Source organism: Kordia zhangzhouensis, from assembly GCF_001005305.1.
GTDB lineage: Bacteria > Bacteroidota > Bacteroidia > Flavobacteriales > Flavobacteriaceae > Kordia > Kordia zhangzhouensis.
The window spans coordinates 57,672-153,515 of the sequence record NZ_LBMH01000008.1 but is presented as its reverse complement, the minus strand read 5'-3'; the positions used below and the strand labels follow the sequence as shown (position 1 = coordinate 153,515).

Annotated in this window: 95 protein-coding genes and 1 other RNA gene (1 of these 96 cut by a window edge); 50 read left to right on the top strand and 46 right to left on the bottom strand. The window is 33.5% G+C overall.

The features are described from left to right. The first annotated feature begins 111 nt into the window (after positions 1 to 111). The 10 genes from AA088_RS13395 to AA088_RS13350 all read left to right on the top strand — a co-directional run bounded on the left by AA088_RS13395 (position 112) and on the right by AA088_RS13350 (position 7,271). Positions 112 to 681 carry a hypothetical protein gene (locus AA088_RS13395; protein WP_046745527.1) on the top strand — a complete coding sequence of 190 codons (570 nt, stop codon included), beginning with the start codon at positions 112 to 114 and terminating at the stop codon, positions 679 to 681. Between the two features lie 162 nt (positions 682 to 843). Beyond that, positions 844 to 1,203 (top strand): hypothetical protein, encoded by a 360-nt coding sequence (locus tag AA088_RS13390; protein ID WP_046745526.1) that lies wholly within the window; start codon positions 844 to 846, stop codon positions 1,201 to 1,203. A gap of 352 nt (positions 1,204 to 1,555) precedes the next feature. Then, positions 1,556 to 2,182: a Crp/Fnr family transcriptional regulator gene (locus AA088_RS13385; protein WP_046745525.1), complete on the top strand. Its 627-nt coding sequence runs from the start codon at positions 1,556 to 1,558 to the stop codon at positions 2,180 to 2,182. Between the two features lie 75 nt (positions 2,183 to 2,257). After that, complete coding sequence (locus AA088_RS13380) at positions 2,258 to 2,467, top strand: YgaP family membrane protein (RefSeq protein WP_046745524.1); 210 nt, start codon at positions 2,258 to 2,260, stop codon at positions 2,465 to 2,467. 84 nt (positions 2,468 to 2,551) lie between these two features. Then, on the top strand, positions 2,552 to 3,130 hold the full coding sequence (locus tag AA088_RS13375; RefSeq protein ID WP_082106754.1) for a YdeI/OmpD-associated family protein: 579 nt from the start codon (positions 2,552 to 2,554) through the stop codon (positions 3,128 to 3,130). Between the two features lie 115 nt (positions 3,131 to 3,245). Continuing rightward, positions 3,246 to 3,698, top strand: a complete 453-nt coding sequence (locus tag AA088_RS18385) for a hypothetical protein (protein ID WP_157547218.1) — start codon at positions 3,246 to 3,248, stop codon at positions 3,696 to 3,698. Between the two features lie 235 nt (positions 3,699 to 3,933). After that, on the top strand, positions 3,934 to 4,968 hold the full coding sequence (locus AA088_RS13365; protein ID WP_046745521.1) for a serine hydrolase domain-containing protein: 1,035 nt from the start codon (positions 3,934 to 3,936) through the stop codon (positions 4,966 to 4,968). A gap of 94 nt (positions 4,969 to 5,062) precedes the next feature. Then, complete coding sequence (locus AA088_RS13360) at positions 5,063 to 5,272, top strand: hypothetical protein (RefSeq protein ID WP_046745520.1); 210 nt, start codon at positions 5,063 to 5,065, stop codon at positions 5,270 to 5,272. A gap of 18 nt (positions 5,273 to 5,290) precedes the next feature. Next, positions 5,291 to 5,743 carry a protease complex subunit PrcB family protein gene (locus AA088_RS13355; RefSeq protein WP_046745519.1) on the top strand — a complete coding sequence of 151 codons (453 nt, stop codon included), beginning with the start codon at positions 5,291 to 5,293 and terminating at the stop codon, positions 5,741 to 5,743. Between the two features lie 76 nt (positions 5,744 to 5,819). Continuing rightward, the gene (locus tag AA088_RS13350; protein ID WP_046745518.1) at positions 5,820 to 7,271 is read left to right on the top strand and encodes a S41 family peptidase; all 1,452 of its coding nucleotides are present in this window, start codon (positions 5,820 to 5,822) and stop codon (positions 7,269 to 7,271) included. 4 nt (positions 7,272 to 7,275) lie between these two features. Here AA088_RS13350 and AA088_RS13345 read toward each other — a convergent pair whose 3' ends face one another. Beyond that, positions 7,276 to 7,632: a winged helix-turn-helix transcriptional regulator gene (locus AA088_RS13345; protein WP_046745517.1), complete on the bottom strand. Its 357-nt coding sequence runs from the start codon at positions 7,630 to 7,632 to the stop codon at positions 7,276 to 7,278. A gap of 119 nt (positions 7,633 to 7,751) precedes the next feature. Between AA088_RS13345 and AA088_RS13340 the strand changes: the two genes are divergently transcribed. The 3 genes from AA088_RS13340 to AA088_RS13325 all read left to right on the top strand — a co-directional run bounded on the left by AA088_RS13340 (position 7,752) and on the right by AA088_RS13325 (position 10,748). Further along, on the top strand, positions 7,752 to 8,405 hold the full coding sequence (locus AA088_RS13340) for an oxygen-insensitive NAD(P)H-dependent nitroreductase NfsB (protein ID WP_046745539.1): 654 nt from the start codon (positions 7,752 to 7,754) through the stop codon (positions 8,403 to 8,405). Positions 8,406 to 8,792: 387 nt separating this feature from the next. Further along, positions 8,793 to 9,515: a helix-turn-helix domain-containing protein gene (locus AA088_RS17725; protein WP_052752898.1), complete on the top strand. Its 723-nt coding sequence runs from the start codon at positions 8,793 to 8,795 to the stop codon at positions 9,513 to 9,515. Positions 9,516 to 9,710: 195 nt separating this feature from the next. Then, on the top strand, positions 9,711 to 10,748 hold the full coding sequence (locus AA088_RS13325) for a serine hydrolase domain-containing protein (RefSeq protein WP_046745515.1): 1,038 nt from the start codon (positions 9,711 to 9,713) through the stop codon (positions 10,746 to 10,748). A 35-nt stretch (positions 10,749 to 10,783) separates the two neighbouring features. Here the strand turns inward: AA088_RS13325 and AA088_RS13320 are convergent, their stop codons facing one another. Further along, entirely contained in the window at positions 10,784 to 11,704 is a 921-nt protein-coding gene (locus AA088_RS13320; protein ID WP_046745514.1) for an AraC family transcriptional regulator, read from the bottom strand. A 160-nt stretch (positions 11,705 to 11,864) separates the two neighbouring features. On the opposite strand from AA088_RS13320, the gene AA088_RS13315 reads away from it, so the two are divergent. The 5 genes from AA088_RS13315 (at position 11,865) to AA088_RS13295 (ending at position 17,714) form a co-directional block, all read left to right on the top strand. Further along, positions 11,865 to 13,361, top strand: a complete 1,497-nt coding sequence (locus tag AA088_RS13315; protein ID WP_046745513.1) for an aldehyde dehydrogenase family protein — start codon at positions 11,865 to 11,867, stop codon at positions 13,359 to 13,361. A gap of 123 nt (positions 13,362 to 13,484) precedes the next feature. Next, positions 13,485 to 13,844: a DUF779 domain-containing protein gene (locus AA088_RS13310; protein ID WP_046745512.1), complete on the top strand. Its 360-nt coding sequence runs from the start codon at positions 13,485 to 13,487 to the stop codon at positions 13,842 to 13,844. A gap of 80 nt (positions 13,845 to 13,924) precedes the next feature. Beyond that, a complete protein-coding gene (locus tag AA088_RS13305; RefSeq protein ID WP_046745511.1) occupies positions 13,925 to 15,013 on the top strand; it encodes an L-dopachrome tautomerase-related protein in 1,089 nt (362 codons plus the stop codon). Between the two features lie 42 nt (positions 15,014 to 15,055). Then, positions 15,056 to 17,161: an ATP-dependent DNA helicase RecG gene (gene recG, locus AA088_RS13300; RefSeq protein WP_046745510.1), complete on the top strand. Its 2,106-nt coding sequence runs from the start codon at positions 15,056 to 15,058 to the stop codon at positions 17,159 to 17,161. Between the two features lie 181 nt (positions 17,162 to 17,342). Further along, positions 17,343 to 17,714, top strand: coding sequence for a VOC family protein (locus AA088_RS13295; RefSeq protein ID WP_046745509.1), 372 nt, complete (start codon positions 17,343 to 17,345; stop codon positions 17,712 to 17,714). Between the two features lie 156 nt (positions 17,715 to 17,870). Here the strand turns inward: AA088_RS13295 and AA088_RS13290 are convergent, their stop codons facing one another. The 3 genes from AA088_RS13290 to AA088_RS13280 form a co-directional block, all read right to left on the bottom strand. Beyond that, positions 17,871 to 18,980 (bottom strand): DUF2911 domain-containing protein, encoded by a 1,110-nt coding sequence (locus AA088_RS13290; RefSeq protein ID WP_046745508.1) that lies wholly within the window; start codon positions 18,978 to 18,980, stop codon positions 17,871 to 17,873. A gap of 209 nt (positions 18,981 to 19,189) precedes the next feature. Beyond that, on the bottom strand, positions 19,190 to 21,292 hold the full coding sequence (locus tag AA088_RS13285; RefSeq protein WP_046745507.1) for an endonuclease: 2,103 nt from the start codon (positions 21,290 to 21,292) through the stop codon (positions 19,190 to 19,192). Between the two features lie 338 nt (positions 21,293 to 21,630). Then, entirely contained in the window at positions 21,631 to 22,851 is a 1,221-nt protein-coding gene (locus AA088_RS13280; RefSeq protein WP_046745506.1) for a TlpA family protein disulfide reductase, read from the bottom strand. A 95-nt stretch (positions 22,852 to 22,946) separates the two neighbouring features. Between AA088_RS13280 and AA088_RS13275 the strand changes: the two genes are divergently transcribed. The 3 genes from AA088_RS13275 to AA088_RS18380 all read left to right on the top strand — a co-directional run bounded on the left by AA088_RS13275 (position 22,947) and on the right by AA088_RS18380 (position 26,364). After that, positions 22,947 to 23,318 (top strand): DUF2200 domain-containing protein, encoded by a 372-nt coding sequence (locus AA088_RS13275; protein ID WP_046745505.1) that lies wholly within the window; start codon positions 22,947 to 22,949, stop codon positions 23,316 to 23,318. A gap of 232 nt (positions 23,319 to 23,550) precedes the next feature. Further along, positions 23,551 to 25,983: a phenylalanine--tRNA ligase subunit beta gene (gene pheT, locus AA088_RS13270; RefSeq protein ID WP_046745504.1), complete on the top strand. Its 2,433-nt coding sequence runs from the start codon at positions 23,551 to 23,553 to the stop codon at positions 25,981 to 25,983. Positions 25,984 to 26,211: 228 nt separating this feature from the next. Beyond that, positions 26,212 to 26,364: a hypothetical protein gene (locus AA088_RS18380; RefSeq protein ID WP_157547216.1), complete on the top strand. Its 153-nt coding sequence runs from the start codon at positions 26,212 to 26,214 to the stop codon at positions 26,362 to 26,364. Between the two features lie 90 nt (positions 26,365 to 26,454). On the opposite strand, the gene AA088_RS13265 is transcribed toward AA088_RS18380, so the two are convergent. Continuing rightward, positions 26,455 to 28,086: an ABC-F family ATP-binding cassette domain-containing protein gene (locus AA088_RS13265; RefSeq protein WP_046745503.1), complete on the bottom strand. Its 1,632-nt coding sequence runs from the start codon at positions 28,084 to 28,086 to the stop codon at positions 26,455 to 26,457. A 191-nt stretch (positions 28,087 to 28,277) separates the two neighbouring features. Between AA088_RS13265 and AA088_RS13260 the strand changes: the two genes are divergently transcribed. Beyond that, positions 28,278 to 29,696, top strand: coding sequence for a thioredoxin-like domain-containing protein (locus AA088_RS13260; protein WP_046745502.1), 1,419 nt, complete (start codon positions 28,278 to 28,280; stop codon positions 29,694 to 29,696). An 84-nt stretch (positions 29,697 to 29,780) separates the two neighbouring features. Here the strand turns inward: AA088_RS13260 and fsa are convergent, their stop codons facing one another. From fsa to ffs, 6 genes are all read right to left on the bottom strand, one after another. Next, positions 29,781 to 30,434 (bottom strand): fructose-6-phosphate aldolase, encoded by a 654-nt coding sequence (fsa, locus tag AA088_RS13255; RefSeq protein WP_046745501.1) that lies wholly within the window; start codon positions 30,432 to 30,434, stop codon positions 29,781 to 29,783. Between the two features lie 448 nt (positions 30,435 to 30,882). Beyond that, entirely contained in the window at positions 30,883 to 31,269 is a 387-nt protein-coding gene (locus tag AA088_RS13250; RefSeq protein WP_046745500.1) for a hypothetical protein, read from the bottom strand. 13 nt (positions 31,270 to 31,282) lie between these two features. Beyond that, positions 31,283 to 31,852: a mycothiol transferase gene (locus AA088_RS13245; RefSeq protein ID WP_064972169.1), complete on the bottom strand. Its 570-nt coding sequence runs from the start codon at positions 31,850 to 31,852 to the stop codon at positions 31,283 to 31,285. An 11-nt stretch (positions 31,853 to 31,863) separates the two neighbouring features. Next, positions 31,864 to 32,910: a carboxylesterase family protein gene (locus AA088_RS17720; protein WP_157547214.1), complete on the bottom strand. Its 1,047-nt coding sequence runs from the start codon at positions 32,908 to 32,910 to the stop codon at positions 31,864 to 31,866. Between the two features lie 3 nt (positions 32,911 to 32,913). Further along, positions 32,914 to 33,720 carry an SDR family oxidoreductase gene (locus AA088_RS13235; protein ID WP_046745498.1) on the bottom strand — a complete coding sequence of 269 codons (807 nt, stop codon included), beginning with the start codon at positions 33,718 to 33,720 and terminating at the stop codon, positions 32,914 to 32,916. An 80-nt stretch (positions 33,721 to 33,800) separates the two neighbouring features. Further along, positions 33,801 to 33,899: signal recognition particle sRNA small type (gene ffs / locus AA088_RS17880), an RNA gene on the bottom strand. Positions 33,900 to 34,024: 125 nt separating this feature from the next. On the opposite strand from ffs, the gene AA088_RS13230 reads away from it, so the two are divergent. The 4 genes from AA088_RS13230 (at position 34,025) to AA088_RS13215 (ending at position 38,202) form a co-directional block, all read left to right on the top strand. Then, positions 34,025 to 35,050 (top strand): glutaminyl-peptide cyclotransferase, encoded by a 1,026-nt coding sequence (locus tag AA088_RS13230; RefSeq protein ID WP_316931686.1) that lies wholly within the window; start codon positions 34,025 to 34,027, stop codon positions 35,048 to 35,050. 146 nt (positions 35,051 to 35,196) lie between these two features. Beyond that, the gene (locus tag AA088_RS13225) at positions 35,197 to 36,048 is read left to right on the top strand and encodes a carboxypeptidase-like regulatory domain-containing protein (protein WP_082106748.1); all 852 of its coding nucleotides are present in this window, start codon (positions 35,197 to 35,199) and stop codon (positions 36,046 to 36,048) included. 85 nt (positions 36,049 to 36,133) lie between these two features. After that, positions 36,134 to 37,699 carry a hypothetical protein gene (locus AA088_RS13220; RefSeq protein WP_046745495.1) on the top strand — a complete coding sequence of 522 codons (1,566 nt, stop codon included), beginning with the start codon at positions 36,134 to 36,136 and terminating at the stop codon, positions 37,697 to 37,699. Between the two features lie 146 nt (positions 37,700 to 37,845). Then, positions 37,846 to 38,202 carry a hypothetical protein gene (locus AA088_RS13215; RefSeq protein WP_046745494.1) on the top strand — a complete coding sequence of 119 codons (357 nt, stop codon included), beginning with the start codon at positions 37,846 to 37,848 and terminating at the stop codon, positions 38,200 to 38,202. 302 nt (positions 38,203 to 38,504) lie between these two features. Here AA088_RS13215 and AA088_RS18030 read toward each other — a convergent pair whose 3' ends face one another. Both AA088_RS18030 and glyA read right to left on the bottom strand, forming a co-directional pair. Beyond that, on the bottom strand, positions 38,505 to 38,645 hold the full coding sequence (locus tag AA088_RS18030; RefSeq protein ID WP_082106746.1) for an ASPIC/UnbV domain-containing protein: 141 nt from the start codon (positions 38,643 to 38,645) through the stop codon (positions 38,505 to 38,507). A gap of 221 nt (positions 38,646 to 38,866) precedes the next feature. Further along, positions 38,867 to 40,141 (bottom strand): serine hydroxymethyltransferase, encoded by a 1,275-nt coding sequence (gene glyA, locus AA088_RS13210; protein WP_046745493.1) that lies wholly within the window; start codon positions 40,139 to 40,141, stop codon positions 38,867 to 38,869. A gap of 122 nt (positions 40,142 to 40,263) precedes the next feature. On the opposite strand from glyA, the gene fahA reads away from it, so the two are divergent. Next, complete coding sequence (fahA, locus tag AA088_RS13205; RefSeq protein WP_046745492.1) at positions 40,264 to 41,553, top strand: fumarylacetoacetase; 1,290 nt, start codon at positions 40,264 to 40,266, stop codon at positions 41,551 to 41,553. Positions 41,554 to 41,651: 98 nt separating this feature from the next. On the opposite strand, the gene AA088_RS13200 is transcribed toward fahA, so the two are convergent. From AA088_RS13200 to ytxJ, 7 genes are all read right to left on the bottom strand, one after another. After that, positions 41,652 to 42,401, bottom strand: coding sequence for a sulfite exporter TauE/SafE family protein (locus AA088_RS13200; protein ID WP_046745491.1), 750 nt, complete (start codon positions 42,399 to 42,401; stop codon positions 41,652 to 41,654). Between the two features lie 129 nt (positions 42,402 to 42,530). Then, complete coding sequence (locus AA088_RS13195) at positions 42,531 to 42,710, bottom strand: class I lanthipeptide (protein WP_046745490.1); 180 nt, start codon at positions 42,708 to 42,710, stop codon at positions 42,531 to 42,533. A 44-nt stretch (positions 42,711 to 42,754) separates the two neighbouring features. Continuing rightward, the gene (locus AA088_RS13190) at positions 42,755 to 42,949 is read right to left on the bottom strand and encodes a class I lanthipeptide (RefSeq protein ID WP_157547212.1); all 195 of its coding nucleotides are present in this window, start codon (positions 42,947 to 42,949) and stop codon (positions 42,755 to 42,757) included. A gap of 23 nt (positions 42,950 to 42,972) precedes the next feature. Further along, complete coding sequence (locus AA088_RS13185; RefSeq protein WP_157547210.1) at positions 42,973 to 43,131, bottom strand: class I lanthipeptide; 159 nt, start codon at positions 43,129 to 43,131, stop codon at positions 42,973 to 42,975. A 60-nt stretch (positions 43,132 to 43,191) separates the two neighbouring features. Continuing rightward, positions 43,192 to 43,383: a class I lanthipeptide gene (locus tag AA088_RS13180; RefSeq protein ID WP_046745487.1), complete on the bottom strand. Its 192-nt coding sequence runs from the start codon at positions 43,381 to 43,383 to the stop codon at positions 43,192 to 43,194. A 166-nt stretch (positions 43,384 to 43,549) separates the two neighbouring features. Beyond that, positions 43,550 to 44,662: a helix-turn-helix domain-containing protein gene (locus AA088_RS13175; RefSeq protein ID WP_046745486.1), complete on the bottom strand. Its 1,113-nt coding sequence runs from the start codon at positions 44,660 to 44,662 to the stop codon at positions 43,550 to 43,552. Positions 44,663 to 44,777: 115 nt separating this feature from the next. Next, entirely contained in the window at positions 44,778 to 45,173 is a 396-nt protein-coding gene (gene ytxJ / locus AA088_RS13170; RefSeq protein WP_046745485.1) for a bacillithiol system redox-active protein YtxJ, read from the bottom strand. A gap of 160 nt (positions 45,174 to 45,333) precedes the next feature. On the opposite strand from ytxJ, the gene clpB reads away from it, so the two are divergent. Together clpB and AA088_RS13160 are read left to right on the top strand one after the other, a co-directional pair. Further along, positions 45,334 to 47,934: an ATP-dependent chaperone ClpB gene (gene clpB, locus AA088_RS13165; protein WP_046745484.1), complete on the top strand. Its 2,601-nt coding sequence runs from the start codon at positions 45,334 to 45,336 to the stop codon at positions 47,932 to 47,934. A 244-nt stretch (positions 47,935 to 48,178) separates the two neighbouring features. After that, positions 48,179 to 49,270 (top strand): adenylate/guanylate cyclase domain-containing protein, encoded by a 1,092-nt coding sequence (locus tag AA088_RS13160; protein ID WP_046745483.1) that lies wholly within the window; start codon positions 48,179 to 48,181, stop codon positions 49,268 to 49,270. Positions 49,271 to 49,472: 202 nt separating this feature from the next. Here AA088_RS13160 and AA088_RS13155 read toward each other — a convergent pair whose 3' ends face one another. Continuing rightward, a complete protein-coding gene (locus tag AA088_RS13155) occupies positions 49,473 to 49,679 on the bottom strand; it encodes a hypothetical protein (RefSeq protein ID WP_046745482.1) in 207 nt (68 codons plus the stop codon). 139 nt (positions 49,680 to 49,818) lie between these two features. On the opposite strand from AA088_RS13155, the gene AA088_RS13150 reads away from it, so the two are divergent. Genes AA088_RS13150 through AA088_RS13130 form a run of 5 tightly spaced genes read left to right on the top strand, consistent with a single transcriptional unit; the run spans position 49,819 to position 52,919 of the window. Beyond that, positions 49,819 to 50,415 (top strand): TetR/AcrR family transcriptional regulator, encoded by a 597-nt coding sequence (locus AA088_RS13150; protein WP_046745481.1) that lies wholly within the window; start codon positions 49,819 to 49,821, stop codon positions 50,413 to 50,415. A gap of 48 nt (positions 50,416 to 50,463) precedes the next feature. Further along, positions 50,464 to 50,952 carry an acyl-CoA thioesterase gene (locus tag AA088_RS13145; protein ID WP_046745480.1) on the top strand — a complete coding sequence of 163 codons (489 nt, stop codon included), beginning with the start codon at positions 50,464 to 50,466 and terminating at the stop codon, positions 50,950 to 50,952. Between the two features lie 58 nt (positions 50,953 to 51,010). Next, complete coding sequence (gene deoC / locus AA088_RS13140; RefSeq protein WP_046745479.1) at positions 51,011 to 51,676, top strand: deoxyribose-phosphate aldolase; 666 nt, start codon at positions 51,011 to 51,013, stop codon at positions 51,674 to 51,676. Between the two features lie 3 nt (positions 51,677 to 51,679). Next, on the top strand, positions 51,680 to 52,378 hold the full coding sequence (deoD, locus tag AA088_RS13135; protein ID WP_046745478.1) for a purine-nucleoside phosphorylase: 699 nt from the start codon (positions 51,680 to 51,682) through the stop codon (positions 52,376 to 52,378). Positions 52,379 to 52,397: 19 nt separating this feature from the next. After that, the gene (locus tag AA088_RS13130) at positions 52,398 to 52,919 is read left to right on the top strand and encodes a phosphoglycerate mutase family protein (RefSeq protein ID WP_046745477.1); all 522 of its coding nucleotides are present in this window, start codon (positions 52,398 to 52,400) and stop codon (positions 52,917 to 52,919) included. 68 nt (positions 52,920 to 52,987) lie between these two features. Here AA088_RS13130 and AA088_RS13125 read toward each other — a convergent pair whose 3' ends face one another. Continuing rightward, positions 52,988 to 53,638 (bottom strand): OmpW/AlkL family protein, encoded by a 651-nt coding sequence (locus AA088_RS13125; RefSeq protein ID WP_046745476.1) that lies wholly within the window; start codon positions 53,636 to 53,638, stop codon positions 52,988 to 52,990. 158 nt (positions 53,639 to 53,796) lie between these two features. Between AA088_RS13125 and smpB the strand changes: the two genes are divergently transcribed. Next, positions 53,797 to 54,255 carry an SsrA-binding protein SmpB gene (gene smpB, locus AA088_RS13120; RefSeq protein ID WP_046745475.1) on the top strand — a complete coding sequence of 153 codons (459 nt, stop codon included), beginning with the start codon at positions 53,797 to 53,799 and terminating at the stop codon, positions 54,253 to 54,255. 50 nt (positions 54,256 to 54,305) lie between these two features. Here the strand turns inward: smpB and AA088_RS13115 are convergent, their stop codons facing one another. Beyond that, a complete protein-coding gene (locus AA088_RS13115) occupies positions 54,306 to 58,028 on the bottom strand; it encodes an amino acid adenylation domain-containing protein (RefSeq protein WP_052752896.1) in 3,723 nt (1,240 codons plus the stop codon). Positions 58,029 to 58,314: 286 nt separating this feature from the next. Then, positions 58,315 to 58,956, bottom strand: coding sequence for a protein-L-isoaspartate(D-aspartate) O-methyltransferase (locus AA088_RS13110; RefSeq protein WP_046745474.1), 642 nt, complete (start codon positions 58,954 to 58,956; stop codon positions 58,315 to 58,317). A gap of 204 nt (positions 58,957 to 59,160) precedes the next feature. Here AA088_RS13110 and AA088_RS13105 point away from each other — a divergent pair, with 204 nt between their 5' ends. The 12 genes from AA088_RS13105 to AA088_RS13050 are packed head-to-tail and all read left to right on the top strand — an operon-like array spanning position 59,161 to position 70,366. Then, positions 59,161 to 60,126 (top strand): Gfo/Idh/MocA family protein, encoded by a 966-nt coding sequence (locus AA088_RS13105; protein WP_046745473.1) that lies wholly within the window; start codon positions 59,161 to 59,163, stop codon positions 60,124 to 60,126. 7 nt (positions 60,127 to 60,133) lie between these two features. After that, complete coding sequence (locus AA088_RS13100) at positions 60,134 to 60,823, top strand: hypothetical protein (RefSeq protein WP_046745472.1); 690 nt, start codon at positions 60,134 to 60,136, stop codon at positions 60,821 to 60,823. Between the two features lie 19 nt (positions 60,824 to 60,842). Further along, complete coding sequence (locus tag AA088_RS13095) at positions 60,843 to 61,730, top strand: 3-hydroxybutyryl-CoA dehydrogenase (protein ID WP_046745471.1); 888 nt, start codon at positions 60,843 to 60,845, stop codon at positions 61,728 to 61,730. A gap of 2 nt (positions 61,731 to 61,732) precedes the next feature. Beyond that, on the top strand, positions 61,733 to 62,173 hold the full coding sequence (locus AA088_RS13090; protein ID WP_157547208.1) for a YcxB family protein: 441 nt from the start codon (positions 61,733 to 61,735) through the stop codon (positions 62,171 to 62,173). Beyond that, a complete protein-coding gene (locus AA088_RS13085) occupies positions 62,170 to 62,799 on the top strand; it encodes a M23 family metallopeptidase (protein ID WP_052752895.1) in 630 nt (209 codons plus the stop codon). The genes AA088_RS13090 and AA088_RS13085 overlap by 4 nt, the downstream gene beginning before the upstream one ends. After that, positions 62,787 to 64,028, top strand: a complete 1,242-nt coding sequence (locus AA088_RS13080) for a DUF1015 domain-containing protein (protein ID WP_046745469.1) — start codon at positions 62,787 to 62,789, stop codon at positions 64,026 to 64,028. Before AA088_RS13085 ends, AA088_RS13080 begins: the two co-directional genes overlap by 13 nt. Positions 64,029 to 64,045: 17 nt before the next feature. Next, on the top strand, positions 64,046 to 64,714 hold the full coding sequence (locus tag AA088_RS13075; protein WP_046745468.1) for a YggS family pyridoxal phosphate-dependent enzyme: 669 nt from the start codon (positions 64,046 to 64,048) through the stop codon (positions 64,712 to 64,714). Between the two features lie 56 nt (positions 64,715 to 64,770). Next, positions 64,771 to 66,135, top strand: coding sequence for an exonuclease domain-containing protein (locus AA088_RS13070; protein ID WP_046745467.1), 1,365 nt, complete (start codon positions 64,771 to 64,773; stop codon positions 66,133 to 66,135). A 3-nt stretch (positions 66,136 to 66,138) separates the two neighbouring features. Next, positions 66,139 to 68,100, top strand: coding sequence for a DUF3857 domain-containing protein (locus AA088_RS13065; RefSeq protein WP_046745466.1), 1,962 nt, complete (start codon positions 66,139 to 66,141; stop codon positions 68,098 to 68,100). A gap of 15 nt (positions 68,101 to 68,115) precedes the next feature. Continuing rightward, positions 68,116 to 68,940, top strand: a complete 825-nt coding sequence (locus AA088_RS13060) for an ion transporter (RefSeq protein WP_046745465.1) — start codon at positions 68,116 to 68,118, stop codon at positions 68,938 to 68,940. 12 nt (positions 68,941 to 68,952) lie between these two features. Continuing rightward, positions 68,953 to 69,879, top strand: coding sequence for a tRNA (adenosine(37)-N6)-dimethylallyltransferase MiaA (gene miaA, locus AA088_RS13055; RefSeq protein WP_046745464.1), 927 nt, complete (start codon positions 68,953 to 68,955; stop codon positions 69,877 to 69,879). After that, on the top strand, positions 69,863 to 70,366 hold the full coding sequence (locus AA088_RS13050) for a cupin domain-containing protein (protein WP_046745463.1): 504 nt from the start codon (positions 69,863 to 69,865) through the stop codon (positions 70,364 to 70,366). The genes miaA and AA088_RS13050 overlap by 17 nt, the downstream gene beginning before the upstream one ends. 7 nt (positions 70,367 to 70,373) lie before the next feature. On the opposite strand, the gene AA088_RS13045 is transcribed toward AA088_RS13050, so the two are convergent. The 17 genes from AA088_RS13045 to AA088_RS17715 form a co-directional block, all read right to left on the bottom strand. After that, positions 70,374 to 71,933, bottom strand: coding sequence for a T9SS type A sorting domain-containing protein (locus AA088_RS13045; RefSeq protein ID WP_157547206.1), 1,560 nt, complete (start codon positions 71,931 to 71,933; stop codon positions 70,374 to 70,376). A 158-nt stretch (positions 71,934 to 72,091) separates the two neighbouring features. Continuing rightward, positions 72,092 to 72,805, bottom strand: a complete 714-nt coding sequence (locus AA088_RS13040; RefSeq protein WP_046745461.1) for a response regulator transcription factor — start codon at positions 72,803 to 72,805, stop codon at positions 72,092 to 72,094. A gap of 5 nt (positions 72,806 to 72,810) precedes the next feature. Then, positions 72,811 to 74,391, bottom strand: a complete 1,581-nt coding sequence (locus AA088_RS13035; RefSeq protein ID WP_046745460.1) for a sensor histidine kinase — start codon at positions 74,389 to 74,391, stop codon at positions 72,811 to 72,813. Between the two features lie 72 nt (positions 74,392 to 74,463). After that, positions 74,464 to 75,057 (bottom strand): dephospho-CoA kinase, encoded by a 594-nt coding sequence (coaE, locus tag AA088_RS13030; RefSeq protein WP_046745459.1) that lies wholly within the window; start codon positions 75,055 to 75,057, stop codon positions 74,464 to 74,466. Further along, the gene (locus AA088_RS13025) at positions 75,054 to 76,016 is read right to left on the bottom strand and encodes a YbbR-like domain-containing protein (protein WP_046745458.1); all 963 of its coding nucleotides are present in this window, start codon (positions 76,014 to 76,016) and stop codon (positions 75,054 to 75,056) included. The genes coaE and AA088_RS13025 overlap by 4 nt, the downstream gene beginning before the upstream one ends. Before the next feature lie 3 nt (positions 76,017 to 76,019). Then, a complete protein-coding gene (locus tag AA088_RS13020; RefSeq protein WP_046745457.1) occupies positions 76,020 to 77,027 on the bottom strand; it encodes a glycosyltransferase in 1,008 nt (335 codons plus the stop codon). Between the two features lie 74 nt (positions 77,028 to 77,101). Further along, on the bottom strand, positions 77,102 to 79,702 hold the full coding sequence (locus AA088_RS13015; protein WP_046745456.1) for a T9SS type A sorting domain-containing protein: 2,601 nt from the start codon (positions 79,700 to 79,702) through the stop codon (positions 77,102 to 77,104). A 145-nt stretch (positions 79,703 to 79,847) separates the two neighbouring features. Next, a complete protein-coding gene (locus AA088_RS13010) occupies positions 79,848 to 81,572 on the bottom strand; it encodes an FG-GAP-like repeat-containing protein (protein ID WP_046745455.1) in 1,725 nt (574 codons plus the stop codon). 205 nt (positions 81,573 to 81,777) lie between these two features. After that, the gene (locus AA088_RS13005) at positions 81,778 to 82,593 is read right to left on the bottom strand and encodes an enoyl-ACP reductase FabI (protein WP_046745454.1); all 816 of its coding nucleotides are present in this window, start codon (positions 82,591 to 82,593) and stop codon (positions 81,778 to 81,780) included. Between the two features lie 79 nt (positions 82,594 to 82,672). Beyond that, entirely contained in the window at positions 82,673 to 84,328 is a 1,656-nt protein-coding gene (gene recN / locus AA088_RS13000) for a DNA repair protein RecN (RefSeq protein WP_046745453.1), read from the bottom strand. Positions 84,329 to 84,395: 67 nt separating this feature from the next. Then, positions 84,396 to 85,286 (bottom strand): type IX secretion system protein PorD, encoded by an 891-nt coding sequence (gene porD, locus AA088_RS12995; protein WP_046745452.1) that lies wholly within the window; start codon positions 85,284 to 85,286, stop codon positions 84,396 to 84,398. Then, the gene (gene coaBC / locus AA088_RS12990) at positions 85,279 to 86,490 is read right to left on the bottom strand and encodes a bifunctional phosphopantothenoylcysteine decarboxylase/phosphopantothenate--cysteine ligase CoaBC (protein WP_046745451.1); all 1,212 of its coding nucleotides are present in this window, start codon (positions 86,488 to 86,490) and stop codon (positions 85,279 to 85,281) included. Before coaBC ends, porD begins: the two co-directional genes overlap by 8 nt. 3 nt (positions 86,491 to 86,493) lie before the next feature. Next, positions 86,494 to 86,820: a DNA-directed RNA polymerase subunit omega gene (locus AA088_RS12985; protein WP_046745450.1), complete on the bottom strand. Its 327-nt coding sequence runs from the start codon at positions 86,818 to 86,820 to the stop codon at positions 86,494 to 86,496. A 9-nt stretch (positions 86,821 to 86,829) separates the two neighbouring features. Then, entirely contained in the window at positions 86,830 to 87,624 is a 795-nt protein-coding gene (locus tag AA088_RS12980; RefSeq protein WP_046745449.1) for an outer membrane protein assembly factor BamD, read from the bottom strand. Positions 87,625 to 87,755: 131 nt separating this feature from the next. After that, the gene (locus tag AA088_RS12975) at positions 87,756 to 88,754 is read right to left on the bottom strand and encodes an ion channel (protein ID WP_082106743.1); all 999 of its coding nucleotides are present in this window, start codon (positions 88,752 to 88,754) and stop codon (positions 87,756 to 87,758) included. A gap of 6 nt (positions 88,755 to 88,760) precedes the next feature. After that, on the bottom strand, positions 88,761 to 89,642 hold the full coding sequence (dapA, locus tag AA088_RS12970; protein WP_046745448.1) for a 4-hydroxy-tetrahydrodipicolinate synthase: 882 nt from the start codon (positions 89,640 to 89,642) through the stop codon (positions 88,761 to 88,763). Next, on the bottom strand, positions 89,642 to 90,154 hold the full coding sequence (locus tag AA088_RS17715) for a DUF6913 domain-containing protein (RefSeq protein WP_157547204.1): 513 nt from the start codon (positions 90,152 to 90,154) through the stop codon (positions 89,642 to 89,644). The genes dapA and AA088_RS17715 overlap by 1 nt, the downstream gene beginning before the upstream one ends. A 303-nt stretch (positions 90,155 to 90,457) precedes the next feature. On the opposite strand from AA088_RS17715, the gene AA088_RS12960 reads away from it, so the two are divergent. Together AA088_RS12960 and AA088_RS12955 are read left to right on the top strand one after the other, a co-directional pair. Next, positions 90,458 to 91,207, top strand: a complete 750-nt coding sequence (locus tag AA088_RS12960) for a 5'-nucleotidase C-terminal domain-containing protein (protein WP_046745447.1) — start codon at positions 90,458 to 90,460, stop codon at positions 91,205 to 91,207. 10 nt (positions 91,208 to 91,217) lie between these two features. Beyond that, a complete protein-coding gene (locus AA088_RS12955) occupies positions 91,218 to 92,135 on the top strand; it encodes a bifunctional metallophosphatase/5'-nucleotidase (RefSeq protein ID WP_046745532.1) in 918 nt (305 codons plus the stop codon). Between the two features lie 47 nt (positions 92,136 to 92,182). On the opposite strand, the gene AA088_RS12950 is transcribed toward AA088_RS12955, so the two are convergent. Both AA088_RS12950 and AA088_RS12945 read right to left on the bottom strand, forming a co-directional pair. Next, positions 92,183 to 92,881 (bottom strand): hypothetical protein, encoded by a 699-nt coding sequence (locus tag AA088_RS12950; RefSeq protein WP_157547202.1) that lies wholly within the window; start codon positions 92,879 to 92,881, stop codon positions 92,183 to 92,185. A 93-nt stretch (positions 92,882 to 92,974) separates the two neighbouring features. Continuing rightward, the gene (locus AA088_RS12945; RefSeq protein ID WP_046745445.1) at positions 92,975 to 93,622 is read right to left on the bottom strand and encodes a lysoplasmalogenase family protein; all 648 of its coding nucleotides are present in this window, start codon (positions 93,620 to 93,622) and stop codon (positions 92,975 to 92,977) included. Positions 93,623 to 93,742: 120 nt separating this feature from the next. Between AA088_RS12945 and AA088_RS12940 the strand changes: the two genes are divergently transcribed. Further along, complete coding sequence (locus AA088_RS12940) at positions 93,743 to 94,138, top strand: DoxX family membrane protein (RefSeq protein ID WP_046745444.1); 396 nt, start codon at positions 93,743 to 93,745, stop codon at positions 94,136 to 94,138. 42 nt (positions 94,139 to 94,180) lie between these two features. On the opposite strand, the gene AA088_RS12935 is transcribed toward AA088_RS12940, so the two are convergent. Both AA088_RS12935 and ligA read right to left on the bottom strand, forming a co-directional pair. Further along, a complete protein-coding gene (locus AA088_RS12935) occupies positions 94,181 to 94,891 on the bottom strand; it encodes a hypothetical protein (protein WP_046745443.1) in 711 nt (236 codons plus the stop codon). Beyond that, positions 94,888 to 95,844, bottom strand: partial view of an NAD-dependent DNA ligase LigA gene (ligA, locus tag AA088_RS12930; RefSeq protein WP_046745442.1) — the 3' end only. 1,044 nt of this gene lie beyond the right edge of the window; the window shows 957 of its 2,001 coding nt (coding positions 1,045-2,001); its start codon lies beyond the right edge, outside the window; it ends in the stop codon at positions 94,888 to 94,890. Before ligA ends, AA088_RS12935 begins: the two co-directional genes overlap by 4 nt.

Below are 95,844 nucleotides of genomic sequence, written 5' to 3'. Positions count from 1 at the left end.
ATACAAAATAACAAGAAGTTACTATAGACAGAGTTCCTGTTATATACCAAATTTGGTATACAAAGAGGAATTCCTGTTATACGTATGTTAGCAGCAAGTTAAGAAACGACCGTGAATAGTATAAGCACATTAAGAACAATAAATAGAGAATTAGCATATAATTCATTAACTGATTACGTCGGAATTGAAATCCCAATTAATATATCCAAAAGTGGAGAAGAAATTGCAGAAGAAATAAAGCTTCTTGTGGAAGAAAGCCTTAATGTACAAGTGAAATCAAATGAAAGTAATAGCATAAAAGGAACTATAGCAAAATATGGATTGATTGATATAAATTTTGAAATAGAATTAAAAGATAAACCTAACCTTAATAACGGAATTCAAGTTTTAAAAGATAATGGTTGGATTGATAAAGAATCTGATTCTGAATTTCAAGATGATTCAATTCTTGACGACATTGTGACTGAATTGACCGAAAATAAAAATTACTTAAAAGTATACGCAGTTTCAACAAATCAAAAAGAAAAGTGGTTTAAAGAAAAATCATATCTATTCAAACAATTAATGAATGGAGAAAATATTAAACCAAAACCTAATGACAAAATAATTACCTTTAAAATAAAAGATATGTGCATAACCAATTACTCTGGAATTTGGTTGTGGAAATATTTCTATATATAAATAAAAAAAACCAGCTGCTAACAATGGCTATAAGTAATTGCTTGTTCTCGCCTACTTACGAAAGTCCTCGCGGACTTTCTATCTGTGATTTATTTGCTAACTTTAGTGCTTAAACACGCAACGAAATCATACACTAGACCGTTACCTGCAAGCTAAAAACCGATGAAGATAGAAACAGCAAGATATATTTCAAATCACTACCATAAATATTTCAACGTAAAGGAAAATATCGCTTATCGTCATATAAATTCGTTATTTAAACTTAATGGAGAACCTGAAAGCTCATCTCGATATAAAATTTATAAACGTAAAGGTTGGATAACGACTGATAAAGAAGCTCTTGAATTAATCAAAAATGGAGAAACAGAATTTTTTATAAACACAGCGAGCCGAATATTAAAGGAACATAGAGAAGAAATCTTTCTAAACAATTGTCCGAATTGTCAAAAGTTAGCGAGAACACCTAAAGCAAGACAATGCAGACACTGCGGAAATAAATGGTTTGAAGATCACATTGACTAAAAAAATCAAGGACAATAATAAGACAAGCTAAAAATTTAGGCTGGAATCCTGAACAAAGTGGAAAATCCCACAAGTTCGAATATGACGAACATAAATTAAAAAAAGCCAGCAGGTAACAATGATAACCGTTGCGCAAACCTATGATTTTATAAAAACGAGAATTGCCTTTTTAAAGAACATTTTACTGTAAATTAATAGATTAAAACTGCCAACAAACGACGATAAAAGTTCTCTTTAGGAATACAATCACTTAACTGGAAATTGTTGAAAACTTTTTCTTGATACATTTTCTTACTTTGTATAGAATAAGATATACAAATACGTTATGTGCAACCTATTAAAATGATGCAAAATGAATTTTGACAAAAAAATATTGTCTTTCTTAAAAACTGATTTAGTAGAAAAAATATGTAGTGCATCAACCGTTAAGGAGTTTTCAAAAGGAACAGAAATTTTAAGAGAACAACAGTACGTCAAAGTTTTACCGATTGTTATTAATGGACTCATAAAAGTATATTCTAGATTTAATGACAAAGAATTACTACTCTACTATATTGAACCAGATCAAAGCTGCGTGATGACTTTTTATGCTGCGTTAAAAAATACACCTAGTAAAGTATTTGCCAAAACAGAAGAAAATTCAACAGTCCTTTTATTACCCGTTCATTTGTTACCTGCTTGGTTAAAAGAATACCCAGACTTTAACGAACTATTTTACAATCAGTTTAATTTGAGATATTCGGAGCTTTTAGATACAATAGGTAGCTTGTTATTGGACAAAATGGATAAAAGATTATACGACCATTTAAAAAAGAAAACTGAATTAAGTCATAACAATTCTGTTAAAATGAGCCATTCTCAAATAGCAAATGAATTAGGAACTGCTCGTGAAGTGATTACTAGAGTTTTAAAAAAGCTTGAAACAGATGGAAAAGTTGAACAAAAATCAGGTAACCTAAAAATTATTAACGAGTGGTGACTGTAGTCACTGCATAGCTATAAACAACTATGTACCTTTGTAAGGTAATCTTTTAATTATTTAAAATTTTCAATTATGACAAAAAATATGGGTTCAGCAGACAGAATTATAAGAGTTATAATCGCTGCAATAGTTGGTATTCTTTATTTTACAGGAACAATCCCAGGTACATTAGGTATTGTTTTATTGGTTTTAGCGGGAGTTTTCGTTTTAACAAGTGTGATTAGTTTTTGTCCACTTTATGCTCCATTTGGAATTAAAACTTGCAAAATCAACAAAAAATAAAGACTGCATACGGCAAAGTGTATAATAGATTGAATGAATGGTGTGAACCGTATAAATAAAAGCACTACAAAAACAAGGCTACACATGGAAAAAGTTGACAACTATATAGATAACAGTAAGAGTTGGAAAGAGGAAACTGTCCTATTGAGAGAAATTTGCTTGGAATGTGGGCTTACCGAAGATTTTAAATGGATGCACCCTTGCTATACTTTTCAAGGTAAAAATATAGTTCTGATTCACGGATTTAAGGAATATTGTGCTTTACTTTTTCACAAAGGTGCCTTAGTAAAAGATACCGAAAATATTTTGGTACAACAGACCGAAAACGTACAATCGGCTCGGCAATTACGGTTTACAGACAAGAAACAAATCAATGATTTAAAAGCAGTTATCAAAGCTTATATTTTTGAAGCAATAGAAGTAGAAAAGGCAGGGTTGGAAGTTAACATGAAAAAAACTTCGGAATATGAAATGCCCGAAGAACTCGAACACATATTTAAAAATGACTTAGAATTTAAAACTGCATTTTACAATTTGACACCTGGACGACAAAGAGGGTATTTGCTATACTTTTCACAAGCCAAACAGTCCAAAACAAGAACTTCAAGAATTGAAAAGGCAAAACCAAAAATCTTTAACGGAAAAGGAATGAATGAACGATAAAAAATGGTATTGCCAATGTGTTGTATAAGGAATAGATATCCCTAGACATAATTTGAAAAATCAGTACCTTTACTCCTATTACAGACCTATACTTATTCCTCTCAAACTTTAATAGATGAAAAATTTAATATTTCGAATGACTTTACCTCTGACTTTAATTTCATTCGGAATCATTACAAAATGGAGTTATGGAATTATTAATAACGAAACTTACGAATTCCTTTATGGATTCCCTCTAATTTATAAATGCAGAGGTTTTCACACTTCACTTTCGACACAATATTTTTTGACTGAAATGACAATCAATTTTCTGATCTATTTTGTCTTTTGGCTAATGATAACTTTAATCGTTAACCGATTTTGGAAGATTAACATTCCTAAACTCATTTCTACTATGTTTTGGATTGGATTTGGAATTCTATTTTTAGGATTTGTGTACTTGTCGAATGATTTGGATAATAGATATGAAATTAAACGCAATTTTGAAGTTAAAATCGTTGATAGTGGAATTATATTTTTTGAAATTCACTCAACTGATAAAGAAAAAATATTAGAACGAAATAAATAATTTAGAATGTAAAAATGTTGCAAAACAGCATCTACAAATCAACCAACATAGTTTGCTAACAGTCAGAATCACTCAATTTTAAAAAATAGTAAAAGTTAGAATAACTCTCTGGGACAACCTATTTTATCACATCTGTGAAAATTTATTAGTTTCTGAAGCTACCAAATTATTTATCAGTGTTGGCACGTTTTTAATTTGTCTATATTTACAAGAGCAATTCAAGCACTACTAAATAATGAGAAAGAAACAAACGAAAAAATTTCTGAAGATAACGTTTATAGTTGCCTCGATAGCTTCCTTATTTTTTGTTCCTTGGTTATTAGTAAAAGCGTGGATACTTCCCCTACCCAATACAGTTCAAGAACAGTTAAATGAGGCCATAAATCATGGTTTTGAAGGAATGATTGTATATATCAATCAAACGGGAAAGCCTCCTCAATATGTAGCTTCTGGTTGGCATCATCGAGAATCTAAAACGCCTGCCAATCCGCATGCGTTATTTAAGATTGCTAGCATTAGTAAGCTATATGATGCAGTGGCGGTAACAAAATTGGTACATAATGAACAACTTTCTTTAGATAAAACCATTGCTGATTATTTACCCGAACTTGTGGGAAGAATTGAAAATGCTGATAAAATTACTTTGCGATTCATGATTCAGCATAAAAGTGGCTTACCTAATTTTACAGATGCTCCCGATTTTTGGGCGGCTCCAACAACAACCTACGAAGAAAGTCTTGCTTTGATTTTAGATATGCCTGCCCATTTTGAACCCGGTAAAGATTATGAATATTGCAATACAAACTATCTTTTAATCAACAAGATTATGGATAATGTTTTAGGATATGACAATTTTCAATTTATTCAAGAAAAAATTTTAAACCCGCTACATCTTAAGAATACTTTTAGTTCACTAAGTGAAGTGAATATTGATGATGTAATGAGTGGCTATCATGTAGGATATTCTTCTGACTTAAAAACAAATGATTATGGCATGCATGCTACGGCGGAAGATGTAGGTACTTTTTTGAGAGCATTGAATGATGGATCTTTGTTTGAACCAGAAGAACAAGAAATATATACGTCTATTTATGAATATGAACATGCTGGTTGGGTTCCTGGATACCAAAGTTTTGCCAATTATGATAAAGATCTTGACGCCGTTGTTGTTGCCTTTTATAGCACTACTGACCCTAAGTTGTATTATTGGAACTTATCTGAGATTATAAACAGTAGAATTGTTAAAATACTGAAAAGACAAAAAATATAAATTTCTCAGCTAAAATACATTCCCTAGAAAAACCCGCTGCGTTACTAATAAAACTAAAAATAATAATCAATCGCTACTACCTAAAATAAACATATTGGGAACATTCCATTTTACAAATACGTCTGACTACTCTGCAATCGTTATTGACGATTTAGATTCTGAGAAAAGACAATCTAAATTGGAGAATTTGGCAAAATTCAAACCAATAAAAATCTTAGTAGAAAGAGAAACCTCATTTACTGATACACTCGTAAAAAGACTCGCCGATTATAAAAAAGGAAATGACAAACTTTCAAAACACTAACTAAACCGTAAAACATCTATGAAAAATTTCTACATACTATTGGCTTTACTATTTTTAATAAGCTGTAGTTCTCAAAAAAACAACACAAAAGTGACTACTATTGAGTCTACGCTGATTGCCAAAGGAAATTTACATGGAAACGGTGAAGAAGGCATTCGTAAAAAGCACATGATTATTTCAGATGTTACCACTTGGACAAATTTAATTGCTCAAATGAATGCTGTCAATACCACTTCAAATACTTTCACAGAAACCGATATTGATTTTTCTACGCATAGAGTAATTGCTGTTTTTGATGAAGTAAGAACTAGCGGTGGTTACCATTTAGATATTCAACTTACAGCTACTACTAATCGTATTGTAGTAACTGTTACGAATATAGCTCCTAGTGGCAATGTCTCTATGATTATGACACAGCCTTTTTACATTGTTAAAATTGATAATACGCAACTCCCTATTGTGTTTGAGTAATTTTTTTAACAATCCTCTTTCAATTAAAACTGTAACAATTCAATAAAAGCGTTCTCATTGGTATAAACACATCATTATGCCAAAGCACTTCTTTACATTTATTGTGTGCAGTTTTATTCTATTTTCTTGTCAAACCACTACAACCAAAGAAAAAGAATCTATTAATGGAATTTGGGAATCAATTGGTTCAGGATGGATTATGGAAATTAGCGATAGCACAACATATCAATTATATGACATTACTTCCATTTCATGCATCCCTAGAAGGAAAGGACTGCTTAAAGAAATGCTTCCTGCTTTGTCTATTAAAAATGATACTCTTTCACTTCTTAAAGGAGTTATCACGTATAAGTTCTCTAAAAAAAAAACATTACCAACTCATTGCAAACCAACAGTTTCCGAATTAAAAAATACAGATCCATTATACAATTTTGAGGTTTTTGCCGAAAATATAAAAGAACACTATGCTTTTTTTGAATTAAATCAAATCGATTGGGACAGTTTATATATAAGTCAAAAAAGCAAATTAACGAGTCAATCCACCGAACTCGAGTTCTATCAAGTTATAGAGGAAACTTTGGAATTATTAGGTGATAATCACGCTTTTCTTGAAGCTTCAGACTCTCTATATGAAGCGTTAGAAGCCTCCTCAACAGAAAAAGAAAAAATAGAGGATTCTACAGAAAAATTGTCAGAATATGGAGATATTCAAGTAGCCGGAATGGTTGCTAATCATCATTTACAAGAAGACCTAACGAGAGACTACCGATTACGATTTCCTTTGATACAATGGGGAAAAATGAATGACAGCATCGGGTATATTCAAGTAAAAACCATGTGGCTTTTTGCCAATCTTGAAGTCCCTCAACAACGAATAGATGCTGTAGGATATGTAGATGCTTTTGTTGAAACTTTTCATAAGATGTATGACGGACAGTACATTAATGAAGAAGTCTCGGAAGTTGCTAAAATTATGGATATGGTAATGACCGATCTCTCCCAAATGCAATCTATGGTAATAGATATTCGTTTTAATGGTGGCGGACAAGATGCAGTTTCTTTTGAAATTTTGAGCAGATTTATTCCTGAAAAAGAACTGCTCGTAGCAACACAACAATTAAAATACGGAAGAAAGCATACAGCTACATTACCTATCTACATAAAAGGAACCAAGAATGCATATACAAAACCTTTGTATGTACTCACTTCCCCACAAACTGGAAGTGCCGCCGAAGCATTCTCTATTGCTACCATGGCAATGCCAACTGTAAAACGAATCGGTTCGGCAACATCTGGCGCTACATCTACTTCATTAGAAAAGAAACTTCCTAATGGTTGGATAGTGGCTTTATCAAACGAAGTGTATATGGATACTCATGGAAATTCTTATGAAAATAAAGGCATTCCTGTTACTTACGAATTGAATTATTTAAAAGACCGACAAGCTTTTTTTCGAAGTATTGTCAATAATTTGGATGCAGACAAACATAACATTCTACAAGCTATTGAGCAATTAGAAAATGAATAGTATTCTATTGTGCAGCTTGTTTTACTACAAAATCGCCCCAATCTGCAATAGACTGAATTAGCGGAGTTAAAGTTTTGCCAAAATCTGTTAAAGAATATTCTACTTTTAATGGTGGCTTAGAGGTATATACTTTTCGTATAACTAAACCATCATCTTCCAAGGCTTTCAATTGTAAACTTAAAGTGCGTTCAGTTACATTGGGCATGAGTTTTCGCAACTCATTGTATCGAAGAGTTTCATGCAACAAATGATACAAAATTACTGTCTTCCATTTTCCTCCAATAATACCCATAGTTAAACTTGTGCAACAAGGATATTCTTTGCCTTTATATCTTAACATTTTAAGTGCTGTTTGTTCCATAATTCTATACTATCATTTTATACCGTTATTGCAAAGGTAAATTACTATACTTAGTTTTGCAACTATAAAATATATAGTTTAAATAAAAAAGAAATATGAACACTAAAACAAATACTCAGATGAACATCCAAGAAATCCTAAACTGGCGATATACCACAAAAGAATTTGATTCAAGCAAAAAAATAGCTCCTGAAAAAGAAGCTGCTATCAAAGCATTGTTACGAATGAGCCCATCTTCTATTAATTCGCAACCTTGGCACTTTATCATAGCTAACACTGAAGAAGGTAAAAAACGTTTGGCTAAAGGAACAGAAGGCTTTTTTAGCTTTAACGAAGCTAAAGTGTTAAAAGCTTCACATGTTGTTCTATTTTGTGCAAAAACAGAAATCAGTGATGATTTTTTAGAACATGTAACGAATATAGAAGATAAAGATGGACGATTTGCCAAAGAAGAATTTAAACAGCAAAACTTAGGAGCTAAAAAAATATTTACCAATATTCACAGATACGATTTAAAAGACACCAAACATTGGTTGGAGAAGCAAGTGTACTTAAATATTGGTAATTTTTTACTTGGTGTTGCTACATTAGGCATTGATGCTGTACCTATGGAAGGAATTGATATGAAAGCGTTGGACGAAGAGTTTGGACTTCGTGAAAAAGGATATACCGCAGTTGTAATGGTTGGTTTAGGATACCGTTCAGAAAGTGATTTTAATGCCAACTTGCCTAAGTCAAGGTTACCCAAAGAAGAAATTTTTACTGAAATCTAAGATTTGTATAAAAAGTATATATCAATATTTTCAGTACTACCATAAAGCTAGTATTAGCTATCAGCAACTAGCGACTTTCTCATCTATTAGGAAGTCGCTATTTGTTTACATGTCTTTTCATTAAAAAATTGTCTTTTACAGATGAAGTACTCTCTTATATACAAAAGAATCTTTGAGTTTTTGAAAAACATATATTCCATTAAAACCTTTCAAACTGAAATTTTTAATGCATTTTTGCCTATATTTCATGCTTGAAAGCATTTTCTTAATCACAGTAATAGCAATACTTGCCGTGTAAAATACGGGGAAATGTCGGGTAAAAAGTATCGTAAATTCGTGGCCAGTTTTAAAGTGAACCCATAACATTGCACAAAGTTTTCAAAAACGATGATTCAACAACCAACACTCGGAAAAAAGATTGCAGAATTCAGAAAAGCAAAAGGTCTTACACAAGAAGAATTGGTAGAAAAATGCAACCTAAATGTACGAACACTTCAGCGAATTGAAGCAGGCGAAGTCACACCGCGTACATCTACGATTAAACTTATCTTTGAGGCGTTGGAAATAGATTTTGATGCAGTAGTACAAGAAGAAAAAGTAGCTTCAAAATCATCTGAATTTAGTTTTCGGGAGCTGTTGAACTTTAAAACAAATCCTATGAAAAAATTGTTGATTTTCTTTTTCCCGCTACTTTCTATCGCACTTATGTTTATTGTGATAGCAACGCGACAACGAACGTTTGACGATTCCAATGTACAACGTTCCGACATTACCAAAGCAAGTTCTCTGTTTATCAAGTACTTTAACTCTGGACAAATGGATTCGCTCGGTATTCTATTTACAAAAGAGGCTACATTTTTACCTGCTGGAGAAGCTCCTATACATGGAAGATCTGACATTGTAGATTATTATCAAAGTGTGTATGACATAGGTTTCCGAATGGTCACTGATCGTCCTAACTTTGTTGTGGTTTCCGATTCTATTGCCATAGAAAGAGGTACGTGGGAAGGCACTAACAATGAAACATTTACAGGAAATTATCTTACCCAATGGCGCTTACAAAACGGAAGCTGGTTTATGGAAAACCATATGACGCATACGGAAGAATAAACTTATGACTGAGGGTATCCTATTCGTTTTTACGTAAGCAACTATAGCAATGAACTCTTATAGAGAGCTATTTTTATTAAGACTCATGGTTTTCGGTACTTTTAAATTGACTCAAAAAGAGAAAAAACATGTATATAGATACGTGGCTAAAATTATATAAAGCTGTAAGCTAAACTACCCTATTTTTACATTTTAATGAAAACAACCATAAATAAAAACATCATCAGAATATTCCTTTTAATAGGAACGCTCGTTTCTTTATACTTTGTGCCATTGCCCATTGTAAAAGCATGGATTACGCCATTGCCTAATACTGTACAAGAACAAGTAAATATTACACTTGATTATGGTTTTGAAGGAACCATTGTATATATAGAGGAAAAAGGAAAAACACCACAACTATACGCTGCTGGTTGGAAAAACAGGGAGCTAAAAATTCCAGCAGATCCAAATGCTTTATTCAAAATTGCTAGCATTGGTAAACTCTATACTGCAGTTGCCATTACTAAATTGATAGCGCATGGCACATTATCGAAAGAGGGTACAATAGCAACATACTTTCCTGAATTGATTGGAAAAATAGAAAATGCTCATCAAATCACTTTGCGTATGTTAGTTCAGCATCGCAGTGGAATTCCTAGCTTTACGAATACTCCTAACTTTTGGACAAATCCGCCAAAAAATAAGACAGAAACTTTGGAAAGAATCGCTGGATTGCCTGCCAACTTTGCGCCAGATACTTCTTTTGAATACTCAAACACAAACTATTTGCTACTTTCAATGTTAGTTGAAAAAACCGTTGGTTATAGTGAGTTTCAGTACATTCAAGAGCAAATACTACAACCTTTAGGCTTGGAAAATACGTTTAAATCAATTCATGAAGTAGTGCTTAATGATGTGATGAGTGGTTACTATGTAGGTGTTAAGGAAGATATTAAAACGACAGATTACGGCTCAATGATTGCTACTGCGGCTGATGTAGGGGCATTTATTAGAGCGCTGAATGATGGCACACTTTTTCAACACAATGAACGAGCATTATACGCTTCTCTCTATAAATTTGAACACACAGGATTAATTCCTGGTTATCAAAGTATTGCAAAATATCACAAAGATATTGATACCGTTGTTGTGCAATTTACCAATACAACTAATTTTGACGGATACGAATGGAGTTTATTTGAAATAGCCTACAGCCGCATAGTAAAAATCATTAGAAAAAACAGAAAATAGTAATATCTCAAAAGGTATACTTTCAAAAACAACGATTACTTTTCCATTACAGACTTTACAAACTGAGTTGGAGTAATCATTTCGTGTTTTTTAAACTGTCGGTTAAAATAACTGGTGTTATTAAAGCCAGATTTATACGCAATTTCTGAAATGCGCACATCATTCGAAGCTTTGATGAGTTTTTTAGAAAACTTAATGCGTTCTGAATTGATATAATCAATAGGAGAAACACCTAATGTATTTTTGAATTGTTTGTGAAAATGAGACGTACTCATATAGGCTTTCTTTGCTAATGATTCTACATTAATGTCTCTATCTGTAAGATGTTCCTTAATATATTTTATTACAGAACCAATGCGCGTATCATTAAATATTTGATCAGGATTACTAATAATAAGTGATTTTGCCTTCGTTTGTAACAAACGAATAATTAACTCTTGTATCATCAAATCAAGCAGTACATCTTTTGACTTAGTATCGTTGGTAAATGTATAGGTTAAACGCTCTACGAGCTGATTCACTGCCGTATTATTGATAAGATGTGATGCATTTGTGTCTAAGTCCCAGTTATTGTTCTCATTCTCAATAGCTACTTGTTGATTAAACTTCCCTACTACCTCATCAATTTTAGTAGCATCAATCCCCAAAGCTAAACACTGTGTAGGTTGTGCTTCGCTAGCCAATGGAAAATCAATGACCATTTCTTTATTGGTTGGCATTACTACCGATTCGCCTGGATAAAAGTCAAACGCTTCAAATCCTTCCAAATGCATTACTTTTTTTCCTGTAAGCATACTCGCTATAATAGGAAAATCAAACGTTAGTGAAACTTTTTCTGCAAATGCATAGGTTTCATAAATATTAAGCTCAGCATACTCAGCACTATAAGTAGTTCTATTTTCTACCAACGTGGTGAGTTTTCGATTGTTTTTGTGCTTGCTTAATAACGATTCCATATTCAATAATACAAAAAATTAACACATGATTTTCAATATGATAGATATGTTCAAAAGTATAATATATATGTTCAATTTAATGAGAATATGTCAAACTACCTTTATAAAAATTAAGAATTATTCAAAAAATTAACCCAATTAAAACTAAAAGCACAAAAAGATGAGTTATTCAAAACCCATATTCAAAGAGAAGTATGACAACTTTATTAATGGAAAGTTTGTGGCACCAATAGGTGGCGAATATTTCGATAATACCTCTCCCATTGACAATAGTTTGATCGCAAAATATCCAAGATCACAAAAAGAAGATATCGAACTAGCTTTAGATGCTGCCAATGCAGCCAAAGAAGCTTGGGGAAATACTTCTGCAACCGAACGTGCAACCTTACTAAATAAAGTAGCCGACATTATAGAAGCAAATCTAGAAGAGTTTGCCTTAGTAGAAACTTGTGATAATGGAAAACCAATTCGTGAAACAATGAATGCGGATATTCCTCTTTCTATTGATCATTGGCGTTATTTTGCTTCTTGTATTCGTTCGGAAGAAGGTACTGCTACCGAATTAGACGCAAATACATTATCCATGAATATTAAAGAGCCGCTAGGTGTTGTTGGTCAAATCATTCCATGGAACTTTCCTCTATTAATGCTTTCATGGAAATTGCCTCCTGCATTAGCAACAGGAAACTGTGTTGTACTAAAACCTGCCGAACAAACACCTTCATCAGCTACATTACTAATGGAAAAAATTGCTGATGTGTTTCCTCCAGGAGTTATTAATATTGTACATGGTTTTGGTCCCGAAGCGGGAAAACCTCTTGCTTCAAGTTCAAAGGTAGATAAAGTAGCTTTTACAGGAGAAACAACTACAGGACAATTAATTATGCAGTATGCCTCTAAAAATTTGAATCCTGTAACAATGGAGCTCGGTGGTAAATCACCAAACATTTTCTTTAATAGTGTTATGGATGCAGATGATGCCTTTTTAGACAAAGCCATTGAAGGAGCAGTACTCTTCGCTTTCAATCAAGGAGAAGTATGTACATGCCCATCTCGTATCTTGGTACAAGAAGATATTTATGACCAATTTATAGAACGTGTTGTAGCACGTACCAAAGCAATTGTACAAACAAGTCCTTATGATATGAGTTGTATGGTAGGTGCGCAAGCGTCAAATGATCAATATGAAAAAATTCAATCATACATTAAAATTGGAAAAGAAGAAGGAGCTAAAGTATTGTGTGGTGGAGATGCGAACAAAGAAGGAGATTTTGCCAAAGGATTTTACATTCAACCAACTATTTTAGAAGGTCATAACAAAATGCGTGTATTCCAAGAAGAAATTTTCGGACCTGTGGTATGTGTAACCAAATTTAAAGATGAAGCTGAAGCTTTAGAAATTGCTAATGATACACTATACGGTCTTGGTGCCGGAGTTTGGACACGTGATGCGCATCAATTATACCAAATACCAAGAGCTATTAAAGCAGGTAGAGTTTGGGTAAATTGCTATCATGCTTATCCTGCACACGCACCTTTTGGAGGGTATAAAAAATCTGGATTTGGACGAGAAACCCATAAAATGATGATGAGTCACTACCGACAAACTAAAAATATGCTTATTTCTTATGATAAAAATAAGCTAGGATTTTTTTAAGATTCCTCTCAAACCATTTTAAAAGACTGAAGTACGCAAATGCTTCAGTCTTTTGTAACTGAATTATATATCTTATAAGTAATCTACTTTAATAGAAGTCGTACTATTACAAATAAAAAACGTATGGAAAGAATTGCTATTACTGAGAAAGCCACAGAAATTGTAAAACAATTACAAGCAAAACATGGCGATTTAATCTTTCATCAAAGCGGAGGTTGTTGTGATGGCTCTGCTCCAATGATTTTTGAAAAAGATGATATGTATTTGGACGAAAGTGATATTTTTTTGGGAGAAATTGCAGACGTTCCTTTCTATATGAACCAAGATCAATTTGAATATTGGAAGCACACTCATTTAACGGTAGACATAACCCAAGGACGTGGCGCAAGTTTTTCTTTAGAAATTCCACTTGGTGTACGCTTTATCATTCACTCACGCTTGTTAACAGAAGAAGAAAATGCTTTATTGAATCCTTCTGCTTAAGCGGGTATTAGTTTATTCTTCTATTTTTGTAATGATTACAGTCTTGTTACAACTACTACTTTTATACATTACAAAACAATATGAAACAAAGTTTATATATACTGTGCCTTTTTGTACTTACTTTAGCCTGCAAAAACAATACAAAAACAACCTCTCAAACATCTGAAAAAAAGGAAACTACTAATCAACAAAATGTTCCCAACAAAGTTATTGAAGTAGCTAGTTTTAAAGGAGAGCAAGTTACAGGAGTAACAGTATCTAGTATGGGACGTATTTTTGTAAACTTTCCTAGATGGCGCAAAAATATAGCCAGCTCAGTGGTTGAACTCAAAGAGAATAATCTTACGAACAGCTATCCGAATCTTGAATGGAATTCTTGGAAAATGGGAGAAACATTACCCCAAGAAAAGTTTATCAATGTACAATCTGTCGTATCTTTTGATAATTATCTGTATGTATTAGATACTCGAAATCCTTTATTTGAAGGAGTTCTTGACGCTCCTCGCATTTTTGTGTTCAATTTAGAAACGGATGAGCTTATCAAAACATATATTCTAGAAAAAAATACATACTATCCAGATTCGTATATTAATGATGTAAGAATTGATAAAAAACATAATAGTATATATTGTACAGATTCTGGTCATCCTGGTATAGTTGTAATTCACATGGAAACAGGCACCTCTAAAAGAGTTTTAAACGAACATGTTTCAACAACGGCAGAAGTTTCTTATTTAAATATTGATGGTAAAAAATGGGTAAATACAATACATTCAGACGGAATTGCATTAAATAGTCGTAAGTTATACTATCATGCATTAACAGGATACAACTTGTATTCAATTGAAACTAGACATCTCCACGAAAGTGAAAATAATATAGAACAATATGTAGTTCTAGAAACTAAAACTGCGGCTCCTGACGGAATGATTTTTGACAATAAGGGAAATCTATATTTTGCCGACCTTGAACACCACAAAATACAATATCGTCAACCTGATGGTTCTATTCAAACATTAGTAGCTGGCGATGCAATTAAATGGGCAGATACTTTTAGCATATATGATGGATATTTATATTTTACCAACTCACGTATCCATGAAGCTACTGGCGATATTTCGAATATGAATTTTACTTTAAATAAGGTCAAGCTTCCTTCTGAACAATAATATGGTTTGTTTCACAATTCACTTTAACTTACTTTTGAGTTGATGAACTCGAATGTATTACAAACTCCTATAGATTATTTAAAAGGCGTAGGTCCCAATCGTGCCGACCTATTACGCCAAGAGTTGGGCATTCATACCTATCAAGATTTTATCAATCTCTTTCCAAATAGATATATTGACAAAACTCGTTACTTCAAAATCAACGAATTACAACGAAATTCCTCTGAAGTACAAGTAATTGGTAAAATAGTGCATCTAAAAATGGTGCAACAAAAACGAGGAAAACGACTTGTCGCTACTTTTACAGATGGAACAGGAGAAATGGAATTAGTTTGGTTTCGAGGTCATAAGTGGATTAAAGAAAGTTTAAAGTTGAATACTCCGTATGTGATTTTTGGTAAAACCAATTGGTTTAACGGAGTGTTTTCTATGCCACATCCTGAAATGGAGTTGCTAAAAGAACACGAGCAGAGTTTGCGAACGGCCATGCAACCAGTATATCCTTCAACAGAAAAATTGACCAATAAAGGAATTACCAATCGTGTCATCAACAAATTAATGCAACAATTATTTGTAGAAGTTCGCACACAATTTTATGAAACCTTACCTCCTACTATTTTAGACGAACTCAAATTAATCTCTAAAAGTAAAGCTCTATTTAATATTCATTTTCCTAAAAGTCAAGAATTATTAGCAAAAGCTCAATATCGCTTAAAATTTGAAGAACTATTTTACATTCAAGTTCAACTAATTATCAAAAACCTCATCCATAAAAGTAAAATTAAAGGATTTCCGTTTGATCAAGTAGGCGAAAAATTTAATGACTTTTATACAAATCACTTACCATTCGAACTGACCAATGCGCAAAAGCGAGTAATAAAAGAAATTCGGAATGATCTTGGCAGCAATGCGCAAATGAATCGGTTGTTGCAAGGCGATGTTGGTTCGGGAAAAACAATTGTTGCGTTAATGTCAATGTTACTAGCTATTGATAATGATTTTCAAGCATGCATCATGGCTCCAACTGAAATTCTCGCTATTCAACATTACAATGGAATCATGGAATTGGTAGCGCCGTTAGGATTGAATATAAAATTACTCACAGGTTCTACAAAAACGAAAGAACGACGTGTCATACATGAGATGTTACAAGAGGGTTCATTACACATTTTAATAGGCACACATGCGATTTTAGAAGATAAAGTGCAATTTCAAAATCTTGGTTTAGCAATTATTGACGAACAGCATCGTTTTGGAGTAGCACAACGTGCCAAACTTTGGCGAAAAAACACAGTTCCTCCACACATTTTAGTGATGACTGCAACGCCCATTCCACGTACGCTTGCTATGAGTTTGTACGGTGACTTAGATGTTTCTGTGATTGATGAATTACCTCCAGGCAGGAAAGCCGTAAAAACAGTGCATCGTTATGATAGCAATCGATTGAAAGTCTTTAAGTTTTTACGAGATGAAATTGCCAAAGGCAGACAAGTATATGTTGTATATCCACTTATTCAGGAATCGGAACAATTAGATTATAAAGATTTAATGGATGGCTACGAAAGTATTGCGCGTGAGTTTCCAATGCCCGAATATCAAATATCTATTGTACACGGAAAAATGAAGCCCGCAGATAAAGATTTTGAAATGAATCGTTTTATCAAAGGAGAAACACATATCATGGTAGCAACTACCGTGATAGAAGTTGGCGTAAATGTTCCGAATGCCTCTGTAATGATTATTGAAAGTGCAGAACGTTTCGGATTATCACAATTACACCAATTACGTGGTCGTGTAGGACGTGGAGCCGAACAAAGTTATTGTATCTTAATGACGAGTCATAAGCTAAGTTCTGATGGAAAAACCCGTTTGGAGACCATGGTTCAAACAAGTGATGGTTTTGAAATTGCAGAAGTTGATTTAAAACTTCGCGGTCCAGGTAATATCATGGGAACACAACAAAGCGGTGTGTTGAATTTAAAAATTGCAGATATTGTAAAAGACAATGATATTTTAAAAACAGCTCGGTATTACGCACAAAAAATATTAAAATCAGATTCTTCTCTAGCTTTACCTGAACACAAAGCAGTACGATATACCTACGCACAATTAGTCAAGCACAAAAATATTTGGAATTATATAAGTTAAGTTGATTGTCATAAATTAAATACTACTGATAACTTAACAAACTCCTTTATTCTTCTTTCTCGATTCAACTTTATCAAATGCTCTATAATTGGCATGAACTTCTCGTAAATTCACTGAGAAAGTATTCAATAAAAAATTGTACTTTTAAATCATCCATAAACTAATACAACAACAAATTATTATGAAACTAGGTGCTTTTTCAGTAAGTCTTTCCGTAAAAGATATTCATGCCTCCAAAGCTTTTTATGAAGATCTTGGCTTTTCTGTTTTTCATGGAGATATTGAACAAAATTGGTTAATCATGAAAAATGACCAAATAGTGATTGGTTTGTTTCAAGGTATGTTTGAAGGCAATTTGCTTACTTTCAATCCTGGTTGGACACAAGAAGCACAACCTTTGGAATCATTTACTGATATCAGAGACATTCAAAAAGAACTAAAAAGCAAAAACTTTCAATTTGCCCGTGAAGCTGACGAATCAACAGAAGGTCCTGCTAGTCTAGTAATTACTGATCCCGACGGTAATGTAATACTACTTGATCAACATGTTTAATTATCTGTTATCGACATAAAAATACTATCAACAAATGAATCTGTGCTGTAAACAGATTATATAAAAAAGCATCTATTATAACAATAGATGCTTTTTAAAAGGTGATGAATGACGTTTGGAGTTCTCATTCATATAGCAATTTTTTAAGAATCATATTTAATTGATGTTTTCTCCTCTACTCGCTTTGTCCAAATTTGCTTGTACATTTGCTTTGCTTCGAGGATTTGGAGCATTTGCTAATGCCTTCTTTAAGTGTTTTACGGCCAATTTGTGATTTCCTTTAGCAGAATACGCTCTTGCTAATCCGTAATGCACAGGCCATGTATCTTTGTGCTTTTTTGCATTGTATTGAAAAACTTCTAAAGCTTTATCGGTCATTCCTAAAGCAATCAATTGTCGACCATACTGATGAATTTCTAGTACAGTTGCCATAGGCAATACTTCATCCATGGCTTTCAATGCTTCCTCTTTTTTACCCAATTTCATCAAAATTGTAGACTTGATTTGCGTGTTGTTGAATGTTTTTTTACTGTAAAATTGTCCAGAAATAGCATTGTTAATCCACGAAAGAGCTTCATTCAAATCACCTCCATTATTCAATGCATAAGAAGCCGCTTGTTCCCAAGTTTGACGATTGAACCCTGATTGACCTTGCATATCTTTACGAATAGTATTTAAGACAATATTGGTTACATCAAAAGAAATAGAAAAAGGAAACTCTTTCTTTTCCCATTGTAAAGCCAACGTGGCAGAAGTTGGAGTAACTTTTAAAAAGTCAAAAGTAAGCAATTCTTTGTGAGGAATTGTTGTAGTTGCAATATCTACTCGTAAAGCATCTTCAGACGGATCATAAAAATAACTTCCCCAAGCAGTACTATTATTTGACAATACTAAAGTGGCCTCATTATTTTCTTTAACAATCAAATGCAAACCATATGTTCCCGCTTTAATAGGTTTCCCTTCTACCATAGCATCATGAGTAAATGTAATGGTTGTATTTTCATCTGCTCCCGCACGCCAAGGAGATTCTTTGGCTGTTCCAAAACCAAAATTATTCATCCCATAAGGAACTAATTTTCCCCAAACTTCACGTTCTCGAACGCTAGGTCTAGAATAGTTAACTGTGATTGTAGAAATTCCTACTGTTTGTGAAATCGTAGCTTTTTGGCTTCCTCGTGGTGTATTAATTTGTGCCAATACAGAGACTTGTGCCAAGAAAAACACAAAAAGCGTCGTGATAGCAACTTGCGTAAAGTTTGTTTTCATAAGGTGAAAAAAGTATTAGTTAGTTTACTAAAACAAGTTATATTTTAAGCGTACACTTGGTTGTTATAGCTTTGTTAATCTTCCTTAAGTATGTGTTAATTAACATATCACCTATATTGTTACGTGTTTTTATTGAAATAAAATATCATTATATCATAAAAAAAGCCTTTCCATAATAGAAAGGCCTTATATCTCTAACTGTTTGATGACTATTTTTTAATGAACTTTTTCGTTAAAATCTCATCTCCATCATTAATTTGTAAAATGTAAATACCTGCTTTTAGATTATGCACGTCAATTACTCTATTTTGCAACGTTCCTACTTTTACAACTTGTCCCAATAAGGAATGAATTTGATAAGAAGCAGTATGTTCTGTAAATATTTTTACTTCTAATTGATTTGATACTGGATTTGGATAAATAGTAAATTCTTCTTCAATCATTAATTCATCCTCTTCTGCTGTAGCAGAAAGTAATAATGTATCTGATTTTACTGGTTCCGTATTCATTCTAGCAGAAGCATTAGTAACCCCTGTAATCGTTACTTGATCAATGTATATTTCGTCTGCATTGGCAGAAGCATCTGCTTGGAATCTAAACTTAGCATTCGTAGCAAAAGTGTAATTTGATTTATTTAAAACTACTTTTGAGCTATAGAAGTTATTATTCTGAAAATCTGTACCACTTACATATGCTCGTACTGTTTGCCAGCTAGCTCCATTATAGTAACGTAACCAGAAATCTTCACCTGTTTCCATACTATAGGCATAAAAATGGAACTCAACTTCAACAGTATCATATGGAGACACATCCACATCATTCAATGTCATTGATGAAGCTGTTCCAGAATTGTCACGAATACGAATAGAATAGTTTCCTTCGTAAGAACGACTTCCTGAATAACGGAAACAATCGCCACCGCCATCAACCCAGCCGTCCATTCCAGTTTCAAAGAAACCTTCATGTAATACAACTGAACCGCCAACTGTTCCTGAGCCACCACCATTGGTTGTATGTGCTCCAAGGAAAGAAGTCGTATCAGAACCATATTCGTCCCATTCAGCAACTGTATAAGTAGCATTCGGACTTGTAATTTCCGCTTTACGTACCAACGTAACATTGGCAGCAAAATTTGAACTTCCTCCATTAAAAGTACCAATAATATCAATCAATACATTGTTTTTGAACAGACCTACTGCATCATTTCCGTTAAAGGTTACAATTGTACTTCCTGTAGCAACATCTGCTTTACTTAAAATAGTTGCATTTGCACTACTATTTGCAATAACAAATACATTTCCATTACTTAAATTTCCAGATAGTGCGTATGGCGATGACCAACTTCCGGCTCCGTTGGTTTGTTTTTTTATAGAGTATGCTGATAAATCAACAGTTGTTCCTGTAAAATTCGCAATTTCTAAAGCTTTGTTATACGAAGAACCTTCTATATATTCTGAAAAGAATAATTCATCAGTACTTCCGTTTCCAGGATTTCCTCCACCATCACCAGGGTCTCCACCACCGTTGCCAAACTTGTCCTCTGCTTGCGGACCTCCCCAAATTTGAGTTGCAAATGCTGGATTATCTATAAAAGGATTGCGATTTCCTTGAATTCCTGCCAAAACTTCATTTCTGTTAGATTCAAAGTTAGAGACAGGATCGTCTACATTCCATTGTAAAAACAAATCAATCATATTTGTATCAATACTCATGGAAGTTCCAGTACCTACATTAACAGGCAAACACTGGTTTCCATATCGTAAATACATAAACATAATTATTCGAGCAACATCACCTTTCCACTCATCTCCAGGATACCAATCACCATTAGAATTGATAAAAGCCGCAGCACCTGCTCCTGTTCCAAACTTACGATTGTTTCTTGTTGAATTTTGTTGAAAATCACACGGGCGCAAATTGTGAGCATCAGCACCAGGCCCTGAAGTTCCTAAATCTGGGTTTGCTAATGATTTAGCGAATACATGCTCTCTATTCCAATCGCCCACACTTCCTCCGTTTTGGAATTTATCTCGAGTTCGATCTGTTTTTACATTTCCATCTGTATCAGAATGTCCGTAGATTAATAATACATTCGCACTATTATTAGGATCTACATCCGATTGTTGTAAAGCATTCCAAACACCAGGTGTGTATGATAAAAACGTGGTGTGAGTAGAAATAATCTTTGTTGCTAGTTCGTCTTTAAGATCACTACCCGATTGCGATAAATTTACATCATTGTAGTACGCAGGAATTTGTGCATACGTTGTGAGGCTAACGGCTAAAAATAGCCAAAGTAAAAGTTTTCTCATGTACTGTATTTTTGGTTATGGTTATTATTGATGAAACACAGTTTGAAAACACAATTACTTTTTGAAACGGTTAGATTAGTTGAAATAATGTCAAAAAAAAACGTCTTAGTTCCTATTGGGAAGTAAGACGTGCGTATCTATGGGCCCTAGATATTCTTTTTGAACTTAATGTCTCAATATGTAAAAATATTTTTAACATGGTTTCATATTCTACACGCTAAAAATACTTTAGTTTGACAGACTGAGTTCCTAATTTTATGTTAACAAATTGTTTCCTTAACGTTTTAAAAACATTTTTACGTTTATCCCCTACTAAGCAATGACTTAAACCGTAATTATTATTCTTTTTGAAGCATTAATAGGAAATCTTCAAAATCTTTTTTGAACTCTAAATATTTATGACCCGTAGCCGGACCATTAAAACCTGTATGAATACGTCGTACTTTTCCTTTTTTATCGATAAAAATTGTTGTTGGGTAAGACAATACATGGTTTAACATAGGTAGTTTTTCTTGCGCTTTCTTTTTATCAGATGTTCCATATTGGGCTAAAAGGATAGGATAAGTACTATGTAGTTTCTGTTGTAAGCGTTCAATATTTTGAAACGCTTTTTCTTTTGTCTTTGCATATTCAAACGCCAATGCTATAAAGTGTACTTCTGGATTTTTTTTAGAATATTCAGCATAATAGGTTGATTCGTCCAAACAATTTGGACACCATGTTCCCATAATTTGAACAACCCGAACCTTTCCTTGCATGTTTTTATCTGAAAGGGACATCATATTTCCATTTGCATCCGGAAAAGTAAAGTCAAACGTATCAAATCCTTCTTTAATATACGTGAGTTCTTCTGCATTGGGTAATTCATAGCTTTCATTACGTTTTGCAATAAAAGGTTCTTTCCAATGATTTCCTGAGTAAAACATTCCAGTCATTGTGCTATCTGTAACCGTAGCCGTAAAAAGAAAAGCATGTGCTCCATCAAATGTAGACAGCTTTAGTTGATTTCCTTCTGAGATGCCTTCCAAATAACGATAATCTCCCGTAGTAGTTCGAAATGTTCCTGTAACTTGTTTTCCTTTTTGTTCAAAAACACCTTTGGCGATGTAGCGATCAGTTTCTGAATTTGGACTAAAAACAGTTTCCCAATTCCCCGCAACATTGGTTATAGTTTTTTTATCATCTTTTACAAATCGTATTTCTTCTCCATGTGTTGCTACAAAAGGCACCTGCCGATTTAATGAAGCTTTGACAAATTCGCCTGAAAAAGTATGCTCATTGGTAAAAACACCTTTTAACACTCCTTCATATACATCCATTTTGATTGTAATAGAATCGTTTATAATCGTAATATCTGTAACAGGAATACGTTCTTCTGCATTGTGTATTTCAATTCCAGTATTGGTAGTTGAAAATAGAAAAGGAAGTCCTTTTCCGTCTTGAACTTTCAAAACAACACGCCACGAACCTTTTTTTAAGTAAAAAACAGATGATTTCTTTTCTTTCTTTCCACAGGAAATTAGAAAAATCATCAACAAAAGTAAGGATAGTTTTCTCATACTACGTAGTTCGTTCAATTCTATGTCAAATTACAATTTTTCTAGTATATTTGGTTACAGAGCAAATTTTTTAGTTTATATAAACCTTATGTCTCATGAAAGTAACTCCAGAACACAACGAACGTATTGCCAAGATGAAATTTTCATCTGTATATCCTCATTATGTTACTAAAGTGGAAAAAAAAGGCAGAACAAAAGATGAACTCCACAAAGTAATTAATTGGCTTACAGGTTTTTCAGACACTGATATTCAAAAATTAATTGATGAGCAAGTTACGTTTGAAACATTTTTTGAAAAAGCATCAATTCATCCAAATGCGACAATGATTAAAGGTGTTATTTGCGGATATCGTATCGAGGAGATTGATAATGAATTAACTCGAAAAACTCGTTATTTAGATAAGCTAGTTGATGAACTTGCTAAAGGAAGAAAAATGGATAAAATTCTACGCTCATCAAAAGCCTAATCTTTTCTTAACTATTAAAAACAATTAAGATTACCATTTTACACTTATTTCTCTCTCATTTATTTCTATTATCGTTGCTTTTATATTTTAAATGAAGACAAAAATTCATGTAGTTCCTGTTACTTTCACTACTTGCAAATTCTAATACAGAATTTAATCCATCTTTGACGACTTCAAGTTTGTCAACTTTGTGTATTATCTTATCTTTGCGGACTATTCAATACTAATACTAATGAAAATATCATACAATTGGGTAAAGCAATTTATTCAACTTGATTGGGACGCTGAAAAAACTGGAGAACTTTTAACCGATCTTGGATTAGAAGTTGAAGGAATTGAAACATACGAATCTGTAAAAGGAGGATTAAAAGGAATTGTGGTAGGACACGTATTAACATGTGTGCAACATCCTAACGCTGACCGCCTTAAAGTAACTACTGTAGATCTTGGTGATGGTGAACCTGTTCAAATTGTTTGTGGTGCTCCAAATGTGGCTGCCGGTCAAAAAGTACCTGTTGCGACTGTGGGAACTACTTTATATGATGCAGATGGAAATGGTTTTAAAATCAAAAAAGGTAAAATTCGTGGAGAAGTTTCCAATGGAATGATTTGCGCTGAAGACGAATTAGGCTTAGGAGAAAGTCATGATGGAATTATGATTCTTAACGAAGATTTAGTTCCAGGAACTGCGGCTAGTGAAGTATTTGCTATTGAAAATGATACCGTTTTTGAAATTGGTCTGACACCAAATCGTGCCGACGCAATGAGTCATTATGGAGTTGCGAGAGATTTAAAAGCTGGACTTTTACAAAAAGACGTAAAACTTGAATTGATTACGCCTTCTACCAGCAGTTTTAGAGTTGATAATAGAACACTCAAAATTGATGTAGATGTTGAAGATAAAACTTTAGCGCCTCGCTATTGTGGTGTTACTATTTCTGGAATTCAAGTAAAACCTTCTCCTGAGTGGTTGCAACATCGATTAAAAGCTATAGGATTGACTCCTAAGAATAATGTTGTAGATGTTACAAATTATGTTTTGCATGAACTTGGACAACCGCTACACGCTTTTGATGCAAATTTCATTTCTGGAAACAAAATTATAGTCAAAACGTTAGAGTCTGGCACAAAATTTACAACACTTGATGAAGTAGAACGTGAATTACACGAAGACGATTTAATGATTTGTGACGTGGACAAACCTCTATGTATTGCAGGAGTTTTTGGAGGAATTAATTCTGGAGTTACAGAGCATACAACCAATGTATTTTTAGAAAGTGCTTATTTTAATCCTGTGTCGGTTCGTAAAACGGCAAAACGTCACGGGCTCAATACAGATGCTTCATTCCGTTTTGAGCGTGGAATTGATCCAAATTCTACCGAGTATGCATTGAAAAGAGCTGCGCTCCTTATCCAAGAACTAGCTGGTGGCGAAATTACTAGTGATATTACAGATAGTTATCCAACAAAAATTGAGGATTTTGAAGTGCGTGTTTCTTTCGAAAATATCACCAAATTAATTGGTGAAGAATTACCTAGAGATACTATCAAAAATATTTTATCTTCTTTAGAAATAAAAATTAATTCTGTAACAGATGGCGGCTTAGGACTAATCATTCCTGCATACCGTGTGGACGTCCAAAGAGAAGCCGATGTAATTGAGGAAATTTTGCGTGTGTATGGTTATAACAACATCAAATTTGATGAAAAATGGCATACTTCAATATCAAATACTTCTCGTTATGAAGATTACAAATTACAAGATGTTGTAGCCACACAATTGATTTCGCAAGGGTTTTATGAGATTTTGTCAAATTCTTTAACAACTGCTTCTTATACGGCGCTTTCTGAACAATTAAAGACAGCACATAATGTAACAATGTTAAATCCGTTGAGCAATGACCTTTCTGTAATGCGTCAATCATTGCTATTTTCAGGATTAGAAGCGATTTCACATAATATCAACCGAAAACAAAGTGATCTTAAGTTTTTTGAGTTTGGAAAAACGTATCATCAATACAGTGAAGATACTCGTGAAGAACAAAAACATTTATCCCTATTGGTTACAGGAAATACCAATGCTGAAACATGGAGAGAAAGTAAGCCTGTCCCTACCGATTTCTTCTATATAAAAGGAATTATTACTGCTCTGTTTGATCGTTTAGGACTTAATGCCTTAAAATCTTCTCCTGTAAAAAATGATTTATTTTCAGAAGGGTTGACATTAAGTTTAGGAAAAACAAAACTGGTAGAATTCGGAATTGTAAAGCGTAAAGTCTTAAAAGCTTTTGACATTAAGCAAGAAGTTATTTATGCTGATTTCAATTGGGATCAAGTGATTGATGTTGTTAAGAATAGAAAAATAAAGTTTAAAGAAATCCCTAAATTTCCGCAAGTACGAAGAGATTTTGCATTACTAATTGATGAAAATACATCGTTTGCAGAAATTCATCAGATCGCCAAGCAAAGTGAGCGTAATTTATTAAAAGAAGTAAGTCTATTTGATGTGTATCAAGGTAAAAATCTTCCAGAAGGAAAGAAAAGTTATGCCGTAAGCTTCACGCTGCAAGACGAACATAAAACGCTAACTGATAATCAGATTGATAAAATCATGAACAAGTTGCAACAAAGTTTTGAAAAACAATTAGGCGCAGAATTGCGTTAATTTATAGATGAGATGGCAAAGTTTTTCTCTGTGAAAATTAATCCATCTTTATCCAAACAGAAAAAGGCTTTTTACATTTGTGAGAAGCCTTTTTCTGTAAAATCTGTTTTAATGTATAAAAATCAATTCGGTAGATGAGTAAATTTATCTAAAAAAAACTCTACGGGAAAACCGTAAAGAAGTGCACTTTTTTTTCGTACATTTAAACTCCATGAAAAAAAGTAAAGAATGTTAGACAAATTATCTCAATTAGAAGGATTCAATTATATTCCTAAAAAAGGACAACGTAACATTATTGGCGGAGCGCCTCGTTTTTGTAATCATCGTAGACCGTGCGATTATCCGTATGTATGTTACAATGGTATATGTAGACTCCCGTAATTGATAAGTCCTTCTCTTATTTTAATAATCGTATTATAATATCATTCTAGATAAAAAAATCCCTTGAATTTCAAGGGATTTTTTTATTTGTTATGCTTCTACACTATACATTTTTTCGCGTTGTTCTTTGATTTTCGAATCCTCCATATAATCATCAAATGTCAGGTAACGATCAATTACGCCTGTAGGTGTTAATTCTATAATTCTATTGGCCACAGTTTGAGCAAACTCATGATCATGTGTAGTAAATAGTACTGTTCCTTTGAAATTTTTAAGAGAATTGTTGAATGCCGTAATACTTTCCAAATCCAAGTGGTTTGTTGGTTCATCTAGCATTAATACATTAGCACGCATCATCATCATACGAGACAACATACAACGTACTTTTTCTCCTCCAGAAAGAACTCTTGCTGTTTTTAAAGCTTCTTCTCCACTGAATATCATTTTTCCTAAGAAACCACGAACGTATACTTCTTCACGCTCTTCTTCGGTTGTGGCCCATTGACGTAACCAATCAACTAATGTTAAATCGTTATCAAAATATTCTGAATTATCAACCGGTAAATATGATTGAGAAGTTGTAATTCCCCATCTATAAGTGCCTTCATCTGCTTTCATTTTATCATTAATGATTTCATAAAAAGCAGTTGTAGCACGTGAGTTTTTAGAAATAACCGCTACTTTATCTCCTTTAGCCAAATTAATATCTACATTTTGAAATAATGTTTCTCCTTCTACAGAAGCTTTTAATCCTTCAATATTCAATATTTGGTCTCCAGCTTCACGATCTCTCTCAAAAATAATGGCAGGATAACGACGGCTTGAAGGCTTAATGTCTTCAATTTTTAAGCGTTCCAACATTTTTTTACGAGAAGTTGCTTGTTTTGATTTTGCAACATTGGCGCTAAATCGTTGAATGAATTCTTGTAATTCTTTTGCCTTTTCTTCTGCTTTTTTGTTTTGTTGTGCTCGTTGTCTGGCTGCTAACTGACTACTCTCGTACCAAAACGTATAGTTTCCACTGTAGTGATTAATTTTTGCAAAATCAATATCTGAAATATGTGTACAAACAGCGTCTAAAAAGTGTCTATCGTGCGAAACTACAATTACACAATTATCATAGTTTGCTAAGAAGTTTTCTAACCAACCAATCGTTTCAAAATCCAAGTCGTTTGTAGGCTCATCCATGATTAATACGTCTGGATTTCCAAAAAGAGCCTGTGCTAGTAAAACTCGTACCTTTTGTTTTCCATCCAACTCACTCATCAACGAATAGTGATTTGCCTCAGAAATTCCCAAGTTTGATAGCAATGCAGCTGCATCCGAATCGGCATTCCAACCATTCATTTCTTCAAATTGTACTTGTAGCTCACCTACGCGTTCACCATCTTTATCTGAAAAGTCTTCCTTTGCATAAATATCATCCATCTCCTTTTTAATAGCAAACAAAGGTTTATTTCCCATGATTACTGTTTCCAACACTGGATATTCATCGTACGCAAAGTGATCTTGCTCCAAAACAGACATACGCTTTCCTGGTTCTAAGTGTACATGACCAGAAGTTGGCTCCATCTTTCCAGACAAAATTTTCAAAAAGGTGGATTTACCAGCACCATTAGCGCCAATAACCCCATAACAATTTCCTTGTGTAAACGTGGTATTTACTTCGTCAAATAATACGCGTTTTCCAAATTGTACGGATAAGTTAGATACAGATAACATTCTTTTTATTTTTAAACTTTTTTTATATTGCGCAAAAGTAAGAATTACAATGAAGAATACTAAGGATTCTATAAAATTTTACAAAGCTATATCTTAACGTTTTAACAAATATTTTTAACAGCCTATTAACAGCGTATTGCGTCTGTGATTTTTAGTTTTGTTAAAACTCGATTAGAGGTGATTGAAACACTATGAAATATTTTACGCTATTAGTACTTTTTATATTTTGTGTTGGTTGTGATGATGTTGCTGAGAAAAGTGCAGATACTTTTGCCTATTTTGGTGGAGAAATTATCAATCCTGCAGATGAATATGTTTTATTATATCATCAAGGAGAATTGATAGATTCTTTAAAACTTGACGAAAATAACCGTTTTTTAACGAAGCTCAAAAACCATAAAAACGGTTTGTATAAATTTTATCACAATAGAGAGCATCAATACATCAATCTTGAAAAAGGTGACAGTTTATTGTTACGTCTTAATACTTATGCTTTTGATGAATCATTGTTCTTTACGGGTAAAGGAGCCGAAAAGAATAATTTTTATGTTGAATTATTTTTATTGAATGAAAATCATGAGCGACCTGTTTATCAATTTACAAGATTAGATAGTGACGCTTTTTTGGCAAAAATTGATTCGCTTCAACATATTAAGTTAAGTAAGCAAACTAAATTTTTAAAAGATAATCCTAATGTTTCTCAAGATTTTAAAGATTTTACCGATAAAGTAATTAAGTATTGTAATTTTAGATATCGAGAAACATATCAAAATATGTTCTACGAGCGAAAAAAGAAAGATTCAACGCTTACTATTGCCGATTCTTTTTTTGATTATAAAGATGAGGTAAACATGAACGATTCTACAATGAGTTACTATATTCCTTATACTCGTTACGTGATGCAGTTCATTAATAATTCTTCGTATAGTGAATGCTTGAAAAAATCGTGGAAAAGTGATAAAAAAATAAATACTTCATTAATTTATAATAAAAACAAACTAGCTTTAATTGACAGCTTGGTTTCTTATCCTTTTCTTCGAAATGAGCTATTGCGTTATACAGCATATTCATACTACAGAGATAATACCGACGATATTGTAAAAAATAATGAGTTTTTTAATCTGTATCAAAAAGCAGCTACAGATAAGGAGTCAAAAGAAGAAATTACCGATTTGCATAACGGAATCAAAAGTTTGCAGTTTGGAAACAGTTTTTCGAGTCAAATATATGTGTATAACGATCAACATGCTCGTGTACCAGTTAATCAATTGAATTCCAAACGAGGAAAAACTATTTTTTACTTTTGGACATCCAAGCAGCTACGACATAAACGATTGATTACTGAAAAAATAAAAGTTCTCGCTGAGGAATTTCCTAATTTGAATATTATAGGGATAAGTTTGGATACTGAGCATAAACATTGGAGAAAAGCAGTAAAAGACCTCAATTTTCCTGAAAGTAAACAATATCGTGTAGGCAATAAGGATCAAGTGTTGCGAGATTATGCATTGATTAGCATTAACAAACTCATTATAACAGACCAAAACGGAAATTTTATCAATGGTTTTGCTGATATTTATGATACAAACCTAAAAGATCAATTAAAATAAAGTTATCGTTATAAATTCTAATAAAAAAAGCGTCTTTTGTAGAAAAAGACGCTTTTTTTATTTTTTACTATTCTTGTAAAGAATTTAATTTCCTTTGTTATAATCTGCTAAGAATTTCTCCAAACCGATATCTGTTAAAGGATGGTTTAATAATCCTACAATCGATTTTAATGGGCCTGTCATTACATCAGCTCCAATTTTCGCACAATCAATCACATGCATCGTATGACGTACAGAAGCAGCTAAGATTTCTGTTGAAAATCCGTAGTTATCATAAATCATTCTAATTTCAGCAATCAAATTCAATCCATCTGTAGAGATATCGTCCAAACGACCTATAAATGGAGAAACATATGTAGCTCCTGCTTTCGCTGCCAATAATGCTTGTCCTGCAGAAAATACTAACGTTACGTTTGTTTTGATTCCTTTGTCTGAAAAATATTTACACGCTTTTACTCCATCAGCAATCATTGGTAATTTCACAACAATTTGCGAATGCAACGCAGCTAATTCTTCTCCTTCTTTAACCATACCTTCAAAATCTGTCGCAATTACTTCTGCAGAAACATCTCCATCAACAATTTCACAGATTGCTTTGTAATGATTCAAGATATTTTCTTTTCCTGTAATTCCTTCCTTTGCCATTAACGAAGGATTGGTCGTTACACCATCTAAAATTCCTAGTGCTTGTGCTTCACGAATCTGATCTAAATTAGCCGTGTCAATAAAAAATTTCATGTGTTTTTTTGTTTATTATGTACGTTGTGTTTGTTTTTGGGCGTTTTTACAGGCTATTCGCTCTATCTTTTATTGTAGTTAAGCTTCGCTCCATACCCTAAAAGGATGCTGCTTCTATCCTGAACGCAAATCGGGTGTAAAATTACAATATTAAAACAAGCAATGGAATCTTTTGAGAATAGAATAGTTGGCGAGTTATTAACAATTTACAGTACAAAAGCCTGCAATTGAGCAGGCTTTCACAATACAAATTTCAAAGTATAACTACTGCATTAAGTAGTATAAAGCAATAGTATGTCACTGCTAATAAACACAATTAAATTATACTATCAAATTACGCGAAAACTTACCAAAGTATATTCAAAAAATGTATAGATGTATTTAGAACTTGTACAATTGGTCAATCTGTAATGAGTAAGAATTTATCGTCAAAAATAAAGGGCAATTGTTATTCTTTTTGTAGACTCCGATGATAAAAATAAGTTCTTTTATAAGCAGTATCAATATATACTAAAATCATTTGATCACTATTTATCCTTGTGATTGTAAATGTAAATTTTCCTAAAGTAAGTTGCTTCTCCTGAAGCATATAATCAGCAAATAAAGAAAATTCGCCTACACGCATTTCTAATTGATGATTGTCTCCAAATGATAAAATAATATCTTTTTTTAAAAAAGGTTCTTCTTTTAGTGCTGTAGTATCTTTTTGGGTAATAATAGTTTCAACATTAACATGTTCTAGCTCCCAAGTTCCGATAATGCTTTTATTTATTGCTGTTTGAGCTGTAAGAAGAGATACATTACAAAAAAGAAATAACACAAGGTAAATACGCATATTATTTATTCTTTTAGTTTTGAGCTCTTTTAAGAATCAAACGGATTTGTCCCATATGATTTGCTTGATGTTCCATTACATGGTACCAAGCGTATTGATTACTTATCACTTTTTGATAATCTAATTGTTTGAACCAATCGTCATTTTTTTCTTTTAGTTTCATCAATGTTTCTGCGCGTACCTCATCCCAAATATCTAAATAGTATGTTATCGGTTTGTCCACATATTTTTCTCTAGCTGCATCTCCTAAGTTTATGGCTGTCATCCATTTTTCTTTTTCTTCTGCTGTAAAAGTTCTTTTTTCGAAAGTGTATATTTGATAGTATTTTTCTGTTGCTGCTAAATGCATAATCATAGCTCCTATTCTATTTGCTTCTTTATCCAATAAAAAATCTATTTCATTCACAGAAAGATTCTTTACACTTGCCGTGATTCTACTTTTTAAATCTTCTAACATACTTACCATATTCCCTATTTGGGTAGTATAGCCCGCAGGTATATCAATTGTACTTTGTGCTTGTGAATGTGCATTTACTATAAAGTACATTCCTAGACAAATAATGGTTTTAAGCATTCTATTCATATCATTTGTATTTATTTAACTTGTCTTCCAATTTTTCGTATGATAAATTCTTCTATACTTTCATCATTTATAGGATTCAAATGTATTGCCGGACAATTATAGATTCCTTTTGCGCCAACATTTTCTGCCTTTTTATAAATAGTGTTTACATGTTGCGGATGGTGATACAACTCACTTAAAGTGGTAGGAATTTCATTTTCAAAATCTTCAGTTTGTAAATAAAATTCGGGAGCATTTGCAGACAACATTTCTAACATATTTGTTTTTTGAATGTACGCTTGAGTTTTTGGTGCGTCCAGTTCCTCTATTTTTTCTATTCCGTAGGTAGCTAACAGTCGGTGTTTTTTTACTATTTGTTGTATCGATGTTGCATCGAATTCTGCTTTTTTAAAATCTGAAAAAACAGTCGTATGCCATTTTACAATATCATAATTGGCTTGCACGTTAAGCGCTACAATACCTTGAACTCGTGTAGATTCTTTTTTTATTGGATCATTACTTGTTTTATCGGCCATATCTTCCTGAAAACCTATCCACATTGCGGCGGCTCCACCGGCAGAACCTCCATATAGAAGCACGTTTTCGGTATCAAAGTGGAATACGTTTGAAAAATATCGTAAATGTTGCAATACTAATTTAACATCTTCCAAACTATATAGAATTCCACTATAAGCTAAAGGGTCAATAAATCGATAATTGATAGTTGCTACAGCGATATTTTGTTCTAATAAATAATTAATTAATTGCCTGTACTTATAGGAATCATAATAATTATTTTTATCTCCTGCTACAAATCCACCTCCATGAATCATAATAACTAATGAAGAAGGCGCTTCTTGATTGGGCTTAAAAAAATCATACGTATTCCTTTCTGAAACATTAGCATAGGCAATGTCCCTAAAAAAAGTAGCCGTTTCTAACGATAATGAGAATGGTGCCTCAGAAGATTTCAATCCATCTTCTATGTGCTGTGGTTTTACGGAAGCCGTTTTTTTGTTACAAGAAATTTGCAAACAAAACAAGCATAAGCACCAAACTACAAAACCTCTAGTATTCAAGATTTATAATTTATAATGATTCATTAACAACTTTTCATACATTTTGTCTGGTAGGATTCGTTTCAATACAATTGAAAATTTCTGCATAAACGCACCAACTTTATAGTGTATTTTAGGTTTTGAAGTTTCTATAATACGTAATACAGCTTCTGCCATCATTGTAGGATCTGAACCTTCGTCTACATGTGCATCCATTTCGGTAAGCATATTTCCATAAACTTCTTTGTACGGTGAATTTTCAAATACTGGTGTATGATATCGTCCTGCAGCAATATTGGTAGCAAAATCACCAGGTGCTACGTTTGTCACTTCTATACCAAACATTTTAACCTCCATACGTATTGCTTCTGTAATTAATTCCAAAGCTCCTTTTGTTGCTGAGTAAATTCCTCTATATGGCAATCCCATATAGCCTGCAATAGAAGTTACGTTAATAATCAATCCATTCTTCTGAGTACGCATATGAGGAAGTACTGCTTTCATTACCGCAATGGGGCCGTATAAGTTTGTTTGAAAAGCTTTATGAATTTCTTCATCAGGAGTTTCTTCAATTGGTCCTGTAATGCCAACACCAGCATTATTGATTAATACATCTAGTCGTCCTTCTTTTTTTATAACAATAGCTATTGCTTTTTGGATTGTATCTGTATTTCGAACATCAAGCGCAAGTAAAGGAAACGCAGTGAAGTTGGTAACTTTTTCAGGATTTCTACTAGTACCATATACTTTATATCCTTTTTGAGCCAATAAAATTCCAATAGATTTTCCTATTCCGGAAGAGCCACCGGTAATCAATATTACTTTTGACATTCTGTGTATGTTTAAAATATAAATTAGGATACAAATATGCTAAAAAAAGAAGAAAGTCTGCCCTGAATTATAGGAATAAAAAAAGGCAAGCTACCTACATCACACCGCTACGACCGTATACCTTTGCTGCGTTCCCGCCCTGGAGGATTAAACAGGAGCTGGTTGTGTAGGACTTGCCGATGCAAAGATAAAATGTTTTTACATTTTCACAATGATTTTTTAAACTGATTTTTATGAATTAACTTGCCAGAAATTAAGAAAAGAAATGAAATTATATAAGCTATTCATAATCACATTTTTAAGTTTGAGTATTTTTTCCTGTGAGGATAAAAAAAAATCAACTACCCCTACATTTTCTTTAAAATTTACAGATAATACAGATAAATTTCAGCTTAATGACGCAGTAAAAGCCACACTATCTACTCATGAAAACGTCAAAGTTTCGGCAGTTACTTATACATTAAATGAACAAACATTAACAAATTCAAGTTCAAATCTGCTAACTTTAGAAACATCAGTGCCTGAAAACAGTCTATTAGGTAAACAAGTTATAAAAGCTTCCATTACATATAATGATGGAAAAACAGCAACAGCAGAGAAAAACGTTACCATTTTATCAAATACCAAACCTACAATCTATACTTATACAATTGTCAATACGTTTCCTCATGATCAAAATGCTTATACGCAAGGATTGGAATTTTTTAGAGATACTCTATTTGAAAGTACAGGTCAACGTGGACAATCTTCTTTACGGAAAGTAGATTATAAAACAGGAAAAGTATATCAAAAAATTGAATTAGACAGAAAATTCTTTGGTGAAGGAATTACAGTTTTAAACAACCGATTGTATATGTTAACATGGCAAGCCAACACTGGTTTTGTTTTTAATCCTGATAATTTAGAGCGCTTAGAAACATTTACCTATCAAGAAAGTGAAGAAGGTTGGGGATTGTGTAACGATGGAGAAAAACTTTATAAAAGTGATGGTACAGAAAAAATTTGGATTTTAGCCCCTGAAACCTTAAAAGAGCAATACGCTATCCAAGTTTGCGATAACAAACGTACATATGTAAAAGCGAATGAATTGGAGTATGTTAATGGAAAAATATATGCCAATAGCTATCAAAACCCTAGTGTGATGATTATTAATCCTGAAAATGGAGCCTTGGAAGGCATAATTGATTTTAGAGGTTTAAAAGAAAAAGTGACCAATCATCCTCAAATTGATGTTTTCAACGGAATTGCTTATAACCCAAAAACACAGACATTTTTTGTTACTGGAAAATACTGGGACAAACTTTTTGAGGTGAAAATTATAGAAAAATAAGCATATCACATATTCAGATTATAAAAACTCTTTCTTCCTTAATGAAGGCGTTTTTTTATTCCCTCAATGAAAAAGAGAGTTAACTCATTATTGATTTTTTAGTGCGTTTTTTTCTGCTTTATTTGAACAATAACAAAAATAAAGCAATGAAAAAATCAAAACTAAGTATACAAATTCCTGAACCGTGTCACGAAGATTGGAACCAAATGTTACCTACTGAAAAAGGTAAATTTTGTAAAGTGTGCACGAAAGAAGTTGTTGATTTTACATCAAAAAGTGACGAAGAATTGATTCGCTATTTTTCTACAAAAGGAAATCTATGCGGACGATTTGACGAATCACAACTCAATAGAGAATTGATTGCTGATCGAAAAAAACGAAATCATTGGTTGTCATACGTAGCCTCACTCCTATTTCCTCTCTCTTTATTTTCACAAGAAAAACAATCAAGCGTTGAAAAGGCTGAAAAAACAGTACAAACTGACACTCTTCAATATAAAAAATTAGACATTGGCTCACTACAGCGCAAAGCAAAAGCTACTCTACAAACTAAAAATGATAGTATTACGGTAAAAGGAATTGTAACCGATGATACAGGAATACCACTACCAGGTGCTACCATTTTAGTTAAAGGAACCATCAAGGGAACAACCTCTGATTTTGATGGTGAATATACTATTAAAATCATACCTGGTGATGCACTAGTTGTAAAATACTTAGGTTATGAAACTATTACACGAACAATAGAAAACACACATACAGTACAAAATTTTTCAATGAAAATAGGTGAAGAATTAGAAACCATTGTCGTTGTGGGATACAGTGTGCGAACTGAAACTTCTAAATTGGGAGCTGCAACTATTATCGATGCATCTGATTTAGATTTTGAGAAATTAACTCGAAAAGAAAGGTTAGAAAAGCGTGCGCAACGAAAAGCTAAACGTGCTGCAAGAAAAGCAGAGAGGGAAGCAAAACGCAAGGCGAAGAAAAATTCATAACAGAAACAATAATTAGAACTTCAAAAAGTTATATTTTTACAGCTAACTATATCATACGCTGCTATAGACCAACTAAAAATATACAATGAAAAAGTTTTTATATACGTTTCTGATTCTTGCAATCACGATTCTTTGGAGTTCCTGCCGAAAAGATTTTGTCACAGTGCCAAGTTCGGGACAATTACAATTTTCAAAAGACACCGTTTTTCTTGATACGGTTTTTACCAATATTGGCTCAAGTACCTACAATTTAAAAGTATATAACCGAAGTGATGACGATATCAATATTCCTTCAATACAATTGGGAGAAGGCTCTGCCTCTAAATATCGTTTAAATGTTGATGGAATTGCAGGAAAAGTGTTTGAAGACATTGAATTACTTGCTAATGACAGCATGTACATTTTTATAGAAACCACTATTGACATTAATGATTTTTCTGGCGGAAATCAATTTTTATATACCGATGCAATTGAATTTGACACAGGAAGCAATCAACAAAAAGTTGAACTAGTTACATTGGTACAGGATGCTGTATTTCTATATCCGCAACAATTTGATGATGGAACAGTAGAAACTTTACTCTTAAATGTAGATGACGAAGGCAATGAAACACGCATTGAAGGTTTCTTTTTGGAAGATAGTGAACTTACATGGACAAATGAAAAACCATATGTAGTGTATGGTTATGCTGCCGTAGGCGAAAATAAAGTACTCAATATAGAAGCAGGAGCTCGCGTACATTTTCATGCAAATTCAGGAATTATTGTAGGAAACATGGGCTCTTTGCAAGTCAATGGTTTGCTAAGCTCTACTGAAAACATGGAAAATGAAGTAATTTTTGAAGGCGATCGTTTGGAGCCCTCTTTTGCAAACATTCCTGGACAATGGGGAACTATTTGGCTTACGGATGGAAGCACAAATAATCACATCAATTATGCTACAATTAAAAATGCTTCTGTAGGTCTTTTAACAGAAAATAGTGATGGAACTACCAATCCTACATTAACACTTAATAATTCTAAAATATATAACAGTGCTACGATTGGTTTGCTAGCACGAACAGGACATATTGAAGCTAACAATTCTGTAATTGGTAGTGCTGGACAAGCATCTTTATATTTAAATTTAGGAGGCGAGTACACCTTTAGACACTGTACCTTTGCCAATTATTGGAGTAATAGTTTTAGAGTCACTCCTACAGTTTTAATTGACAATTTCTTGGAAGTAGATGGCACTACTTTTACTGCTGATTTGGAACGTGCTGATTTTTCAAATTGTATTATTGATGGAAGTAATGCTGTTGAACTCTTTTTACAAAAAACTGAAAACGATTCAAGTGTTGCGTTAAACTACAACTTTACCAACTCTTTAATCAAGTTTAATGATTTCAATGGTCGATTTACCAATGATGAATTATACAATTTTTCAAATACTACTCTCTTTGATGAAATTGAATTGGTTATCAACTCAAATACAATCGACTTCAAAGACACTGCAAAAAACGAATTCATTATAGGAGAAAACTCTGCTGCTATTGAAAGAGGAAACACCTCCAGTATTCCAGCGGTTCAAAGTGATCTTTTAGGAAATCCTAGAACAAATCCTTCAGATGTTGGCGCATACAATCACACTACTTTTAATGACGATTAATTATCTAATTTTCGTCCTTAAAACATAACCATATAACGAAAAGAAGCTTAAAGTACATATGCTATATTAGGATGCCATTTTTTTGTGTATCTTTAGAAGTAAATAATGAATATAAACAATATTTACACTCTAAACTGAAAAATAGTATGGGACTTTTATTTGACATTGCAAACATCTTAGCTGGAATTTTACTAGGCGTTACTGCGTTAGACAAACTTGATGGTGAAAGTGACTTCTTTAACAATATTGCCAAAAAACTAATGCCTTTTACCACCGTAATTGGAGGTATTTCTCTTGGCCTTGGTATATGGTATTTACTAGGATTTTCTCATCTTTTATATACCATTGCGGCAATTGCTGGTGGATTGTTACTATTAACACATGTATTAAGTCAAATTCCTGCCGTTGGAGAAACTTTGGTGAAAATTTCTAAAAAATTAATGCCTTTTAAAGTAATTGTGGGGATAGCGCTACTAATTCTTGCAATTTTACATCTTTTCTAAAATTTTAATGAATTATTATTTTCTGCACTGTTTTCGCTTCCGCAGAAGAAATCTATAAAAAGTATATGCCGCTTGAAAGCGGCAGAAACATCTACGTGTGTTTGTCTATTTTGATACGTTTTTGAAAACAATTCTTTACCAACACTATCAAAAATTGCTATAGAATATGATTGCTCGTATTGTGTAGAAATATTATAGATGGTTAGAAGTAGGATTCGGATAAGCGGAATTGTTTTGTAATTTTTTCTGCAACACTCAATGTGCTAGCTTCTGTGACTGTCAACAGTTGATTTGACGTTACATTAGCAAACGTGTCTATGGATGGTATCACTTGCCCACATTACTTGTAATTGATTAATTGTAGTTAGCGTGCCTAGTCCAAAAAATTCTGTTGCCGTATTTTGACCTAAAAATGCTTCTCCGCAAAAGACATGCCTGTACATATTTTATCCGCTACTAGTAGCTATCATCTAGCTTCAATACCAGCTTTATTACTAGATGTTCCGTTTGGTTTTACTTTATTCCTCAAATAAAATTTGAGCATGAAAGAAAGAAGCGTAAAGAAGAAAAACGAGCGTAATCGTATATTTTTTCATATTTGTCACATCTAGAATATAAACAAATTCATGTTAAAAAGAATATGAGTACGCTCGTAATGTGATTGTTATGATACAAATAATGGTCTATCAGCCATCATTACATTTACTTTAAATGCTATGTTTTCTAAAATTTCTTCGTTTTCATAGTTGGTTATTGCTTCGTCTATATATGCAACAATCAACTCCATATCGTCCTCTTTTAAACCTCTTGTGGTTACTGCAGCAGTACCTACGCGAATTCCAGAAGTTACAAACGGACTTTTATCATCAAAAGGAACCATGTTCTTATTTACAGTAATATCAGCTTTTCCTAATGCTTTTTCTGCGTCTTTTCCTGTAATATTTTTATTCCGAAGATCAATCAACATCATATGATTATCAGTTCCTCCAGAAATGATATGATATCCTTTAGCTATAAAGGCATTTGCCATAGCTTTTGCATTTTTTTGAACTTGCAAAATGTAATGCATATACTCATCTGTCAATGCTTCTCCAAAAGCAATAGCTTTTCCAGCAATTACATGTTCTAAAGGACCTCCTTGATTTCCTGGAAAAACAGCTCCATCTAACAAAGAAGACATTTTACGAAGACTTCCGTTTTTTAGTTTAATCCCAAATGGATTGTCAAAATCTTTACCCATCATAATCATTCCTCCACGAGGTCCACGAAGTGTTTTGTGAGTAGTTGTTGTTACAATATGGCAATAAGGAAGTGGGTCATTTAAAATTCCTTTAGCTATTAAACCCGAAGGATGCGAAATATCAGCTAATAACAAGGCATTGACACTGTCTGCAATCTCGCGAAAGCGCTTAAAATCTATATCTCTTGAATACGCAGAAGCACCCGCAATAATCATTTTTGGTTGCTCTTTGGTTGCAATTTCTTGAATTTTATCATAGTTTAATACACCTGTTTCTTCTTCTACTCCGTAAAAAACAGGATTGTACAATTTCCCTGAAAAATTGACTGGTGATCCATGCGTTAAATGTCCTCCATGCGACAAGTCAAATCCTAGAATTTTATCTCCAGGTTTTAAACATGCTGCAAAAACAGCTGTATTCGCCTGACTTCCACTGTGAGGTTGTACATTAACCCATTCAGCGCCAAATAAAGCTTTGGCACGTTCAATAGCTATAGTTTCTACCTCATCTACTACTTCACAACCGCCATAATAGCGTTTTCCTGGATACCCTTCTGCATATTTATTAGTTAGTACAGAACCTACGGCCTCCATGACCTGATCACTTACAAAATTCTCTGAAGCGATTAATTCTAATCCTTCGAGTTGTCTTTCTTTTTCAGCTTGAATTAATTCAAAAATTTGTTCGTCGCGTTGCATTCTTTTGACTCTATGTTAATAAAATCCAAAAATATGATTTAGATTCCATAACTCATATAGAAAACTCATATATTTGGAAAGAAATAACATTTTTTTTCAAAACCTAAATATTCAAAACAGCTATGCCAAATACAACCAATAATCCCAACCGAAAAACATGGCTCGAAGTTTCTCCCGATAGTGACTTTCCCATTCAAAATATACCTTTTGGAGTTTTCCTTACTAGAGATGATGTAATTACTATAGGAACTCGAATTGGCGATTACGCAATTGATCTTGGAGCGTTACACCAATTAGGTTATTTTGAAGGAATCCCTTTAACAGATGATATTTTTCTTCAAGATAGTTTGAATGATTTTATTTCTGATGGAAAGAAAACATGGCGCTTGGTACGAAATCGTATTGGAAATATTTTTGATGCTGATAATCCAAGTTTACGTGATAACGAAGAGCATAAAAATACCGTCATTTTTACACTTGATGAAATTGAAATGCAATTGCCAGTACAAATTGGAGATTATACTGATTTCTATTCAAGTATTGAACATGCAACTAATGTAGGAAAGATGTTTCGTGGAGAAGACAACGCACTAATGCCTAATTGGTTACACATCCCTGTGGGATACCACGGAAGAAGTTCTTCAATCATTCCTTCTGGAATTCCAATTCATCGTCCGCAAGGACAAACATTGCCTGCAGGAACAGACACACCTGTTTTTGGTCCTTCAAAACGTGTCGATTTTGAATTAGAAATGGCTTTTATTACTACTGACGCCAATCATTTAGGAGAACCAATTCCAATTGAAGAAGCTGAAGATTACATTTTTGGTGTCGTATTATTTAATGATTGGAGTGCACGTGATATTCAAAAGTGGGAATATGTACCTCTTGGTCCATTTTTAGGAAAAAGCTTTGCTTCTTCTATTTCCCCATGGATTGTGACTTTAGATGCCTTGGATCCTTTTAGAGTGGAAACACCTAAACCTTTGAAGCCTCAATTACCATACTTACAATATACAGGAAAGAAAAGTTTTGATATCAACTTAGAAGTTGGTATTACACCAGAAAATGGCACTGAAACTATCGTTTCTCGTTCTAATTTTAAATATATGTACTGGAATATGGCACAACAGTTAACACATCATACTGTAAATGGTTGTCCCGTAAATTCTGGTGACATGATGGGAAGTGGAACCTTATCTGGTAAAACACCAGATTCATATGGCTCAATGTTAGAATTATCATGGGCTGGAAAAAATCCTGTGAAATTAAATGATGGTTCAGAACGAACTTTTATCAACGATGGAGATACCGTTACGATGCGTGGTTATTGTAAAAATGAGCATGTACGTATTGGTTTTGGAGAAGTTTCTACTAAATTACTCCCGGTATTTCAATCGAAAAAGAAATAACTTTTAGGTATACTATATTTACAGAGCATCAACAAATATTGTTGGTGCTTTGTTGTTTTTTATACAAACATTTATATTCTCATCTATAATCTTTCCATTTAAACCAAATAAATGATAGCAATTGCTAGTAAGATGAATCCGTAAATCAACGTGAATGTAGTTCCAGATATTTTACTCCCCATTTTTGCTCCAAAAAAATTAGCAATAAAGTAGGTGCCAAATAAAACGCCAACCAATTGCCAATTGACAGGGTTTTCAAAATTGTATTTAATAAAAGCTCCATAACTTACAGGAGGAATTAATATGGCTAAGCTCATTGCTCGTGCATATTCTTTTTTTAATTTAAAAACTCCTATCAAAATAGGAATCATTAACACACCTGCTCCTATCCCAAACATTCCGCCCAAAATTCCTGTAATTGATGCTAATACTGCAATCCAATAGAATGAAATATATTCTTTACTAGCAGCGATTGTATTTTTACGAAAGTAGGATCTAAACTGAAGTATTGCTATTAAAATTAATAATATCGCGAAATAATACTTTAAATCTGTTTCGCCAATATAAAAAGCAAATACAGCTCCGAAATAAGAACAGATACAATAAAAAAGAACTCCTATACAAATAGATATCCATTGTTTTTTCACATACTCGTATAAAGACAAAACTCCCAAAAGGCTCATAGGACCTAACATCATGGTTAATACATTTCCTTGAGCCGCTAATTGTGACATTCCGCAATACAAGACTAAAAAAGAAACTAAAAAAGGACCGCCACCAATACCAGCAAAACCACCAATATAACCAACTACAAGCCCTAAGATGACATAAATTATCAAATCACACATGAATTGTATGTTATAAGAGTCCGCAATTTAACAGAAATCTTTCGTTTATGGCGATAAATCACAAAAAACAACTCCAAACACAGGTTTGGAGTTGCTCACTAGTAATTAAATTAATTAAAATACAGTACGTTAGTACGCACAATAAGCACTCATGGTACAATCTAACGGATTGATAGTTGCACACAACGCTGCCAATACAGAGGTCGAAATGGTAGATCCTCCTTTTACCGAGTTCGTTTGCACCTCGTTCAACTCTGCAATTGTCGCTTTTTTAATCTTTAAAGAAGATTTTACTTGTTGTTTTTTCATGTTATTGGATTTTAATGATTAATAAAAAAAATTCATTCATACTTTTACACCGGACATGTACGATATGTTTCTGTAAACGTACACGAACGGTCAGTTACCAAACAAAGAATTGGAATAAAAGTGGGACATAAATGTGGTACCGCCGATCCACCTTTAATCATATCAATTTTCTTATCTGATAAACTTGCAACACTAGATTTATTGATTTTTAACGATCTTTTGATATCTTTTTTCTTCATGATATTTTTTTTAAAATTTATACTTAATAACATAAAACTCCAGTCCCAGCGGTACAATCACCTCGTGAAAGACAGTTTAAGAATGTAAAAGTCGCACCTCCTTTTATTTGTGTTTGTGCTACTCTGTTTAACTCTGTGACTGTTGTTTTTTTGAATGCTATCTTTTTTGTTTGTTTTTTCATTTTATTTACATTTTTATGATGCCTACTCGTGAGTTTTTCGGCTTCCACTTTAAAAAAGGATTAACACGTTGTACAGTGATTACAATTGGTATATAATACAGTTACACAACCTTGTGTACAATCTTCTGTTTCACAATGAAGTCGATCAACAGATTCAATACCTATTGTACCTCCTTTAAGTTGTTCTGTATTTAGATTAGAGACAACGAATTTGTTTAATCCAAGTTTAAAATTGACTGCTTGTTTCTTCATGATGTAATAATTTTAATTTTAGTAATTGCCTACTCTATCAGTTTTTCAGCTTCCACTTTTTTGAATAAATGGCCGTTTATTTCTTTTATAAAGGAAGTCAGAAAAGAGCACAAAAAGATACCAACCGATAAAGGTTTACAAATTATTATAACACTCAGAAAATGATTTAGGCTAGTTTATTACGGTAAGTTTTTGGAGAGATTCCAGTTTTTTTCTTGAATGCGTTGTAAAAAGAAGTACGATTATTGAATCCAGTAGCATAAATAATTTGATTAATATTTAATGTGCTAGATTCATCTTCTAACATCTTAATAGCTTCATCAATCCGATAATTATTGACAAATTCAAAGAAATTTACGCTAAAATGTTCGTTAATTAATTGAGAAGTATGGTGTCGAGATAAGTTTAAATGTGCTGACAAAATATCTAGCGTAAGCGAACTATCTAGATACAATTTATCTGATTCCATTAAAGATACCAACTTATCTTTCATTTCTAGGGCAATAGAGTCTGACAGTCCATTATTTTGATATTTTACGAAAGGAATGAGTGTTTTTCCAGAAAATATGCTTTGTTGCATAAAACTAAAGTAGGAAACAATTCCTATAAAAAATACCATTGCATACCCGATCATATAATCATTCGAAATGGTCATTAAGCGCATGTAAATCAATAAAAAATAGATAAAAAATACGCTTGCATAACCTGTAAAACAAAGCCATAATGATTTAATCCAAACACGTTGTGGCTCAGTAACTTTTTGTTTTTCACTTTTATATAAAAAGTAAATTTTAAAAACATATATGAACATCAATAAAGTTACTGCATAAATCATATATCCTCTTGGAATTGGCCACCAATTCACATACAATTCATACATATTTTCATGAGCTATCTCTACTTTTTTACTGTGTGGTAAAAAATAAAAAGTCCCAAAAATCCAAAAAATCCATACAATTGGTATTGCGTGTTGCAAGTCACGCCAAGTAAAAGGTGATTTGTTTAATACCCGCTTGATATACACATACAGAAGCGGTCCATACGAAACCCACGGAATGAAATTAGTAAATGATAAATGTTCACTAAAAGAGCTTTGATAACTTGACCAATACGCACAATTAAACAATTGATTGTAGGCAAATAATAGTAAGAAAACACCAAAAATACTATTGGCGATACGATCTCCTTTGCGCTTCAAGAAAAATAAAATTCCTAACACAAAAGCTTGTATGGCAAATGCAAAAAACAGCATAATCCATACATTCATGGTAGTTTCCATTGGCAGTGGTTTTTAACAACGATTTTTGATTGATTGATATCCTTCAAGATACAAACAAGAACGTAAAATCTTTCTTAAAAAACTCTTAATTCTTATGAAACTACACAAAAAATGATTATAAAAATTGTTCTAAATTTACTGTATTAATCTGACTATGCGAAGCATGTGCTACAGTTTCCCCATTCTTTATAACGATTAATTGAGGGCTTTCATGCCATACCTGAAAACGAGCTGCTACTTCATCAGAAATAGACCGATAATTTAACAAATCCAAATAATACACTCTCATTTGATGCTTTTCTAAAGGAAAAGATTGTTCAAACTGTTTAATTACCATCCTACTAATCCCACATCGCGTGCTGTGCTTAAAAATTGCGATAGGCAAGGTTTTAGACGCTTCCACAATAGTTTCCAATTGCGAAATATCTGTCAGTGGCAACCATTGTATATTAGAAGGCATAGGCGTTTCTGAAGTATTACTAGTACCAAATATTTTATTGAATATTCCCATAAGTATCTATAACTTTATAATATATGTCGACCGTAAACTTACAAACTTGCACAAATGTCAAAATGTCTTAAAAACAGGTAAGTTAACCGCCATTTTGTCTTGTATTCTCAATTGGAATAAGAATTGTAAAATTATCAAAAAAATCAGATAACTATACGCTATGAATTTTAATAATTATACCATAAAATCACAAGAAGCTGTACAACAAGCACAGCAATTGACACAAACATATGGTCATCAACAAATAGAAAATGAACACTTATTCAAAGCGATCATGGAAGTTGATGATAATGTACTACCGTTCCTTTTAAAAAAGTTGAACGTAAATGTAACCTTATTAACGCAAATTTTAGAAAGTACTTTACAAAGCTTTCCAAAAGTGAGTGGTGGCAATATCATGTTGTCACAAAATGCAGGAAAAACACTCACGGATGCCAACATCATTGCCAAAGAAATGAATGATGAATTTGTATCTACCTCGCATTTAATTTTAGCAATTTTTAAATCCAATAGTAAAATATCACAAATATTAAAAGATCAAGGAGTTACAGAAAAAGAGCTAAAAACTGCGATTCAAGAGTTACGTAAAGGAGAGCGTGTGACTTCTGCTACAGCAGAAGACACTTATAATTCTTTAAATAAATATGCAAAAAACTTAAACCAATTAGCAAATGATGGTAAACTAGATCCAGTGATTGGTCGCGATGAAGAAATTCGGAGAGTTTTACAAATTCTCTCTCGTAGAACCAAAAACAATCCAATCTTAGTTGGAGAACCTGGTGTTGGTAAAACGGCGATTGCAGAAGGAATGGCACACCGAATTATTCAGGGAGATGTACCTGAAAACTTAAAGGATAAGCAAATTTATTCTTTAGATATGGGAGCATTGATAGCCGGTGCAAAATTTAAAGGAGAATTTGAAGAGCGTTTAAAAGCAGTCATTAAAGAAGTTACTTCCGCAGATGGTGACATTGTGCTGTTTATTGATGAAATTCACACGTTAGTAGGTGCAGGTGGCGGACAAGGAGCTATGGATGCTGCAAACATCTTAAAACCTGCCTTAGCTCGTGGTGAGCTTAGAGCCATTGGAGCAACGACCTTAAACGAATATCAAAAATATTTTGAACAAGACAAAGCATTGGAACGTCGTTTTCAAAAAATCATGGTCAACGAACCCGATACAGAAAGTGCAATTTCTATTTTGAGAGGAATCAAAGAAAAATATGAAACACACCATAAAGTTCGTATCAAAGACGAAGCCATCATTGCCGCAGTAGAGTTGTCACAGCGATATATTACAAATCGATTTTTACCAGACAAAGCTATTGATCTTATTGATGAAGCTGCGTCTAAATTACGCATGGAAATTAACTCTAAACCTGAAGATTTAGATGTACTTGACAGACGTATCATGCAATTGGAAATTGAAATTGAAGCTATTAAACGTGAAAACGATGAAGCTAAATTAAAAGCTTTGAATCTTGAGTTGGCAAACTTGAAAGAAGAGCGAAATGAGATTTTTGCAAAGTGGCAATCTGAAAAAGATATCGTTGACAATGTACAAGCTACCAAAGAAGCTATCGAAAATTATAAAGCTGAAGCTGAACGAGCTGAACGTGAAGGAAATTATGGAAAGGTTGCAGAATTACGCTATGGAAAAATCAAAGAAACACAAGCCAAACTTGATGCTTTACAAAAAGAGCTCGATGCACAAGAAGAAAATGCATTAATCAAGGAAGAAGTAACAAATGAAGATGTTGCAGAAGTTGTAGCAAAGTGGACAGGTATTCCAGTGACTAAAATGCTACAGAGTGAACGAGAAAAATTGCTTCAACTTGAAAAAGAATTGCACAAACGTGTAGTTGGACAAGAAGAAGCTATTACAGCAGTTTCTGATGCCGTTCGTAGAAGTCGTGCGGGATTACAAGATGCAAATCGTCCCATAGGATCTTTCTTATTCTTAGGAACAACTGGTGTCGGAAAGACAGAATTAGCAAAAGCACTTGCCTCCTATTTGTTTGATGATGAAAACGCAATGACTCGAATTGATATGAGCGAATATCAAGAATCTCATTCAGTTAGTCGATTGGTGGGCGCACCTCCTGGATATGTAGGATATGATGAAGGAGGACAACTTACGGAAGCAGTGCGACGCAAACCATACTCTGTAATATTATTAGACGAAATTGAAAAAGCGCATCCAGATACCTTCAATATATTATTGCAAGTATTAGACGAAGGACGTTTGACTGACAATAAAGGACGCGTGGCAGACTTTAAAAATACTATCATCATTATGACTTCAAATATGGGAAGTCATATAATTGAAGAGAAATTTAAAGCAATGCAAGACTTGTATAGTGCTACAGAAGCTGCCAAAGTAGAAGTATTAGGATTGTTAAAACAAACGGTTCGACCTGAATTTTTAAACCGTATTGATGACATTGTAATGTTTACGCCGCTTTCGCAAGAAAACATCAAAGAAATTGTACGATTGCAGTTGAAAAATGTGATTAAAATGTTAGCTAAACAACAAATTACATTAGATGCCACAGAAGAAGCGGTTTCATACTTAGCTCAACAAGGATACGATCCGCAATTTGGAGCGCGACCAGTAAAACGTGTAATACAACGAAAAGTGTTAAATGAACTTTCTAAAGAAATTCTCGGTGGAAAAGTTACTGTAGATAGTATTATTTTACTTGATGAATTTAACGATGAACTCGTTTTTAGAAATCAAACAGATTTAATCGAAAACTAAATGAATACTTCATTTAATAAACAAGAGCAGCTTTTGTAAGCTGCTCTTGTTGTTTACTAACAAAGACAGGAACTATATATATAGTTCTTGAACTACAAGATTCATTATACAAACGGATTCTGAAAAGCTTTATTTTACAACCAAAAGTTAAAGTTTTGAGAATTATTGAAGTAAACAGTTCAAACAAAACTTTGATTTTATCTTGGTTTCTTCTAGCTTTAAAAAATCATCCATCGTACAATAAATGCTTTCACAAAAACAAAAAAGAAATATTGTTCAAATTCTCCCATTTGGTGTGATATGGTTGCTCTTTGGAATGATTTTCCTATTAGTAGAATTTGCTGCCACCAAAGATTATGATTATCGCCCTAAAGGAGTCATTGAAATCGATTGGCAAGTCTTTATATTTGCTACTATAGCTGTGACTTTTGTAGGCATATTGATAGGAGTCATTGAGCTACTTTTTTTGAATCGATTATTTAGTAAAAGTAGCTTTCTAAAAAAAATTATAGGAAAGCTAGTCATCTACTCTATCTTTCTATTCCTCATAATCGTTATTATGTTTCCGCTAGCGGCAAGTATTGAACTCAATACAACTATATTGGACAATCTTGTTTGGAAAAAATTTTCAGACTACTTACAAAGCGTTACTTTTCTCAGTACAGGTTTTCAAATGTTTGTTTCGTTAGGTTTTTCTCTTTTTTATGCAGAAATAAGCGAAAATATAGGACATGGAATTTTAGTAAATTTCATAACAGGTAAATATCACAAACCTAAACAAGAACAACGTATTTTTATGTTTTTAGACATGAAATCATCCACTACAATCGCTGAACAATTAGGAGATGCAACTTATTTTAAGCTACTAAAAGAATACTATCGCATACTATCTGACGCCGTAATTGATTCTTCTGGAGAAATTTACCAATACGTTGGAGATGAAATGGTTGTTTCTTGGAAACTCAACAACGGAATAAAGAATAATAATTGTGTGCGTTGTTTTTTTAAGATGAAACAAGATTTATTTGATAATCAAGAAACGTTTCAAGAAGAATTCAATGTTTTTCCAAAATTTAAAGCTGGATTCCATGTTGGAACTGTTACAACTGGTGAAATTGGAACTCTTAAAAAAGAAATCATATTTACAGGAGATGTACTCAATGCTGCCGCTCGTATTCAAGCGCTATGCAACAGCTTAAATGTGGATATTTTAATCTCAGAAGATTTAATAGAAAAACTCAATTTAAACGTAGAATTTTTGGTTTCTCCTTTAGGCACACATGAACTAAAAGGAAAATTACAAACTATGAAATTGTATAGTGTCGCACTACAATAAAAATGCCTCAACCTTTTACTTTACAAAACTTTACATCACACATGATACAAAAAAACTCGTATCAGAAAAAAAGATAGAAACACATGCGAACATGTATTTCTATCCTTCCCTTAACTAACTCAAAATTTATAATTCGACTACTAACAATTGTTAGAAAAGAGGAAATCGTTTTTCTGTACTATCTTTCCTCTTTGTATGGTTTTTATATACGTATAGGTTCGCAATTTGTAAAAGCATCAGTACATGTACATGTTTCTACAGGACAAGTACTTTTCTTTCCAAGAGAATTATCAACAGTTGTTGGATTTTCATTTGGATATACAATTCCTCCAACTAATACATGACAATCCAAACTAGCAATTACATTTTTATGCAAGTATAATGTTGCTGGAAAATTTCTTTTTTTCATAGTTATTTTTGTGTATACATGAATTAAATGTACTAAATACCAACTATTTAACAGTACTTAAAAACAATACTTACACTACGTTTTTACTATACTTGCATTTTTTTATACCGATTGGTATATTTTTTATATATTTGAAGTGATGAAAACTAAAGCAGAAAAAACGGCTGCCTATATTGTAGAAACGGTTGCTCCAATTTTTAATAAAAATGGGTACGCAGCAACGAGTATTTCAGACCTAACGCAAGCTACTGGATTAACTAAAGGAGCGATTTACGGCAACTTTAAAAACAAAGAAGAACTTGCTATTGCATCCTTTAAGTTTATGGTAAAACGCCTAATGAAAGAATTGGTGCAACACATGAATCAAAGCGATTCACCTATTGAAAAATTATTACTCATCTCTGATTTTTATCGCAATTACTATCGCTACACCAACAAAATGGGAGGTTGTCCTATTTTGAATATAGGTGTTGATGCCAATCATCAAAATAGTTTATTACTTGAAAAAGTACGAATCATTATACAACGAATACAAGACCAATTAGCTAGTATTATTGAAGAAGGAATTGAAATTGGAGAAATTTCTACCGAAATAAATGCCATGTATACAGCTAAGCGTATTGATACTATGATACAAGGAGCCATTTTTATGGCATACACAATGGACGATGACTTTTATATTCAAGATACAATGAATCAAATAGATAAAATGATTAATACAGAATTACGAGCCTAACATTTTTTTACAATAAAAAATACCAATCGGTATAAAAAACAAGAGACTATGAATACATTACCAAAAATTTTAGAAAGTAAAACCAAAATTCGATTTCAAGATTGCGATCCTTTAAATCATTTAAACAATAGCAAGTATTTAGACTACCTTATCAATGCTCGTGAGGACCAACTTATTGAACACTACGGACTCAATATTTTTGACAATGCTAAAAAAACTGGAACTACTTGGGTTGTTGGAGCGCACCAAATTGCTTACTTACGACCAGCTCTTGTTATGGAAACAGTTACCATCGATTCGCAATTATTAAAATATGACAAAAAGCAACTACAAGTAGAAATTCGCATGTGGAATGAAGACAAATCTATCTTAAAATCAGTAATGTGGAGTTCTTTTATTCACTTTAACATTATAAAAGGAAAAGCACACGAACATAACTCTGAATTCTTGAACTTGTTTAAAAATGTAGCTCTTCCCGTTTCTGAAAATAGTTTTGATGAGCGTGTAAAAAAATTACGCTTGACTACGGTTTCTTGATAAGTATCAGGTTTGTTAGAATGCTTTTTCTGTATCTTTACAGCTAAAACACATTGTAATGCAAATCAATCAATATATAGATCATACACTTTTAAAAGCTACCGCAACTATTTCAGATATCAAAAAACTCTGTGACGAAGCTGTAACGTACAATTTTCACTCTGTATGCGTAAATAGTTGCTATGTAAAATTGGCTAAAGAATATCTTTTCCCTAACACTTCTGTAGCTGTGTGTAGTGTTATTGGATTTCCTTTAGGAGCGATGAGTACCGAAGCTAAAGTTGCCGAATTAGAACGTGCCAAGCTTGATGGTGCTAGTGAATTTGATATGGTACTCAATATTGGTTGGTTAAAATCTGGACAAGAAATCGCTGTAAAAAAAGAGATTCATCGGCTGAAATTTGCAGCGCAAGAAAGTATTCTTAAAGTGATTATTGAAACCTGTTATTTGACAGTACAAGAAAAAGAAAAAGCTTGTCAATTGGCAGTTGCGGCAGGCGCTGACTTTGTAAAAACCTCAACTGGTTTTGGAACTGGTGGCGCTACTCTACAAGATATTGAACTGATGAAAAATGCTGTAAAAGGAAAAGCACAACTGAAAGCTTCTGGTGGTATTCGTGATGCTGAAACTGCTAAAAAATATATTGACGCTGGTGTTTCCAGATTAGGAACTTCAAGTGGAATCGCTATTGTTAATGGAACCTCTTCAACAGAAAATTACTAAACTATGAGTATACATATCAATGCCAAAAAAGGAGAAATTGCTCCAACCGTATTATTACCTGGTGATCCTATGCGTGCCAAATGGATTGCTGAAACCTTTTTAAAAGATCCTATATTATACAATGATGTTCGCGGCATGTTTGGTTACACCGGAACTTTTAACGGGAAACCTGTTTCTGTACAAGGAACTGGAATGGGTGCACCTTCCATTGGTATTTATGCTCACGAGTTAATCAACGAATATGATGTTAAAAAATTAATTCGCGTAGGAAGCGCTGGCTCATATCAAAAAGAGGTGAAAATTCGCGATATTGTCATTGCTATGGCTGCTTCTTCTAATAGTAATTTTACAGATTCCCCTTTTAATGGAGAAAATTTTGCTCCTACCGCAGATTCAGAATTATTCTTAGCTGCTGTGCAAGCTGCCACTCAAAAAAATATTCCTTTTAAAGCAGGAAACATTCTTACTAGTGATGTTTTTTATCAAGAAAATCCTGAATATTATAAAAAATGGGCAAAATATGGAGTGCTTTGTGTAGAAATGGAAAGTGCTGCTTTATATACATTAGCTGCACGATTTAATGTAAAAGCATTATCTTTATTGACTATTTCTGATAGTTTGGTGACGCATGAAACAACCACTTCTGATGAAAGAGCCGAAACTTTCAAAGAAATGATTGATATTGCACTAGCCATCATCTAACATAAAAACAAATTTACAGATGAAGAAAACCGTTGTATTAATTTTCAGTTTACTCTTTACTTTTCATTGCTTTTCGCAAGAAGTGAAAGAAAAAAAGAAAAAAGCCGTTACCTCAACCTATTACTTAATTCGTCATGCAGAGAAAGATAGAAGCGATCAACAAAATAAAGATCCTGAATTGACAAAACAAGGAAATAACAGAGCTGTGTATTGGGCAGAAGTTTTTAAAAATGTTAAATTTGATGCTGTTTACTCTACCAATTACCAACGCACGCTACAAACGGCACAACCTACTGCTGAAGCAAATGAGCTAGAAATAGAACTATACGATCCTTTTAATTTGAAGCTTGATAAGTTTTTAAAAGAAACAAAAGGAAAAACAGTTCTTATTGTTGGTCACAGCAATACTACTCCTGCTATAACCAATCGATTATTACAAAACGAAACATTCGAATCTATTGCAGATAACAATAATGGAAACCTATATATTGTTACAATCACTGGAAAGGTGAAAACGGTTCAATTGTTAACGATTAATTAGAAAAATACATGCAAAAGAAAAAGGATACTTAGACTAAGTATCCTTTTTTTTATACCAATTAATTTGTGTTAGAACTTCATTCCAAAACCTACACCAATAATCCATGGATTGATATCTACATCAGCTCCTACAGTTGCACCTAACGCACTAGTTGCATTAACAGTTGCGTCCGTTTGAAGGAATATTTTTTTAACGTCTAAGTTCAAAAACCAAGTATCGTTCAAAGCATAATCAAATCCTGTTTGAAAAGCTACCCCAAAACTGTTATCATAACTCACATCATCTGCCACAGGTCCTTCATCTTCACCATAAAAAATTGTATAGTTTACTCCTGCACCAACATATGGTTTAAAATTACCTATCGGATAATGATATTGAAATGTAAGTGTTGGTGGTAATAACCAAACATCTCCAAGATTTATAGTACCAGCAGCTGTATTCACAGCTTCTACATCATGATTCGTAGTTGCTAAAATTAACTCTGCTGCCCAGTTTTTTGAGAAAAAATAAGTAAAATCCAACTCCGGAACGTATGCTGTCGAAATAGAAACATCGCCTCCAATTGCTTCAATAGAAGCACTTTCACTTGGAATTACTGAAATAAAACGAGCTCTTACTTGCCACTTTTTACTATCCGTTTGCTGTTGTTGTACATCTTCTTGTGCTGTTAGCTGAAAGACACCTAACATTAAAAAAACACCTAAAATTGCTTTTTTCATAAGTCTATATTTAATAATTCTGAGGCAAATATATGGCTGACTTTTTCCTAGAAAAATGACGTAAATCATAGCATACTAAATTATATTATTTCTATTTCGTAATGCGAGTATAAACACTGCGTTGTCATTTCAAAAAATGTTAGTACCTTTGGCAATTCATGCAAAAAAATATAAACATACAAAACAAAAAAGCGCGTTTTCAATACGAAATTTTAGAAACGTATACTGCAGGAATTGTTCTTACGGGAACTGAGATTAAATCTATTCGTATGAGCAAAGCTTCTATTGCTGAAAGTTTCTGTGAATTCAACGAACGCGGAGAACTTTTTGTGGTCAACATGTACATTGAAGAATATATGTACGGAACACATTACAATCATAAACCTCGTAGTACTCGCAAATTATTGTTAAATAAAAAAGAGCTTCGAAGTTTACACAAAAATGTTAAGAATAGTGGCTTAACGATTGTTCCTTTACGTTTATTCATCAATGAAAAAGGACTGGCAAAATTATCTATTGCTTTGGCAAAAGGAAAGAAAATGCATGACAAACGTGAAACGATTAAAGATCGAGATAACAAACGAGATTTAGATCGTGTTAAAAAAAGTTTTCGTTAACTGTTAAACACAGCCGAGCCTCTGTAAAAATTGCCCGGCTGATTCATTCTTTATAAGCCTACTAATTCTTTTTGCAAATTGTTTTCTTGAATAGATATTTGCTGTTCTATCAACCTAGCAAAAAGCCAAACAAAAGGTTCAGTTTGACCTGCCAATTCGCAAGTATTATCACAAATACTATCTAGCAATGCCTGTGTGTTATGTGTACACAGCGCTGTTACTGCCCGCTGATCCTTAAATATTAAAGAACAATAAGATAAGTCTGCAAAATCATTCTCAGCAATACGAATTGCATTTTTTTCTATCTGGATAATAATTGGTGTTGCTTCTTTTGAAGTTGCTATTTTGATTTTAAAATCTGGAACGGGCAACATACTACTTGCAAGTCTTTTTGTAATCTGTGAAATAAAAGAATCGCTCCAAGTCATTAAATCTTTTCGCAATGGTTTTCTATTTTCTACATTATTTTTCTTTTCTCTTAGTAGCATATCCACTTCTTTTTCTGCTTCTTGAAGAGCTTTTAGAGTTGTATCCACATCTTCTTTTGTGTGAGCCGCAGAACATATGAAACGCAATCTTCCTTTCCCATTTTCCACAATTGGATACGTTACTGCCGAGGTTTGAACTCCTCGTTTATACATACCTTGTACAATAGCATACAATTTATCCTTATCACTAAAATGTGGAGTAACAATTGGTCCATCTCCTGTTCCCAAATCATAACCTGCTTTTTCAAACTGCTTACGCATGTAACGAGTGGTTTCCCAAAGACGGTCTCGAAGTCCTTGATCTGTACGAATACGTCGCAAAGCTGTCAATGCCGCTGCCATGTCTGCTGGACTTATAGAAGCTTGAAAAATATAAGCTCTTGATGATGACTTTAAAAAATTTACATGCTCTTGACTAGCAGCTACAACTCCACCTAAACTTCCCAAAGCTTTACTCAATGTTGTCATTATAAAATCTACTTCTTCGGTTACTCCTTGCGCTGCACATATCCCTGCTCCATTTTTTCCATAAAACCCAAATGAATGTGCTTCATCAACCAATACCAAAGCTCCATATTTTTTTGCAGTTTGTACAATAGTTGCTACCGGAGCAGCACCTTCTCCCATACTATACACTCCTTCCAAAACTACCAATATACTTTTGTATGGAGATACTTCCGATTGTAAAACAGCTTCAAGATTTTCTGCACTATTATGTTTAAAAGTTCGTACTGTTGCCCCGCACAAACGTGCTCCATCAACAATAGAGGCATGGCACAATTGATCAATTATCACTACGTCATTTGCCCCTAAAAGTCCTGCAACTGCTCCTACATTGGCAGTGTAGCCTGTAGGAAAAAGACAAGCGCTAGGTTTTCCTACCAACGCAGCAAATTCTTTTTCAAATTCCAAATGATGATCAGTCATTCCTGAAGCCGCTGCAGAAGTTCCCATTCCAGTTCCAAAGGCTTGTAGAGCTTTGGAAGCTTCTTTCATTACTTGAGAATCACGATTTAATCCTAAATACAAATTGGTAGTCCAAATGATAGCATCTTGTACATCGTCATTATAAGCGTCTCCAACAATACCTTTGGTTGCACTGCCTGTTTTCAATATTTTACTGTATGGATTTCTTCGGTCATCATTTACCATTTTCATTACTTCTTGAACCAATTTACTTTTATCAGTTACATTCCATGTGGCTACTTTTGCCGCTTGAAATGTTGGATGACTTGATTGGATGTGTGACTGAAATACCGATAATGTATTTGATGATGAGGGACGCGCAGCTTTTATATTGGAGGTTGATAGTTCTCCTGATAATTGATTGGCTAACAATTCTGGAGTAGCATTTTCTAAAATAGTTCTAGCCGAAATCTTTTTTCCTAACATCTTAGAGAGTCTATTACTAAATTCTAGAATTGTTAATGAATCTAGCCCAAGTCCATCAAAAGATTGATTTACAACTATTTTGCTAGGCTCTTGTAGGTTTAAAATCGCTGCTACTTCTTTTTGAATAGTTGTTAAGATAGAGTGTTTTTGATTTGAAATCGTTGTTTCATCAATTACAGAAGTTCCTTCCTGCTCTTCTACTGCATATTGTTCTTTACTTATTGTAGCTAGCTTTTTTCTATCTAATTTATCGTTAGGTAATAAAGGCAATTCATCACGATGGTAAATTCGTTGTGGCACCATATATTTTGGCAATCGTTTCCCTAAAAAATCTTTAATTTCTTCATCAGAAACTGTTTTATCATTCTTAACAATATGCACTGCAAGCATTTTTTGTCCCAAACCTCCTTCAATAGCTATTGCAGCAGCAGCTTGAATTCCATCCATTGATTCAAGAGTCGATTCTATTTCTCCCAGTTCTATCCTATATCCTCTTATTTTTACTTGTTGATCTACACGTCCTAAAAATTCAATTTCACCATTTTCCAATCTACGGCATAAATCTCCTGTTTTATATAAACGTTTATCTCTAATTTGTGGATGATTTTTAATAGTAATGAATCGTTCTTTTGTTTTTATTTCATCATATAAATAGCCACGTGCAAGTTTACTACCTGCTAAGTGTAATTCACCTGCTTCTCCAATAGGTACAACATTCAATTCTTCATCTAAAATATAGCTGCGTGAATCAGGCACAGAAGTTCCTATGGTAACAACTTTTGTTTCACGAGAGATCTCTGCAATTGTTGAATATACTGTATCTTCCGTTGGCCCATATGCATTAAATATTTTTTTGATTGATTGTTGCTGAAATGCCAATTCTACTACTGAACGCTTCAAAGCTTCTCCTCCAAAAACAAGACAGGTCAAATTTTTAGGAAAATCTTCTGTTGAAAGTAGTGCTTGTACTGATGATGGAACCATTACACAAGTTTTTACTTTATCTTTTGCAGGTATTTGTGTTAAGTCGAGTGCATTTTTAGCTAGTATAATAGTCCCGCCAAGAGACAGTGTTCCTAGTATTTCCATTACAGATGTATCAAAACACACAGAAGCTGCAGCTAAGAGCCCATTTAATTCTTCTGTACTAAATGTTTCTTTCATTGATTGCCTCATTGCTACCACGTTTCGTTGCTCAACAGCTACACCTTTGGGTGCTCCAGTTGAACCCGAAGTATAAATAACATATGCTAAATCAGTTGCTTTAGCATATACTTTAGTATCTGCATAACTCCCTACTTCTCCTATTCGAATTATTTTTTGGATTTCATTACACAGAGTAGCAGTTTCTTGATTGCTAACAATGGCTGCTACTGCTTGCGAATTTACCAACATATAGTCTATTCGCTCTTTAGGATAAGTTGGGTCTAACGGGACATATGCACAACCTGATTGCATTACACCAAGTAATGCAGCAACTAATTGCCAAGTACGATTCATGCATACGCCTATTAAAGAACCTTTGGAAATACCGCGGCTTTTCAATTCGCCAGCTACCTCATCTACTTTTCTCTGTAAGTCTTTATAATAAATTTCAGAAGTTCCATCAATAATTGCAACTCTATCTGGGTTTTGGAGCATTTGTCGTTTGATTAACCCAATACACGTTTCTGCTAATTTACTTCCTAAGGTCTGGTCCAAATAAGACGATATAAATAAACGAAGTTCATTAGCAGACATGGCAACTATATCAGTTTTCGCTTCAATCTTTGCAGATTGAAGCATTGCTATACGATTTTTAGTAATTTCAGTTTTGTTAGAGCCAGCATTGAAGCGTTCCCACTGATTAGAATCATTCTGTAACACATACAGAAATTGGATGAATGTATTCATAATTGTCCTTTTTATTAGTTTCAAAATGGTTGTATCATTCCAAACTTTAAGGATTAGGGAATTCAATTATTTTCTTTAAGTTTTCTTATAGTGAACATGTCACTTTAACAAAATTTCGAGGCATGAATACAGTAGAATTTTCAATTAAAAAGATATAGATTATTTTTTAACTGAGTTTTAATTCACAGAAAGTGTTCGCTATTCTTTTAATTGACGTTTCTTAAAACTAGAGTTTAATTACTCAAAATCAAAATATTAATTTATTTTTTAAGATATTGTAAAATATTTAGTTCTTATTTTCCAACATTGGCACAAAGCGGAATTCTCCAAATTCTTGTTTAGAAAATTCTTTTTCAGAAGTTCTTACAAATAAAGTCATGATTTGTTCTTTTCTGCCTACAGGAATAACTAGCTTTCCTCCTACTTTTAATTGTGCTAATAAAGCTTTGGGAACATAAGGAGCTCCAGCTGTAACTACAATACCATCAAAAGGTGCTTCGGTTGGTAATCCTTTATAGCCATCACCAAAAATGAGTTTTTTGGCTCTGTATCCTAATTTGGGCAAAAACAAACTGGTTTTTTTAAATAACTCTTTTTGACGTTCAATGCTATATACTTTTGCGCCTAATTCGAGTAACATAGCAGTTTGATAGCCACTACCTGTACCAATTTCTAGAATTTTGGCTCCTGGAGTTACCTCAAGAAGTTGTGTTTGAAAGGCCACAGTATAAGGTTGAGAAATTGTTTGATCAGCTCCAATAGGAAATGCTTTATCTTGGTATGCATGTGCTTCAAAACTCGAGTCCATAAACAAATGACGCGGAATGTTTCGAATTCCATTCAGTACTTTTTCATCTGTAATTCCCTTATCAGCAACTATTTGTGCCAATTGGTTTCGCATTCCTTTATGTTTGAACGTATCTTTCATCCTACCACAAAAATAACAGCTTTTTTCAATCTCAAAATACTTTTTTTACATGAAAATACAACATATTGAAAACGAATGCTTTTGGATTTTATCTGCAAAAGTCGCTCTATATTGATTGTAAAGACGAAGTTATTTACAGAATTGTTCTCGATTACTCAAAAGATTTTAGAAAAATAAATTATTTTTGTGGAAAACACTTTCTTTATGTTAAAAGCTGGAGTTTTAGGTGCAGGTCACTTAGGAAAAATTCATCTTCGATTATTACAACAGTCTTCCAAATATGAACTTATTGGTTTTTATGACGCAAATCCTGAATATGCAAAGAAAATAGCTAAACAATTTGGCTATACATATTATTATTCTATAGACGCTTTGATTGATGCCGTAGATGTAATTGATATTGTAACTCCTACACTTTCACATTATGAATGTGCAAAACAAGCTATTGAAAAAGGCAAACATGTGTTTATAGAAAAGCCTATTACAAATACAATAGAAGAAGCTGAAGAGTTAATTGCCTTAGCCAAGAAGCATAACGTAAAAGGGCAAGTAGGTCATGTTGAACGTTTCAACCCTGCATTTACAGCAGTAAAAGACAAAATTAACTCACCTATGTTTATCGAAACCCATCGTTTGGCTGAGTTTAATCCTCGTGGAACAGATGTTCCTGTAGTATTAGACTTAATGATTCATGATATTGACGCCATTTTAAGTGTGGTCAATTCAAAAGTAAAAGATATTCATGCAAGCGGCGTTTCGGTAATTAGCAATTCGCCAGATATCGCCAATGCTCGTTTAGAATTTGAAAATGGTTGTGTTGCCAATTTAACTTCAAGTCGTATTTCAATGAAAAACATGCGTAAAAGCCGTTTTTTTCAACGTGATGCTTACATTGCTGTAGATTTCTTAGAAAAGAAAGTTGAAGTTGTTAAAATGAAAGATGCGCCTAAAAAAGCAGATGAATTTGCTCTTATCTTACAGAATGCTGAAGGTGTAAAAAAGCAAATCTACTTTGAAAATCCCGACATTTCAGAAAACAATGCAATCCTCGATGAGTTAGAAACATTTGCCGACGCAATTCATAATGACACAACTCCTATTGTTCCACTAGAGGAAGGAACTGAAGCGCTACGTATTGCTATTCAGATCATCGAAAAATTCAAAAAATAAAATCCTAATGAAACAATATATAATCATCACTTTACTTGTAGGGCTTTTTACGATATCGTTTGCGTTTGCACAACAAGAAGTAAACATTAAAAAGCTTGAAGAAGTAGACATTTCTGCATTTATAAAAGATGTGCAAGTCATAAAAAAAGAAGGAGACAACTTTAAAATGGTTTGGTGGATTCCAAATCAATATTGGAAACTTGCAATGCAGGGTTCTGAACTAGTCCCTGCAAATTTTTTAAATGACATTGAAGATATTTTCAAAGGATACATTTTAATAGGCACAATACATACAGAATTGAACATATATGGTGGTATGCGTAAAAAACCTACGCAATTACAATTAAAAGATGCCGAAGGAACTATTTACGATGAACTTGACCAAGAAACGCTTCCAAGTGAATACATTTCTATGTTGAACCAAATAAAACCAGCAATGGAAAATACGTTAGGGCAATTTGGAAAACAAATTCGTTTTCATGTATTTAATGAAAAGAGTAAAGATGGAAAAACAATTGCATCTCCAACACAAACTGGCAAATTTACCGTAGTATTCAATACAGAAACACAATTCGTTTTTCGTCTTCCTCTATCAAGCATGGTTGAAGAAAAACAATGTCCTGTAGATAACGAATTATTGAATGGAAATTGGGAATATTGCCCTTGGCATGGAAAAAAACTAACATTACAGAACTAAATAAAAAATTATACACATGATGAAAAATGTAGCTGTTATTGGAGCTGGAACTATGGGAAATGGAATTGCTCATACGTTTGCTCAATTTGGCTTTAAAGTTCAATTAATTGATATTTCACAAGCTTCTTTAGATAAAGGTATCGCTACGATTACAAAAAATTTGGATCGTATGGTGGCAAAAGAGAAAATCTCTGAAGAAGAAAAACAAAATACGCTTACTAATATTACCACTTACACCAATATTAGAGAAGGTGTTGAATATGCTGGCTTGGTGGTAGAAGCAGCCACTGAAAATGTAGATTTGAAACTAAAAATTTTCAAAGATCTTGACGAGTTATGTCCTGATGATACAATCTTAGCAACAAATACATCATCTATTTCAATAACACAAATTGCAGCTGTAACTTCTCGTCCAGAAATGGTAATTGGTATGCACTTTATGAATCCTGTCCCTATTATGAAATTAGTAGAGATTATTCGTGGGTATAATACTTCTGATGAAGTAACAAACACAATCATGGAACTTTCAAAACAATTGAATAAAGTTCCTGTGGAAGTAAATGATTACCCAGGATTTGTTGCCAATAGAATTCTTATGCCAATGATTAACGAATCAATTGAAACCCTATACAATGGCGTAGCTGGTGTTCAAGAAATTGATACCGTAATGAAACTAGGAATGGCACACCCGATGGGACCTTTACAATTGGCTGACTTTATTGGATTAGATGTATGTTTGTCAATTTTGAATGTAATGTATGAAGGATTTAAAAATCCAAAATATGCTCCTTGTCCTCTACTTGTAAATATGGTAATGGCAGGAAAACTTGGGGTAAAATCTGGAGAAGGATTTTACGATTATTCAGAAAGTAGAAAAGCAGAAAAAGTCGCTAAAATGTTTAGTTAATCATGATCGATACTAAACCGTATCAATTAAAATATTCCACATACCGAAGTATCGTTTTCAATAAGTTAGGAAGAAATAGTATCCAACTGTTTCCCTTTTTACTTATGTGGACTCTGCTCTTCGGTTGGCAAATGGGTAGAATTATTGCGCTATACAGCGTATTAGCATTACTCATTGTAGGACTCAGTGTATTATTATGGTTTTCATTTAAAAATTTAAAACCTTTCTTAAAAAAAACACAATTACGGTTTGATGAAGAATCTTTTTTCATAACTATTGATGAAAATACTTCACAGTGGAAATACGGGCAATTGAGAAATGTTATTGTTGCTGAGCATTATTGGCTTTTATACATTACCATCAACAAGTATGTGTATGTATCTAAAGATATTTTTCATTCGGAAGCAGATTTTATCAAATTCAAATCGCTCATAAAAGGTTGAGACAACTTGTGTACATATGTTGTTTTTGTTTCTTTGCTTGTCAACAAACTCCCAAAATTCAAAAGCAACCATCTCCTCAAAAAGAGATTCAGTCTAAAAAAGAAAAGTTTTCATTTTTAGATAGTCTATTCACAAAAAATGCAACCTATAAAGCGACTGGTTTTGACTTTCCTGTGGGTAAACCAAATGCAAAAAATTACTACAATGCTCAATCCTTTACGGAAAACAATCACTTAGGAGATGATTGGAACGGAATTAGTGGCGGAAACACAGATCTTGGCGATCCCATATTTGCTATTGGAAACGGGTATGTACAATTTGCAGAAGATATTGGAGGTGGTTGGGGAAAAGTAATACGTATCATTCACCAATACAAAGGAAACTATTATGAATCTCTATATGCGCATTGTGATACTATCTCCGTAAAAAAGGGTAATTTTGTTAGCAAGGGTAATCAAATAGGTACTATTGGAAATGCTAATGGTATGTATTATGCTCATTTACATTTAGAAATCCGAGATCAGATATTTATGGATATTGGTAGCGGATATAGCCAAAGTACAAACGGATATATAGATCCTACTTTATTTATCAAATCAAACAGAAACGAATCGTGGCAAAAATAAATCCTTTCAAAGCAGTTCGTCCTACGCGAGACAAAGTGAGTCTTGTAGCTTCTCGTTCCTATCAAAGCTATACACAAGAAGAAAGAGAAGCACGCTTGGATTACAATCCATTTTCTTTTTTACACATAGTCAATCCAGGTTACAAATACCATCAAGAAGATATATCAGGACAAAAACGTTATAGTCTGGTTCGTAATCGATACTTAGAGTTTAAAGAAGATGGCATTTTTGTACAAGACGAAAAACCTTGTTTTTATATCTACAGAGTGGTAAATCGTGAAGGGCAAATATTTACGGGAATCGTAGCTGCTGCGAGTACTGAAGATTATGAAAACAATATTATCAAACGACACGAGGACACTATTGAATATAGAGAGCAAATTTTTAAAGATTACTTAAAAACGGTAGGATTTAATGCCGAACCAGTATTACTTACCTATCCAGACTCTTCAACGATACAAACAATCCTAGAAAAATACACAGAAACTCGTGCCGAATTTGAATTCACAACCACATATAGAGACACACACTATTTATGGCTAGTAGAAGATGACGAAGATATATGCATTATTCAAAAGGAATTTTCTCAAATGGATGCTATTTATATTGCCGATGGACATCACCGGTCAGCTTCTTCTTATCTTTTAAGCGTGGATGCTTCTAATGAAAACAATGAAGTGAAACCCAAAGATACCTATCGCTCATTTATGAGCTATCTAATTCCTGAATCTGAATTGCGTATACACGAATTTAATCGTTTGATAAAAGATTTAAACGGATTAACAAAAGATCATTTCTTACTAAAACTTGATGAATACTATCGTATTGAAAATCGTGGATTGGAACTATACAAACCATCAAAAAAACATCATTTTAGCATGTATTTGGATGGTGAGTTTTATTCATTGTACTTACGAAGAACCAATTACGAATTTACAGATTCGCTCAGCGAACTAGACACTCACATTTTATACATTACCATTCTCAAACCAATTTTAGGAATTACCGATTTACGCAATGACAGTAGAATTGATTATGGATATGACAAACACAATGTCATTGAAATGAAAAATCGAATCGATTCTGGCGAATTTGCAGTAGGTTTTGGGTTAGTTCCTGTAACAGTTGATGAGATGAAACGCATTGCCGATGAAGGCTTAACCATGCCTCCTAAGAGTACCTATATAGAACCAAAGCTTCGAAGCGGTGTTGCTATTTACGAATTTTAAAAAAGATTACACATACAATGTCAATAGCTTCTAATTTAAAAAATATACAAACTATTCTTCCAAAACATGTAACACTTGTCGCTGTTTCTAAAACGAAACCAATTAGTGACCTGCAAGAAGCGTATGATGCTGGGCAACGCGTGTTTGGTGAAAATAAAATTCAAGAAATGGCTGAAAAATGGGAAAAACTACCCAAAGATATTTCTTGGCACATGATTGGACATGTTCAACGCAACAAAGTAAAATACATGGCTGAATTCGTAGAGCTTATTCATGGCGTAGATAGTGTAAAGTTGTTAAAAGAAATAGATAAACAAGCCCAAAAATATAATCGTGTCATTAATTGCTTGCTTCAGCTAAAAATTGCAGAAGAAGATTCAAAATTTGGCATGACTCCCGAAGAAGTTTCTACGCTACTCTGCTCTGAGGAACTGCTACAATTAAAACATGTAAAAATAATTGGCTTAATGGGCATGGCTACATTTACCGAAGATATACAACAAATCCGTAAAGAATTCAAGTTCTTAAAAACTACTTTTAACAAATTACAGCAACAACATCCAAAACTAGAAATTGTTTCAATGGGAATGAGTGGTGATTATCAACTTGCTATTGAAGAAGGAAGCACTATGGTTCGCATTGGAAGTAGTATTTTTGGCGCTCGAAATTATACGGCTACAAACTAGCTAATCGCTAGGATATGTTTATATTTATACCAAATTCTTAAAAGAAAACATATCGTTTGTACGCTATATTAGACATAGAGACTACTGGTGGAAAGTATAATGAAGAAGGCATTACCGAAATTGCAATCTACCGATTTGATGGTTATGAAATTGTTGATCAATTTATTAGTTTAGTCAATCCAGAACGCGAAATTCAGCCCTTTGTTGTAAACTTAACGGGCATTAATAACCAAATGCTTCGCGATGCTCCCAAATTCTACGAAATTGCCAAACGCATCGTCGAAATTACTGATGATTGTATACTGGTTGCACACAATGCAAATTTCGATTACCGAGTGCTTCAAACTGAGTTTGACCGTTTAGGTTACGAGTACAAGCGGAAGAGTCTTTGTACAGTTGAGTTGTCAAAAAAATTAATTCCAGAGATGGAATCCTATAAATTAGGAAAACTGGTGCGCGCATTAGGAATTCCCATGAGCGATCGGCACAGAGCTTCTGGAGATGCTTTAGCCACTGTCAAGCTTTTTCAATTACTTCTTGATAAAGATTCTGAAAAAAGTATTATTCGTAAAGCTGTAAAAACTGAAATCAAAAAAAAGGTAGCTACCCGTTTATTGGATATTATTGAAAACGTGCCTACCGCCACAGGTGTTTACTACATGCATAATGCAAAAGGTGACATCATCTTTATTGGGAAAAGTCGTAATATCAAAAAAAGAGTCAACCAGCATTTTACAGGCACAAATAATAAAGCTAAAAAGTTGCAAAAACAAGTAGTCGCAGTAACTTTTGAACGTACAGGAAGTGAATTAATCGCCCTTTTAAAAGAAAGTGAAGAGATTAGACGGAAAAGACCAATGTATAATCGTGGACAAAAAAACAAATCTTTTCAATGTGTTCTTCGTTCTGAAACAAATCAAGAAGGTTACCATACTTTGCGAATTGAAAAAGCAGATGCTCGTAGAAAATACATAACCTCTTTTAGTAATTTGTCACAAGCAAAACATATTATGTTTAAGCTTACAGAAGATTTTAATTTATGTCAAAAATTAAATGAGTTAGATGCTGCAAAGTCAAATTGTGCTCAATATACCATCAACAAATGTAATGGAGCTTGTATAGCCAAAGAAACTGCTTCTGCATATAACGAACGTGTACAACAAGCTATTAAAAAATATAGTTTTATAAATCAAAGTGTCATTATCGTCGATCGTGGTCGTCATCATGATGAACGAAGTGCTATTTTAATCGAAAATGGAGAGTATAAGGGTTTTGGTTTTTATAGTTTGAATTATCAAATTACCAATAAAAATGTCCTGAAGTCAATTATTACACCCATGGAAAATAACAAAGAAGTACAACATATTATTCAAAGCTATCTTCGTCGAAAAAACAAATTAAAAATTATACCACTGTCATAAACCATGAAATCATTTTATCTTACCATCTTCTTGTTATGCACATTTGTATGCCAAGCTCAAAAGACAATTCATGAAAAATTCAACAAAGTAACGTCTGATGAACTACGCATGAAAGTGTATGATAAAGATACTACTGCACATGCTGTAGTTTTAGAAGAATATGGAGAAACATACTTTGATGTTCTTTATGATCGTATCTATTTAATAAAACATTTTTACGCTAAAATTAAAATCATAGATAAGCAAGGATTGGCTTATGCAGATATTAAGATTCCTTTTTACAAAAATGGAAAATCTGTTGAGCAAATTGTAGACATTTCTGCTATTACTCATAATTCTGATCAGATTGATTATTTAGAAAAAGATCAAATTTTTTCTGTAGATCTTTCAAATTATTACAGTGAAAAGCGCTTTACATTTCCTAATGCCAAGCCTGGAAGTGTATTAGAGTATCGCTACACGTTGCAATCGCCTTTTATTTACAATTTTGAAGGATGGGATTTTCAAGCAGATATCCCTAAAGTATATAGCGAATTTAATGCTCGTATTCCTGCAAACTATCGCTACAATAGAACATTAAAAGGATTTCAAGAGTTGGCAATCAACGAAGCTTCTGTAGAAAAAAGATGCTTTGAAATTCAAGAATTTCGCGACAAAGCCGATTGTGAGCTACTACGCTATGCTATGAAAGATATTCCTGCGTTCAAAGAAGAAGCTTTCATGCTATCAAAAAATAATTACATCTCTAGAATCGCCTTCGAAATGTCTGAATTGATTCGCTTTGATGGTACTAAAGAAGCTTTCACAAAAACGTGGAAAGCGGTAGATACTGACATGAGAAAAGATAAAGATATCGGTGCTCAAGTACGTAAAAATAATTACTTTAAAAACCAACTTCCTGAAACAATTCTCAACGAATCATCAGAGCTTAAAAAAGCACAAAAAATATACAATTTTATCAAAAATCACTACACGTGGAATGGTGAATATGGACTTTTCAGAGATGCAAATGTTCGACAGGCATTTCAAAACGGATCTGGAAACGTTGCCGAAATCAATATCTCTCTCATAAATAGTTTATTGGCTGCCGATTTGAAAACAGAAACCGTTATGCTCTCTACCCGTGCCAAAGGGTTACCTACACAAAAACATCCTGTTATGAGTGACTTTAATTACTTGATTGCTAAAGTTACCATTGATGGAAAAGAATATCTACTAGATGCCACTGACAAATTTTTATCATTTGGATTATTACCAATTCGCGCACTTAACTATAACGGTCGTGCTATGGACTTTAAAAATCCTAGCTATTGGTACACAATCAGTCCTACCTCTGAAAATCGTCAAAACACTACTATTCGAATAACTGTTGATGAAGATGGAGAAGCCAAAGGACAAATTGCACAGGTACATACAGGTTATTTAGGATATGAAAAGCGCAAAGACCTAGATGAAATAGATGAAGATAAATATTTAGATAATCTTGAAAAGAAACTAACTTTTATTGAAATAGATGAGTACAAAACAAAAAATAAAAGTGATGTAGACAAACCAATTACCGAAAGCTTTTCTTTTTCTTTTAATGAAGGGGCTTTTGCTGGAAAAGAGACATTTTTAGATCCATTCTTAAAAAAAGTACTAGCTTCCAATCCCTTTCAGTTAAATGAGCGTCAATATCCTGTAGACTTTGCATATCCTCGTATATACACCACTCGTTTTTTAATGTCAATACCAGACAACTTTTCATACAAAAACCTTCCAGAAAATCAAGAATTTACGCTAGCTGGCGGAAAAGCTGTCTACGCAATTAATGTAACACAGCAAGGCGGACAATTAAATGTATATTTTCAACTTGTGATTGGTGGCTATTATTACGAGCCTGAAGAATATCAAGCATTAAAAGAATTTTTCGGAAAGGTAGCAACCTTACAATCAAATACACGAATCGTGATTCAAAAGAAATAATTGTATTTTTATCATATGGCAACAAATTGGAAAGCGAAACTTCACGAAATCATTTATGAGGCCGATACGCCCGAAGGAAAACTATTTGATGTGATTCTTCTCATTTTAATCTTAGCTAGTATTTTGCTAGTTATGCTAGAAAGTGTGAGTGAATTTGCCTCAAAATATGGTACTTTTCTGTATGTTTCTGAATGGCTCATCACAATTTTATTTACCATTGAGTATTTTGCTCGAATTGTTTCCATCAAAAAGCCTTCAAAATATATTTTTAGCTTTTATGGAATCATTGATTTGATTTCTACAATTCCAATGTATTTATCGTTCTTCTTTGTTGGAACGCAATCGTTAATCGCATTTCGAGCCTTGCGTTTAATGCGCATTTTTAGAGTATTAAAACTTGGTCGCTACATTGGAGAATCAAATAATATTATGCGCGCCCTGAATGCCAGCAAAATCAAAATAGGTGTATTTATCATGTTTATCTTGATTCTTTGTACCATTTTAGGCTCTATTATGTACTTAGTAGAAAGTGAGCAAGACAGCGGTTTTACGAGTATTCCTCGAAGTATATATTGGGCCATTGTAACTTTGACAACGGTTGGTTATGGCGATATTGCTCCATATACAGCTTTGGGACAATTTATTGCTTCTATCATTATGATTTTAGGATACGGAATTATTGCTGTTCCTACAGGAATTGTAACAGCAGAAATGGCTACTTTAGATAAAGTAGACCTTAATACACAATCGTGTCCAAATTGTGCTGCAGAAAAACATCGAAATGATGCTGAGTATTGCTATAATTGCGGAGAAAGTTTGCATCCAGAAGAAACAGATTAACCCTTATTTTTCATGTCTAAATACCTAATCTCAATTGTTGGAGCTACCGCCATTGGAAAAACTGCTTTAAGCATTCAGCTTGCTCAACATTTTGATACCGAAATTATATCTAGTGACTCTCGTCAATTTTTTAAAGAGATGAAAATTGGCACTGCAGTTCCTTCAAATGAAGAATTGAGTGCTGCTCCTCATCATTTCATCCAACATATTAGCATTTTTGAATCCTATAATGTTGGACAATTTGAAAAAGATGCCATTGCAAAATTAGATGAATTATTCTCCAAATATGACGTAGTTATTATGGTTGGCGGAAGTGGTTTGTATGTTGATGCTGTTTTAAGAGGATTGGATGATTTTCCAAAAGTAGACCCGAAAATTAGAGAAGAACTAAATGAAAAATTGGCACAAGAAGGCATCGAATCTTTACAAACAATGTTGCAAAAGTTAGATCCTCACTATTATAAACGTGTTGCTTTAGAAAATCCGCATCGTTTGATACGTGCATTAGAAATAAGCATTGGAAGTGGAAAACCTTATTCTAGTTTTTTGAAAGATAAAACTGTTACTCGAAATTTCACTCCAATCAAAATAGGACTAACAGCTGAAAGAGAGCTCATGTATAGTCGCATTAATCAACGAGTAGATAATATGATAAAAGAAGGCTTATTGGAAGAAGCTAAAAGCTTGTATCCTTATAAAGACTTAAATGCGCTACAAACTGTCGGCTATCGAGAATTGTTTGCCTATTTTGATGGAAAAAGTACCTTGGAATTTGCTGTGAGTGAGATTAAAAAAAATACGAGACGCTTTGCAAAACGACAGGGAACATGGTTTCGAAAAGATGAAGAAATTCTTTGGTTTGATTATCAAGAACGTGTAGAAAATATTATTGATAAGATTCAAGATATAATGAAAAAAAGATATGAATCAACAGATTGAGAAATTGGTAAAAAGTTTAGAACTATTACCTCATCCCGAAGGTGGATTTTATAAAGAAGTCTACAGAAGTAGTAAAACAATTGCTAAAACAGCGTTGCCCGACAATTTTTCAGGAGATCGCAGCTATTGTACAAGTATCTATTTTTTGTTGACTTCCGAAAATTTTTCTGCGTTTCACAGAATCAAACAAGATGAAATTTGGCATTTTTATGGAGGAAGCTCTTTAAGCGTACATGTAATTGACCCAAATGGAAAATATACGGAACATCATGTAGGTATGAATTTTGAAAAAGGAGAACAGCCACAACTAGTGGTTCCGGCAGGTTGTTGGTTTGCTTCTAGCGTTTCACAAAAAGATTCATATGCATTTGTGGGTTGTACAGTGGCACCAGGATTTGATTTTGACGATTTTGAGTTGGCTAATCGTGCCGATTTAACGAAAGAATATCCGCAACACGCTACTATTATCCAACAATTGACAAGATAAAAGTTTCCTAATTCTTAAGGATTCTTTGCGTTGTATTGGTTCCTGCTACTTTTAAATAATACACACCTGAAGGATATTGCTCTAAGTTGACCTCGTTCTGTACATTGGATATTTCTTTTGTTAATAAACGCATTCCCAAATTATTATATAGCTCGATTGCAAATGATGTGTTGTTATGCGTTTTTATAAAGAAACGATCTTTCGTAGGATTTGGATATACCGTAAATGCTTCATTGAAAATATATTCGCCTATTTCTAAAACTACATTGTTTTGTTCTGGTAAATTTGTATAAAAGTATATATTCGTTGAAGAACTAGGATAAGAAAATCTACCCATAATTACTAATTCATTACTATCAGTAAGTTGAAGCTCATAAGGAATCATTTTTCTACGGTATACTTCTGTTGGATTCCAGATTCCATCACCGTGAAAAGAGGTATCTATGCTTCCCGTACTAGTGAGTTTTCGAAGTTCAAAATCGAATAACCTTACAGCAATATACACTTCTTGAGTCGGCGAAACAGTCATTGCTATGCTTGGAGCAAAAAAATCACTAATAAAATACTGTCCATCACCACTAAAAGTGTTGTCATACGAGCCACTAGCGTTCATTTTGAAAATCCATCTGCCAGTATTACTTCCACTTCCTGGATTACAACTTACGCATTGTTTCGTAGCAGATATATAAATACTTTCGTCATTATTCACATGAAATTCACTTGGATAAAACTCAACGTTTGTACTTGGAGGATTGTAAACAAAAACGCCGTCTCCGCCATCATACGTAGCATCTAAATCTCCTTGAGCCGTATAACGAGCGAGTAGTATGTTGTATCCTGTTGAAGCAAGTGCTAAAATTTTTCCATTGGGAAGAATATGAAGGTCATTTATATAACTATAATCTGGATATAGATTTGCTAATGGAGCGTCTAAAGTACTGGGATCTGTGACACTTATTCCATTAGTACTAAATGTAGAATCGTACGTGCCATTTTCATTCAATTTGAGTACAGCCAATTGGCTCACAGTACTATTTTTGATAGTTCCACCAATAAAAATTTTTCCATCAGCGGCAATCACAATTTTAAAAGCATCATTTTTGTATCCATTATCAATGGTTATGATACCATTGGTTCCAAAGTTACTATCTAAAGTTCCGTTTTGCTCAAGACGCATCACGAAGGCATTACGATGATTACTATAGATGTCCATATCAACAAAACCTGCCAGAATAATTTTACCGTTCGCATCTATTTCAATATCACGAACTCTTTGCCTTACGGCGGAACCAAAATCGTATAACAGAATACCATTAGTTCCAAACGTAGCATCTAGTACACCGCTAGCGTCATATTTGGCAATGAAAAGATGTTCGTAATTATTGTTTTCATCGTCTGCTCTGCCCGCAGCATATAGGTTTCCGCTAGCATCAGTCGTTGTTGCGTAGCTAAATATATCAAAGCCCGCATACGAAGTTCTTATAAAGTTATATGTGTCTAAGTTTTGTGAAAATGAAGTATTACAGGTAATAAGAAACACACATAAGAGTGTGTAAAAATATTTCATAGCAATCAATTTGATTTAAAGGTATGGAAAAATCGAATTACTTTGAAAAAATGTACTTCTATTTTACAATATTACAAGAGAATCAAGAAAAAAGTCGACATTCGGGTAGTCGACTATATTTCAATTGTTTGAGGGAATCACAATGAGAGTACTTATGCTTACTCTGCTTTATTTTTGACTACCAATCGGAAACCTTCTCCGTGAATGTTTAAAATTTCAACATCTTCGTCTCTTTTCAAATATTTACGAAGTTTTGCAATATACACATCCATTGAACGTGACGTAAAATAATTGTCATCTCTCCAAATTTTAGTCAACGCTAATTCTCTAGGCATCAAATCATTTTCATGTAAAGCTAATAAACGAAGTAGTTCATTTTCTTTTGGTGATAATTTGATTGGTTCTTCCTCATCAAAAGTTAAGAAACGAAGTTTTGAGTTTAAATTAAATCTTCCAATCTCAAACTCAAATTGTTTGCTATCTGCAACAGAATCAGATGTTTTACGTTGCATGATTGCTTTGATCTTCATCAATAATACTTCAGAGTCGAAAGGTTTATTTAGGTAGTCGTCTGCTCCTACTTTGTAGCCTTTCATCACGTCTTCTTTTAATGCTTTTGCGGTTAAGAAAATGATGGGAACCTCGCTGTTTTTTTCACGAATTTCTTTAGCAAGTGTGAAACCGTCTTTATAAGGCATCATCACATCAAGTATACAAAGATCGTAATTGTCTTTTTTGAATTTTTCAAATCCTTCCATTCCGTTCTTTGCATGAACCACATCATAGTCGTTCATTGATAGATAATCCTTTAATACAGTTCCAAAATTCGGGTCATCTTCTACTAATAAAATTTTTTTGTTTTGAATCTCCATGTTAGTTACGATATTAATGGTAATTTGATAATGAATGTACTTCCTTTGCCTTTCTCACTTTCCACGCTAATGTGACCTTCGTGATCGTCTACAATGCGCTTCACGTAAGCTAAACCAAGTCCGTGACCTTTAACATTATGTATGTCACCTGTATGTTCTCTATAAAATTTTTCAAATATTCTTTTTTGTACTGATTTGGACATTCCTTGTCCTTGATCTTTTATTTTAATCAATATATGATTCTTTATATTTTCTGTATAAATATCAATTTTAGGTTCTCCTTCAGTATATTTTACAGCATTATCTAATATATTGACTAATACATTGGTAAAGTGAGTATCATTTGCCATCACTTCTGAGCCAACGGCTTCTAAATGTGTTTTTACATATCCTTTTCGATCTTCTACAATCAATTCTATATGTGACATTGCATCTTCGATTAAATCGTGCACATCAATTGCTTCTTTACTAATTTCCAACTGATTTTTTTCTAATTTGGAAATACGTAATACGTTTTCTACTTGCGCATGCATACGTTTGTTTTCTTCACGAATCATTCCCAAATAGCGTTTTACTTTTTCCTTATCATCAATAATCTTTGGATTTTTTACTGCATCTAACGCTAAATTGATTGTTGCTATCGGTGTTTTAAACTCATGCGTCATGTTGTTGATGAAATCTGTTTTAATTTCAGATATCTGTTTCTGCTTAATTAACTGATATAAAGCACTTGAATATGCGATGATAATAATTAACGTAAAAACAATCGACATAATAGCCATTCCCATAATAGATGACAGTACGTATTTATTCTTTTTGGGAAAACTCACAAATAGCGTATAGCCACTTTTTCGATCTTCTTCTTCAAAGAGTGGCACATCGTACATTCCGTCATTATCTATTTTAAATCCATCAGACTTAATCTTTGTTGCCAATCCGTCATCATATACGCCAAATTCAAAATCCAATTCCAAGTGCATTTCATCTAAATACGCTTGCAATAAAAATTCTAGTAAATCATTTGATATACGTTGATGAATAGGCAATTGCCGAGTTAGTTCGTTAATAACGTCATTATATTTTGACATTACTTTGGATACGTTATTGACTTTTTTGAATTTTTGAACAGGCGTTAATTTAAAGTCTGTATTATCAAGTAAATCTTCTCGATAAATCGTACGAGTTTCAAAACGCATGTAGTTTTTTACAGAAGTACTGTCGTCTTCAGTTGTATTGTCAATGAACGTAGGGAAAATATTAAAATCTTCTTCAATAATCCCTCTAGTGTAAATACTTATTTCATTATTCTTATCGTCTCTACTTTGTATTTGAAAGATATTGGTTACTTGAACATCTTTAGGCTCTCCTACACTATCAATCAGTTTTTGAAATTTCAAGTAATATCTACGATTTTCAGCATCTGCAACTCTTTCTGCTACATTGGTCAGAATTTGATTAGCATTTAGTGAAAAAGATTCCTGCTTCTCTTTTACCGCGGAAGCAATCCAATATCCTTGAACAAAAATAATTCCAACGAGCGATAGACTCATCAAAATGACAAGGACAATAAATAATCGTTTACTCATTTAATCAAAATTAACGTATAATCTTGGTTATAATAACTTTTTAACCAAACCTTAACAAATATGTATGTATCGTCAAATTTTCTCACTTGCGAGCGTTAATTCTCCATGTATTTTAAGTACTTGTTCTTTGGCTTTTTCCAGATCATCATTATGAATCACATAATCTGAAAGAGCTATTTTTTTCTCGTCTGTCCATTGCGCATCCATCCGTTTTTGTATAGCTTCTTTGGTGGTATGATCTCTTTGTAATAGGCGTTCAAAACGTTTTTCTAATGGAGCTACTACCGTAATAATTTTATCACATTGCGTATACGATCCGTTTTCAAAAAGAATCGCAACTTCTTTGATTATGTAATTTTCCGCATGATGTTCTCGATACCACTCTTCAAAATGCTGTCCGACACGCGGGTGAACAATCGAATTGATTTGTTGTAATTTTTCAGGCTGATTGAAAACGATATTGGATAGGTAACTTCGATTCAGTTCTCCATCAATATATGTTTCTTTACCAAAAGCTTTGATCAACTCTTGCTTAAGTTCATGCGAAGTATGCATCAGTTTTTTTGCCTCAATGTCAGCAATATAAATAGAAACTCCTAGCTCATGAAACATTTTTGCTATGGTTGTTTTTCCACTTCCAATCCCGCCTGTAAGTCCAACTATCATTTTTTTATTAAAAAGTTTATTTTTTGATTTTCAACTCGATACGATTTTACCTTTTTAGGCACTTTCTCTAATTGAGGTATAAAAAACGAGTTTTCCGTATTTTCTATGCTTTTGTAATCACAAAAAATTGCAAAATCGTTAACGGTAATATCATTAAAATCAGATACATTGGCTGTATAGGTAACCGTAACTTCGTTTGGAAACAGTTTAATTGAATATCCTTTAGGCAAATTTCGAACACGCAAAGGAACTGTTAATTTTCCTTCGGTAAATTTTTCTACTTTTGCGATTACATTTACCCGATATTGTTCATAGCTAATACGATCTAGAGAATCGTTTTCCAATAATGTTAGCTCCTCTTTTATATTAGAACTAATATTTTTTATGATTTTTTTTTCCGTATATATAGTATCTATTTGCGCCATCACATCTTCTGGTCCTGATACATTGATATATGCGGGTTCAATTCGCAAAGAATCATATAAGTTATAGCCTTTTTGAAATTGCACTTTTAAACGATGTACCACAGGAACTCGCTTGGTTACGTTCTTTCCTAATTTAACATATAAAGTGTCTGGGGAAACTCTCAAAATCTCAACTCCTTGATATAGATGCTTATTTATAGCCGCGTCAGATAAGACATAAAAAATATCGTCTGTTTTTGTTTTAGAAACCTTTTTAAGATCTACTTCAATTTCTTTTTTAAATAACTTTTGACGCAAAATTCGGAAACCGCTGGCTTTTACTTGCGCTTGCAGCATATTTTGTTGATTTCCTAATAAAATTTTATCCTCTGATAGATTCGTATAAGCTACCTTCATCGTGATTGTGTCCGTATATATATTAGATAACTTCACTAATGTCCACACAATGAAAGAGATTAAGAAAAAGACTAAAAATACATTGATTTTTCGCCTTTTTAATAATACAGAGATTGAATGTAGTGCTCCTTTTGACATTGGCTATTTTTTAAAAAATAGTTTAGGAAATCGTTTTTGAGGATCTTGTTTGAACACTTTTACTGCTATGGTTGACTTCAAGAAACCTAAACCGTATCCGTAAAATTGTATACAAACTGCGATAAGTGACAAGAAAGCTATTTTTATACTTTTTGTTACACGTAAAGCATCCAATACGATGAGTATAAAATATACAGCATATCCAATTAAAAACCAATGAAAATGGAAGAATAAACTTCCTAGTACAGAAATAAGTAACCCAAAACAAAATAATGTGGGAAACCAATATGTAATCTTAGCGGTATGTGGATGCCACGTATTTAAGATAGGTCGCACCATTCCAAATTTACGTACTTGCAGATGAAATTTTTCCCAAGAAATACGTCTTTTATGATATACAAAAGCTTGTGGAATTAGTTTTGTTTCAAATCCTGCTTTCCAAATTCTAATGGTTAGATCAGGATCTTCTCCTGGGTGAATTTGTCCAAAGCCACCTGTTTTTTCAAAGGCTTTTTGAGAAATTCCCATGTTAAAACTTCTTGGTTGAAATTTATCAACAGCTCCTTTTTTACCACGAATACCGCCCGTTGTCAAAAAAGCAGTCATTGCATAACTGATTGCTTTTTGAATGTCAGTGAATGAGTTATGTGCTGCATCTGGTCCTCCAAAACAGTCCACATACTCTTTTTCTAGTGCCTTATAGACTTCTGCCAAATATTGAGGAGGTAATATGCAATCTGAATCAAAAATTAAATAATAATTCCCTTTAGCTCTTTGCATACCATAATTACGAGAGTCACCAGGACCAGTATTTTCTTTGAAATAATAACTTATATTTAGCTTTTGTTGATATGAAGCAACTACGTCTCTCGCTGGTAGCGTAGAACCATCTTCTACAACAACAACTTCAACATTACCAGGAAATGTCTGTTTGGATATACTCGCTAAAAGTTCGTCGACCTCATCAGGTCTGTTATATACTGGAACTATTATGGAAAAATTAATTTGCATATCGCAAATATAACTAAACAAAAAAAGCTGTTCACTATGGAACAGCTTTTTAATATAATGAATAATTTTATAAATTATTTTGCGAATTTCACGATTGAAGTTCTTCCATTTTCTAATGTTACTCTTGCAAAATATACGCCGTTTTTAGCAGCTCCTAAATAAGCTTCTCCAGAAGTATCATTAGGATTAGCAGTTCCTATTACTTGTCCCATCAAATTATATACTTCAATTGAGTTAATATTTGTTTGAGCCATTACAACAAAGCTATTATTAGATTTGTTAACATAGTGTAAGAAACCTCTAGCTTCAGCAGATTCAACTGATAACGGTGCACAAGTTACATTAGCAGACCATCCTGGTCTAACAACAGATCCATCTGAAGTAAATACGAATGTTAAACATCCTGAAGGATCAGAAGAAACGATTGTCATTCCTTGTAAATCTCCTGTACCTGCTGCTGGTGTATCATTTCTATCAAAACACCATATTGTTCCACCACCAGCTGGATCAATTGTTGGTGCTGTATTATCTGGTCCGTCGTAGATAGTCAATCCATCGTAACATGCAGTTGCTCCATTATTTTCAGTAGAGAAAAATGTGAACTCAACGTTTACAGCGTCTCCTGCCATATCTGGACAAATAGTATATGTAATATTCTCATTACTTGAGTAGTTTCCTGAGTTTCCTCCAGAATCTAAGAAGATACCATTAGTACAATCTGGCGGAACTGCTACATACGGAGTACTGAATGAAAATGGTCCTGCCCACGCAGAAGTTCCATCTACACCGCAATCTGCCTGCACATAGAATTGATAGCTATTGTCTCCTACAAGTCCCGTTGCATTATAAGGATTAGTCATTACTCCAGAAGCTGTTGGTGTTCCTGTTGCAGTACCTCCAGCAGTTACGTCAACAAGCTCAATATTCCAACTAGTAGCTGCTCCATTTTCTGTCCACCCTAAATCTGCAGAAGTTTCCATGATATTAGTAGCCGTTAATGCTGATGGTGTTGGACATGTTTCTAATGTTGTAAAGCAGAAAGGTCCAGCCCATGAAGAAAATGTTCCTCCACCACAATCAGCTCTTACATAAAAGCAATAATCGTTATTTTGTGTAAGTCCCGTAGCAGTGTAAGGATTAGTTACTCCTGAAGCAGTTGGTGTTCCTGTTGCCATTCCACCTCCCGTAATATCTACGATTTCAATATCCCAAGCTGTTGCTGTTCCATTCTCTGTCCATCCTAAATCTGCCGTAGCATCTGTAATATTAGAAGCTGTTAAAGCATTAGGCGTAGGACAAGCAGGTAATTCATCAAATACGACATTATCAATAGAGATATCTCCTTCAAAACTACCAACTCCAGTTCCTCTGAAAGTTACTGTAATTTGCTGACCAGCATACGCTGATAAATCTACCACTGCTAATTCCCATGGTGTTGTAGCTGATGCTTGTTGCTGTCCTGATAATGTCCAAACATTGGTAGTTCCGTTTACAAGAACATCTAAAGTTCCTATTTGTCCACCGAACATGTGATAATTAAATGTTAATGAAGGTGCTGTTAATGGAGTTAAATCAACTAAAGGCGATAATAATTCTGCTACATTTCCTGCTGCTGATCCAGAAGCTTCTATATAAAAATAGTTTCCTGTAGTAATTGTTGGATCTGGCCCAGTTCCTCCTGAACCTGTATCAGTTCCTGGCGCAGATTCCCAAAAATAAGATGGTGAATTTGTTGCTGTCCAACAATTTTGAGAGGTAAAAGCAGAAGTTGATGTTGTAAAAGTTTCAAAATCTTCTGTGTAAGGTGCGTTAATTGGCGCACAAGCTGTTGTAAATGTAAAAGGTCCAACCCAGTTAGAAGTTCCTCCTGGTCCGCAATCTGCTCTTACATAAAAATCATATGCAGTTTGTGCAGTAAGACCTGTAGCTGGATAAGGGTTCATCGCTGTAGAAGCCGTTGGTGTTCCTGTAGGAGGAGTTCCATTAGTTACAATTTCAACATCCCAAGCCATTGCTGTTCCACCTTCTGTCCATCCTAAATCTGCCGCAGTGTCTGTAATATTAGAAGCTGTTAACATAGAAGGATCAATACATGATGGTGGAGCTGCAGACGTAATTGTTGGTGACTCTACACACCAACCATATTGCCATCCTCCTTGGTCATTGTATGAAACACGGTATTGGAAGCCTGATAATTGCGTAGCAGTAAATCCAGAAATATCAAGTACTGATGAAGTGTATGCTTCTGAAATTGTACAGTTTTGATAATCTGCTACCGTTGTAGTATTTCCAGAGAAAACTTGTAATTGAGACCAAGTCATTGCATCTGCATCATATACTTCAACAGCTAATACGTCTCCTCCTAATGGATAATACGTAAAGTTACCGCTTACCGTAATCCAAGTTTCACCTGCTCCACTAGCAGCTGTCAAATCAATTACTGGTGACGTAGCTATGATGTTGTCTGATGAACCGTTTCCTGCTGCATCATCATCAAAGATGAAACTAGCTCCAGTAGTAGTAGGATCACCGAGTAATCCTCCAGCAGTATATGTACCGGAAAGTGACCAAGCGGCATTAGGCCAATTGGCTGGTTGATTTAATGTTTGTGAGATACTAAAAGAAGTACCTAACAGAAACATTAATACAAAAAGTTTTAGTGTAATTTTTTTCATAAAAAAGTTTGATTTTTGTTAGTTAGTTGAATATCAGTAGAAATTACCACATTTTTTTTGAATCAAACATGTTAATATCGATGAAAGAATGCATTTTGTCGATAAAATACATAAAAAATGATATTTCCTACATTTTATTTTTACATTATTTTAACATTATTTTTTTATTAAATACGGTCTTTTCTCCTAAAATTTTAACCATATAATAACCTGATGCAAGATGTGAGATTTGGATAGCTTTTTTGCTATTAATTATCCCCTCTTGTACTTGTACCCCTTTACTGTCAAAAATAAAGTATTTGTAATCATAATTATACGTAGATTTTAACCAGATATCTCCCTGACTTGGGTTAGGATACAACTGAATTTCAGCAACCGATTCAAACTCATCAACAGCAAGTGGATTACTCCCTTCTGTAATATGCAACCTTTGGTTTGGCGTTACGTTATATACAATATCTTGTGCTCCTCCAAGCCATGTCACTTTTACATAATCAATAGTGGTATTTGTTCCTATTCCAAAAAATTCGGTACTTGAATTTTGAGCTATATATCCTTCTCCACATATTGTGTAGCGATATTGAGAAGTACCTCCACTACTCAACTCTATCAAAGCTCCTACACCTTGTTTATTACTTATAGTTCCTTCTAGATCTACTTTTAGCCAGTTATTGGTTGTCACAGTTTGATTTTTCCACAAGAAGATATCATCATTTGCAGAGTTACTCACAATTATCTCAGGAAAACCATCGTTGTCCGTATCTCCAATTGCATTTGAATAACTTTCGCGAGTATCTCCTTGAAATCCTGTCGTTGTAGGCGAGCTAAAAGTGCCATCGCCATTATTTTTGTAAAAGGCAGCAGAAGGAATCCCTGGTACAGAACCATCAAGAGAACCACTAACGTATAAATCTAATTCACTATCATTGTCGGCATCTAGAAAAACGGCTCCCCACGCTACACCTCCAAAAATAGTTCCTGTGCTCAATGCAATGTTTGTGAATGTCCCATCACCATTGTTTCGCAAGAAGTAGTTTCCTTGTATTCCATTAGTAACGTATATGTCAAACCAAGTATCACTATCAAAATCGCCAATAGTTACAGACATTGCATCAATGGCTAGGTTGGTTCCCGATTGCTCACTCACATCTGTAAATGTACCATCTCCATTATTTTTATATAAGATATTTGTGGTATTGGTTTTGTCATTTGCCATATAAATATCCTGCCAGCCATCATTATTGTAATCAAAAAATGCAGCACAAAAAGAAAAATGACTTCCTGGATCAATCCCTGCTGCGACGCTTACATTTGTAAAAGTACCATCTCCATTATTTCTGTATAAATAGTTGGATTGAGGAGAACTAATCTCTCGGTTACAGAGGAATACATCCAAATTTCCATCATTATTATAATCACCCCAAGAAGCACCAGAATTATCTTGCGCAACAGTTGGTAAACCACTGGTAGCCGTAACATCTACCAGCGTTCCTGTGTCATTTCTATATAAACGGCTTCCGTCTGCATTGGAAGATACATATAAATCTTTATCTCCATCATTGTCAAAATCAACCCAAATGACTTGTTTTTGTTGACGGGTATTGTTGATTCCCAAAGAAGTATCTAGCGAAAACGTTCCATCTCCATTATTTTTATACATTTTTATAGGATCTCCACTTTGCGTTCCAATAGTAATATCATCCCAACCATCATCATTATAGTCGCAAAAAGAAATTCCGCTTCCTAAGAAAATAGTTCCACTGTAATCTCCAACTCCAAGTGTCGTTGCTTGATTTTGATAGTAAATTTGCGCATTTAACGAAAGTGAAGCACATGCAATAAGTAAAGAAAAGTGTAGTTGTTTCTTCATAGGATGTCGGGAATTAATAGTTGAATTCGAGACAACTAATCTATTAAAACAACTTTTATTTAACAAATATTTAACGCACGTACATCTATGAACTACAATTAGTTTTCAGTTTTTGGGTGAATTCTTCGCTATGTCACACCAACTACCATAAAAAAATGCCTTTACAAATTGTAAAGGCATCGTATAAATATGATTTGTATAAATGTTATTCTTCAGTAAATCGCTCAATCACTTCCTGACTCACACCTGTATTTGAAAATCCTCCGTCATTGTATAGATTTTGCATGGTTACTCTTCGTGTTAAATCAGAAAATAAACTAACCGTATAATTAGCGCAGTCCATTGCAGTAGCATTTCCTAAAGGAGACATTTTTTCTGCATACGAAATAAATCCGTCAAAACCTTTTACTCCTTGTCCTGCAGTAGTTGGTGTTGGTGATTGTGAAATTGTATTTACACGTACTTTTTTGTCTTTTCCAAAGAAATATCCAAAACTACGTGCGATAGATTCTAAATACGACTTGTTGTCTGCCATATCATTGTAATCTGGAAACGTACGTTGCGCCGCCATGTAAGTAAGTGCTACAATGCTTCCCCACTCGTTCATTGCATCAGCTTTGTACAAAGTTTGCATTACTTTATGAAAAGAAACTGCAGAAACATCCCAACCTTTAGTCATCCAATCATAGTTCAAGTCGGTATAGTGTCTTCCTTTTCGAACATTTACAGACATTCCGATAGAGTGTAACACAAAATCAAGCTTTCCTCCTAGAATCTCCATTGATTTTTCTACTAAGTTTTGGATATCTTCTAAATTTGTTGCGTCTGCAGGAATAATTTCAGAACCTGTTTTTTCAGCTAACTCATTTATTTTTCCCATACGCATCGCTATTGGAGCATTGGTTAATACAAATGTTCCTCCTTCTTCGTGAACACGTTCAGCAGTTTTCCATGCGATAGAATTTTCATCTAACGCACCAAATATGATTCCTCTTTTTCCTTTTAGTAAGTTATATGACATGCTTCTTCTTTTTAGTTGTTTAGTGGTTCAAATATATGGTAAAAGATTGAATTGATCGTTTTCTCACGAACGAATCTTATTATGCTTTTAATAATTCCTTGGCATTTGCCAACGCAGAGTCTGAGATCTTTGCTCCGCTTAACATCTGCGCTATTTCTTGTATACGTTCTTCTTGTTGTAATTGTTTTAAATGTGTAGAAGTAACATTATCAATATCTTTTTTGTACACTTTATAATGTTGTGCTCCTTTGGCAGCAATTTGAGGTAAATGCGTAATAGAAAATACCTGCATACTCTTGCTCATTTCTTGCATAATGATTGCCATTTTGTTAGCTACTTCTCCAGAAACTCCTGTATCAATTTCGTCAAACATGATAGTAGGTAACAACATATATTTTGAAAGGATTGCTTTGATGCATAGCATAACGCGTGATAATTCTCCGCCAGAAGCAGCCTTTTTCAATTCATTAAAATGCCCTCCTTTATTTGCAGCAAATAAAAATTGTAGTTCGTCCATTCCATTGCTAAAAAAACGATTCGCAAACTGAACATCAATTTTAAAACGAGCATTAGGCATACCTAGTGTAGCAAGCATTGTTTCCAATTGTGTTGTTAATGCAGGGATATTTTCAGTGCGCTTTTTATGAATCGTTTTTCCTATATGAGTTAGTTGTTTTTTTAACTCATTCAACATTTTTTCTTTGGCTTGAATTACCTCATCAATAGTAGCCGAAGTCAATGCTTTTTGTGATAATTCTCCTTGAATAGTGAGCAGTTCTTCTAAAGTTTGTACTCCATGCTTTTTTTGAAGATCAAAGATTTTCTGAAGTTTTGCAGAAACTTCATCTAATAACTCCGGGTCAAATTCAGTTTCTCCTTGTAGTGTATTCACATCATTGTAAATATCATCCAACTCAATGTATGAACTCTTGATGCGTTCTGCCAATTGTTGAAATTCGGGTGCAATGTTTGATAATTTTCCCGAAGCAACACGCAATTCTGAAAGCAAGTTAAGAATCCCTATTTGTTCATCTCCTAATAATTGTTCAGCAGCACTTAAATTGGTTTTAATTTCTTCTGTATTGTTCAGACGTTCGTATTGCGATTCTAAGTCACTTAGCACCAAACCTTCTAATTTAGCTTCTTCCAATTCCTTTAATAAGAACATGTTGTAATCATGTTCTTTTTCTAGTGCTGTTCGTTCCTCTTGTATCTTTCGCAACTCTTTTTGAGTACGATGATAGTTGGATAATAATTGCTGATAGGAATCAATTTCTTCTGAGATATTTGCCAAGGTATCAATTACTTGAAACTGAAATTGATCGTCAGTAAGTTGCAACGTTTGATGTTGTGAATGAATATCTATAAGTTGAGCACCCAAGTTTTGTAACACGTCCAAACGAACAGGTACATCATTGATAAAAGCTCGTGATTTCCCAGAAGGTAATATTTCCCGACGAATGATTGTGTAATCTTCATAATCGAGATCATTTTCTGTAAAAAAAGTAGTAAGTTGATATTCTTTAACCGCAAATTCTGCTTCAATCACGCACTTACGTTCCTTGTTTTTAAGAGAAGTTAAATCTGCTCTTTTTCCTAAAATGAGAGCCAATCCACCCAAGAGAATCGATTTTCCCGCTCCAGTTTCTCCTGTAATAATTGTAAATCCTTTATCAAATTCTACTTGTAAAGAATCTATTAATGCGAAGTTTTTTATAGAAAGTTTTGTGAGCAATTCGTCAAATTTTAATTTTTAAAATCTAAACACAAAAATAGTGTATTGCTCTAATTTTTTACCAAAATCAGAATTTAATTTTTCCCCACTTAGAAGAGTGAAATGCAGCTACTTTATTAAGAGTTTCTACTAATCGAACCACATTAATTTTAGGTCCACCAGAAAATATACTTTGTATTTCTTCGGCTTTTGCATCAAAAAAGGTTTGCAACAAAAATGAATTTGGTCTACGATTATACAATGCTTTAAAGAGTTCCAACGTTCCACTGATGGCTTCTTTTCCTGCTCTTGGATCATCTGCCATAACATCCAAACCTACACGATGGTAATTATACATTACCGTTCTATATTCTTTGTGTGTATTATTGAGCATATTATCCAATAAAGTCCAACGTGTACGATTGCCATCGGCTTCTTTCCATCCTAAAAAAGGACTTGTTTGAGATAAATTGACAATTTGTTGTGCTTGGGCAAAATAATCAGAACCGCCACGAAGCGAAAACGTATCAGCATCTATACCTAAAATTACGTATACATAATATGAAATTACAGAAACCAGATTGGACGTAAATGCATTTGGATTGTAAACGATTGGCTGAAATTCTTGATAAATAAATCGAAATTGACGATCGTTAAAATTGAATACAGGCGATTCAAATGAAGAGTTATATACAGGTCGTGATGATTGTACTTGAATCGTCGCAACAAATTCATCTGAATTGTATTGCGACACATTAATTACCATACTACAATTGATACGTTCCTGCGGAGCAAACTTTTTGTTGGTCCATTGCGTTTTGTTTACAAAATCAGTTAGCGAACGTTCTAATGTTTTGAAAATTTGCTGATTGGTTTGATTGATTTGTTGTGTGTCTACAGTAATTTGACAATTCAATTCTTGTGCAGACATAAAAAGTGTCACACAACAACATAAAATACTTAGTACAAGATTACGCATGGATTTGCTTTAAAATTTCGTTGAATATATCGCTGGCAACTTCAGCTTTACTTTTCAGTTCAAAAGCTAAGGTATTCATTTTTTTATCAATTATCGTAATTTTATTTGTTGGTTTTCCAAATCCAGCTCCTTTGTCATTTAGAGAATTCAACACAATCATGTCTAAATTTTTTCGCGTGAGTTTCCCTTTTGCATTTTCTAGTTCATTATTCGTTTCAAGCGCAAAACCAACTAGAAATTGATTTTTTTTAATTTCTCCAAGAGACGCCAATATATCTTTGGTTTTAACCAACTCTAAGTGTAACGATGTATCGTTCTTTTTTATTTTCTGAGAAGCAACATTTTTTGGTTTATAATCTGAAACTGCAGCAGAAAGTATTGCAATATCAGCCGAAGGAAAATCTGCATGAGCAGCAGTATACATATCATCACCACTAACAACATGCACCAATTGTACAGCACTGTGCTGTATTTGCTGATGATTAGGTCCTGCAACCAAAACAACCTCAGCTCCTAAATTTGCAGCAACTCGCGCCAGCTCAAAACCCATTTTCCCTGAAGAATGATTTCCTATAAAACGTACAGGGTCAATAGCTTCATATGTAGGTCCAGCCGTAATAAGTACTTTTTTACCTTTAAGAGGTAATGAGTTTAAAATATCTTTTTCTATAAATTGTACAATATCTTCTGGCTCTGCCATGCGCCCTTCTCCTACTAAACCACTTGCCAATTCCCCACTGGTAGCAGGAATCATGGTATTTCCAAAACTGGTTAATTTATCAAAAGATGCTTTTGTAGAAGGATGTTTGTACATATCCAGATCCATTGCTGGTGCAAAATACACTGGGCATTTGGCCGATAGATACGTTGCAAGCAATAAATTATCACTCGTTCCTGAAGCCATTTTGGACATGGTGTTGGCCGTTGCAGGTGCTATTAACATGAAGTCTGCCCACAATCCTAACTCAACATGATTAGTCCACACCGCATTTTCATCATCTTCATTAGTAAATGACGAATGCACAGGATTTTTAGATAACGTAGAAAGTGTTAACGGTGTAATAAAGTCTTTAGCAGCAGGCGTCATAATCACTTGGACTTCTGCGCCTGCTTTAATGAATAACCGTACTAGAGAAGCTGTCTTATAAGCGGCAATTCCAGCAGTGATACCTAATAATACTTTTTTGCCCCTTAAAATTGACATAAATTAAGCTTCTTCTTTTGTGTTACGGTAATAAATTTTGTCTTCCAACCATTCTTGTACAGCAATAGCATGTGGTTTAGGAAGTTTTTCATAAAATTTTGATACTTCTATCTGCTCTTTGTTTTCAAAGATCTCTTCCAAACTATCATTATGCGTAGCAAACTCGTCTAATTTTTCAATCAATTCTTTTTTGATTTCAGAGTTAATCTGCACCGCTCTTTTCGCTACTACAGAAATTGCTTCGTAAATATTGTTGGTCGGAGCATCAAATTGATTTCTTTCAATAGTCTTTGTGCTTATAGGAGCATCTAAGTTTTTAATATCAACCATATTATAGGGTTATTTTGAAAATTTTGCTAATTCTTCTGTGATTGAAGCCATGATTTTATCAGCTTCTTCTTTATACTTTGATTCTGGGTAAAACTTTACCAATGTTTTATAGGCAGATGCAGCTTCGTTAAAACGTTCTTCCATTAATGACTCAAAACTTTTGAGAGCCAAGTTATACATGGCATCCAGTTTTAAGTACATAGCATCTTCTCTAAATTTTGTTCCTGGATAATCTGAAAGGAAGTTTTCTACAGCTTTGATTGATGATTTATAGTCAGAAATTGTATTGTATTGTTTTGCAATTTCAAACGCCTTTTTCTCAATTTTTGTAGTCAACTCGTCTACCATTGCGTTGGCTTCATCTAAATGTTTAGAGTTAGGATAAATATTGATGAATGACTGCAACTTATCAATCGCTTTTATTGTTTCTCTTTGATCAACACTGTAACGAGGCGATTCCATGTAATAGCTTTTTGCTTCATAAAATGAAGCTGTTTGTATACTATCACTTTTTGGGTATGAACGTACAAAACGCTCAAATTGGTAGCCAGAAATAATGTATTGTTCTATCTCAAATAATGATTTTGCATATAAAAATGTCACACGCTCTCCTTGCGGTTTCCCTCTATATCTTGGCACTACTTGTTCAAACAAACGACTAGCCTTTTTGAACTTTCCCTCTTTATATAAACGTTCAGCCAGTTCATACTTTACTTTGGTATCTTCAGACTTCAGCGCTTTTTGGTACTCACTACAAGAAGCTAATGTTGCCACAATAGCGGCTAAAAATAAAAATTTCCTCATCTTTTTAAACATCTGGCAAAAATAGGTATTTATTATATATTATAAAAACATTTTTAATGTCGCTAAATTAACTTTAGAATTCTGTTTTTAGCACACTTTATTATAGATTTAACTTTTTAATGGCTGCTCTGTTAATTTTTGTTTGTTTGCTGAGAGAAAGCTTCCTGTTTCTTCAAGTTGGAGTTGCTCATAGTTTTCGAAGTTTCAGAAGACGTAAACTTTTCTGTATGGCTTATTTTTTTGTGATCTAATACAGTATAGCCATCTTCGTCATAATAAAACGCTTTTTCAAAAGCCACATCTATAAGTAGTTCTTTAAAAGTATACGAATGCAAGCGATACACTTCTTCATTAAACGCCTCATCATAATATGTTACCATAATCAGGAATTCTCCATTGAGTTGTTTCAATTCCTCTTCTGAAAATTTTTCTAAAGGAGAGTCTTTATCAATTTCATGTACTATAGTCCATGTAGTTGGCAAATACGTAATATGATTTCTTTCTAAGTTTATTTGGTAAAAATTACGCTTATATCCTTGTTCTTTATCTAGTTCTGTGATTGCAAGAGTAACTGTTACTCGCGGATTAATCATCACATCCGTTTTGCTATTCATCAATCGGAACATTAAAGCTTTGCCTTCTTTAAAATCACGATAAATAATATGTTCACTAAACTCAATAGACGCTTTCGGTTTTGAAAAGCGACCATATAACAATCCTGTCACGAACGAAAAACTTAACAATCCAAATAAAGCTTCAAAGCTAGATACTATACCGGCTGCTATATTTGTTGGCGCCATTGCTCCATATCCTAAAGTTGTAATGGTTTGAGAGGAAAAGAAAAAGGCATTGACAAAATCCCTCAAAAATGATTGTGGCGTTACTGAAATGTATTGTACACCAATAAGCATATATACACTAGCAAAAACCATATTCAATACAAAATAGGCTGAGAAAACAAGCAAAAAAAAGTGTGTCCAACTAATATCGACCAAGTATGCATACAAGGCAGCAATTCCTGTCTTGCCATGTAAATGCTTGATATTAAACGAACCATCTTTATTTACAATTCGTTTTGCCGATGTAGTGGTGGACTCTCCTAGCCCTGGATCTTTTACCTTTCGAGCCATGTAACTTTATGAATTCAATCTCTCAGTAAAGTTACGTAACTTTTCTTTTAATGTTACAGAAGCTTCTACAAGAGGCAATCGAACAGTTGCCGTAGCTAAATTTAAAAGCTCGAAAACGGCTTTAATTCCTGCTGGGTTTCCTTCTTCAAAAATATAATCAATTGAAGGCATAAGCTTGTAATGAAGCGCAGTAGCTTCTACCGTATTTCCTGCCAAAGCGAGACGAACCATTTCAGAAAATTCTTTTGGATATCCTTGTCCAATAACAGAAATCACACCAGATCCTCCTGTTAAAATCATAGGCAAGGTAATCATATCATCTCCTGAAATCACTAGAAAGTCTTTTGGTGCATTTTTAATGAGTCGCATTGCCTGTACCATATCACCTGCTGCTTCTTTAACACCTATAATGTTATCAAATTCATTGGCTAATCGCAATACTGTTTCAGGCAACATATTACTAGCTGTTCTTCCTGGTACGTTATATAAAATAATGGGTTTGGAACTAGCTGTTGCCACTGCTTTAAAGTGTTGATAAATTCCTTCTTGTGTAGGTTTATTATAAAATGGGGACACCGATAATAGTGCATCAACATGTTCTAGATTTGTTGTTGTAAGTTCATTTACAACAGCAGCCGTATTGTTTCCTCCTATTCCTAATACAATAGGCAATCGCTTATGATTTGTTTCTACAACAGTATCAATAACCAATTGCTTTTCTTGTTGAGTAAGTACAGCACTTTCTGCCGTTGTTCCTAGCACCACCAAATAGTCTATTCCTCCTTCAATCACATGAGTAACAATATTTTTTAATGCTTCTGTATCTACAGATGTATCTTTTTTAAAAGGGGTAACTAAGGCTACTCCAGTTCCTACGAATTTCTTCATTATGATAGTTTATTAAGTATGTGTAAATATGTCTGTAATTCTTTTATAAATACCTGAACATCCTTTGTTTTGGTTTGGATAATCATATCATGTATGGCTTGATTAGTTCCTGCAATCCCAATTTTAAAATTAGAGACTTGCAAGCCTGAAGCTAATGCTAAAGGCAAAGTATCATTTTCATAATAACTAATCAAAAGATCAAATGGAGTATTTAAAAATGCTTGCAATTCGGACGAACTGGTTTTTCCTTTCCATCCAAAATCTTTTTCATAAAATACGGGATATGAAATTGTTCGTGTTTTTTTAAAATCTTTGTGATAACACATTTCAGTTACTTCAGCAATTGTACGTAGCCCTGAAATAAGTGTTTCTTTTTTTTCAATTTGGTCAGCATCAAAAATAACTCCTATACGTTTTACAGGCGTTTTACTAATTTCTTTTTCAGTAACCGTAGCTAGTTTTTTATAGAGCGCTTTTTTTGCGGATTTGTATTGAAGCGTTTTGATGAACATGATAAAAATTAATTGTACGCAAAAATACTCTTTTTCAATCAAAAAAGAGATGTATGAAAAAGACATACATCTCTTAAAAAATAAAATATTCAACCAACCTTTTCACTCACAAACGTTAGTTTTCTGCAAGTTAAGAGAGCTTTTCCTGAAATGAAAAATTATTTCGTAAGCGTTGAATTTTAACAACGAACGTTGATTTTGAAGCTCTATTCACAAAAAAAGTACGTGTTTTTATAATTTTTTAGTGTTCTTGACAAACGTAGTATCTCTGATTTTTCATAATTTGCCGCATATTTTGAATTTATGAGAAAAATTATTGCTCTTTTTGCTATTTTACTTGTTTTTTCTTGCTCTCAGGAAAAACAAAGTGTTACTCGAATTGAAGGAAAACGTATCAATATCAATGATTCTATTGCTGCTGATCAAAACATAGAAGCTTTCATTAAACCGTTTCGTGAGCGCATTGAAGAAGATATGAACAAAGTGCTTAGCTATGCTCCTAAAGATATGCACAAAAATGACGGTGAACTAGAAAGTACAATTGGAAACTTAATGGCTGATTTAATCAAATCACAGAGCGAGCCAATTTATAAAAAGCGAACTGGAAAAAGTATTGATATTTGTTTGTTAAATCATGGAGGTATTCGTGCTCCAATTCCAAAAGGACCTATCAAAACACAAACCGCTTTCAATGTAATGCCTTTTGAAAATTCGATTGTAGTTGTTGAATTAACGACTGAAAATGTTCGCAATCTGATTGATTACTTAGCAAGTGCTAAACGAGCACATCCAATTTCGGGGCTAACTTTAAAAGTAGATCAGGATTTTACTGTAAAAGAAGCGCTTATAAATGGCAAACCCATTGAAGAAGGTAAAACTTATACCGTTGTAACTTCTGATTATTTACAAAATGGAGGTGATCGAATGAATTTCTTTAAAGATCCTGTTTCATTAGAAATACTTGACTACAAAATTAGAAATGCAATGATTGACTATTTTAAAGGTGTAGATACGATTCCTGCTGTACTTGACAACCGATTTATACAACAATAACCTAATTACAATGAAAAGAAGAGATTTTATACAACAATCACTAGCCGCAAGTACTTTTGTAACATTAGGTGGTTTGTCATTACAAAGTTTTACTGCTAGTTCGGCAAAAAAACATATTACAATCTTACATACTAACGACGTACACAGTCATATTGATCCTTTTGACGCAAGTCATCCAAGAAATCCAAACCAAGGTGGTGCCGCGCGAAGAGCTACATTGATTGAAAGTATTCGCAAAGAAAACCCTAATACATTGGTATTGGATGCGGGAGATATTTTTCAAGGCACCCCATATTTTAATTATTATGGTGGTGAGTTGGAGTTTAAGCTTATGAGCATGATGAAATACGATCTTGCCACTATTGGAAATCATGACTTTGATAACGGTGTCGACGGATTGGCGGCGCAATTACCACATGCAAATTTTGAGTTTGTTTCTGCCAACTATGACTTTACTAATACTTCTATGGAAGGACATGTAAAACCATACAAAATCTTTGTAAAGGACGGAATTAAAATTGGTGTTTTTGGACTTGGGATAAAATTAGATGGTTTAGTAGATAAACGAATGTATAAAGAAACTGTTTATAATGACCCAATGGAATCTGCTCAAGATATGAGTCGTATTTTAAAGGAAGAAGAAAAATGTGATCTTGTTATTTGCTTATCGCACTTAGGATATCATTATTCTAAGCATCCTGAACGCATTTCAGATTTAATTATTGCTAAAGAAACGCAAAACATTGATTTAATAATTGGCGGACACACACATACATTTTTACCTAAACCAACTATCGAAAAAAATAGTAAAGGAGAATCTGTTTTGGTAAATCAAGTAGGAGCCTATGGAATCTACCTTGGAAGAATTGACTTTTATTTTGATGATGAGAAAAATGTAATCGCTAATGGAAAATCCATTATTGTGTAAGCCTTTATAGAAATCTCTTTTAATTTTTTGAATATTTTCTTAAAAAATTAGACTTCTTGTCTCGCTTCTAGGGAGTCTTTTATGATGATATATTGCCACATTTTGTAATGTGAATATACAAAAAGCATGTTGGCTATGACTGCATATAATGGTTTAGACTCTACAAAGAGATAAATACCAAACATTATACCCATTAACGCTGTTGCTACTCCAGAGAGAAACAATTTGAAGGTTATTTTGTTTTTTCTACTAAAGTAAGCAAGTGTAGACATGAATGAAAAATAACCAATCGTAAAACTATAAAATATCACTTCTTTGAAAATGATATCGCTAATTTGGTCTACAAAAAAGACAAAAGGCAGCATATATACAATAAGAAAGGGAATCGTGAATATTAAAATTCTTCTCGTAGAAATATAATGTGATTGATTTAACACTATAGCTCCGTAAATTCCCATCGCAATAACACTACTAGTAAGTCCATTAGCCAAACTTCCTTCTACAAAAAAGAAATAATCAGCAATCATAAAACATGCTAAAGCGGCTAAATACAACAAGTTTTTGAGTTCGGTATATAAAAAATAGCAAATGGTAATTGAAGGTATAGCAAGAACAATAGCATATTTCCTGTCAAACATTTCAGGGAAAAATAGCCAAAGAATGTCCATACAGACAATACCAATTAAGAGTACCTTTAATAGTGCAGTAACCTTTTTCATTAACACTGCAAAGTAACTTATTTCCATGAAAAATTCCTATACTTTTTTTAGGAGTTCAAAAGTTACTAACAATTGGCAAATCACATAGTATTCAACTACTTGTCAAAATAATAAATAGCTTTATACTTCTTCCATAGTCATATGTTTATACATAGCAAAATGCATGAGTAAAAAAGTTGTAATAACTCCTGCTTGTAATAACGCTACATATCCAAAAAACATATTATACCCATGTATAATGGTAGATATGACAAATAAAATTCCTGAGTATAACAACCATAAGTTGGATCGGTTTGGCTGATTGATATATACCAATGTTCCCAACAAGAAGAAAAATCCAACACAAAATACATACAACATAATGTGATTAAAAATTTCTCCTTGAACAGCATGAGAATAGAGCATTAATGGTACTAAATACACTATTAAGAAAGGAATTGTAGCATAAAATATACTCTTGGTAGATATAATTGAAACATACCGTAAGGTAATAATGATATACAAAAAAACACCCATCGCATAACATATCAATCCCAGTTTAAAATACGCCTCGATATTGAAAAAAACAACTCCCAAAAATGTACTTAACAACGCTAAACTGTAATATACATTAAGCTTTTCTACAGAAACCATATATAACAAAAACAATACAGGAATAGGAAAAAAAGTAGTATAGCGTCGTTGAATCACTTCTGGAAAAAAAACACCAAGCACATCCAAAAGCATAATGAAGAAGTAAATGTATGTTACGATTGTCTGTTTATTCATTCTAAAAGCGCTTTAGATGTTCCTTTAATTTACAAAATAATTCGCAAAAAATTATTGTTTACATACACTGTAAGCTATATTTTTTTTACCCGACTATCTAGTCAACTAAAAACCAATAAGATGAAAAAATACATTCCTTTTATAATTCGATTGACTATAGCCATTATTTTAATTCAAACGCTACGTTTTAAGCTTACAGGAGCTCAGGACAGTGTTTATATTTTTGAAAAAGTTGGCTTAGAGCCTTACGGCAGAATAGGAATTGGAATTGCTGAACTAATTGCGGGTATCCTTATTCTTATACCAAAAACGGCTTGGCTAGGCGCATTAATGACTTTAGGCATTATTGGAGGCGCAATTATGATGCATTTAACCATTTTAGGTATTGAAGTACCTTTTAGAGGAGCTCTTGATGGTGGTACATTATTCATAACGGCGGTAGTTGTATTCATACTGAGTGCTATAACACTTTGGTTACAACGAAAACACATTCCTGTAATTGGAACTAAGCTATAGTTAGTAAAGTATAACTGGTAGTAACTAAAAATGCTTTAATTACTACATTTCATCCAATTCATTGAACTCAAAAATCGAATAACTTTCTAATTCCTTAGGTAACATAAATTTTAAAACAAACCATTGGAAGCAAAAACTACAAATTATCACAATTACTGTAAATATTGTTTCGTACATATACAATTCGTTCAATCCAACAAGGATATTCATAAACCCTAAATTCATTGCTGCAATTAGCATCCAAAGATTTTGAGAGGATTTATCTCTCAAGTAATAATATACTGCTGTAATCACATAACTTAGCATAAAAAACATCAGTATACCAAAATAAATCGCTACATGTTTAATTTCTGAGGAAATGATTTGGATTACTTTATAGTAAATATATAATACTGGCAAAGTAAAAATAAGAAGATATGCGTATGTTTTTATGGAAGCTTTTTTTCCAGTATTACGTAAGTACATCAACCGTAAGTAAAAAATGTAAAAAACCGAAAACACTACAGATACTGCACGCAAATGATGTCGCATCCCAAGAATAAGCAATACACAACCTACCAAAAAAAGCAATTGCGACAATACATACAACATACTTGTAGCTTGTTGTTTCTCCGTAAGATATATAAGCAGTATTGCAATAACTGTAAAAGGATGTGCGTAAATTAAATATATCTTTTCACACAACACACTAACAATTACGGTAACTATTGAGGCTACTACAAAAGCTATATGTGTCGGTTTAGTTAAATTCATTGAATCATATTGAGAAACTCGTCTTCAGTCAGTATAGGTATATTTAGTTTATCTGCTTTTTCTCGTTTACTCGGTCCCATCTTATCACCTGCTACTACATACGAAGTTTTTGATGATATCGATGAAGAAACTTTGCCTCCATTATTTTCAATCATTTTTTTCAGTTCATTTCTAGATACTTTTTCAAATACTCCAGATACAACAAATGATTTCCCTTGCAACGTGTCTGTTAAACCTTCTAATTGTTCAGCAGAAAACTCCAATTGAACACCATATGACCTTAACCGTTCAATAATTTGCAAATTACTATCTTCTGCAAGAAACTGTGCAACACTTTCGGCGATTTTCACTCCTATTTCGTCGACCGCAACTAAATCATCCGACGAAGCGTTCATTAAGGCATCAATAGATTTGTAATGTTTTGCTAATTTTTTAGCAACGGTTTCTCCTACATATCGAATTCCTAATGCGTACAAAACTCGCTCAAAGGGAATTTGTTTAGACGCTTCAATTCCGTTGATTAAGTTATCAGCACTTTTTTCTGCCATGCGTTCTAACGGAATAACCTGTTCTTGAGTCAATTCGTAAAGATCTGCATAATTAGTTATAAGACCTTCTTGTACTAATAACGCTACCGTTTCTCCTCCCAATCCTTCTATATCCATTGCTTTACGGGAAATGTAGTGTTGAATTCTACCTACTATTTGCGGTGTGCATCCGTACGTGTTTGGGCAATAATGCTGTGCTTCGCCTTCTTTTCGCTCTAAAGGCGTATTGCATTCAGGACAATGAGTAGCATATACTGTTTCCGTTGAATCTTGGGGACGCAAGTCAAAATTTACACCTACAATTTTCGGAATAATTTCTCCGCCTTTTTCAACAAAAACAGTATCGCGTTCGCGGATATCTAATTTTGCAATTTGATCAGCATTATGTAAAGAGGCGCGTTTTAC

What these genes read in the sequence shown, in the direction of transcription:
- AA088_RS13195 (WP_046745490.1), bottom strand. Translation starts at nt 42,710, where the DNA reads ATGAAAAAACAACAAGTAAAATCTTCTTTAAAGATTAAAAAAGCGACA.
- AA088_RS13220 (WP_046745495.1), top strand. Translation starts at nt 36,134, where the DNA reads ATGAAAAAGTTTTTATATACGTTTCTGATTCTTGCAATCACGATTCTT.
- AA088_RS13385 (WP_046745525.1), top strand. Translation starts at nt 1,556, where the DNA reads ATGAATTTTGACAAAAAAATATTGTCTTTCTTAAAAACTGATTTAGTA.
- AA088_RS13310 (WP_046745512.1), top strand. Translation starts at nt 13,485, where the DNA reads ATGGAAAGAATTGCTATTACTGAGAAAGCCACAGAAATTGTAAAACAA.
- AA088_RS13100 (WP_046745472.1), top strand. Translation starts at nt 60,134, where the DNA reads ATGAAACAATATATAATCATCACTTTACTTGTAGGGCTTTTTACGATA.
- AA088_RS13035 (WP_046745460.1), bottom strand. Translation starts at nt 74,391, where the DNA reads ATGAGTAAACGATTATTTATTGTCCTTGTCATTTTGATGAGTCTATCG.
- AA088_RS13010 (WP_046745455.1), bottom strand. Translation starts at nt 81,572, where the DNA reads ATGAAGAAACAACTACACTTTTCTTTACTTATTGCATGTGCTTCACTT.
- AA088_RS13275 (WP_046745505.1), top strand. Translation starts at nt 22,947, where the DNA reads ATGAAAGTAACTCCAGAACACAACGAACGTATTGCCAAGATGAAATTT.
- AA088_RS13050 (WP_046745463.1), top strand. Translation starts at nt 69,863, where the DNA reads ATGAATCAACAGATTGAGAAATTGGTAAAAAGTTTAGAACTATTACCT.
- miaA (WP_046745464.1), top strand. Translation starts at nt 68,953, where the DNA reads ATGTCTAAATACCTAATCTCAATTGTTGGAGCTACCGCCATTGGAAAA.
- AA088_RS13095 (WP_046745471.1), top strand. Translation starts at nt 60,843, where the DNA reads ATGAAAAATGTAGCTGTTATTGGAGCTGGAACTATGGGAAATGGAATT.
- AA088_RS13265 (WP_046745503.1), bottom strand. Translation starts at nt 28,086, where the DNA reads ATGTTATCTGTATCTAACTTATCCGTACAATTTGGAAAACGCGTATTA.
- AA088_RS12935 (WP_046745443.1), bottom strand. Translation starts at nt 94,891, where the DNA reads ATGAATTTAACTAAACCGACACATATAGCTTTTGTAGTAGCCTCAATA.
- AA088_RS12940 (WP_046745444.1), top strand. Translation starts at nt 93,743, where the DNA reads ATGAAAAAATACATTCCTTTTATAATTCGATTGACTATAGCCATTATT.
- AA088_RS13340 (WP_046745539.1), top strand. Translation starts at nt 7,752, where the DNA reads ATGAACATCCAAGAAATCCTAAACTGGCGATATACCACAAAAGAATTT.
- AA088_RS13305 (WP_046745511.1), top strand. Translation starts at nt 13,925, where the DNA reads ATGAAACAAAGTTTATATATACTGTGCCTTTTTGTACTTACTTTAGCC.
- AA088_RS12975 (WP_082106743.1), bottom strand. Translation starts at nt 88,754, where the DNA reads ATGGCTCGAAAGGTAAAAGATCCAGGGCTAGGAGAGTCCACCACTACA.
- AA088_RS13155 (WP_046745482.1), bottom strand. Translation starts at nt 49,679, where the DNA reads ATGAAAAAAAGAAATTTTCCAGCAACATTATACTTGCATAAAAATGTA.
- clpB (WP_046745484.1), top strand. Translation starts at nt 45,334, where the DNA reads ATGAATTTTAATAATTATACCATAAAATCACAAGAAGCTGTACAACAA.
- AA088_RS13315 (WP_046745513.1), top strand. Translation starts at nt 11,865, where the DNA reads ATGAGTTATTCAAAACCCATATTCAAAGAGAAGTATGACAACTTTATT.
- AA088_RS13160 (WP_046745483.1), top strand. Translation starts at nt 48,179, where the DNA reads ATGCTTTCACAAAAACAAAAAAGAAATATTGTTCAAATTCTCCCATTT.
- AA088_RS13295 (WP_046745509.1), top strand. Translation starts at nt 17,343, where the DNA reads ATGAAACTAGGTGCTTTTTCAGTAAGTCTTTCCGTAAAAGATATTCAT.
- AA088_RS13250 (WP_046745500.1), bottom strand. Translation starts at nt 31,269, where the DNA reads ATGCGTATTTACCTTGTGTTATTTCTTTTTTGTAATGTATCTCTTCTT.
- AA088_RS13115 (WP_052752896.1), bottom strand. Translation starts at nt 58,028, where the DNA reads ATGAATACATTCATCCAATTTCTGTATGTGTTACAGAATGATTCTAAT.
- AA088_RS13290 (WP_046745508.1), bottom strand. Translation starts at nt 18,980, where the DNA reads ATGAAAACAAACTTTACGCAAGTTGCTATCACGACGCTTTTTGTGTTT.
- fahA (WP_046745492.1), top strand. Translation starts at nt 40,264, where the DNA reads ATGCCAAATACAACCAATAATCCCAACCGAAAAACATGGCTCGAAGTT.
- AA088_RS13390 (WP_046745526.1), top strand. Translation starts at nt 844, where the DNA reads ATGAAGATAGAAACAGCAAGATATATTTCAAATCACTACCATAAATAT.
- AA088_RS13090 (WP_157547208.1), top strand. Translation starts at nt 61,733, where the DNA reads ATGATCGATACTAAACCGTATCAATTAAAATATTCCACATACCGAAGT.
- AA088_RS13145 (WP_046745480.1), top strand. Translation starts at nt 50,464, where the DNA reads ATGAATACATTACCAAAAATTTTAGAAAGTAAAACCAAAATTCGATTT.
- pheT (WP_046745504.1), top strand. Translation starts at nt 23,551, where the DNA reads ATGAAAATATCATACAATTGGGTAAAGCAATTTATTCAACTTGATTGG.
- coaBC (WP_046745451.1), bottom strand. Translation starts at nt 86,490, where the DNA reads ATGTCAATTTTAAGGGGCAAAAAAGTATTATTAGGTATCACTGCTGGA.
- AA088_RS13060 (WP_046745465.1), top strand. Translation starts at nt 68,116, where the DNA reads ATGGCAACAAATTGGAAAGCGAAACTTCACGAAATCATTTATGAGGCC.
- AA088_RS13105 (WP_046745473.1), top strand. Translation starts at nt 59,161, where the DNA reads ATGTTAAAAGCTGGAGTTTTAGGTGCAGGTCACTTAGGAAAAATTCAT.
- AA088_RS13180 (WP_046745487.1), bottom strand. Translation starts at nt 43,383, where the DNA reads ATGAAGAAACAAGCAGTCAATTTTAAACTTGGATTAAACAAATTCGTT.
- recG (WP_046745510.1), top strand. Translation starts at nt 15,056, where the DNA reads ATGAACTCGAATGTATTACAAACTCCTATAGATTATTTAAAAGGCGTA.
- AA088_RS13150 (WP_046745481.1), top strand. Translation starts at nt 49,819, where the DNA reads ATGAAAACTAAAGCAGAAAAAACGGCTGCCTATATTGTAGAAACGGTT.
- AA088_RS13235 (WP_046745498.1), bottom strand. Translation starts at nt 33,720, where the DNA reads ATGTCAAAAGTAATATTGATTACCGGTGGCTCTTCCGGAATAGGAAAA.
- AA088_RS17725 (WP_052752898.1), top strand. Translation starts at nt 8,793, where the DNA reads ATGATTCAACAACCAACACTCGGAAAAAAGATTGCAGAATTCAGAAAA.
- dapA (WP_046745448.1), bottom strand. Translation starts at nt 89,642, where the DNA reads ATGAAGAAATTCGTAGGAACTGGAGTAGCCTTAGTTACCCCTTTTAAA.
- AA088_RS17715 (WP_157547204.1), bottom strand. Translation starts at nt 90,154, where the DNA reads ATGTTCATCAAAACGCTTCAATACAAATCCGCAAAAAAAGCGCTCTAT.
- fsa (WP_046745501.1), bottom strand. Translation starts at nt 30,434, where the DNA reads ATGAAATTTTTTATTGACACGGCTAATTTAGATCAGATTCGTGAAGCA.
- AA088_RS12955 (WP_046745532.1), top strand. Translation starts at nt 91,218, where the DNA reads ATGAAAAGAAGAGATTTTATACAACAATCACTAGCCGCAAGTACTTTT.
- AA088_RS13345 (WP_046745517.1), bottom strand. Translation starts at nt 7,632, where the DNA reads ATGGAACAAACAGCACTTAAAATGTTAAGATATAAAGGCAAAGAATAT.
- AA088_RS13040 (WP_046745461.1), bottom strand. Translation starts at nt 72,805, where the DNA reads ATGGAGATTCAAAACAAAAAAATTTTATTAGTAGAAGATGACCCGAAT.
- AA088_RS13025 (WP_046745458.1), bottom strand. Translation starts at nt 76,016, where the DNA reads ATGTCAAAAGGAGCACTACATTCAATCTCTGTATTATTAAAAAGGCGA.
- AA088_RS13380 (WP_046745524.1), top strand. Translation starts at nt 2,258, where the DNA reads ATGACAAAAAATATGGGTTCAGCAGACAGAATTATAAGAGTTATAATC.
- AA088_RS13190 (WP_157547212.1), bottom strand. Translation starts at nt 42,949, where the DNA reads ATGAAGAAAAAAGATATCAAAAGATCGTTAAAAATCAATAAATCTAGT.
- deoD (WP_046745478.1), top strand. Translation starts at nt 51,680, where the DNA reads ATGAGTATACATATCAATGCCAAAAAAGGAGAAATTGCTCCAACCGTA.
- coaE (WP_046745459.1), bottom strand. Translation starts at nt 75,057, where the DNA reads ATGATAGTTGGACTTACAGGCGGGATTGGAAGTGGAAAAACAACCATA.
- AA088_RS13355 (WP_046745519.1), top strand. Translation starts at nt 5,291, where the DNA reads ATGAAAAATTTCTACATACTATTGGCTTTACTATTTTTAATAAGCTGT.
- AA088_RS18380 (WP_157547216.1), top strand. Translation starts at nt 26,212, where the DNA reads ATGTTAGACAAATTATCTCAATTAGAAGGATTCAATTATATTCCTAAA.
- AA088_RS13280 (WP_046745506.1), bottom strand. Translation starts at nt 22,851, where the DNA reads ATGAGAAAACTATCCTTACTTTTGTTGATGATTTTTCTAATTTCCTGT.
- AA088_RS12980 (WP_046745449.1), bottom strand. Translation starts at nt 87,624, where the DNA reads ATGAGGAAATTTTTATTTTTAGCCGCTATTGTGGCAACATTAGCTTCT.
- AA088_RS13015 (WP_046745456.1), bottom strand. Translation starts at nt 79,702, where the DNA reads ATGAAAAAAATTACACTAAAACTTTTTGTATTAATGTTTCTGTTAGGT.
- deoC (WP_046745479.1), top strand. Translation starts at nt 51,011, where the DNA reads ATGCAAATCAATCAATATATAGATCATACACTTTTAAAAGCTACCGCA.
- AA088_RS13350 (WP_046745518.1), top strand. Translation starts at nt 5,820, where the DNA reads ATGCCAAAGCACTTCTTTACATTTATTGTGTGCAGTTTTATTCTATTT.
- AA088_RS12960 (WP_046745447.1), top strand. Translation starts at nt 90,458, where the DNA reads ATGAGAAAAATTATTGCTCTTTTTGCTATTTTACTTGTTTTTTCTTGC.
- AA088_RS13130 (WP_046745477.1), top strand. Translation starts at nt 52,398, where the DNA reads ATGAAGAAAACCGTTGTATTAATTTTCAGTTTACTCTTTACTTTTCAT.
- AA088_RS13045 (WP_157547206.1), bottom strand. Translation starts at nt 71,933, where the DNA reads ATGAAATATTTTTACACACTCTTATGTGTGTTTCTTATTACCTGTAAT.
- AA088_RS13075 (WP_046745468.1), top strand. Translation starts at nt 64,046, where the DNA reads ATGTCAATAGCTTCTAATTTAAAAAATATACAAACTATTCTTCCAAAA.
- AA088_RS13245 (WP_064972169.1), bottom strand. Translation starts at nt 31,852, where the DNA reads ATGAATAGAATGCTTAAAACCATTATTTGTCTAGGAATGTACTTTATA.
- AA088_RS13065 (WP_046745466.1), top strand. Translation starts at nt 66,139, where the DNA reads ATGAAATCATTTTATCTTACCATCTTCTTGTTATGCACATTTGTATGC.
- AA088_RS13285 (WP_046745507.1), bottom strand. Translation starts at nt 21,292, where the DNA reads ATGAGAAAACTTTTACTTTGGCTATTTTTAGCCGTTAGCCTCACAACG.
- glyA (WP_046745493.1), bottom strand. Translation starts at nt 40,141, where the DNA reads ATGCAACGCGACGAACAAATTTTTGAATTAATTCAAGCTGAAAAAGAA.
- AA088_RS13375 (WP_082106754.1), top strand. Translation starts at nt 2,552, where the DNA reads ATGGAAAAAGTTGACAACTATATAGATAACAGTAAGAGTTGGAAAGAG.
- AA088_RS13110 (WP_046745474.1), bottom strand. Translation starts at nt 58,956, where the DNA reads ATGAAAGATACGTTCAAACATAAAGGAATGCGAAACCAATTGGCACAA.
- AA088_RS13260 (WP_046745502.1), top strand. Translation starts at nt 28,278, where the DNA reads ATGAAATATTTTACGCTATTAGTACTTTTTATATTTTGTGTTGGTTGT.
- AA088_RS13215 (WP_046745494.1), top strand. Translation starts at nt 37,846, where the DNA reads ATGGGACTTTTATTTGACATTGCAAACATCTTAGCTGGAATTTTACTA.
- AA088_RS12945 (WP_046745445.1), bottom strand. Translation starts at nt 93,622, where the DNA reads ATGAATAAACAGACAATCGTAACATACATTTACTTCTTCATTATGCTT.
- AA088_RS18030 (WP_082106746.1), bottom strand. Translation starts at nt 38,645, where the DNA reads ATGTACAGGCATGTCTTTTGCGGAGAAGCATTTTTAGGTCAAAATACG.
- AA088_RS12985 (WP_046745450.1), bottom strand. Translation starts at nt 86,820, where the DNA reads ATGGTTGATATTAAAAACTTAGATGCTCCTATAAGCACAAAGACTATT.
- AA088_RS18385 (WP_157547218.1), top strand. Translation starts at nt 3,246, where the DNA reads ATGAAAAATTTAATATTTCGAATGACTTTACCTCTGACTTTAATTTCA.
- smpB (WP_046745475.1), top strand. Translation starts at nt 53,797, where the DNA reads ATGCAAAAAAATATAAACATACAAAACAAAAAAGCGCGTTTTCAATAC.
- AA088_RS13225 (WP_082106748.1), top strand. Translation starts at nt 35,197, where the DNA reads ATGAAAAAATCAAAACTAAGTATACAAATTCCTGAACCGTGTCACGAA.
- AA088_RS13320 (WP_046745514.1), bottom strand. Translation starts at nt 11,704, where the DNA reads ATGGAATCGTTATTAAGCAAGCACAAAAACAATCGAAAACTCACCACG.
- AA088_RS13325 (WP_046745515.1), top strand. Translation starts at nt 9,711, where the DNA reads ATGAAAACAACCATAAATAAAAACATCATCAGAATATTCCTTTTAATA.
- AA088_RS13125 (WP_046745476.1), bottom strand. Translation starts at nt 53,638, where the DNA reads ATGAAAAAAGCAATTTTAGGTGTTTTTTTAATGTTAGGTGTCTTTCAG.
- AA088_RS13020 (WP_046745457.1), bottom strand. Translation starts at nt 77,027, where the DNA reads ATGCAAATTAATTTTTCCATAATAGTTCCAGTATATAACAGACCTGAT.
- ytxJ (WP_046745485.1), bottom strand. Translation starts at nt 45,173, where the DNA reads ATGGGAATATTCAATAAAATATTTGGTACTAGTAATACTTCAGAAACG.
- porD (WP_046745452.1), bottom strand. Translation starts at nt 85,286, where the DNA reads ATGCGTAATCTTGTACTAAGTATTTTATGTTGTTGTGTGACACTTTTT.
- AA088_RS13200 (WP_046745491.1), bottom strand. Translation starts at nt 42,401, where the DNA reads ATGTGTGATTTGATAATTTATGTCATCTTAGGGCTTGTAGTTGGTTAT.
- AA088_RS13175 (WP_046745486.1), bottom strand. Translation starts at nt 44,662, where the DNA reads ATGGAAACTACCATGAATGTATGGATTATGCTGTTTTTTGCATTTGCC.
- AA088_RS13005 (WP_046745454.1), bottom strand. Translation starts at nt 82,593, where the DNA reads ATGTCATATAACTTACTAAAAGGAAAAAGAGGAATCATATTTGGTGCG.
- AA088_RS13185 (WP_157547210.1), bottom strand. Translation starts at nt 43,131, where the DNA reads ATGAAAAAACAAACAAAAAAGATAGCATTCAAAAAAACAACAGTCACA.
- AA088_RS13365 (WP_046745521.1), top strand. Translation starts at nt 3,934, where the DNA reads ATGAGAAAGAAACAAACGAAAAAATTTCTGAAGATAACGTTTATAGTT.
- AA088_RS12950 (WP_157547202.1), bottom strand. Translation starts at nt 92,881, where the DNA reads ATGGAAATAAGTTACTTTGCAGTGTTAATGAAAAAGGTTACTGCACTA.